This window comes from Flavobacterium paronense (assembly GCF_030409795.1).
GTDB lineage: Bacteria > Bacteroidota > Bacteroidia > Flavobacteriales > Flavobacteriaceae > Flavobacterium > Flavobacterium paronense.
The window spans coordinates 403,700-519,042 of the sequence record NZ_JAUFQN010000019.1; the positions used below are offsets into that span (position 1 = coordinate 403,700).

Here is a 115,343-nt window from a genome sequence, read left to right on the forward strand (position 1 = left end):
CTACGTGTAGGAGCTTGACGGTACCGTAAGAATAAGGATCGGCTAACTCCGTGCCAGCAGCCGCGGTAATACGGAGGATCCAAGCGTTATCCGGAATCATTGGGTTTAAAGGGTCCGTAGGCGGTTTGGTAAGTCAGTGGTGAAAGCCCATCGCTTAACGATGGAACGGCCATTGATACTGCCAGACTTGAATTACTAGGAAGTAACTAGAATATGTAGTGTAGCGGTGAAATGCTTAGATATTACATGGAATACCAATTGCGAAGGCAGGTTACTACTAGTGGATTGACGCTGATGGACGAAAGCGTGGGGAGCGAACAGGATTAGATACCCTGGTAGTCCACGCCGTAAACGATGGATACTAGCTGTTGGGCGCAAGCTCAGTGGCTAAGCGAAAGTGATAAGTATCCCACCTGGGGAGTACGTTCGCAAGAATGAAACTCAAAGGAATTGACGGGGGCCCGCACAAGCGGTGGAGCATGTGGTTTAATTCGATGATACGCGAGGAACCTTACCAAGGCTTAAATGTAGATTGACCGGTTTGGAAACAGACTTTTCGCAAGACAATTTACAAGGTGCTGCATGGTTGTCGTCAGCTCGTGCCGTGAGGTGTCAGGTTAAGTCCTATAACGAGCGCAACCCCTGTTGTTAGTTGCCAGCGAGTCAAGTCGGGAACTCTAACAAGACTGCCAGTGTAAACTGTGAGGAAGGTGGGGATGACGTCAAATCATCACGGCCCTTACGCCTTGGGCTACACACGTGCTACAATGGACGGTACAGAGAGCAGCCACTACGCGAGTAGGAGCGAATCTATAAAACCGTTCTCAGTTCGGATCGGAGTCTGCAACTCGACTCCGTGAAGCTGGAATCGCTAGTAATCGGATATCAGCCATGATCCGGTGAATACGTTCCCGGGCCTTGTACACACCGCCCGTCAAGCCATGGAAGCTGGGGGTACCTGAAGTCGGTGACCGTAAGGAGCTGCCTAGGGTAAAACTGGTAACTAGGGCTAAGTCGTAACAAGGTAGCCGTACCGGAAGGTGCGGCTGGAACACCTCCTTTCTAGAGACGATAATAAGGTATAGTTACAAATCATAAATTCAATTACTCTCGCTGTTAGTTCAAATATTATAATAAGCAAAAAAACAGAGTCTCGTAGCTCAGCTGGTTAGAGTACTACACTGATAATGTAGGGGTCCCCAGTTCGAGTCTGGGCGGGACTACTTTTTAATTAACAATTGATAATTAACAATTGATAATGAAAGTAAACTGTAAAAGCTTAAAAAGGAAATTCTAGAATTGGTTAAAAACTCAATTGAAAAAATAATTATCAATTATCAATTGACAATTATCCATTAGATTGGGGGATTAGCTCAGCTGGCTAGAGCGCCTGCCTTGCACGCAGGAGGTCATCGGTTCGACTCCGATATTCTCCACAAATTGATTTGAAGATTAATCAATTTGAAGATTTGAAGATTCATTTTCAAATTCTCAAATCATCAAATTTTCAAATTAATAAAGTTCATTGACATATTGAGATAAGAAAATATTTAAAAAGTAGAAAGCGTTTGCTACTAGTAATAGTGGTAAACAAAAAACAACGGCACATTTAATTATGTGTTGGGTACAATAAGCAAAATAAGGGCGTATGGGGGATGCCTAGGCTCTCAGAGGCGATGAAAGGCGTGATAAGCTGCGAAAAGCTACGGGGATTGGCACACACGAATTGATCCGTAGATACCTGAATGGGGCAACCCGGCATGTTGAAGACATGTCACTCCGATAGGAGAGCAAACCCGCTGAACTGAAACATCTAAGTAGGCGGAGGAGAAGAAAACAAAAGTGATTCCGTAAGTAGTGGCGAGCGAACGCGGATTAGCCCAAACCAGTGTTGTTACGGCAATTCTGGGGTTGTAGGACCACGACATTTCTTGCGGATTGAATTAGAATAACCTGGAAAGGTTAACCACAGAGGGTGATAGTCCCGTATAAGTAAGAGAAGATAAGGATAGTGGTATCCTGAGTAGGGCGGGGCACGTGAAACCCTGTCTGAATTTGGCGGGACCATCCGCTAAGGCTAAATACTCCTGAGAGACCGATAGTGAACCAGTACCGTGAGGGAAAGGTGAAAAGAACCGTGAATAACGGAGTGAAATAGATCCTGAAACCATACGCTTACAAGCGGTCGGAGCCCTTTCGTGGGGTGACGGCGTGCCTTTTGCATAATGAGCCTACGAGTTAACGTTGCTGGCAAGGTTAAGTGATTAAGTCACGGATCCGTAGCGAAAGCGAGTCTGAATAGGGCGCTTTAGTCAGTAGTGTTAGACGCGAAACCGTGTGATCTACCCATGGGCAGGATGAAGCTGTGGTAACACATAGTGGAGGTCCGAACCGGTTGACGTTGAAAAGTCTTCGGATGACCTGTGGGTAGGGGTGAAAGGCCAATCAAACTCGGAAATAGCTCGTACTCCCCGAAATGCATTTAGGTGCAGCGTTGGTTATAAAGTTATATAGAGGTAGAGCTACTGATTGGATGCGGGGGCTTCACCGCCTACCAATTCCTGACAAACTCCGAATGCTATATAATGTTCACCAACAGTGAGGGCTTGGGTGCTAAGGTCCAAGTCCGAGAGGGAAAGAACCCAGACCATCAGCTAAGGTCCCAAAATCTATACTAAGTTGAAATAACGAGGTTTGTCTGCCCAGACAGCTAGGATGTTGGCTTGGAAGCAGCCATTCATTTAAAGAGTGCGTAACAGCTCACTAGTCGAGCGGACGAGCATGGATAATAATCGGGCATAAGTATAGTACCGAAGCTATGGATTTGTATGTAAATACAAGTGGTAGGGGAGCATTCTAACAGGGTTGAAGGTGTGTCGTAAGGCATGCTGGACTGGTTAGAAAAGAAAATGTAGGCATAAGTAACGATAATGCGGGCGAGAAACCCGCACACCGAAAGACTAAGGTTTCCTCAGCTATGCTAATCAGCTGAGGGTTAGTCGGGTCCTAAGGCGAACCCGAAAGGGACAGTCGATGGCTAACGGGTTAATATTCCCGTACTACTGTTAATTGTGATGGAGTGACGGAGTGATGAAAGCGCCGCGAACTGACGGAATAGTTCGTTAAAGCACCTACCTATAAGTCTTGTAGTTAAATGCGCAGGATTTGGGGAAATGCGATAGTACACGGAGTCTTCGGACAAAGTGATAGTGCGCCTAAGGGCTTCCAAGAAAACCTTCTAAACTTAGATTAACAGTACCCGTACCGTAAACCGACACAGGTAGTCGAGGAGAGAATCCTAAGGTGCTCGAGAGATTCATGGCTAAGGAATTAGGCAAAATAGACCTGTAACTTCGGGAGAAAGGTCGCCCTCAGTAATGAGGGCCGCAGTGAAGAGGTCCAGGCGACTGTTTATCAAAAACACAGGGCTCTGCAAAATCGTAAGATGAAGTATAGGGCCTGACACCTGCCCGGTGCTGGAAGGTTAAGAGGAGATGTTATTCGCAAGAAGAAGCATTGAATTGAAGCCCCAGTAAACGGCGGCCGTAACTATAACGGTCCTAAGGTAGCGAAATTCCTTGTCGGGTAAGTTCCGACCTGCACGAATGGTGTAACGATCTGGACACTGTCTCAGCCATGAGCTCGGTGAAATTGTAGTAGCGGTGAAGATGCCGCTTACCCGCAATGGGACGAAAAGACCCTGTGCACCTTTACTATAGCTTAGTATTGGTCTTGGATAAGTGATGTGTAGGATAGGTGGGAGACTATGAAGTGGCGTCGCCAGGCGTTGTGGAGTCATTGTTGAAATACCACCCTTTGCTTATCTGAGGTCTAACCCCGTAATTCGGGGGACATTGCTTGGTGGGTAGTTTGACTGGGGTGGTCGCCTCCAAAAGAGTAACGGAGGCTTCTAAAGGTTCCCTCAGCACGCTTGGTAACCGTGCGTAGAGTGCAATGGCATAAGGGAGCTTGACTGAGAGACATACAGGTCGATCAGGTACGAAAGTAGAGCATAGTGATCCGGTGGTTCCGCATGGAAGGGCCATCGCTCAAAGGATAAAAGGTACGCCGGGGATAACAGGCTGATCTCCCCCAAGAGCTCATATCGACGGGGGGGTTTGGCACCTCGATGTCGGCTCGTCACATCCTGGGGCTGGAGAAGGTCCCAAGGGTTGGGCTGTTCGCCCATTAAAGTGGCACGCGAGCTGGGTTCAGAACGTCGTGAGACAGTTCGGTCTCTATCTATTGTGGGCGCAAGAAATTTGAGTGGATCTGATTCTAGTACGAGAGGACCGAATTGGACAAACCTCTGGTGTATCTGTTGTTCCGCCAGGAGCACCGCAGAGTAGCTACGTTTGGAAGGGATAAGCGCTGAAAGCATATAAGCGCGAAACCCACCACAAGATGAGATTTCTTTTAAGGGTCGTAGGAGATGACTACGTTGATAGGCTATAGATGTAAAGGCAGTAATGTCATAGTCGAGTAGTACTAATAACCCGTAAGCTTATGTACACCGCTTGCGCCCCTTCGGGGGCGCAGCAAACTTTCTTTCTTTTTAAACAATTTTTATCTCAGTATGTTAAGATATTCTGTATTGTTGGTTGATATCAAGTCAATCACCCTTGCAAAACGCCTTAAGGTGGTTATTGCGTCGGGGCTCACCTCTTCCCATTCCGAACAGAGAAGTTAAGCCCGACTGCGCAGATGGTACTGCAGTTATGTGGGAGAGTATGTCGCTGCCTTTTTTTAGAAAGTCCTCATCATTTAGTTGATGAGGATTTTTTTGTTACCTATTATATCATCCCTACGGGATTGGCGAACTAAAGTTCGCGTACCTACCTGCCGGCAGACAGGCTTTTTTTAGAAAACACTATTCATTTATTTGGATAGGGTTTTTTGTTTTATAAGGTTTTGATAAATCAAAACTACCTGAAGCCCACTGGCCTTCCTCCTCTTAATATCAAAGATTTTTTGTTTTCAATACGGTGGACAAAATGTTGAAGCATTGGAAAACAAAATGTCGACGCATTGGAAAACAAAATATTGTAGCCGCGTCAACAAAATGTCCAAGCCGCTTCGATAAAATGTTCAAGCTGCGTCGACAAAATGTTGAAGCCTTAGTATTACTTTCTTTTTAAATTCCGAATTTAATGCCTTAAACTTTAATTGATTTTTATATCAAAATCTTCTCAACAGCCTCCACCGTCGTAGCATGATACCTCGATTTCGCCTTTGCATAAATCTGTTTGGCCCATGTTTTTCCTTCGGGAGTTTTAACCATTTCTTTATAAAGCGGCGTTAACGATCCAGTTCGGCTATAGTTTGTTAGGAATTGTTCAATGGCTGGATAGGCAAATTTGTACTGATGCTGAATGGCTATAATAAACCATTGCCGTTTTACTACAAAATTACCTTCATTGGTAAACTTGAATTCTTTGTCGATAGCTGTCATTTCTTTAACGGTCATATCTTTTGGCAGGTAATCGATGAAATGTTGTTTCTCGTTAGTCGATTTTATTTTTTGACCTAATCCTTTAACTCCGGTTTTTCTCCATGTTTTTTGGATGCTGTCAATGGTATTAAAATCTTCGGAAACGGGAGTGATTACGTTGGATGGGATTCCGGTTTTGTATATCCAGTCGTTTAGTTTTATTTTATCGGCTAAAGACTTGTCTCCCTTGATTAGATTTTTATTGAAATAATCAACAAAATCCTCTGTAGTTATCGATTGAAAGGCGTGATCATTGTAGTAATTGGTCAGGAATTTATCAAACGTTGCACGGCCAACAGCTGCTTCTATGGTTTGAAGAAAGGCATATCCTTTTTCATAAGGAATATCACTTAAGCCGTCATCGGGATTTTTCCCTGAAGTGTCTACTTTCAGCCTTGAATCCGGGCTGTCTTTTCCTATTTCATCTAAATTGACTTCCCATACTTTTCGGCTTAAAATGTCTTGCATTTTGGCTTCTTTTACTCCAAAAACTTCTTCACCAATACGGTGTTCTACATAGGTTGTAAAACCTTCATTTAGCCAAATGTCATCCCAAGTGGCATTGGTAACCAAATTTCCACTCCAACTGTGACCTAATTCGTGTGCAAGTAAACTCGTTAAGGAACGGTCACCCGCTAAAACAGTAGGTGTTAGGAAGGTTAAGTTTGGGTTTTCCATTCCGCCATAAGGGAAACTTGGTGGCAACACTATCACATCATATCTGCCCCAGCGATAAGGACCAAATAGTTTATCGGCGGCGTTGACCATTTTACCTAATTCGGCAAATTCCCATTTGGCTTTATTTATTACGGAATGTTCGGCATAAACTCCGGTTCTGTTATCAATAGATTTGAATTCGACATCACCTACAGCAATTGCCATTAAGTAAGATGGAATAGGTTTGTCTTGTTTGAAAGTATAAACACCGGTATTGTTTTTCTGTTTTGGATTTACAGCACTCATCAAGGCTATTAGGTCTTTAGGCACGGTAACTTTAGCATTATAGGTAAAGCGAACGCTGGGAGAATCTTGGCATGGAATCCAGGTGCGTGACCAAATGCTTTCGCCTTGAGAAAATACAAATGGTTTCTTTTTGTCGGCTGTTTGTTCCGGTTTTAACCATTGTAATGCCACGCCGTCTTTTGTGGTGTTGTAATAGATGTTGACTCTGGTAGTGTTGGGTTCTATAGTTATATGAAGTGGTTTTCCGTGGAATTCAAAGGAGTCGCCCAGCTTGAATTGGGTTTCTTTTTCGTCATCGCCTAAAGTCACTTTGGAAATATTCAAAGTGTTTTCATCAAAGATGATTTCGTTTCCTTTGGAACTATTATCAATTTGCCACGAAGCTTTTCCCGAGATCGTTTGGGTATTAAAATCAACTTTGATATCTAAATCCAAATGTTTGACCACCGCTTCAACTGGATTTGAAAAGGAATGAATATCTTTTGCTGTTTGATTTTGTGGAGTTGCTTCTTTTTTCTGGCAGGCAAATGTTACTATTAATAGTATTAGGAAATAGGTTTTTTTCATTTTTGATGTTTTATACCTTTCAAAAAATAGGTAAAATTATATGGGCGTGAATTTATTATTATTTTGTTTTCTTTGCGACTTAGCGAGATGTTTTTTCACGCAAAGACGCAAAGACGCAAAGACGCTAAGGTATTTACATTATCCTTTTGTTGAATGTATAAATAAAAAAATCCCGTTTCTGAGTGAATTTATTTCTATCTACATTTCTTTGCGCTTTTGCGACTTAGCGAGATGTTTTTTCACACAAAGACGCAAAGGTATATACATTATCCTTTTGTTGAATGTATAAATAAGAAAATCCCATTTCTGAGTGAATTAATTTCTATCTACATTTCTTTGCATCTTTGTGACTTAGCGAGATGTTTTTTCACGCAAAGACGCTGAGCCGCGAAGGTATATACGTTATCCTTTTGTTGAATGTATAAATAAAAAAATCCCATTTCTGAGTGAATTAATTTCTATCTACATTTCTTTGCGTCTTTGTGACTTAGCGAGATGTTTTTTCACGCAAAGACCCTGAGACGCAAAGTTTGAAAATAAATAAATCCCGTTCTGAATTTCAAAGCGGGATTTATAATTGTTAATACGAATAGGCTCTTATGCCAACATCGTAACCGGATTTTCTAAATACTGTCTCAATGTTTGCAAGAATTGTGCTCCTGTAGCTCCATCAACCGTTCTGTGGTCGCAAGCTAAAGTTAGCATCATGGTGTTTCCAACAACAATCTGACCGTTTCTTACTACCGGTTTTTCTTCGATAGCACCTACAGACAAAATCGCTGAGTTTGGCTGATTGATGATAGAAGTAAACGATTGTATTCCGAACATTCCTAAGTTAGATACTGTGAATGTGCTTCCTTCCATTTCGGCTGGTTGTAGTTTTTTGGATTTTGCTTTTCCGGCTAAATCTTTTACGCTACTGCCTATTTGTGTTAACGTCATTTGGTCTGTAAATTTCAAAACAGGTACTACTAATCCGTCTTCAACCGCTACAGCAACTCCAATATTAACATGGTGGTTGATGATGATGGCATCAGCTTGCCATTGTGTATTTACTTTTGGATGTCTTTTTAACGCCATTGCACACGCTTTGATAACCATATCGTTGAAAGATACTTTTGTATCCGGAATGGTATTAATCGTTACTCGTGATTTCATGGCTTCATCCATTGCAATTTCTACTGTTAAATAGAAATGTGGCGCAGTAAAGATGGATTCCGATAGACGAATCGCAATGGTTTTACGCATTTGCGAATTTTTAACCTCTTCTGTTGACGTTTCTCCAGCTGGGACAAATGGTCTTACAACAGTTGTTTGTTGTGTGTTGTCTGTTGTCGGTTGTGTAGCTTGGCTTGGAGCTGAAGCTGAAGGTGTAAAGTTCTCCACATCACTTTTCGTTATGCGACCGTTTTCACCTGAACCTTTTATTTGAGAAAGATTAATTCCTTTGTCCTTAGCAATTTGTTTAGCTAAAGGTGAAGCAAAAATTCTATCTGATGAAGTTTCTTCTACAGTGTTTTGAGTTGCAGCAACTGGCGCACTAGCAGTATCAGGCGTTGAAGTTACTGGTGCAGCTCCACCTTTTGCATAATTTTCGGCTATGCCTGTAATGTCTGTTCCTGCAGGTCCGATGATTGCTAAAACGCTATCCACTGGTGCTGATTGTCCTTCATTAATTCCGATGAACAAAAGCGTACCTGTGTTGAAAGATTCAAATTCCATCGTGGCTTTGTCAGTTTCAATTTCGGCAAGGATGTCGCCTTCTTTTACTTCGTCACCCACTTTTTTCAACCAAGTGGCTACCGTTCCTTCGGTCATTGTATCGCTAAGACGGGGCATAGTTACTACTATTACTCCTTTTGGAAGAGAGGCTGTTGTTGGTTGTGCGTTGTCGGTTGTCGGTTTTACTTCAGCTGGAGCTTCTACCTTTTCTTCAGTTTTTGCTTGAGCTGGCGCGGTAGCAGCACCTGAAATTAATGCGGAAATATCTTCACCCTCTTTCCCGATGATGGCTAAAAGTGAATCAACTGAAGCGGTTTCACCTTCTTTAATTCCGATATATAATAAAGTACCGTCATTGAAAGATTCAAATTCCATGGTAGCTTTATCCGTTTCGATTTCCGCTAGTATATCACCTTCTTTTATAGTATCGCCCACTTTTTTTAACCAAGTAGCAACAGTTCCTTCTGTCATTGTATCGCTCAAGCGAGGCATTGTTATTATTGTTGCCATAATTTATAGTCTGTGAGGGATAAAAGGATAATTTTCTTGTTCGTAAACCACATCATACAATTGTTGTATTTCCGGGAAAGCAGATTCTTCGGCGAATGTGGCACATTCTTCTACTAAATCTTTTACTCTTTGATCAATAGTTTCAATTTCTGCATCCGTTGCATAGTTGTTTTCTTTGATGATATCTAATACTTGCGTAATTGGGTCAATTTTTCGGTATTCTTCTACTTCGTCTTTTGAACGGTATAATTGTGCATCTGACATTGAGTGACCTCTGTATCGGTAAGTCTTCATTTCTAAGAACGTTGGTCCGTCACCTCGACGTGCTCTTTCCATAGCTTCGTGCATTGCTTCGGCCACTTTTACCGGATTCATTCCATCTACTGGTCCGCATGGCATTTCATAGCCCAAACCTAATTTCCAAATATCGGTATGGTTTGCGGTTCTTTCTACAGAAGTTCCCATAGCATAGCCATTGTTTTCACAAATGAATACTACTGGTAATTTCCATAACATTGCCATATTGAAAGCTTCGTGTAATGAACCTTGACGTGCAGCACCATCACCAAAATAGGTAAGTGTTACACCACCGGTTTCAAAATATTTATCTGCGAAAGCCATACCGGCACCCACTGGAATCTGAGCTCCAACGATACCATGACCGCCATAAAATCCGTGTTCTTTTGAGAATATGTGCATAGAACCGCCCATTCCTTTGGAAGTTCCTGTTACTTTTCCAAGTAGTTCAGCCATTACTCTTCTTGGGTCAACACCCATTCCGATTGGTTGCACGTGATTGCGATAGGCCGTAATCATTTTGTCTTTTCCGCCTAAGTTCATAACGTGTAATGCACCCGCTAAAACGGCTTCCTGACCATTATATAAGTGAAGAAATCCTCTAACTTTTTGTTGAATATAAAGTGCTGCAAGTTTGTCTTCAAACTTTCTCCAAAGTAGCATGTCTTCGTACCACTTTAAATAAACCTCTTTTGTTACTTCTTTCATTTGTTACTTTTTGATAAAGCGTTATTTAGTTGTAAATTATATTTCAACGCAAAATAGTTCACTCACACACAAATTTGCGAAAGGCAAAAGTAAAACATTCCGACTAAGAAGTAAAATTTAAAAGAGTAATTTTTATCTTTTAAAGGAAGTTTTTATCGAAACTTAAAGGAAGTAAATTTTTGATTGAATCAGACCTATAAACTTCACCTGTTTCACCCATAAAATAGATTTCTATTGGTGTGTTTTGTTTGAATTCATATTCTGAAATGGATTGTCTACAACCGCCACAAGGTGGAATAGGAGTAGTTGTTTTATTAGTATCCGATGCTGCAGAAATAGCCATTTTTATAATTTTGGCATCAGGATAAATAGCACCTGATTGAAAAATAGCCACTCTTTCGGCACAAAGCCCAGATGGATAAGCGGCGTTTTCTTGGTTGGAACCTAAAACAACCTTTCCATTATCTAAAAGTAATGCTGCACCCACTCGGAATTTTGAATAAGGAGCATAAGCATTTTTTCTGACTTCGATGGCTTGTTGCATTAGTGTCTGAACATCTTGCGGAAGTTCTTCAACTGATTGGAATGCTGTAAACGAGGTTTTAATTTCTATTTTGTTCATTTGCTACTTATTGCGGAAAAAAAATCCAAATCTCTTTTTTGAAATTTGGATGTTATTTTTATCATTTGCTAAACTATTAATAATCGTCGTATTTATCACCAAAGTTAAACGATAATGAGAAACGAAGTGTATTTTCTAATGGGTTTTTCACTTTTGAGGCAGAGAACAAATAGGAAACATCTACTTTAACTACATTATATTTAAATCCTGCGCCAAGTGAGAAGAACTTTCGGGCTCCTTTTATTGGACTTTCGTGGAAATAGCCTAAACGGAACGCGAATGAATCCTGGTATAAATATTCTGTACCTACAGAATAGGTAAATTCTTTGAGTTCTTCACTAAATCCACCTGGTGCATCTCCAAAAGAAGAGAAAATACCAGAAACCCAATTGATTTTATTGTAATCAGCATTGTTTTGAGCTCTCAAATCAATTTCTTCTTGAGTTGTTATTAATCCATCACCATCTAAATCGGCACTTTTTGGTGTTGGCACTAAAAGTTTTGCAAACTCAACGCTTAAAGATACTTTGTTAAAATCATCAAGAATAAAATCATAACCTCCACCTATTCTCATATTGGCAGGTAAGAAGTTAGCACTATTATCGTCAGATGAACCGGCATCATAATTAATTTTTGGCCCCATGTTTTGGAAATTGAAACCTAAACGTAAACGACCATTGAAATCAGAAAAGGCAGCTTCTTCACCTACATAATACCCTGCGACATCAACGGCAAATGAACTTGCTGGTTTTGAATCAGTAGATTCTCCGGATGGAATTCTTAAGGCGGAACGAATGTATCTACCGGCAACAGCCATTGAAAAACTAGGGCTAAGTTTAAGTGAATAAGAACCGTCAAGCGCTAATTCATTAGGTTTAACGATTTGAGCCGGATCATCAGCATTTTGTCTTAATTCTATTTCACCTAAACCAAAGTAACGTAAACTTACTGCAAAGGCATTTCTTCCTTCATCTCCGAAACGATTATAATAAGTAGCTTGTCCTAAGGAAATATCATTAACTAAATCCGTTAAATAAGGGGTATAACTTGCCGTGAATCCTTGTTTGTCGATAGCAAATGTATATTTTGCAGGATTCCATTGTTGTGAAAAAGCATCTGGAGAAGTAGCAACTCCTTGGTCTGCCATACCAGCAGCACGAGCATCGGCAGCTACTAAAAGAAAAGGAACACCAGTTGTTATAACCCGGCTATCTTGCTGTGCATTGATATATTGTAATGAGGCTATTAAAAAGAGTATTGTGAATTTTTTCATTTTCATTTTTGTAAAAGTTAACAAATATAGTATTTTCCTAAAGTATAACAAGTTTTTCTATTTTTTCTGCTTTTTTATTCGATAAAGTGGACTTTACAGTCAATTTATAGACGTAAACACCTTTACCAATTCGGTCACCAAAATCATCTTTACCATCCCAAGTTATTTCTCTTGACAGAAAACCATCAGTAGTTACGGTTTGATTTTTTGTCCAAACAATTTTACCTGTGATTGTCATCACTTGTACTTGTACTTCCAGAGGTTCAAAAGGTTTGTTGTGCGAAAACCAAAATTCGGTATAACTCACAAATGGGTTTGGATAATTTAGCACATGCTCAAGAGCAATGTTTTCATCACCAACTACCACAAATTGAATTTCGGCTGTGATTGGATTATTATAGACATCCCAAGCTTTAAAGGTAATTGTGTGTAAACCGACCGCTAAATTTCGGAAAGGAAAATAAACCTTACCTTTTGTATAATCATCTAATTCGGTTTGATAATAATCGTTCATAATGTATGGTTTTGTTTCATCTCCATCAAGAACACCTATAATATCATGACCTATTCCGCTTGCAGTATTTATTCCGTGTTCATCTTCCAGTTTGGCTAAGAAAAAGGGCGATTTATTTGTGATGCCACCATTTACAAATGTTTCATCATTCATATATAGTTTAACGGTTGGACCAGTGTTATCGGCTGTAGCACTTGTATTTATTCCTCCAATTTTAATATCAGTATTTTGTCCGTATTTGTCTAACAGAATCTGATTTCGTTTGGCATAAAAACTAATTCTTCCATTCCCAACAGGAATTCTAATATCTCTCGGAACCACAAAACCGAACTCAAAACGACCATTTGTCACCGAGGCATTTCCTCTAAAAATAGTTTCGCCTAAATTAGTAAAAGACATAGCTGGACTGTTGTTGTCGTTGTTAAGCGTTGTTCGGATTACATTTTTATCAAAAATATTGACTGATAAGTCACCATTATAGGTAGGCAGTTGATTGTTGTTTTCGTCTAAAACTTGTCCGGTTAATTTTATAAATGCCAGCGATTTAAAATCATCAATTGGTCCGTTTACAGGTATGTCATTTACTTTGGTTAAAACCACTCTTGGCTTTGGAATGGCTAACATTAGAGCAGGATCACCTAAATAAAACACAACGTTACTAGCGGTAGTTGAATTAGAATTCTTAGCCAGACGAAGTGCCTCTGCAATAGAGGTATATTGATCACTATTGTATGAAAATAAATATTCGGCTAACTTGTCATTAAAAATTTCTGCATTTGGTTGGTCTATGGAACGAATAGTAGTAATCATTGAAATAGCACCTCCTTTTGGATTCCAATAAGTGTATTCACCGGCAGTTGGACGATACGGGTTATCAAATCTTGAAAAATCACAAGTGATGGTTATGAATAATGGGTATTTGTATCGGTTGCTCAAATTTTGCCCGTCCGATTTTTCCCAAATACGTTCACCGGATAAACCATCTTCGCCTCCATGACCTAAATAATTGAAAACTAATGCGCCTTTTTCAAAAGCAGCAAAAATTTCTTCTCTCGCTTTTGGATATCGTTTTCCGCCTGCTGAAGTATCTTGCTCATAAGAATCTAATAATATTTTTTTGAAATTTATAAATGGCTTTTCAGCAACAATAACATCGGCAAGATTGTTTTGCTTGTATTGCAATGTGGCATCAGCAATTTTGTCTGAATCATCTGCTATAGCTACATAATTGGTTCTCCAACTACCATAAGATTTCAAATCATGGTATTCAATTACTTTGTTTACCATTTCCTCGGCTTGTTGGGTAGTGCTAACAATCATTCGGCCAACAGCGATATCAATTCCGCCCAAATCAAAAATAATATTAGTGCCACCATTGTATGAAGAATTACTGTAATCTAATCTGCCTTCATCATCATCCATCATACCAAAAAAATCATCTGATGCAAATGAATACTGAGATTCTGTGTAACTATTTAATGCCTGATATATTGGTACAATATTGGTATTGTTTGCAATTCGGTCTTTAAAATCATAGGATGCATCACCAAAGATGTTTACATATTTTACTCGTTCTCCAGCTGGAGCATTGAAATAAACGTATTTCACAAAATTTCTAATGGCACCAATATCTTGTTTTCCGGAACCAAATTCGGGATAGATAGTTTCTAAATTCACCACTTTCACATTCAGATTGGAGTAACTTCTGTGAAAAGCGGCTAATTTTTCGGCTTGTGCGTTTAAAAATTTAGGTGTAATAATTAAATAATCAATTTTCTGCCATTGCCCTTGCGCATTGTTAAAAATGGTTCCTTTTAGATTTTGGTTATCCACTTTTGATTTTGAATCTTTTGATGGTGAATAATAATCGGAATTATCAATAGCAATATATTTTCGAACTTCTCCTAAATAGGATTTGAAAGAAAACGTGCTTAATGTTGTATTTTCTGTTTTGGTAACATTAAATCTGTCGGTGACATCCCAAACTTGAGATATTGACGAAGCATTAGAAAGTTGGTATTCCCCAACGCCAGGTAATCCATTTGCTTGGTCAAATTGAAATTGAAATTGTTTACCAAATGCCTGAAGATTTCTTTTAGCTTTGATGTTGATGTAATCTAAATAGCCTCTTGAACTTGGAACGCCACCATTGTCAAAAGTTACTTTGATTGTTACATCTTCGGCAGATATAGTAGCCGTTGAAGAGAAATTACTTTCTTCAACTACAGCATCACTTCCACTTCCTGGGTCGAGAGCGATATTTCCGACCAATTGTGAGTTGGCTTCTATTTTAAAATTATTGTTAGTAGAAGTTACTGAAGCAACATGCGTTTTTATTTCAATAGGCGTTGAACTTACAATGTTTGGAAATTTAAATTTAAATTCTTGTTCGTTGTCTACACTAAAACTTTCACCAAACCAAACTCTTCCTAATTTTTCAACATTTACTTCATCAACTTCATGAAACTGATAATCGTCAAAAGTGTTTATTATTGTTGTAGCGCTCTCAGTTGGTTGAGTCATGTCAATAATTCGCTTTCCATCATCGCCTTGCGCTGTTACATAATAATAGGACTTGTCAGTATAAATATTTAAGCTGCTTTTGTAGTCATCATTCCACTTATCCATTCCTTCTGCATAAAAGAGAATAAAATCCTGATTGTCAAAAACACCATCACTTTCGCCAATAAACTGAATGGCGTTTTCGGTTAAATCTATAGGATAGTCTGCAGAATTCAGAAGTGGTAACATTCTTCCTCCATTGCCATAGATTTTTATTTTTCTTGGATCTACATTAGTGTCAAGCCCTAAACTTTGAAGAAAACTTTTGGTGATTTTGTATACGCCTGATTTTTGGACATAAAAGCGATACCAATTTCCCGAACTCAAAACCGAGTTTTCAATAGCTGTTGTAGTATTTGTTGCAGCTTGTGCTTTTGAAGCGTTTTTTTGAATGGTATAACTAAATGAAATTAATTTTTTAAAAGAGTTTCCTTCTTTTATTATTGGAGTAAGTATGATTTTACCATAAAATTTATCCCTTGCAGTATAGCTTTTAAATGATGATTTAAAACTAGTAGGAATGTTTTTTTTAGCAATATCGCCAAGTTGACTTTCTAAAATGGGCTCAAAAATGAGATTAGTTATTTGTACAGCATCTGGATTATACTTGTTTGCAAGTGGTATTGTCAAAGAATAGGATACGGTTTTGGAAAAAACGTCAAATTCGTAATTTTGAGCATTAAACTGCGGTACCATATAGGAAAAACGACCAAAAGACAACTCTTTTTTGTCTGTCCAATTCAATGAAACGTTTCCTTGTTCTTGAGCAATAGCTAAGAAAGTGCTCAAAAACACTAAGCAAATAGTAATAATCCTTTTCATAGTATACAGTAAACGTGTTTTTTCGAAAATTAGTATAAAAAAACAAAAAAAATTTTTTTTTTGAAACAAAATACAATAAAACAACTAATTTTGCGTTAAGTATAATATTAGCTTACAAGCAGCGAATTTAGTACTAATTAAAAAAAGTTATTGCAATTTAATTGTAAATAGTTATATTGCGCCTCGAAATTTATACCTACTATGAATATGAAAGTAAACAAAATTATAGCAGTAAAATTATTACTATCGTTAGTGATAATGGTCGGTTTTGCTAGTTGTAGTAAAAAATCCGACTCTAAAGGTGGTTCCAAAGCTACCGGCTGGAAAATCAACGACAAAAAGGGAGGTTTCCAATATGCTTCTAAATTTAAAAAGCAAGCCACAGGACCAGGTTTAGTTATGGTTGAAGGAGGAACATTTACCATGGGTAAAGTTCAGGATGACGTAATGCATGATTGGAATAATACACCAAATCAACAACACGTTATGTCTTTCTACATGGATGAAACTGAAGTAACCAATATGATGTATATGGAATACCTGAATTGGTTGAAAACAGTTTTCCCACCAGATCAAGACAATTACAAAAACATTTATGAAGGTGCTTCTCCTGATACATTAGTATGGAGAAACAGATTAGGTTATAATGAAACAATGACTGAAAACTATTTGAGACATCCAGCTTATGCAGAATATCCGGTAGTTGGAGTTAATTGGATTCAGGCAACAGAATTTGCTAAATGGAGAACGGATCGTGTCAACGAAAAAATTCTGGAAGACCAACGTTATTTGAAAAAAGACGCTAAAGTTACTGAGATGACTGCCGATAAAGTTTTCAGTACTGAGGCATATCTTGCTTCACCATCTACAGCAAAAGGTGGAGATGAAAAGTTAGTTTTGAAAAAAGGAGCCGGAAGAGGTACTGCGAAACCAAGTGCAAAAGGAACTACTCCAGGAGCTAATAATACTGCAGGAAACAGTGCTAAAAATGTTTATGCACAAAGAACTTCTGGTTTAATTTTACCAGAATACAGACTACCAACAGAAGCAGAGTGGGAATATGCTGCTGCTGCTGACGTGGGACAAAGAGAATATAATGCTTACAAAGGTCAAAAGAAATATCCTTGGTCAGGAAGTTACACTCGTTCAGGGAAAAGACAAGTTAGAGGTGATCAATTGGCTAACTTCAAACAAGGAAAAGGAGATTACGGTGGAATTGCAGGTTGGTCTGATGATGGTGCTGATATCACTAACAAAGTTAAATCATACCCACCAAACGATTTCGGATTGTATGATATGGCAGGAAACGTTGCCGAATGGGTTGCCGATGTTTACAGACCTATCGTTGATGATGAAGCAAATGATTTCAACTACTACAGAGGAAACGTTTACATGAAAGATAAAATAGGTGAAGATGGAAAAGTAGAATTGGTTACTCCTGAAACTCAAAAATTTGACACATTATCAAATGGTAAAATTGTATCAAGAAACTTCCCAGGTCAAATAGCTCAAGTGCCTGTTGATGATAAAGAAACATATTTGAGACAAAATTTTGACAAATCAAACAACATAAATTATCGTGATGGTGATAAACAATCAACAAGATATTTCAAATTTGGTGGTTCAGAAGAAGGTGATGAAAAGGGTAAATTGAGAGATGATCAAAGAATGTATGATTCTCCAAAACACAACGTGTCTACTGATAGTTTAGGTAATATGGTTAAAAAATATGACCGTTCTAACAAACGTACAACTTTAGTTAATGATGATGTTAGAGTATACAAAGGTGGTTCATGGAGAGACAGAGCTTATTGGTTAGATCCTGCACAAAGAAGATATTATCCACAAGATATCGCTACAGATTACATCGGATTTAGATGCGCTATGTCTAGAGTTGGTGCCAAAGCTGACAAAAAGAAAAGAGCCAGAAACTAGTTTTTAGTTTTATGAATAATAACAAAAAAGCCCTAATTTTAAGGGCTTTTTTATTTTAACTATTTTGCACAATGAACATTCAAACTATTCACGATTTATTCTTAAAATGTAATAAAGTTTCAATTGACACGAGAAAAATTGAACCCAAGTCTTTTTTCGTTGCCATTAAAGGTGAGCGCTTTGATGCCAATACTTTTGCCAAAGAAGCATTAGAGAAAGGAGCAAGCTATGTAATAATTGATAACGCAGACTATTATATTGATGATAGAACTATTTTGGTTAAAGATAGTTTGGAAACACTTCAAGCCTTAGCCAAGTTTCATAGACATTTTTTAAATGTTCCCATTGTTGCTCTAACAGGAAGTAACGGAAAAACAACTACCAAAGAATTAATCAATGTGGTGCTTTCGAAAAAATTCAATACAATAGCAACCGTTGGAAATTTAAACAATCACATTGGTGTTCCATTAACGCTTCTTTCTTTTACTGGCGAAACAAAAATTGGTATAGTTGAAATGGGTGCCAATCACCAAAAAGAAATTGAATTTTTATGTGAAATCGCACAGCCAGATTATGGTTATATTACCAATTTTGGCAAAGCACATCTGGAAGGTTTTGGTGGAGTAGAAGGCGTAATAAGAGGGAAAAGTGAAATGTATACTTTTCTGAAATCTAATAATAAAACGGTTTTTGTAAATCTTGATGATGAAATTCAAAATCAAAAAACAAAAGATTTTAAGAGAATTACCTTTAGCCAAAATGATAACAGTGCAGATGTTTTTATAGAAAGCGTTACCGCTAATCCATTTGTTAAAATCAAAACGGCAGGAGTTGAAATCAATTCGCATTTAATTGGACTCTACAACGCTAATAATATAAATGCTGCGATTACTATAGGAAACTATTTTGGAGTTTCTATTGATGATATAAAAAATGCCATCGAGAGTTATATTCCCGAAAATAATCGTTCTCAACTATTGACAAAAGGAACTAACGAAATCATTTTAGATGCTTACAACGCTAATCCGAGTAGCATGATAGTAGCGTTAGAGAATTTTGTTCAATTAGACAAAGCGAACAAATGCATTATCATTGGCGATATGTATGAGCTTGGTGAAGAAAGTCTGGCTGAACATAAAGCTATTGTCAATTTTTTGAATCAAAATAGTTCATTTGAATGTCACTTTGTAGGCAAATATTTTTTTGCTAATAGTATTCAAAATGAAAAGTTCCATTTTTATAATACATTCGAAGATTTTGCCAATTACTTATCATCAATGAAAATAGAAAACAAAACACTTCTAATAAAAGGCTCCAGAGGAATGGCTTTAGAGCGGACTTTGGACTATTTATAAAATTAAAACGCCACAAGAAATTAATAATTATCTATTTCAGAATAGCAAGTTGATTAATCTCGAACTTTTAATTATTAAAATTTCTATCGAATAAATGAGGATAATTGATTATAAAATGGATTAACTGTTATATATTTATTTTTTACAAAATTTTAAAATAAAATTAGGTAAATCCGAAAATAATTATGAAGTTTGACAAATCAAAACAGAAATACAATGAATTTAATGGCATGCAATATATGTAAAATGATGTGTAGCGTTACACAGAGGTTTGTTATTGCATAATTTTAAATTTTAAAATATATACAATGAAACCTCTGCAAACCGCAGAGGTTTTTTGTTTTAATAATAAAATGATTAAAAATGAATTCTCAAATAAATAAAATTATGATGTGTTGTTGTATGATGTGCTTGTGCGCACCTCCTTGCTATTATCAAAAGCGAACGACCTTATCATAGTGAAATTCTATTATAAAAGTCCTTTTGATATAAAACTCAAAAGGACTTTTTTAGTTTCAGTACGTTATAAATTAAATTAAATACAATGCAAAATCAATTTTTAGAAAGTTTGGAGAGTCAGACTGATATTGAAGAAGGCTTGAAGAATCTTTCAAAGCAAGTAAGTGGAAAAATTGTTTTTTCTACAAGTTTTGGAATTGAAGATCAGGTATTGTCACATATAATATTTCAAAATAAAATTGAAAATATTGAAGTATTCACTTTGGACACAGGTAGACTTTTTCCGCAAACGTATGCTGTTTGGGACAAAACCCTTTTGCAATACAATGCAACTATTAAAGCCTACTATCCAAGCAATGAAAAAGTAGAAAGTTATGTTAATACAAACGGAATAAATGCTTTTTATAATTCGGTTGAATTGCGAAAAGAATGTTGTTTTATCCGAAAAGTGGAACCATTAAACAGAGCTTTAAAAAATGTCTCTGTCTGGATTACCGGTTTGAGAGCTGAACAATCAGACAACCGAAGTAACTTAAAAAAAATAGAATGGGATGAAGAACGGCAACTCTACAAATACAATCCATTATTAGATTGGACAACAGAAGAAGTTGTCAATTATCTCAAACAAAATGGAGTTCCTTACAATACGCTCCACGATGAAAACTTTGTTAGTATTGGTTGTGCGCCTTGTACCAGAGCGACACAACCTGGAGAAGATTTTAGAGCAGGACGATGGTGGTGGGAAGATAAATCAAAAAAAGAATGTGGATTACATAGATAATTAAAAATAAAATGCAATGTCAAATACAAATCATTATTTAGAACAGTTAGAAAACGAAGCAATCTACATTCTTCGGGAAACCGCAGCACAATTTGAAAAACCTGCTCTATTATTTTCAGGAGGAAAGGATTCGATAGTGTTAGTTCATTTAGCATTAAAAGCGTTTAGACCAGGTAAATTTCCATTTCCATTGGTGCATATTGATACAGGCCATAATTTTCCTGAAGCTATTGCTTTTAGAGATTATTTGGTAAATCAAATAGGGGAAGAATTACTTGTAGCATCAGTTGAAGATAGCATTAAAAAGCACAATTTAAAAGAAACCACAGGACGATTCCCATCAAGAAATTCACTTCAAACGTATGCATTGTTAGAGATTATTCAAGAAAATGAATTTGATGCCTGCATTGGCGGCGCTCGTAGAGATGAAGAAAAAGCGAGAGCAAAAGAACGAATATTTTCGGTTAGAGATGATTTTGGACAATGGAATCCAAAGTTACAACGACCTGAATTATGGGATATTTTGAACGGAAAGGTACAAAAAGGAAACAATGTTCGTGTTTTTCCAATAAGCAATTGGACTGAATTAGATGTTTGGAATTACATTCAAAAAAACAATATCGAGCTACCCAACTTGTATTTCGCACATGAAAGAGAATGCATAGTGCATAATGATAAATTAGTGGCAACGTCAAAGTTTATTCAACCTATAGAAGGAGACATTATTGTCGTAGAAAAAGTACGCTACCGAACAGTTGGAGATATGACTTGCACTGCTGCTGTTTTATCAAATGCGACTACCATTCAGGATATTATAGATGACATTATAATTACAAAAATTAGCGAAAGAGGACAAACTCGTTTAGACGATCAACTTTCGGAAGCGGCAATGGAAGACAGAAAGAAACAAGGCTATTTTTAAAAACAAAACAATGAACACATTAAGATTTATAACCGCAGGAAATGTTGATGATGGCAAAAGCACTCTGATTGGCCGATTACTATACGATTCTGATAGTATTCACACCGACCAGTTGGGTATTTTACAAAAACAGACCAAATTAAAAAATGTTGATATTGATTTATCATTGATTACCGATGGTCTTCGTGCCGAAAGAGAACAAGGAATTACTATAGATGTAGCCTATAAATATTTTGCTACCAAAAAAAGAAAATTCATTATTGCAGATGCGCCCGGACACGAGCAATATACTCGTAATATGATTACTGGAGCTTCCAATTCGGATGTTATTATTGTTTTGATAGATGCTCGAAAAGGGATTACAGAACAAACTAAACGTCACGCCAGTATTGGTTCGTTAATGGGAATTAAAAAGATTATTGTAGCAGTAAATAAAATTGATTTAGTGAATTATTCTCAATCAATATTTGAGCAAATTAAAACCGACTTTGAAAAATTGAAATCGGAATTAAACTATAACGAAATCCATTATATTCCTTTGAGTGCGTTGGCTGGAGATAATGTAGTAACGGTTTCAGAAAATATAAACTGGTACGATGGCGAACCATTATTAGCTATTTTGGAAAAAATAAATCCAGATACTACTCAAAATTTAGACTCACGTTTTCAGGTGCAGTTAGTTATTCGTCCAAGAGATGAAGAAAATCACGATTATCGAGGTTATGCTGGTTTGGTATTAAGCGGGATATATAAAACTGGAGACACAGTAACGATACTTCCAGCTCATTTGGAAACTAAAATTGTCAAAATTGAAAAAAATCTGGAAGAAGTAACTGTTGCCGCAGCTGGTGATAACGTAGTACTTCATTTTGAAAACAATATTGACATTAGTCGTGGAGACACCGTTGTTTTATCAAATAAACTACCAACGGAATCAAATCAAATTAAAACTTGGATTTCTTGGTTAGACACTACGCCACTCCATTTAAATAAGACGTATTTGTTGCAACATCGCTTTAGAAATGTTAGAGTAAAAGTGCAAAATATAGATCAAAAATGGAATGTTAACGATTGGAAATTCACCCAATCAGATGAAATTAAGTTAAATGACATTGCTCAAATAACCATTAAAACAAGTCAGTCTTTATTTTTTGATTCTTTTGATGAAAACCCAAAAACGGGCAATGCGATTTTAATTGACGAAACTACTTTTAATACTGTTGGATCCTTAATGTTTTTATAATATGTCATATACAATCTACATAAAAAATCAAGAACGGGCTAAAAGTCCAATTGATAAGAAACAAGTCGAAAATTGGGTTGATGAACTAGTCAATTGGTTATTCGATATTAATCAGGAATATAATAATTATAGGTTTTTTCAAAATAAAGAAAAACTGATTCATATACAATTACAAGACATCTTGGCAAAAGTAGTTGACGATACCGATGAAATTTTAGTGTATTCTAATTATTTTTTTGATCAAATTGAACATTTGCATTATGTTCTCAATAACGATTTAGAAACAATTGTCAATTTTGACCCAGCTGCAAAATCAAAAGAAGAAGTACTCATTGCTTATCCTGGTTTTTTTGCAATAACAGCTTATAGGATTGCAAATATTTTTTGGAAATTAGGTATACCAATTATTCCAAGAATCATTTCAGAATATGTACATAGCCGTACAGGAATAGACATACATCCGGGTGCTGAAATAGGTGAAAATTTCTTCATCGACCATGGAACAGGAATAGTAATAGGCGAAACGACTAAAATTGGCAATAATGTAAAGATTTATCAAGGCGTAACCTTGGGTGCATTATCGGTTTCAAAAGAAAACGTTTCTGTAAAACGTCACCCAACCCTTGAAGACAATGTAACCATTTATGCTAATGCTACTATTCTTGGCGGAAATACCATAATTGGAGCAAATTCAATAATTGGAGGGAATGTGTGGATAACACAATCGATACCTCAAAATTCATTGGTATATCATAAAAGTGAAATCGAAATAAAAAAGAAAAGTGATTTCCCAGAACCTTTAAATTACGTTATATAGATAAAGCGTGTGGTCAATGACCAAAAAAATTAGGAAGTGAAACTTAAAAATAAAAGAAAATGACTAGAGCCCGGAAGGCGACAGCATCGAACACCTTAACAAAATAAAATCAAGTGAGATGAAAGCAAACAACATTCTAGAAACCATTGGAAATACACCAATTGTAAAAATCAACAAACTATTTGGCTCAAATAAAAATGTTTGGATAAAATTAGAAAAAAACAATCCCGGAAACAGTATTAAAGATAGAATTGCTTTGGCAATGATTGAAGACGCTGAAGCAAAAGGATTGCTTAAACCAGATAGCGTAATAATTGAACCTACTTCAGGAAACACAGGTATCGGATTAGCACTTGTTGCTGCAGTAAAAGGGTATAAAGTTATATTGGTAATGCCTGAATCAATGAGTGTAGAACGTCGAAAATTAATGGAAATCTACGGAGCAACATTTGATTTAACTCCTCGTGAGAAAGGAATGAAAGGCGCTATTGAAAGAGCAGCCGAATTGGTAAGCCAAACGCCTAATGCTTGGTCTCCACAACAATTTAATAACCCAGCCAATATAGCGATTCACGAGAAAACAACAGCTCTGGAAATTTTAGCCGATTTCCCAAACGGATTAGATTATATAATTACTGGAGTAGGAACAGGTGGCCATATTTCGGGCGTAGCAAAAGTTATTAAAGCAAAATATCCTGATGTAAAAATAATTGCTGTTGAACCCGAATTATCCCATGTATTAAGTGGAGGTGCTCCTGCACCACATCCCATTCAAGGTATCGGAGCTGGTTTTATTCCTGAAAATTATAAAGCTAATTTAATTGACGAAGTAATTCAAGTTAGCAAAGATGACGCGTTTGAGTTTACCCGAAATATTGCTAAACAAGAAGGAATTTTAGTCGGAATATCAACCGGAGCTTCATTGGCTGCTGTCTCCAAAAAAATACAATCATTACCTGATGATGCTGTGGTCTTAACGTTCAATTACGATACGGGAGAGCGTTATCTTTCTATAGAAGGATTGTTTTAAAAAAAACGAAAATGAAAAATAGTTTAGGAAAAGTAATTCTGGCTGGTGCCGGTCCAGGTGATCCTGATTTAATTAGCGTCAAGGCATTAAAATACTTGCAAGCGGCGGATGTGATATTAACAGACCGTCTGGTTTCTCCAATTTTAATTGAAGAAAATGCAAGAAAAAATGCTGTTGTGATTTATGTAGGGAAACAATGTTCAAAAGGAATTCATACTCCGCAAGAAGACATTAACGAACTTATGGTGGAATTCGCACTTCAAAATAAATTGGTTTTGCGACTTAAAGGTGGTGACGCTTCTTTGTTTTCTAACATTTTAGATGAATTAGAAGTATTGGTAGCCAACAACATTCGCTATGAAATCATTCCCGGAATTTCCGCTGCATTTGGTGCTGCTGCTTACACAGGAATACCATTAACGGCAAGAGAATTTTCTCGCGGTGTTCGGTTTTTAACATTGTATGATTTAAAAAATGTTGCTCAAAATCAGTGGACAGATTGGGCAGCAACAGAAGATACTTTGGTATTCTATATGTCAGGTCAAAAACTTTCAACTTTAACTAGCTATTTATTAGACAATAATATTAATCATAATAAAGGTTTGGCGGTAATACAACAAGCAACTACTCCAAATCAAAAAACACAAATTTTTAGTTTTAAGGAACTTTCAAAAAATAATTTACCAGAATTTGAATTTGTACCAACACTAATTATCATTGGCAATGTTGTAAATCTTCATAAACAATATGCTTGGTTTATAGAAAGTAATGCTAAAGATTCTTATTTCGATAACCATAAAACCAACTATCAAAATGCTGTCTGAAACTAAACTAGCGTTGTTACACCAAATTATCCAAGATGCAACAACTGAGGAAATCATATGGACTAAAGGCTATTTGGCTGGTTGTTTAGATAAAAATGCAAACGATTTATCCAATTCAAATCAATCATTACTGTCAAATGTATCTGTCAAACCGTTAATTATATATGGAACAGAAACCGGAAATTCCAAAAAAATAGCCATTCAATTATTGTCGAATTTTAAGAAGAATAAAATTCAGGCAAAAGCCTTAGATGTATTTCAATTTGATGTTGCCAAATTAGAAAAAGAAACTTTGATTTTGTTTATAATAAGTACACAAGGCGAAGGTGAATTTCCACAAAACGCGGTTGCTTTTTATGACTATTTGAAATCAACCAAAATCAATTTAAACAATCTTTCGTTTGCCGTTCTAGGATTAGGCGATACATCCTATCCGCTATTTTGTAATGCTGGAGTTTTGTTGGATGAAGTTTTAATTGAAAAAGGAGCCAAACGATTACTGCCTTTAGCGAAAGCCGATTTAGATTATGCAGATACTGTTATTGCATGGGAAAATGATTTGAAAAGTGTATTTCAAAATCAAGATCCTATAAAAACAGAAATCAAGACTGTCGTGCCAAAGTCGAATCACAAAAAAAATTACAGTGGGCAAATCAGTCACAAAATAGTTCTAAATGATAGAGAATCTAATAAAGAAACGTATCATATTGAAATAACGTCAAATGATGAAATAGTTTATGAGCCGGGAGATGCTTTAGGGATTTTTCCAAAAAATAATGAAGCAGAACTAAAAGCCATCGCTGTTTATTTTGATGAAGATAATTATTCGGTTTTAACAGATAAAAATATAAAAGGCTTATCTAAAAAATCGCTAGAAGCTTTATCCAAAGTTTTGGACATTGTTGTAGAAGAAAATAAAGCAGATTTGTTAGATGTCATTAACAAATACCAACCTAAAAAAGTGAAATTGGAGGAAATAGTTGCTTTACTTCATCCCATTGCACCTAGATTATATTCTATTTCTTCTTCCTCAGAAGCGCATGATGGGCAAGTTCATTTAACGGTCAATTTGAATAAATTTAAAGTAGGAGCTGTAATAAAATCAGGATTGGCATCTCACTATTTAGCTGATTTTCCTTTACATACAGAATTGGAATTTTACATCCACAAAAACAATAATTTCCGATTGCCTTCTGATGAAACTGATATTATTATGATTGGACCAGGAACCGGAATTGCACCATTCAGAAGTTTTATTTCTCAAAGAGATGTTACTGGCGCTGAAGGAAAAAATTGGTTGTTTTTTGGAGAACAACATTTTGTTTCCGATTTCTATTATCAAACCGAAATTCAGGAATGGATTGGAACCGGAATTTTAACAAAATTAGATACAGCCTTTTCGCGTGATCAAAAAGAGAAAATATATGTACAAGATAGAATCCGGCAAAAAGCTACTGAATTTAATAATTGGTTAGAAAATGGGGCTAGTCTCTATCTCTGCGGACAAAAAGCCCCAATGAGTATTGATGTAGAAGCCGCAATTGTAGAAGTTATTGCTGCCGAAAGAAACATCTCTAAAGATGCCGCAAAACAGGTTTTAGAAGATTTAGAAGCAGCAGGAAAATATCAAAAAGACGTATATTAAATTATAGAAAAAATGAGCGAAAAATTATCTGCTAATGAAGCAATGAAGACCCAAAGTGATGGTCTTAGGGGAACATTAAAAGAAAGTATAGATTTAGATAATCATACCGGAAGTGTTCGGCCAGATGATGAGTTTTTAGTCAAATTTCATGGCATGTATGTGCAAGACGACCGTGATCGCAGAGCTGAAAGAGCAGCAAAAAAATTGGATAATTTATATTCCTTTATGATTCGTTTGCGAATTCCAGGTGGTGTCATTTCTGCAGAACAATGGATTGCCACTCACGAAATTTCAGAACAATTCGGGACAGGAACTTTAAAAATAACAACACGACAAACGGTCCAATTGCATGGGTTGTTAAAACATCAAATACGCCCAACTATTCAGGCGTTTAATACGGTCAAATTAGATTCAATTGCGGCTTGTGGTGATGTAAATAGAAATGTAATTGCGAGTTCACATCCACAAATTTCACCACTCCATAAGAAAATACATGATTATGCTGATAAGATTTCAACCTTATTACTTCCAAAAACACAATCCTATTATGAAGTTTTTATTGATGGAGAAAAAATATACGAGCGTTCTTCTGAAGCCGATCCATTATATGAAGACCGATACCTGCCGCGGAAATTTAAAATTGCTATTGCCATTCCGCCTAGTAATGATGTAGATGTATTTACTAACGATATCGGATTGATAGCCATTATTGAAAACAACCAATTAAAAGGATTTAATATTGCTATCGGCGGAGGTTTAGCAAGAACTCACGGAAACCCGAACACCTATTCTCGTTTAGGAAGTATAATCGGATTTACCGATACCGAAGAAAAAACATTAAAAGCAGTTTATGAAATTTTAACCGTGCAGCGCGATTTTGGTAATCGTGTCGACAGAAAATTATCACGTCTTAAATATACCGTTGATAAATTAACTGTAGAAGGTTACAAAAAAGAACTGGAAAGTCGCATCGGATTTGAATTAGAAGCTGCTAAACCTTTTAGTTTTAGTGAAAGAAGTGACCGTTTTGGTTGGGAGAAAAACCATCAAGGCAATTGGTTTTACACCTTATTTGTAGAACATGGAGTCGTAAAACCATATCAAAAACAATTCTTAATAGAAGTAGCAGAACTAAAAATATCAAACTTCATTTTCACAGGAAATCAAAATTTAATACTGGGAGAAATTGCCGATTCAGATAAACCAAAAGTAGAAGAGTTATTAAAAAGACATGATGTTGAAAAGCAAGTAAGCGCTTTGAGAAAAAACTCTATGGCATGTGTAGCATTGCCTACTTGTCCATTGGCATTAGCTGAAGGACAAAGGTATTTGCCCGAATTAGTAACCAAAATTGAACCTATTCTACAAAAATACAAGCTCACGAATGATGAAATATCAATCAGAATGACCGGTTGTCCCAATGGTTGTGGTCGTCCTTATGTGTCGGAATTAGGTTTTGTTGGAACGGGTCCGGAACAATACAATTTTATGTTAGGTGGTGACAGATATGGGGAACGTTTGAATAAATTATACAAAGAAAAACTAACCGAAACTCAGATTTTAGAAGAAGTAGATTTTTTATTTAGTCAGTATGTTAATGATAAAAACAAGAATGAAACTTTTGGAGATTTTGCTTTTAGAAAATATGTAAATTAAATGAATAGAATCTATATAATTTTCCTTTTACTTGTCTCAATTACTGTTTTTTCGCAAAGTGAAAAAGAAGTTAAAAACCAGCAAATAGTATGGTATACTTATAATGTAAATTGGAAATTAAATAACAATTGGCAATTGGTAACAGATGTTAGCGAGAGGCAGTTTATTAATCCTACTGCACAACATTTATGGTCAGTAAGAGCAAATTTTAAAAGAGTTATTACGGCTAACTGGGATTTCGGATTTGGGGGAAGTTTATTTATAAGAAAATTAAATGATCCCTATAAAACTAATCCATTAATTGTTCCCGAATTAAGGCCTCACATAGAATTTAATAATACGCAAAAATTAGGATTTGGAACCTTAAATAGTCGGTATAGAATCGAAGCGCGATTGTATCAAAACACAAAAGATGGAGAACTTTCGGATGGGTATTATTTTAACAATTTCAGATTGCGATATCTTTTAGGATGGACTTTTCCAATAATTAAAAATAAGAATACATCAAACGAACTGGTATTTGTAAAAATTCAAGATGAAATTATGGTCAATGCAGGTAGTAAAATTGTTCGAAATACCTTTGATCAAAACAGGATTTACCTTGCGTTAAACTATAAAGTTTCAAATAAATTTTCAATAGAAACGGGTTATTTAAATTCTTTTCAACAACAACCAATTGGTGATGAATTTTTAAATAGAAACATTTTAAGACTAACAATATTTCAAAAAATAGAGTAAAAAAATGGAGAGCACCAATACCTTATTTCCAGTTTTCTTAAAAACAGAAACGGCACACTTTCTAATCGTTGGAGGTGGTAATGTTGGTTTAGAAAAAACGGAAACATTGCTTAAGCAAAATCCGCAAGTTAGCATTACAATTGTCGCAACCTATTTTCATGTCAATTTAAAAGAGATTATTCAACAAAATAGTAATGTGACAGCAATTGAAAGAGCTTTTGATGAAGCTGATTTAATTGGTAAAGATTATGTCATTATTACCACTGATAAACCCGAGGTGAATTTAGAAGTCAGAGAACTGGCTCGTTATAAAGGAATCAAAGTAAATGCCGCTGACCAACCAGCATTGTGCGACTTTTATTTAGGTTCTATTGTTAATAAAGGAAGTTTGAAAATTGCGATTTCTACAAATGGAAAATCTCCTGTTTTAGCCAAGCGTATGCGAGAATATTTTACCGAAGTAATTCCAGATACTATAGAAAACAATTTAGAATCATTAAATCAACTAAGGTCGAATCATAAAGGTAATTTTCAGGAAAAACTAGCCGATTTGAATAAAATAACAAGCGTAATCAATGGAAGTAAAACCAAAAAAACAGAAAGAAACGTAAAAAAGCTAGTATTGGATATCACGATACTCTTCATGGTTTTCTTTATCGGTTTTGGATTGTCAAAATTTATTTCATACGATGATATCTTAATACACGCCAAGAATATTCCAAACGCTTTTTACGGGATGTTATTAGTTGGTTTCTTTGCACAACTAGTTGATGGTGCAGTTGGCTTGGGTTACGGAGTTACTTGTGCTACGAGTATGATGTTATTAGGAATTAATCTTCCGGCAATAAGCGGTAGCATTCACACGGCAGAAATGTTCTCAAGCGGCATTAGTGGCTATTCTCATTATAAATTTGGAAACGTAAATAAGAAATTATTTTATTGGCTAGCCATTCCGGGAGTTTTGGGTGCGATTTCTGGGGCCTCGTTATTAATTTATTTAGGAAACAAATATCAAACTATTACCTATGCTTTATTATCTATTTATACAATGAGTATTGGTATTCGATTGATAATTATTGCTTACAGAAAAGTAAACAAAAAACAAAAGGTAAATCATACTGGAAGTTTGGGTTTTGCCGGAGGTTTTTTTGACGCTTTTGCTGGCGGTGGTTGGGGACCAATAGTAACTTCGACATTATTGGCGAAAGGTAGAAAATCGAGTTATGTGGTAGGTACAGTTAGTTTAGCCGAATTTTTTGTAACATTAGCTGCTGCAATTACTTTTTTTAGTTCACTTGGTATAAGTCATTGGTATATAATTCTCGGTTTGATTCTCGGAGGAAGTATTGCTGCTCCATTTGCCGCAAAATTAGCTGGTAAATTGCCACAAAAGAAAGCGTTACTTTGTGTAGCTTTTTTGGTTATTGTTTTCAGTTTAAGAATTTTGGTTAAAATAATATAATATGAAAATTAAATTAAAGCGCTTAAATGAAGATTTTCATTTTCAAGCAATAAATGAACGCGGTCATCAAATAGAAATTGATAGCCGGAAAGAATTTGGAGGTAGCGATTTGGCGCCAAGTCCAATGGAATTGTTACTAATGGCTGTGGCTGGTTGTTCGGCAATTGATATAATTTCTATTTTGAAAAAACAAAAGCAGCAAATCGAATTTTTTCAAACAGAAGTTGATGGTACCAGAGTAAAAGTAGGAGACGCAACTCCTTTCAAAGAAATCAATCTTACCATTTTTTTAGAAGGAAAAATTGAACCAAGCAAAGCACTAAAGGCGGCCCAACTATCCTTTGAAAAATACTGTTCGGTTGCCAAAACACTTGAACCAACTGCAAACATTACATATAAAGTTATTTTAAACAACATCGAACTATGAAATTTGACGAACATTTCGAAACCAAAGCCATAAGAACGCAAATCGAAAGAACACAATATCTTGAGCATTCCGTTCCTTTATACCTTACTTCAAGTTTTATTTTTGAAGATGCTGAAGATATGCGAGCCTCTTTTGCTGAGGAAAAAGACAGAAATATTTACAGCCGATTTAGCAATCCGAACACTTCAGAATTTGTAGAAAAAATATGCGTTATGGAAGGTGCTGAAGATGGCTTTGCCTTTGCAACCGGAATGGCTGCAGTTTATTCAACATTTGCGGCTTTACTAAATGCTGACGACCATATCCTTTCTGCAAGTAGTGTTTTTGGTTCTACGCACACGTTGTTTACTAAATATTTTCCAAAATGGAATATAACGACTTCCTATTTTGATATCAATAAACCTGAAACAATTGAAAATTATATTCAGCCAAATACAAAAATCATTTATGCCGAATCGCCAACAAATCCTGCAGTTGATATTATTGATTTGGAAGTCTTAAGTGCCATTGCCAAAAAGCACAATCTTATTTTGATAATTGACAATTGTTTTGCAACACCTTATCTTCAAAACCCAATACAATTTGGAGCCGATTTAGTGATACATTCTGCCACAAAATTAATAGACGGACAAGGAAGAGTTATGGGTGGTGTTGTAGTTGGAAAACAAGAATTAATTAGAGAAATTTACTTATTCTCAAGAAATACAGGTCCGGCATTATCGCCTTTCAATGCCTGGGTACTTTCAAAAAGTTTAGAAACGCTTGCTGTTCGACTTGATAAACATTGTGAAAACGCACTAAAAGTTGCTGAATTTTTAGAATCAAATACCAATGTAAAGTTGGTTAAATATCCTTTTCTAAAATCGCATCCCCAATATGAAATTGCAAAAAAGCAAATGAGGTTAGGCGGAAATATTGTTGCTTTTGAAGTAAAAGGCGGAATTGAAGCCGGAAGGTCTTTCTTAAATAAAATAAAATTATGTTCACTTTCAGCTAATCTCGGAGATACGAGAACTATTGTTACTCATCCTGCTTCAACAACACATAGCAAACTAACAGTAGAAGAACGATTGGCGGTTAGTATTACTGATGGATTGGTAAGAGTATCGGTTGGTTTAGAAACGGTTTCCAATATTATTGCCGATTTACAACAAGCTTTAGAAAAATCATAAAAAAAGGCACAGTCTTGTCAAAACATTTTAATGCCTTTGGTAATTTTCTGTATTTATTTTCAAATGCTTAAGCTTCTTTTCTTTGAAAAAAACTTCATTTTTAGGACGTTTAAAAATTATGTAAGTTTTCGATTATTCCCTATATTTGCTCAATTCACATGCTAAATCTACTGCATTAATTATAAAACATGAAATATCTTGCTGACATTACCAAGTATTTCCATCTCTTACTATTATTGGTACTCTTCTGCAATAATATCAATGCGCAAGCTATTTTAAATAAATACTATTTATCAGACGATGTCGAAAAATTAATCAATTCTAATCCAGATCAGGCACTTAAAATTGCACAATATTTGTTGGGAAAAACCAACACTTCAAATACAGATAAAGCACAAATTAATTTTTTAATTTCTCAGGCATACACAGCAAAAGGAGATTATAGTAGTGCTTTAAATTTTTTGTATGAAGAGAAAAATTATAAAATCTATTTATCCGAAGAGCAAATTATAAATATAGAGGTGGCAAAAATTGCGCTCTTAAGGGATTTAAGCCTTGACAAACAGTCAAAGAAAATATTGGAACAACTTGAGGGAAGTTTCAAAGCGATTTCGGATAACAAGTTGAAATCCTATTTGCAAGTATTGATTGCCATTGAAAAAAGTAGATTTTTTCTGAAAGGAAAAAATGGGTATGAAGGAATACAACTACTTGAAAAACAAAATTCCTCAGTAAATAAAATTGCCAAAGATTTCAGAGATATAGTGCAAAATTATAGGATCGCCTTAGGACAATTGTATTTAGAACAGCATGATTTAAATCAAGCAAAAAGGCAATTTGAACTTACACTCAACAAACTTAATAAACAAAATGAAGAAAATGTTTATGCGAAGATTACTGTGTTGCATGGTTTAGCCAGTATTTGTTTTCTAAATAAAGATTACAGACAAGCATTATCATTATCAAATGAAGCGATGAGTTATGCCGAGCAACTGGGTAATATTTCATCGCAAATAAAATTATTTCAATTGCAGAGCGAGAGTTACTTGGCTATAAATGATGTGGCAAATTATAAACGGATTAATTCTAATTTTTTTGAGCTACAAAGCGAAGCAGAAGGAAAAGAACAAGAAGCTATAAATACAAGTTACAACCTTATTTCAGAAGAATATGCAAATGATTACACCATTGATAAAGTCAGATATATCAATATACTATATGTAGTTTCCGGGGTATTTTTACTTGTTCTATTGATAATTATTTTTTTCTGGCAAAAGATAATAGCGCGCAAAAGGAGGTTAGTTGAAGTTATAAATTATATAGAAATTACCAGAAGTAATCTCAAAAATAGTTTTAGTATCTCAGACAAAAAGAACGAACCCAAAAAAAACAGCATATTAAAAGAGACAGAAGAACAGATATTAAGTAAATTAAAACGATTTGAAAACTCAAAGCGGTTTATCAATAAAGATATTTCTTTAGCCGTTTTAGCGGGTCAATTGGATTCAAACACAAAATACCTTTCGGAAATTATAAATACACATTACAACGTAAATTTTAATACTTACATAAATAAATTACGGGTCAATTATATCATCGAAAAGTTAAAAACTGACCCTAATTACATTAATTATAAAATTAGTTATTTGGCTGAAAATTGTGGCTTTTCATCTCACAGCAGTTTCGCCACTGTTTTTAAAACTATTACGGGCATATCGCCTGTAAAATTTATTGAGCTGTTGAATCAAGAGAAAGAAAATAATCTTTTAGAATTATGAGTAGCAACAAAAACAAATATTGTTTGTTTGTAGTAGTTATTGGCTTCTTAACAACCAATTCAGCTTACGCTCAAAACTATAAAAAGCTTGATAGTATTCTTAAGACTGCCAATAATGAAATCTACAGTAACCCAGATAACGTAATCAAAATTGGAGAAAAAGTTGTAAAGCAAGCTGAAAATAATGTTGACTATAAAATAAAAGGGTATAAACTGATTTCAGATGGCTACTCAGCTAAGAGAAATTATGAAAAATCATTGGAATATTTAATAAAATCTTCCCAACTATTAAATCTCTCGAAGGATAAGTTACTTAAGATTAATATTATTAATAAAACCGGAATCCAATACCATCAGTTAAAGGTTTATGACAAAGCGATTCAATATTTAGATCAGGCTGAAGAACTAATTGCAGAATATCCATACAAGGATTCTGTTCACACAGAATTAGGTAAAAATTATCTTGTACGAGGTTTCATTTATAAAGAAAAACTTAGCTGTGCTATAGCTATAACCTATTTAGACAGAGGTATTGTTGAGCTAATGAAAGTAAAAGATGTCGCCAATTCTTCATCTAAGATTAGCATTGCTGTCTACAACAAAGGGAATTGTTATTTGTTGATGAAGAATAATAAATTGGCTCTTGAGAATTTTAAAAAAGCAGCTACAATTGCTAGAGAAATAAATGCTAAAAGTCTCGAAGCTTTTGCCTTAAAAGGTTCTGCAAAAGTCTTATTTCTTGAAGGAAATTATAAGGAAGCTTTAGAGGCGTTAAATAAAGCTTTATCTCTTTCTGTAGGAGTAAATGATTTGATTTTAAACCAAGAGATTTATAGAGGATTAGCTGAGAATTACTTGGCGCTGAGTCAATGGAGTCAATTTGAAATTTATCAATTAAAATTTTTAGAAACACAGAAGCTAATTAAAGACACTGAACGTACATCAGTAAGCGAATCTCTTGGCGTAAAAGAAGCTGAACTTAAAGCAAAAAAAATAGAATTGTCTAATAAATTTTATTATTTATTACTGATTTTAATCTTAATTTTAATCTTAATTGTTTTGTTTTTCTATGTGCTTGTCAAAAGAAAAACAAATGAAATTAAAATAATAAAAGACAAGATTTACCTTTTGCAAAACCAAAAAGTTAAAGAGTTATAAGCTACTCTTTTTTTTAAATTCGTTACAAATTTCGCATTTAGACTTTATAAATGCAGTAAATTGAAAAGTAAAACCATTCCTCTTCGTTGGTTGTTTTTGTAAATTAGTTTTATAAAATAATAATTAGCAATAATTAAGTAATTTGAAACTGAAAATCAACAAGTTAAAAATTTGATTTATATTTAATTTTTAATAAAATCAATCAACACTACCAACTAAATAAATAATAAAATGCAGAAAAATTATCTCTCTTTTAAAACTACATTGTCCAAAACTAAGAATGGTATTTTTCAAAAAAAAACTGATTATTATTGGGCTTGCACCAAAATAATCCTTCCCCATTTTTATCTTCTTTTACTTCTATTCGTTAGCAATTTAGGTTACAGTCAACTTGCTTTAGAATCATTTGACTCTGGTATACCGGGGACATGGGCTGTAAACAGTAATTTGGCAACAGCACCGGCAAACAACTGGATAGCAACCCCAAATGGTGGTTATTTAGGAAGTGGAGGAGCTCTTGTAAATCCGTCACTAAATAACACTCAGGGAATTACAGCTGAGTATTATTTGATTAGTCCTCAATTCCTTACGCCATCCAATGGAGAGATTCGTTTTTTTACCAAACAAGGAAGTTTTTTAAATAGAGGAGCTACCTATCAAATTAGAATTTCAACAGCCAATCAACCTGATATTAGTAGTTTTAATGTTGTTTTGCAATCTTGGACAGAAGCGCAACTCAATGCCTCTGCCACTGTTTATGAAGAAAAAGTAGTTCCAATACCATCTATACCTGCAGGAATCCCTGTATATATTGCCTTTGTAGCAGTTACCAATCAAACAGGAACTGCTGCAACTATAGGAGATACTTGGTTTGTAGATAGAGCAAGAGTTATCTCAAGTTGTTCTCCAGTTACTGGAATTACCTCAGTATCATCAACGAATAGTGTTGTCATAAACTGGGCACACCCAACAGCTACAAATTTTGGAATCGAAGTAGTTGCTGCCGGTGCAGGACATGGACCAACGGGAACACCAGTTACCGGAACCACATATACAGCAAACGGATTGACTCCAAATACGACCTACGATGTTTATATTATAACAAATTGTGACGGAACTACATCAAGTACATGGGCCGGACCGTTTTCTATAACCACAACATTGGTCGGAATGACATGTGCAAACCCTATTGTAATTCCCACTACGGTTCCCATAACACCTTTTGTTTATTCTAATAATTTAAGTGTCTTTAATGATACTATGACCTACACAGAATACTCAAGTTTGGGAAACAGCTGTTTGCCTCCCGGAACAACCCAAAATTATTTAAGTGGCGATCACGCTTTCTTCAACTATACACCAACAACTGATGGATTGATTAATATCACACAGGCAATTAATGTTAGTGGAGGTGCCGGAAATTGTTACAACTCTTTAACTGGGGTATTTATTTATGACAGTTGTGCGGGTGTAGGAACATCAGCCGCATGTTTGGGAGCAACAACAACAGATTCGGATACACCAAGTACCATTTTTAATGTTTTTGTTCAGGCAGGTCATAGTTATACAATTGTAGTTTCATCACCTTTTCAACATGATACTCCGGGAGCGGGAATCTGTTTTACTTTAACGGTCAGCGGTTCAAGTTGCCCGGCACCATCCGGAATTACGTATCAGCATCTAACACAAAACGGTGCTGAATTTTCATGGAATAACATTGGCAATTTTGTTAGCGAATGGCAATATGTAGCTGTACCAGCAAATTTAGGAGCACCAACTGGTTCGGAAACACTTACAACAACACTTACAAATCTTAATAATTTAGTAACTGGACTTTTACCAAACACAGCCTACAATTTTTATGTGCGCTCTGTTTGTAGCAGTACACCTGGAGAATGGTCAGCCCCTTTGGCTTTTACAACTCAATGTACAGTTTTTACATTGCCTTATTATACCGGATTTACTCATGGAGGAGAATGTTGGACAGCTTTGAATTTAAATAATGATGCTTCAAGTTTTAATTTTGGACCAAATTGGGAATCAGAACCTTGTGCCAGATTACGTACAGGAGAAGCAGCTAACTTTACCAATGATATATTAGTGTCACCAAAATTGCAATTTGATGGCACTCAAAAAAGATTGCGATTCAAGTATCAGGTTTATGGGAATTGGGGTCCAGCTTCAAATCCAACACCTGGTCCAGGATCTTTTGAAATTAAACTTTCAACAACTGGGGTTGGAGAGCAAGATTTTACAACAACAGTACTTCCTCTGGCATCCTATACTACAGGTTATGATTTTATTGAAAAGATTGTTGTTCTTCCGGCAGGTATTATAGGCGATGTTAATATTGCTTGGATATTGCCAAACGGAGCTACTCAAACTGGTATTCAGTTTTATATAGATGATGTTTATGTTGAAGATTTGCCGGCCTGTTCTGAGCCAAGTTATCCTGTTGTTACAGCTGGCTCTATAACAAATACGTCGCTTGAATTATCTTGGATAAGTGGTTTCAACAATACACAATGGCAAATAGTAGCTCAACCTCAAGGCACTGGAACACCAACAACGAGCGGTATTCTTGTAAGTACAAACCCTTATACTTTGACTGGATTAATGCCGTCAACAAGATATGAAATTTATATCCGAGCTTATTGCAGTGCTACCGAACAAAGTACTTGGGCAGGACCAATTAATGTTAATACAGTTTGTGATCCGCAACCTACTCCGTATTACGAAAGTTTAGATGATGCTGATCCAAACACAAAGAAATTCTGTTGGTCCAAAAACAATCAAAATGGGGACACTACCGAATGGTTTATTAATACCAATGATGCTACTATTTCTCAGGCACCATCGTTTTTTACACCTTTCGGTGGATTTGATGATTGGTTAATCAGTGGGCCGGTTAATGCCGTTGGTAACAAAAGACTACGTTTTAACTATAGAGTGTCGATAGGTATTTTTGCTCCATCCCCAAGAGGAAATTTGGAAATCTTATTATCAACTACTCCAGATTTTAGTACTTACACTACTTTAATTCCGTCACACGATTTTACTAATACTGCCTTTCAGGAAGACTCGGTATTATTTACTGGAGCAGGAACTGTTTATGTAGCTTTCAGAGTGCCGCCAACAATGACTGATCCTTCCAATTCGGGAATAATTATGATTAATGATATAACTATTGATGATGCGCCTGCTTGCCCTGATCCATCCCATTTAGGTTTAACATCTATTACATCAACATCAGCTGACTTAAATTGGATTGTAGGTAATACAGAAACACAATGGCAGATTGTTGTTCAGCCTGCAGGTTCAGGAATTCCAGCAGGTTCGGGTACAATTGTCAATACAACACCTACATACAATGCAACAGGATTAACGCCGGATACAGCTTATGAATATTATGTCAGAGCAGTTTGTACTTCAGAAAATAGCAACTGGGTTGGTCCTTTTACTTTCAGAACAACATGTAATCCAATCTCCACCCCATTTCTTGAAACATTTGATACAACCTCTACTACAGAAACGTGTTGGAAAATTATTAACGGAAATGCTATTGCCTATGATTGGGATCTTAATGAAAGTGTCAATCCTATTTTTGGTAATCAAATGGCCTCTATATTCTCTGGGTCGAATGGTGACAATGACGATTGGTTAATTACACCAACCTTATCGGCTCATGCGGGTCAAAGATTACGTTTTTATTATAAAGTTTACGATAGTGAGTTTCATGAAGATTTAAAAATAAAACTTTCTACAAACGGAACAACTGTAAATCAATTTTCGACTCTTTTATACCAAAATAGTCTAACTACAACTACTAATGCAATTGGAACAGTAGAAGGGTCAAACACTATAACCGTAGCTTCTGCAGAAGACATTAGGGTTGGTGATGTACTCTATATGCCTGGTTTCCCATTTCCTTACCAGACAAGAGTTACCAATATAACAGGAACAGTAATTACACTTTCAAATGCTGCCACACTAACCCTAACAGGAGAGCAAAGTGTAGAACTTACCCATGAAGTGATTAATAATGAAGAGGTAAAAGAAATGGTTATTAACCTAACATCAGTTACATCAGCAACAAACATTAATATCGGGTTTTACATTCCGCGATTCCTCCCAAATCCATGGGGTTACAGAAGTCAATTCCTTTTTGTTGATAATGTAATTGTGGAAGATATTCCGTTATGTCCATCGGTAATCAATGTAACGACGAATAACATTGTCGATACTACTGCCGATATTAATTGGGAAACAACTGGTTCTGAAACTTCATGGGAAATTTCGGTTCAGCCTTTTGGAACACCAGCTCCAATTGGAGCAACATTACCAGCTTATCTTCATACTACAACGGCTCATCCTTATACGGTAACGGGATTAACACCTGCAACTCAGTATCAATATTATGTAAGAGCAATATGTAGCAGTACATCGCAAAGCGAATGGATTGGTCCATTTGAATTTACAACCCGTTGTGACTTTGCTAATGTTTGTCAATATACAATATCGGTAACAAATGGAAATACAGGACAGGTAACCAACAATGTTAGTGTCAAACAAAATGGAGTTGAAGTTCAAGCATTAGAATTTCCGGGTTTTGGTCAGCCAACAACTATTGATTATACGATATTTTTATGTAGTGGTGTCGAATTTAACTTGTATTGGAATGGACTTGGAAGCGGAGTTCAATACTCAGAAGCACAAATAACTATTAAAGACGAATCTAATACAGTGATTTGGACAAGTCCATTAGGATTAGGAACTGTAAACACTAATATTTATACTGGATTTGCAAGTTGTGGTACAATTACATGTCCGCAGCCAACCAATTTAGCTGTTAGCAATCAAGGTTTATTGACTTGGACACCTGGTGCTACAGAAACACAATGGGAAGTCTTTATACAACCACTAGGCAATGGAACATTACCACAATCAGGGCATATTGTAAATACAGCATCATATACACCAATAACAACTGATTTTGTAGATGCTACCGCTGGTACTTATGAATATTTTGTTCGTGCTATTTGTGGTACTTCAAATAACAGTTATTGGTCAGGGCCAAAAGTATTTGTTAGAAATGATGAACCAACTACTTCAGTACGTTTGCAAGTGAACACTGCGGAAGTTTGCCAATCATCTGGTATTGATGCTTCTTTTATTGGTGCTACAGCTTCTTCGGTTCCAACGTCATGTCCTGGAATTAATGGCGGAGATATTTGGTATGATTTTATTGCAACTTCCAAAATTCATTATATAGAATTAAGTGATTTTACGCCAGGAAGTTATTATGATTCTTCTTTTGAAGGGCCATGGCCAAAAATCATAATGTCATTGTATGAAGTCCAAACGGATGGTTCACTGGTAGAAAAAGGATGTAGTGAAAATAATTCGATGACAACAATGTATTCTTCGGAGTTGGTAGTAGGTTACAGCTATAAAATCAGATTGAAATTAAACAGTACTATACCTTCTGATAAAAAATTCCATATCTGTATAACTACACCAAATGATTTATGCGAAGTAAATGCTTTTAATTATAGTTTTGAGAAATTGCCTATGCAGGATGTTGGAGGTATCTCGACTATCTTGGATGCATTGGTAATTCCGGGCTGGAGAGTGAACACTGACTGGGGAACTATGTTCTTCCTCGATTCATCCAATTTAGTAGGTGGCGATCCCTATTCGGGTGGACAATATGTTCAATTAGTTCAGGATGGAGAAGAGGTTTGGAATCCGAGTGATCCAAATATTAAAGGATTATACAAAGATTTTGACACTTCCGAAATCACAAAAATGGATTATAGTTTTGCCAGCGCAACTAGAACAACTACAGGAACCACACTAAAACTTTTTGCAGGACCGCCATCCGGACCATTTACAGTGGTTGCTCAGCATACAGCTAATAGTACAACATGGCAGTTAGTTGAAGGAACTTATACGATACCAACAGGACAAACTAATACACGCTTTATTTTCCGAGTAGAAGGAAATGCTATCGGACACCTTTTAGATGCAGCTAATTTCAAAGCTAATGTTGAAATCAATATAGCTACTCCTAATACAACTTTAGACTGCGCAACGACTTCTATGAATTTTGATGCTAATGGTGTTGGTCAATGGGTTGCAGAGGCAGGAAATCCAGCCACAACAACTATTGCTAATCCAAATAGCGGAGCAACTAATGTTTCTGGATTTACTGCACCAGGAAGTTATATTTTCCATTGGAATACTCGTTATTGTCAAAAATCGATAACGATTACTAAACAAGGAACAACTGCTGTAGCAACAGTAACATCTCCAGTTGTGTATTGTATTGGTGCAACAGCAACATCTTTAACGGCAACAGCTCCATCGGGTAATAGTTTAATGTGGTATACTGGAGGAACAGGAACTACAATTGCTCCGATACCAGCAACAGCAACGGCAGGAAATACAAGCTATTATGTTAGCGTAGTTGATGGTAATGGATGCGAAGGTCCACGTACTGAAATTGCTGTAACTGTAAATGCTCTACCGACCGCAACTATTTCGGGAACAACCACAGTTTGTTTGAATGCTCCTTGTACGACAATTACTTTTACAGGAGCGAATGGAGTTGCTCCATATACTTTTATTTACACAGATAATAATGGTGTAAATCAAACTATAACATCAACAGGAAATAGTGCTACTATTTGTGTTCCTACATTAAGTGACGGAGTATTCACTTATAATTTAGTTAGTGTTTCAAGTAGTGATTTAGTGGCTTGTTCTCAGACACAAACTGGTTCAGCAATAGTGACTGTGGAAGAATTACCAACAGTTGCCATTTCCGGAACATCAACAATATGCTCAGGGCAAACCGCTACGATTTCTTTTATAGGAACTCCAGATGCATCGGTTATTTACACAGTAAATAGTGGGTCAAACCAAACGATTGTTTTAGATGGGGCTGGATTAGCTTCAATTACAACTTCACCATTAACATCAAGTACAACCTATTCTTTAGTAAGCGTAACATCCGCCGGAACTGCTTCGTGTAGTCAAATCATAACAGGCTCCGCAATTGTAACAGTAACGCCATTAGTGACTCCAAATGTTACGTTCAGTTATTTGCAAACCTGTAGAAATGCTGGTGTAAATCCACTTCCGGTATTGACAACTAATTTTGCCATTGGAGGTATATTTAGTTCATCAACAGTAACTGTGAATCCAACAACGGGTGCGGTAGATTTATCGTTAGCTTCCGTTGGATCACATCAAATTACCTATACATTACTTTCAAATACATCAACTTGTACAACTGGAGGAACATTTACGGCAACTCTTGTTATCGTTACAAACATAACTCCAGTTACAGGATTCAGTTATGCAGCAACCTATTGTGCTAATGCTGCTAATGATTTCCCTATAACTTTGACAGGATTTACCAGTGGTGGTGTATTTAATGCTGGTGCTGGTCTAATTATAAATCCAACTACGGGTGAAATTAATATAGCCCAAAGTAATGCGGGAAATTATACCATTACATATACAATTGCCACTGATGCTTCAGCGTGTAATGCTGGTGGTTCATCTAATTTTAACATTACGATTACGCCTGACTTTACTTTCGCCATTGAAGATTTTTGTCAAAATAGTAATTTGACTCTTCATTTAATAAATACCAACTTTAATGAAGAAACGGTAAGTTACACTTGGACTCAAGGCAGTAACATCGTAGGAACCAATGCAACTTTGAATGTTAACGCCTATTTAACTCAAAATCCATCTTTAAGTCTGCCATTAACTTTTGGAGTGTCAGTTAGTTTAAATGGTTGTACGACACAGCAAAACTTCACACTAGATGATAATCCTTGTTTAATAATACCGAGAGGAATTTCACCAAACAACGACCAAGTTAACGATGATTTTGATTTGACGGGTTATGGCGTCAATGAGATTTTGATTTTTAATCGATATGGAACCAAAGTATATTCATTCTCCGGCAACTATACAAATCAATGGAAAGGACAAACCGATGGAGGAAGTGAATTACCAGATGGTACTTATTTCTATAGCATTCATACTACAGACAAAGCTGTAAAAACAGGATGGGTATATATAAACAGACAATATTAATAAATTGAATAGGTATCAATTACTAAACAAAATAGCAAACCTGATGAAAAATGGAAATATAGCTCTGATACTATTTTTATTAATTACTGTAAAAGTAGCTGCGCAGCAAGACCCACATTATACCCAATACATGTATAATATGAATATAATGAATCCGGCTTATGCGGGTTCAAAAGAAAGTGTATCCGGTGGATTGCTTTACAGACAACAATGGGTTGGTTTAGATGGTGCGCCAACAACCGGAACGTTTAACATACATAGTCCAGTTGGTAAAAATGTTGGATTGGGTTTATCTGTCATTTCAGATAAAATTGGTCCTGTAGCAGAAAATAATGTTTACGCCGACTTCTCTTATACTATCAATTTGGGAAGTGAAAGTAAATTAGCATTTGGATTAAAAACAGGAGCCACTTTTCAAAAAGTGGGATTATTTAGTGAAATAGGAAATGGGTACACACAACAACCAAATGATAATGCCTTTAGTGAAAACTCGAATAATATAAAATTAAACATCGGTAGTGGTTTGTTTTATTATACCAATAAATTTTATGCAGCTTTTTCTGTTCCGAATATGATAAACAGCAAGCATCTTGATATTACTAGAAACGGACAAGAATTAAAATTCGGAAGCGAAACAGAACACTATTTTTTGACCAGTGGTTATGTATTTGATTTATCATCGAACACAAAATTCAAACCTTCGTTTATGCTAAAATCAGCATTTAGTGCACCAACTTCTTTGGATTGTTCAGCTAACTTTTTATTCTTTGAAAAATATGAAATAGGAGCAACCTACAGAAAAGATGATTCATTTGGAGCAATGGTTAATTTTGCGGTAACGCCAGCCATCCGAATTGGATACGCTTATGACCATGTAATTTCTGAAATTAAAGGAACCGCTCCATCATCTCATGAATTTATGTTGTTATTTGATTTAAATTTGTCTAAAAAAGTTTCTGTTTCACCAAGATTTTTCTAAAAAAACCAATTATGAAAAAAATATATATCACTATTAGCCTGTTACTGCTTATATCTATTGGTTATGGTCAAAATAGTGCAACGAGCAAAGCAGATAAACTTTTCGAAAGCTATCAATATGTTGCTGCCATTGAGGAATACCTTAAATTGGCCGAAAGTAAAAATGCAAATGAATATATTTATACTCAATTAGCCGAAAGCTATTACAATGTTTTTGATACTGAAAATGCTTCAAAATGGTATGCCAAAGCAGTAAAAGGGAAAGCAAATGCCGAAACCTATTATCGTTATGCTCAAATATTGAAAATTTTAGGCAATTATCAAGAAGCTAATAGACAAATGGACATGTTTGCCAAAATGATTCCTAAAGACGAACGAGCTTTAGCACATTTGGCAAACCCAAATTACATTCCGAGTCTGACTAATAATGCAAAGTTATTTGATGTTGCCGAAACCAATATCAACAGCAAAGATCAAAGTGATTTTGGACCTTTGTTAACCAATGATAATACACTTTATTTTGTGAGTACTCGAAACAATTCCAATAAAACTGACAAATGGAATGACCAACCTTATTTAGATATTTATCAGTCTGCCAGAGATGCGAATGGCGTACTATCTGAACCTTCTCCGGTTAGAGAGTTGAATACACCTTTTCATGATGGACCGTTAACTTTGAGTAGTGATGGCAATACCATGTTTTTTGCCCGAGATGGTCACAGCGAGGGACAATATGTAAAAAATAAAAAAAGCAATACTAAAATTGGTCAACAAGGACTTTACAAAGCAACCAAAGTTGATGGGAAATGGGCTCAAGTAGAAGCTTTGCCATTCAACAGTACCAGTTATTCTGTTACCAATCCGAGTTTGAGTAAAGATGGAAAAACATTATATTTTGCTTCAAATATGCCCGGAGGATTTGGTGAATCAGATATTTGGAAAGTTACTGTAGATGATACCGGTTATGGGAAACCTCAAAATTTAGGTTCCATTATTAATACAGTTGATAGAGAAAATTTTCCTTTTATAACGGATGAGAATGTATTGTATTTTGCTTCCGTTGGTCATCAAGGTTTAGGAGGTTTTGATGTCTATAAAATCAATTTGAATAATGCTGAGCAACCGCAAAATATAGGGAAACCGGTTAATACTGAAAAAGATGATTTCTCATTTAGCTTTAATAAAAAGGCTAATATTGGTTATTTTTCTTCAAATCGAAATGGTTCAGATGACATCTATTTGGCTACACCAGTTTGCAAAGCAAAAGCAGTAATCGTAGTAACTAATAGTAAAACAAGCACCGTTTTATCTAATGTTTCGGTAGCTATATCTGATGAAAAAGGAAATATTATCGAAACCAAACAAACTAATGCAGAAGGAAAAGTGAGTTATGATGTTGAATGTAATGTAGGTTATGGATTGAAAGTTTCGGCACAAAATTTTGAAAATGCCACAGCAGCTGTAAAACCATCAAAAGCAGGAGAAACTAAAGTTGAGGTTGCTTTGATTCCGACAGAAGTTATCATCACCGATTCGGAAGTGATTTTAAATTCGATTTATTTTGAATATGATAAAAGCAATATCACGGCTCAAGGGTCCGTTGAATTGGATAAGTTAGTCAAAGTAATGAATGATAATCCTTTAATGATTATTTTTGTGAAATCGCATACAGATTCAAAAGGTGGCGCAGTATATAATTTGAATTTGTCCGAAAAGAGAGCGCAATCAACAGTTCAATATCTAATTTCTAAAGGAATTTCTAAAGCCAGAATCTCAGGCAAAGGATTTGGAAGTACAGAACAAAAAATAAAATGTGGAACCAATTGTACTCAGGAGCAGGATGCACAAAACAGGCGTTCAGAGTTTTTGATTGTTAAATGATAAATTAGTTACTTAAATTAAGTAATGATTACAAGCATAGCTAATCTCGAATACTATTGAGATTAGCTATTATGCATAATAAATAAGATGATTAAATGAAGAATGTTTTAAGTTTATTTTTTCTGTTATTCTTTTTAAATGTAGTTATCGCACAACAACCTAATGATTGTGTTAATGCATTGACGATATGTGGAAATGGAGCTTTTTATTCCAATGCAAGTGGAGGAGGAAATGATGATGAAATCAATTCTTGTGGAGGATTTGAGAATAATTCACTTTGGCTCGAAATACATATCGCTCAAGGCGGAACTTTAGGTTTCAACTTGATTCCAGATGATCCAAGTGTAGTTGTAGATTATGATTTTTGGGTGTTTGGGCCTAATGCTGTTTGTGGTGCTTTAGGTAGCCCAATACGTTGTGCTACTACAAACCCTTTAGAGGCAGGAATGTCCAATAACTTTACAGGAATGAATGGATCTTCTTTGCTCACACAAACCGGTCCGGGATCAGATGGTAACGGTTATGTGAGATGGTTAACTGTATCTCCGGGTCAATCCTACTATATTGCTATTGACAGACCTTCTGGAGATGGCGGATTTCAAATACAATGGACAGGAACTGCGAATGCAGGAACAGGAGCTTTTCCAACACCTCCTACTGCAAACACAATACCAGATGTATTGACTTGTAGCAATACCCCAAACATTGGAATATTCGATCTTAATGCAGAGCGACCTTTGATAAATGCAGATACAACAAACAATACAATAACGTTTCACAATTCTATAGCCGATGCCAGTGATAATGTTAATTCATTGCCGAACATCTATGCTAATATCTCTAATCCGGAAACTGTCTATGTTAGGGTTACCGATAATATCACGGGTTGCTTTACCTTAACCAATTTTGATTTGGTGGTAAATTTAGTGCCAAATGCATCGGTAAGTATTTCTAACGCGTCCATTTGTGAAGGAGATTCTATTACAGTCACTTTTACCGGAACTCCAAATTCAACTATTAATTATACTGTCGATAGTGGTCCAATTCAATCAGCTATTTTAAATGCTGCAGGAATTTTTTCCATAACAGAATCACCAACGCTTAACAGAACTTATACTTTGACAAATGTCAGAATAGTCGATACTTCAGGAAATACAGTATGTTCCCAAGTCTTAAATCAGTCAGTTTCAGTGACGGTCAATCAGTTGCCGGTTGTTACAATCTCGGGTACTACCAGCATTTGTTCAGGAAATTCAACTGTAATAACTTTCACCGGAACACCAAATGCAGTAGTGACTTATACCGTTGATAGTGGACCAAATCAGACCATTGTTTTAAATAGCTCCGGCATTGCAACAGTAACAACACCTTTATTGACTGCCAACAGTATTTATAATTTAGTGAATGTGTTTTCTTCAGGAACTCCAGTTTGTAGTCAACTTCAAACAGGTTCTGCAACTGTTACAGTAAGTGCAATTCCAACAGCTAGTATATTCGGAACAACGACAATTTGTTCAGGAACATCTACTATTATTACTTTCAATGGAACACCAAACGCTACTGTTACTTACACTATAAATGGCGGTGCCAATCAAACCCTACTACTAAACAATTCAGGCAATGCAACTCTGAATACTACAAATTTAACTTTAAATACTGTTTACGCATTGGTAAGTGTGGCTATAGGTTCATGTGGTCAATCACAATCAGGTTCAGCTATAATTACAATAAGCACTACGCCAACAGCTACGATTTCGGGAGCTACAACAATTTGTTCCGGAACGGCAACAGTTATTACTTTTAATGGTACTCCAAATGCAACGGTTACTTATACCATTAATGGTGGTTCTGTTCAAACTATACTTTTAGATGGAACCGGAGTGGCATCATTCACAACTCCACCATTAACAGTTACTACTACTTATGATTTAATTAGCGCAACGTCCACCGGAACTCCGGCTTGCAATCAATCTTTATTAGGCTCAGCTATTGTCAATGTAACAGCTATACCTATAGCTGCAGTATCGGGATTAGTAACTAAATGTGCGGGAAGTACAGCTGTTGTTATTTTTAACGGAACTCCAAACGCAACTATTACGTACAATGTTAATGGCGGGGCGAATCAAACGATAGCTTTAGATGCTACAGGTGAAGCACTTTTGACAACACCAGTTTTAACGACAAACCTCACTTATAATTTAATTAGTGTAACTACTTCTGTTAGCCCGTTTTGTTCGAGAACTTTAACTACTTCTGGCTTGGTAAGGGTAATTCCACTCCCAACGGCAACTATAGCAGGGTCAACAAGTATCTGCTCAGGCAATACTGCGGTAATTACTTTTACAGGAACACCAAATGCGACAGTATTTTATACAGTTGACGGCGGTCCCAATCAGGTTGCTTTTTTAGATGGCACCGGAATATCCTCCTTATCTACTCCAGTTTTAACGGTAAATAGTATCTATAACTTAGCATTTACAAGTATTAATACAACTATTAGTAGTTCTAGTAGTATTAGCTGTAGTTCCTCTTCTTCAGGTTCTGCAGTTGTTTCTGTTAGTGCATTGCCAACAGTTTTCATTTCTGGTACAACAACAATTTGTTCAGGTTCTACAACTGTTATTACTTTTAACGGAACACCAAATGCAGTAGTGACTTATACTGTTGATAGTGGTGTTAATCAAACTATAGTTTTAGACGGAACTGGTGTGGCAACAATAACAACGCCTACTTTGACTTCAAGCAGTATTTATTCATTAGTAGATGTTACTTCTCCCGGAATACTAGTTTGTAGTCAGTCTTTAACGGATTCAGCTATTGTTACTGTCAATCCATTACCATCAGTTACAGTAGCTCCTACATTATTCGAATGCAGCAACGGTTCTTCACCTACAGCTGAGTTTGATTTAACTATCAATGAAGGCACCGTTACCAATGGAGTTACTGGGTTAATCGTTACCTATTACAACACCTTGTCAGCGGCACAAGCAGGTTCGCCTTCAATTGGTTCCCCATCTACTTACATTGGGACAGATAACGAAGTAGTGTACATCCGAGTAGAGAATAGCCTCACAGGCTGTTATTCCACTACAACACAACTCTTGCGCGTAACCCAAGGACCAGTGGCAATAACTCCATTACCATTGCACTATTGTGACCCAAACAATGATGGCTATGGCGTATTTGATTTAGACAGTACTAGTAATGAAATAACAGGAACACCACCAGGGGCACCGCTACCGCTTGGCGTTTCAGTCACCTTCCACGAAACCCCAACAGATGCGCTACTGGGAGCCAATCCAAAGCCAAGTCCTTATCCAAATATTTTTATAAATACTCAAACTATTTATGTTCGTGTATTCTATACTTTGACAGGATGTGCTAATTATGTCCAGCTTCAATTAATCGTTGATCCCACTCCGGTAGCCACCGAGCCGGATGCTTATGAGTTGTGTGATTACACTGGAGCTGTAGGCTATGAGACTTTTGATTTGACTACAAGAATTCAGGAGGTATTAGGTTCATTGAATCCGTTGACCCATTCAGTAACATTTTACACTTCTCAGGCTGCAGCCGAATTGGGAACAGGTAATATTACCAACACTACGAGTTACACCAATGGTATTATTGACACCGAAACGATTTATGTTCGTGTAGAAATTATCGCTACGGGTTGTTATGATATAGTACCGTTGCAATTAATTGTTAACCCATTACCACAAGCTACCCAGCCAAACTACCCACAATACTCATTGTGTGATACCACAGGTTTAACAGGATTTGAAACTTTTGATTTAGCTTCGCAAATAGCTCCGATATTATTAGGACAAACAGGCATGGATGTTACGTTTTATCCAAGTTTATTGGATGCGCAGAATGATACGAATGTGATTATTAATTTGCAGTATACCAATGTTCCGGTTTATGTTCAGACTTTAGGGATTCGGGTTACAAACCGACTGACAGGTTGTTATGTTATCTCTACAATGGACATCCGGGTAGAGCCCTTACCAACACTAATTCCGCCAACACAGCCTTATACTGTTTGTGATGAAGATCAGGATGGTTATGCCAATTTTGATTTGGCGAGTTTATTACCGGGATTGTTAAACGGCATCGCCACGTATACCCTGACTATCCATGAGACGTTACCCGATGCGAATTCAGGAGCCAACCCTATCAATACAGCAGTGCCTTACTTTAGTATTGACCCGTTTGTACAAATTTTATTCGTACGGGCACAGGATAATGCTACAGGTTGCTATAGCATTCTTCCAATAGAGTTGAATGCCGACCCAAGTCCGATTGCACCAATAAACCTGAACACTATCACCGTATGTGATCAGGACAGCAATCCTCAGGATGCGCGTACGGCAATAGATTTAACCCAACAAACAGCCGCTGTTTTAGCACAGCAAACGTTAGCTGCGACCAACTATACCGTTACCTATTATACCACACAATTATTAGCACAAGGCGGAGCATTCCCGATTATCCCTGCTACGAACTATATTGGTACTAATTTAGATGTAATATGGGTTAGGGTAGAAAACAATACGACCCATTGTTACAATATCGGTTCATTCCAATTAGCCATTAATACGCCATTGTTACTCACTACACCGGCACCGCTTAGTTTGTGTGATGATGATGCTAATCCAAATGACCAGCACCATGCGTTTAATTTAACAGTTAGAGACACCCAAATCAACCAGGGAACAGGGTATGCGGTAACATATTATCCAAGTTTACTGGATGCACAAAATAATACCAATGCTATCTCCGCTGCAAACGCTTTGGCGTATATTAATGTTCCTCCAGCAGTACAAACTTTAGGCGTAGTAGTTACCACAACGGTAGGCTGTAAAAGCATTACCACTTTGGATATTAGAGTATTGCCAATCCCAACACCTAATACTAATCCAAGACCTTTGGCACCTAAATGTGATGATACCAATCCGGGGGATATGTTAGAGCTATTTGATTTGACCACCAACGCAGCGTATATTGCCAACGGAGACCCGAATGTAACATTACATTATTTCCTTACACAAGCGGATGCGGCAGTACCACAGAATGAAATACTCACCCCTACAGCAGCATTAGTGGGTACTAACGTTTGGATTAGAGTAGAGAACAATAGAGTAGACTACCTGGGTAATAACTGTTACGTACTGGTAGAACAACCATTAACAGTAAATCCATTGCCAACGGTGGTACAACCCCTTGCTCCTTACAGAGCCTGTGATGACAATGCCGATGGCATATCAGTATTTGATTTAACCAACCCAGCACTGGCAACAGCGATATTAGGCGCAACACAAACGCCAACCGATTTTACGATAAGCTATTACCTAACGGCAGCAGGTGCTAATCCATTAACCAATACGGGAGAGACTCCACTACCAAGTAGCTACACCAATGTAACGCCAAACGCACAGAATATCTATATTAGAGTAGTTAACAATGCTACAGGTTGTGTGAATACCGGAACCTTACCACTGGCAGTAGAGGCGTATGCGACAGCTACAGGACCACAACTATTTAATCAGTGTGATAGTTATGCTGACCCTTACGACGGCGTTGAACTTATTGATTTAACTACATACGCTACCGCGATACTAAACGGACAAAATCCGGCTGTATTTATACTGAGTTATTATACTACTCAGGCCGATGCCATAGCCGGAACCAATGCCTTAACACTGGTACAAGCCCAAGGGTATGAAACTGATGCGGACACCGATACGATTTGGGTGAAAGTGGAGAACAGCAGTAATTTGATTACTCCTTTATGTTATGCTATAACCACGATAGACATCAAAGTTGAGCGTTACCCGAATCCGGTAATCAATACGGATAATGGAGTGAATACTATTTGTGTAGACTTTAATACGAATGTAGTGGATAGACCACTGCTATTAGATAGCGGAATGGCGATACCTGGTAATTATACCTTTGAATGGTTTGAGGCAGGTGCTCCAACTACTGTTATTGGAACAGGAGCAACGTATATGGTAGACACTGCAGCGGCAGCAGGAGCCACAAGAGATTACACAGTTCATGTGACGAGTAACAGTCTATTAGCTTGTGATACAACCTCGGCTAGCTTTCAGGTGATACAATCAGGGCAGGCTGTTATACCGGTTGGTACTATAGGATATACGGTGACTAATGCTTTTAGTGCTTCTCAAATTATTACCGTGTTAATCGATGGTTATGGCACGTATGAGTACAGTTTGGATGATGGACCAAGACAGGCGAGTAATGTGTTTGAGAATGTTAGTTTAGGCACACACATTATCCATGTTTGGGATACCGAAGGTGGTGTGGCTTATAGTTGTGAAGAGCTTATCATCAATGATGTGCAAATTATAGATTACCCCCATTATTTCACTCCAAATGGCGATGGTATACACGATACCTGGAATATTGTTGGATTGGGTGGACAACCTAACGCTAGGATTTACATCTTTGACCGTTATGGCAAACTGTTGAAACAAATCAGTTCAACCGGACTAGGTTGGGATGGAACATTTAATGGTCATTTAATGCCATCGGATGACTATTGGTTTACGGTTGATTATATTGAGAATCTGTCGGCTAAACAGTTTAAGGCGCACTTTACTTTGAAGCGGTAAGCTTCAGTTTTAAATATAAAGCCCCGATTATAAGTCGGGGCTTTTTTATGTCTTGAATACCTCTTTGAAGCTGCATAAACAGTAATCAATTAATTCATACGTATGAGTCAATCAATTCATACGTACAAACCAATCAATTCATGCTTACCAATCAATCAATTCATGCGTACAAACTGTTTGGCTTGTACGTATGAAATTTGTTAGTGCTGAAAAGGAAGACATAAGTCCCAATAGCCCCGATAGGAGCTAGCTACCCTGCCTGCCGGCAGGCATGTAGCGCGGATAGCGGGAGCAGTGGTGTAAAGAATTACCTGTATTCTGCTTCTTTATAAAAAAAATACTTTCTAAATTCTGTCATTTTGAAAGGAACATGAAAATATAATAGGATATAAATAATTATATTTCAGAAATATTAATCAAACACTTTTACTTATGTCTTTAAACTACTTTTTAAAACATCTTTCAAGTTATGGTAGCCTTTTAACAAATAACACAAAGAACAGGGAATTGTCTCTAAAAGGATTCTCGTTTATTGTGATGTTATTCGTGATGACCAGTATGCAATCGCAAACTACCTTTACCTCTGTTCAATCTGGTGATTACACAGATCCTGCAACTTGGGGTACGGCAAATGCACCAACATCTGATGATCATGTTATAATTAGTTCTGGGAACGTAGTTACTCTCAATGATTTATTAACTGCCAGAAATGTAACTATTGATGGTTCTTTAGAAAGTACAGAAGCTTCCATTGAATTTGTTGTAACAGGAAATCTAACCGTTACTCTTGGAGGGTTATTTAAAGGGATTTATTTTTACACTACTACTTGGGGTGGTTATAACAAAGGCATTCAACTTTCGGTTGCCGGTAATATTACAAATAACGGTAGAATTGATTTGTCAGAAGGTTCAAGTTATGACCCGGAAGGTGTTTTGAACTTAAACGGAACAGCAGTACAAACGGTAACTGGTTTGGGTACTTTTGGCGGAACTATATATAGCACAGATAATAGTAATACAGGAGGCGTTATAAATCAGTTGATTATTAACAACTCGAGTAGTGCTACTCCGAATATAGTTTGGGGTTTTGACAATGTTAAAATCAGAAGCGGAATAACTCTTACGAGTGCCAAAATAGATTTAGGTACAAACAAAATTACTATAGGCAATTATGGTAGTGCCACAATTAATTGCCCTGCCGGTAATGGTTTTTTGAGCGGAACAATTGGGAGATGGTACGGCGCTTATGATACTTTTGCTCCTTTATCGCCGGGTTCTGATTACAGCAATAACAATGCATTATTTCCTTTCATTAGTGCTGATGGTAAGAGTAGATCTGCATTTATCACAAGACCTAATGACACGACTAATTCGGCAGTATCGGGAGAACTTTCAGTAAGTTATTTTGATGCTTCGGCTGTTTCTAATGGGTTCTCAATTGTAGACGGAACCTATACCGTAACAGATATATATGAAGGCGCTTGGTCTATTGATAAAGATGCAACTTATGTATTTCCACTAGGAAATCATTCTGTAGCTTTTTCAGCAGAGGAAGCTTATTTAATCAAAAATGGAAATTCAAGAATTATTAAGGCAGATGGCACTACGGTTGGAGTTCATCAAACGGGAACCACTACACCTTTTGCTCAAAGAATTGGACTTTCCGATACTGATTTAAGTAATGCTTTCCTTGTTGGATATAATGCAACTTTAGACACGCCTGTGACTTCGGTTCAATCGGGTAATTGGAATGCTGCTTCAACATGGAGTAGTAATTCAGTTCCGTCTTGTTCTGATACGGTAACATTACTTACAGGGCATACAGTAACTGTGAATTCTGTTAGCTCTGTTGCTGGGGTAAATATTAATGCTGGAGCAACTTTAATTAACGACTCTTCTAGTTTGACAGTTGGTTGTACAAATAACAACGCTAGTTTTTCTAACAAAGGGACTTTTACTATTAATGCAGGTTCGCTTATTGTTAACGGTAATGTTTCCCATGCCAATGGAAGCACCTTTAACCAAATTGGTGGCGATATTATTGTAGACGGAAATAATAACGGAGATGCGGCTACGAGTATTGACCAAACGTTATTCAAAATTGGGAACGCTTCTTTGAATTTGACCGGAGGAAAAATAACTATAGTTGATCCACCTGTTGTTAGTGCTAGTTTAGTAACAAGTCATACAATTACAAGTATAGTTCCGTGTACTGGTTTTTTCTGTTGGAACCCAACGGACACCTATTTAGATTCAATAGATGATTTGGCCATTGGTCAAGTTATCGTTGGTAGTGGTATTCCGGCTGGTACAACAATAACTAGTATAAATTTTGATGGTTCTATAGATACAAGTCCTAGTTTACCTGCTACAGGATTGAGTTTACCCTTAACGGTGTCATTTTATAATGTAGGTAATTCGGTTTCAGCATTTGTTTATGATTCAAGTACTAATTATGCTGTGGGTTCCGGTCATACTTTACAAATAGGAGATGGAATATCAACACAGAAAAGTACGGTAACCACCAATGGTTATAATTGTAATTTTAGAGCTGCAGACGGAACATTATCTTTGAATAATTTAATTGTGGATGCTTTAGATGCGACCAATAGATTTGTTAATTTAGATAATAATAACGCCAATTCCAGTATAGTTGTGATGAATGTTCAAAATGATTTTACCATTACACATGGAAAAGTAAAAGGGGCAGGAGTTGATACTTATTATGGAGGAAACGTTGTTAACAATGGCGAATTAAACATGTATAATACAACGTTTTTTGGAAATTATATAGATGGTTCTTATACTGCAACATCCAACTCACAAACAATATCAGGTACCGGAACCTTTAATGCACAAACTGATGTAGCACTTAATACGGCTGCAAATACGGGTTCAGTAAGTCAATTAAAAGTGAATAACACGAGTACGGCTGGAGTAACATTTACGGTTCCTTTTAATGTAGTTAGTGGATTAGTAATGACGGATGGAATTATTCATACATCAGCTACGAGTTTATTGAAAGTTGGTGCTCCTGCCATGTCTTATACATCCTCTGTTACCGGAAATTTCGGAGCCAATTGTTATGTCGATGGTCCATTTGCCAAAGATATTGGTGGTGGTCAAAATGCAATTGATCTTACAAATGGTTCGGGTTTTATAGATAAATTCTTTTTCCCGGTTGGAAAATCATCGTATGCTCCGATTTGGGTTGCCATTACTACTCCAACAGGAGGTTTTGGAAGCCCGGGTGCCAACATAAGAGCTGAGGCTTTTGAAACAAATGCGGGTACACCATCAGCCAATATTGCTCATTTGAATCAAAACAGATGGGAAGTTTCTAAAACAGCAGGAACGGTTATAGATTTTAATATTAAAGTTGCTGTTGATGCTGTAGTTGATGACAGTTATATTATTGTGCAGGCGCCAACTGCTGCCGGAGTTTATGATAATGATTTTGGAATAACAGCAACCTATACCACAGGCACTCCTAATACCTTAACTTCTACAAGTGCTCCGTTACCGTTTTCCAGTTTTAAAGGGTTCTTTTCTACAGCAAGGCAAGCAGAATGTTCGGCTGTAACTCCGGGTAATACTGTGGCTTCTGAAACTGCTATTTGCGGAGGAAAATCGGTTACTTTAAGTTTGGAAAACGTAATCATTGGTGAAGGTATAAGTTATCAATGGCAAAGTTCAACAAATGGATCGAGCTATGCTGATATAACTGGTGCTGTTTCTCCAACTAGTTCTGTTGCACCTTTAGAAAACACGTACTATCGTTGTAATGTAACTTGTTCTTTTAGTACAACAACAGTGGCTTCAACGCCAATCCAAATTACTTTAAACAATACCATAATTGCTACAACTCCAGCAACAATTTGTCAACCAACTGATACGGCTACTTTGTTAGCAACGTCCTCATCGGGTGATGTTAAATGGTATGACGCACAAACTGGTGGTACAACATTAGGTACTGGAAATTCATTTACAACACCAGTAATTACAGCCACAACCACTTTCTATGCAGGAACAGAAACTACTGCGAGTGGTACTGCAGGCCTAATCTACACTAACGATGGCTATGGAACAGGAGGAACTAATAAAGGGTTGGTATTTAATTTATCTAATTCAATTGTTCTGAATTCGGTTAAAGTTTATCCACAACAAAATCCGGGAGGAACAGGACCATTACCTATCACAGTTAGAGTATTGCAAAATGGCGTTCAAGTACCAGGAACTGTTGATGTAACTTTCACACCAGACACTTTTTCTGATTATTCACCAACTACCACTGCGCAAACAGTTACACTTAATTATACATTAGCAGCTGGAAATAATTATTCACTTGAAGTTATTGATGGTATAACCTATGATAACGCTTTAGCTTATTTGAGTCCGTTTCCAAGTCCATTCCCAGTTACTAATGGTTCGGTGTCAATAGTTGGTGGTATCGATAGCGGTTATGTTGATACTTACAGCTATTACTTCTTCTTTGATTGGGATATTACTGAGGTATGTTCTTCAGCAAGAGTAGCGGTTACAGCAACTGTGCAAACTGCCCTAGAATGTGGTTTAGGGAATCCTTCTGTTGCAGAATCATTAGCAAATGTTGTTGCTTATCCAAATCCATTTGGAGATACATTTAAATTGGCAATTCAAACAAATATTACTGCTGATGTTGATGTTAAAGTGTATGATATGCTTGGTAGATTACTAGAGCATAAAGTGAGTAGTTTTGACAAAATATCTCAAATGGAAATAGGTAGCGGTTATCCTTCCGGAGTTTATAATGTAGTTGTAACGCAAGACAATAAAACCAAAGCACTTCATGTTATAAAAAGATAACAATAAAATAGTTTGAATAAAAAACGGTTGCAATTTGTAGCCGTTTTTTTATTTATAATAAGTTGGGAATTACAACCATCCAAACAAAAAAGCAAGCTATTTATTTAGTTTGCTTTTTTTATGAATTACAGCTGCTTGTTTCTCAAAAGAAATAGTGCAAATCTTAATCGGAATAAATTAATTTTTAAAGTGTATTAATGCCCTTAATTATCTTTTTGGGCAAGTATGATTGCAATCATAATTTATAGATTGTTTTATATAGAAATTTGTTCGAGATAATTTAAACTTAAACATTATGAACAAAATAGCATTAGTATTTGTAGCAACATTATTATTCATTTCTTGTGGTAAAAAGGAAAGTAGCGACAGTGATTTTTCAAAGCCAACAAGTGTTGATGAAACTTCTCTTCCAAAAGATCCGGCATCTTATGATCCTAAACGTGGAGAGGGAAAATTTGACAAAGTAGAGCTAGGCGCCACTTTAGATCAAGCAATGGCTACAGAAGGACAAAAAATTGCGGAAGTTAAATGTACTTCTTGCCACAAAGCAACAGATGAAAAACTAGTAGGGCCAGGATGGAAAGGTGTTACCTCGCGTCATGAACCACAATGGATTATGAACTTTATTACCAATCCGGACCCAATGATTACTAAAGACCCAAAAATGCAAGCCCAATTAGAAATTTGTCTTGTTCGTATGCCAAACCAAGGATTGAACGATACAGAAGCAAGAAGCGTATTAGAATACATGCGTAAAAATGACGGAGTAAAATAAACCAAGCTTATTAAACTAAATAAATCATGAATAAAAATAAATTATATAAAGCAATTTTTGCTATCGTATTAGGAAGTGCTTTGTTCACTTCTTGTAAACCAAAAAATTCTGGTGATGCCGTGTCGGGTGATGCTGCTCAAAAAGCGTATGTTGCACCCGGAAAATATGATGAGTTCTATAACTTCGTTTCCGGAGGTTTTAGCGGTCAGATGAGTGTATACGGACTTCCAAGCGGAAGACTGTTTAGAGTTATTCCGGTGTTTTCTGTTGACCCTGAAAAAGGATACGGTTACAACGAAGAAACCAAACCAATGTTAAATACCTCTCACGGATTTGTGCCTTGGGACGATTTGCATCATACCGAAATGTCACAAACCAATGGTGAAGTTGATGGTCGTTGGGTTTTTGGCAATGCCAATAATACTCCGCGTATTGCCCGTATCGATTTAAAAACTTTTACAACCAAAGAAATTATTGAGTTGCCTAATAGTGCTGGTAATCACTCTTCTCCTTTTATTACAGAAAATACAGAATATGTGGTAGCAGGAACTCGTTTTAGTGTTCCGCCAGACAATTCTAATGGAGATGTTCCGATTAATACTTACAAACAGAACTTTAAAGGACATTTGAGTTTTGTAAAAGTTGGGAAAGAAGGTCAGATGGATATCGCTTTCCAGATTCAATGCCCTGGTGTAAATTTTGATTTATCTCATGCTGGTAAAGGAAAATCGCATGGTTGGTTCTTCTTCTCTTGCTATAATACAGAACAAGCCAACACCTTGTTAGAAGTAAATGCTTCTCAAAAAGATAAAGATTTTATCATGGCAGTAAACTGGAAAAAAGCGGAAGAATATATCAAAGCCGGAAAAGGAAAACACACACCAACCAGATATGCTCACAATGTTTATAACGAAAGCACTCATACAGCAACTTCTGAAATCAAAACAGATGTTTTAATTCTGGATTCAAAAGAGTTGAAAGATATTTGCTATATGATTCCTTGTCCAAAATCTCCACACGGTTGCGATGTTGACCCAACTGGAGAATACATTGTAGGTTCAGGAAAATTGGCGGCTTTAATTCCCGTATTCAGTTTTGATAAGATACAGAATGCTATCAAAAACAAACAATTTGACGGAGAGTTTGATGGCATTCCGGTGATAAAATACGAAGCTGCACTTCATGGTGAAGTTCAAAAACCAGGTTTAGGACCACTTCACACTGAGTTTGACGGAAAAGGAAATGCTTATACAACATTCTTCGTTTCTTCTGAAGTAGTAAAATGGGATATTAAATCGTTAAAAGTTTTAGACAGAATAGCTACTTATTATTCTGTTGGACACCTTTGTATTCCGGGTGGTGATAGTAGAAAACCATTTGGTAAATATTTGATTGCTTACAATAAAATTACTAAAGACAGATACTTGCCAACAGGTCCTGAGTTAGCTCAATCAGCTCAAATTTATGATATCAGTGGCGATAAAATGCAGCTCATATTAGATTTTCCAACTATTGGAGAACCACACTATGCCCAAGCTGCACCAGCTGATTTAATCCGCAATAATGGGCAATTGAAATTCTACAAATTAGATGACAATAAACATCCATTTGTAACCAAAGGCGAGAAAGAAACCAAAGTAGTAAGAAACGGCAAAAGAGTTGATATTTCTATGACTTGTATTCGTTCTCACTTCGCACCGGATAATATTGAAGGAATAAAAATGGGCGATGAAGTTTATTTCCACATCACGAACCTTGAACAAGACTGGGATGTACCTCACGGGTTTGCCATCAAAGGGGCAAGTAATGCCGAATTATTAATAATGCCAGGCGAAACAGCTACCTTAAAATGGACACCTGATAGAGTAGGAATCTCTCCTTTTTATTGCACCGATTTTTGTAGTGCGCTTCACCAGGAAATGCAAGGATATATCAGAGTATCTCCGGCAGGAAGTAGTGTTCCTATATCGTTTAGTCTAGGGACAAACTTACCAGCGGCGACAAAATAAATTTAACCAAAGGGAACAAATTTATTTGTTCCCTTTTTTTTCCCATCAAAATGAAAAATACTAAAAGTTCTATGTTGTCAAAAGCATTGCTTTTGATTGCTTCCGCTTTGTTATTTACTTCTATATTTTTTCCGTTGTGGCGCATAGAACTTGCCGCACCTCAATATCCTGAGGGATTGGTATTGCAATTACATGCTGATAAATTAGCAGGAAATGTCGACATCATCAATGGATTAAACCATTATATAGGAATGAAAACGTTGCATGCCGAAAACTTTTTCGAATTTTCGGTATTAAAATATATTTTTATAGGGTTTGCCCTCTTGGGTTTACTTTGCTTATTTGTTGGAAAGAAAAAAGGACTGTACGCTTTCTTTATTTCGTATATCGTTTTTGTAATCCTAGCAGCATTAGATTTTTACCGATGGAATTATAATTATGGGCATGACTTAAATCCGGATGCCGCTATAAAAGTTCCGGGAATGTCTTATCAACCGCCGCTTTTGGGGTATAAACAGTTGTTGAATTTTGGAGCGTATTCTATTCCGGATATCGGAGGATGGATGCTTACAGCCGCAGGGTTACTTTTGTTTATTGCTGTTTTAAGGGAAGCTAATTTTTTAAATATCTTCAGAAAAAGAAACATCAATGCTGCTATGATTTTATTGGTTTCGATACCTTTATTTTCGTGTACTTCTTACGAACCAAAACCAATAAAACTAAATGTAGACAGTTGTGATTTTTGTAAAATGACAATTTCTAATTCCAAATTTTCAGGAGAATTGATAACTGTAAAAGGAAGAGTCTACAAGTTTGACGATGTTTCCTGCATGATAAAATATGCGAAAGCAAATACCAATGTTAACTACAAAGTACTTTATGTAAACGATTATTTAAAAGAAAATAAATTCATAGAAGTAGAAAAGGGATTTTACTTAAAAGGAGGTACAATCAGCGCACCAATGGGTGGAAACTTAATTGTGTTTTCAAGCAATGAAGAGGCAGCTCAATATCAAACAAAATTAAAAGCACAACCATCAACCTGGAAAGAAATTTATAATTCTTACTAGATGAAAAATTCTTTTTTTATAGCGTTTTTCCTTTTAGTATTTCAAATAGGTACTGCAACTACTATTGAAGTTGGTACTACTTGTTCTGTGAAAAGAATAATGCAAGCATTGGCTATGGCAAAAAATGGTGATACTATTATAGTCAACGGAGGAACTTATAAAGAAGGAACTATTGTAATAGAAAAAAAAATTGTTTTTATAGGGAAAAATTTCCCTGTTCTTGATGGTCAGAAAAAGTACGAAGTACTTTCGGTTAAAGCAGATAATGTAGTTGTTCGTGGATTTAAAATAATGAATTCCGGAGTTGCTTCTTTAGAAGATCCGTGCGGCATTAAAGTCTATAACAGAACTTCGGTACAAATTCTCAATAATTATTTAGAAGATAATTTTTTCGGAATCTATCTTCAAAACTGCACCAATTGCATCATCAAAAACAACAGCATTATCGCTTTTGGAAAAGCAGAGCAACTTATAGGAAACGGAATTCATTGCTGGAAGAGCCAAAATCTCCAAATTATTGGTAACCGTATTAAAGGACATCGAGACGGAATTTACTTTGAATTTGTAACCAATTCGGTTATTTGGAGAAACATTTCTACTCAAAATATTCGATATGGTTTGCATTTTATGTTTTCTAATGACGATGCTTATATTTCTAATGTTTTTAAAAATAACGGAGCTGGTGTTGCAGTGATGTTTACCAAAAACGTAAAAATGTTTAATAATACTTTTGAAGAAAACTGGGGCGATTCGGCTTACGGTTTATTGCTCAAAGAGATTTCGGACAGTTATATTTTTAATAATAAGTTTATCAAAAATACTTCGGCTATTTATATGGAAGGCGCTTCAAGAATAAAACTAGAAAAAAACGTTTTTGAAGCGAATGGATGGGCCATGAAAGTGCAGGCAAGTTGTATGGATAATGAGTTGGTTAACAATAATTTTTTAGGAAACACTTTTGATATTAGCACAAACGGAAGTTTGGTCTTAAACGCTTTTAATAGTAATTATTGGGACAAATACGAAGGGTATGATTTAGACAAAAATGGGGTAGGCGATGTACCTTATCATCCGTTGAGTTTGTTTGCGGTTTTAACCGAAAAAAATCCATCGTCTATGTTACTTTTCAGAAGTTTTATGATAACGCTTTTAGATAAATCAGAGAAAGTTTTGCCTAGTATTACACCTGACAATTTTATAGATAAAACGCCATTAATGAAGTCTTTACGACTATGATAGAAATAAAAAACTTAAATAAAAAGTTTGGCAAATTTGAAGTTTTGCAAAACATCAATCTTTCGTTTAACAAAGGGGAATGTATTGCGCTAATTGGTCCAAATGGTTGCGGAAAAACAACTTTAATCAAAGCAATTTTAGGAATGGTTTTGCCCGATAATGGTTTGATAGAATTTAACGAAAAATCAGTTCTTGGAGAATATCAATATCGTGAAAACATTGGCTACATGCCACAAATAGGGCGCTATCCTGATACTATGACAATTGGTCAAATTATAGAAATGATCAAACAAATCAGAAATTCAAATCAACCACTCGATGAAGATTTGGTGAAAGCTTTTGAGTTGAAAAAAATGTTTAACAAACAAATGCGAACACTTTCAGGCGGAACTACTCAAAAAGTAAGTGCTACGTTGGCTTTTTTATTCAATCCGGATGTGTTGATATTAGATGAACCGACCGCAGGTTTAGATCCATTAGCATCTGAGATTTTGAAAGAGAAAATCATTAAAGAAAAAGAAAACGGAAAACTTATATTGATAACCTCGCATTTATTGAGCGAGCTCGATGATTTGGTAACCGAAATAATTTTTATGCAAGAAGGTAAAGTCTATTTTCATAAAAAGGTAGCCGATTTAAAAGCATCCACCAAGGAAGATAAAATTTCTAAAGCCATTGCTCAAATTTTAAAGAATAAAGGAAATGAATAGAATTATAAAAATCATATTGCTCGATATTCTAAAGAACAAGATTGTTTTGGCGTACACTTTGATTTTAGCCATACTTTCCTGGAGTTCTTTTGTTTTAGAAGACAATTCGGCTAAAGGCTTATTGACCATTCTAAACATAATTCTGTTTACGGTTCCATTGGTTTCAATACTTTTTTCGACTATATATATTTACAACAGCTCAGAGTTTATCGAGCTTTTATTAAGCCAACCAATCAAAAGGAAAAAGATTTGGATGAGTTTGTACTGCGGATTATCCTCTTCAATGGTATTAGCTTTTCTATTTGGAGCAGGCATTCCTTTATTATTATTTGCTCCCGATAGTGTTGGATTTATGATGATAGTTGTGGGAAGTTTGATTTCGATAATATTTGTCGCTTTGGCTTTTTTGAGCTCCATTCTAACACGAGATAAGGCAAAAGGAATTGGAATTGCCATTATGATTTGGTTGTATTTTGCTTTATTATTCGATGGAATGGTGTTGTTTTTACTATTCCAATTAGAAGAATACCCAATAGAAAATGCGATGGTTGCCGTTACAGCATTCAGCCCAATTGATTTGGCACGAATTCAAATATTGTTGCATCTGGATGTTTCTGCAATGATGGGTTATACTGGAGCCATTTTTAAAGACTTTTTTGGCACTTCAATAGGATTAATAATTTCTTTTTTATTGCTGTGTTTATGGGCAATCATTCCTTTTTACATCTCGCTTAAGAAATTTAGAAATAAAGATTTATAAAATGAAAACTGATATTCGAAATAGGAAAGACATTGAAAAGTTGGTCAATGCTTTTTATGATTGCGTCAAAAAAGATGTAGTTATTGGTTATTTGTTTACTGATGTAGCCAAAGTAAATTGGGAATTACATTTGCCGAAGATGTACGATTTTTGGGAAAACATTCTTTTTTTAACCGCCAATTACGAAGGAAATCCAATGGCTCGGCATAAAGAACTTCATCAAAAAAGCACGATGACAAAAGTACATTTTCAGCAATGGAATGATTTATTTATACAAACGGTAGACAAACTTTTTGAAGGTAAGAAAGCCGAGGAAATTAAAAATAGAGCGTTGAATATTTCAGATATGATGATGTATAAAACGTTATCACAGTAAAATAAAACTGCTTCTACATAAAATAAAAAAGGCGTAATCGACAACCATCACGCCTTTTCAACTTAAAAAAGAAAAGCAAATTTGAATTAATAATTATTTTATTTTGGAAGTAAAACATCTCCAATTACATGAATTATCCCGTTAGATGTTGGAATCGAAGCTACAATTTCAGAGCCATTTACAAACGTTTTTTCACCCTTTTTAGTGATTTTTACTTTCCCGCCAAAAACCATATCAAACTCCTGACCGTCTTGCATGTATTCGGTTTTTAAAGTACCAACATAGGTATGATAACCCAAAATATTGGATAATTTTTCTTTGTTTTCCGGTTTTAATAAATCGTCAACAGTGCCTTTTGGCAATTTGTCAAAGGCAGCATTGGTTGGGGCAAAAACGGTAAATGGTCCAGCATTGCTTAATGAAGTAACTAAACCGGCAGCTTTAACAGCAGCTACTAAAGTGGTGTGGTCTTTACTTCCAACCGCAACCTGAACGATATTCGGATTTGAGGTGTCATCTTTTACTCCTTCTTGTCCCGGAGCTTGAGTAGTTTCTTCAGTTGGAGAAACGGTAGTCGTTTCATCTGTTTTTTTGCATCCAACAAAAACTACTAATCCTGCTAAAAGCCATAATTTAATTGATTTTTTCATAATAAAATATACTTGGTTTATACCAACAAAGTACTTGATTATGAAATCATTATTTTATGAGTGCAATCATAAAGGAGGATGAATATTGCTTTTTTTTATCGAATAAAAGGCCATCATTCCAATTCCGGAAACGAGGATTATTGCAATGACAAAAAGCATTTCGTTAACATAAGGAATTACGGTATAGCTAAAGGATGCGATACCTTGAATGGCAAGAATAATTTCATTTAACAATACTCCGATTGAGAATAAAATAATCCCAATTTTGATTTGTTTATTGATGTAAAAAAAGTGATTTGCATAACTATAAAACAATAGATAAAGTGAAATAATCGCCAATAAAACCAAATGCAAATAAGCAATTACTATAGGCCGGAATCCAAAGGCTAATTGGCTCAAAGCCGGAATCGTAGAACCCAATTGCAAAAGAAGTTTTACACTCAAAGCAAATCCGACAAATAGTAAAATATAGCGAAGGAAAAATGGATAGTTTTCCAGTATATCTAGTTTGGTTTTGATTATAATGGTTAGCAATTTAAACCAAGCAAATACTTGAACAAAAGCAGCCATTACTGTTAGAATGTAAAGCCAAGAAGGAACTAAATCCCACCAAAGTGTTGAAAGAAAATAGGCCGGAATGCAAGCAATGAAAAATAATCTAAACGAAGTTTTAAAAAATGGATTTTCGGACGACTTCAGATGCAAGAAATGAAATAGTAAACCCATACAGGCAAAGAAAAACCAGCCATTGTACTGAAAATGCAAGTAATAATAAATTGATGCTAAATATTCTTCTTGATGTATATTTTTGGTAACCATCATATAAGCTAATGCAAAGGTTCCGAGTGAAGAAAAAATATTAAAACCAATGGCAGCTTTGAACCAATTTATCGAAAGACACTCTTTGTCAATCAATTTTAAATCTTTGAAAAAACGATAGCCAAAGAAACAGGCCACTACGATTGACAAGGTTGAAAAAAATATAGAAAACATTCCGTAACCTTCTATGATAAAGAAAACCAGCATTCCGTAAGCGCTGATTAGATTGGCAACGAGAATATAGTTATATTTTTTGGCCTTAAAAGTGATTGTTTTTTTCTCTAAAAACTGAATCATTAACACCATTAATGTATGACTAATCCATCCGGTAAATGCAAAATGAGAATGCGAATGTTGTAAATGTTTTTGGTCTAGGAAAGGAAACTCAAAACCTATTTTATAGCGCATTAAAAGCCCTAATAAGGCAACAATAAAGAGGTTAAACAACGAAAACTTGAGCCAATATTTACTGTTAAATTGCATCTAGTAATATATTTTATGATTGATTATTTCCACTTTACAATTTTTACTCATTTTGGCTAACTCTCTAATAACAGTTTCAACTCGTAGCCCAGTAAAATTGGCAATTTCTTGTCTGGTAAAAGGAACTAATTCTTTTTCTTCATTATCCGGAAAATTCTTATGTGCTTTTAAAAAGGCAATAATTCGATATTCAGGTTTTTGATTAATTATAGCTCGAGTTGTGATTGCTTTAGAATGGATTCGTAGTGCCATTAAATTTAATAGTTTCCTATGTATGGAAGGATATTCATCAATAATTTTTAAAAACTTCTCTTTTGATAGTTTAATGATTTTGCTGTCATGAAATGCTATTGCCGAAGCTGGGTAATTTTGACTAATAAGTAAAGGCGGTTCTCCAAAACTTTGGCCATCATAAAAATATCCTTGTATAAATTCTTTTCCTTCATCGTTTGAATTAATCATTTTTACACTTCCTTCAATAATTTGGAAATAAAAATTAGCCATATCATCTTCATAAAAAATTATTTCATTTTTTTTGTACTCTTTAGCGATAGCTCCCCAAGAAAACAATAAATCAATATCTATTTGCATAGTAGATTTTTGGTGTTTTAAGTCGAATTCACTTATTAAAGAGAAGTTAGGCTTAGATTCGACAAAATTAATTTTTATAAAAGTATTAAAAATATGACCCGAATCATATAAATTACTAAAACTTGAGTGCTAGATTATGTAGTGATAAATAAAGCAATTTTAAAAAATGAATTTATTTATGGAAGTTTAAATTATAGGGATTAACTTTATTGATTCTTTTTAGGGTAATCCTGAACATTTGATAGTAAGAGGAGGAAGCCCATTGGGCTTCAGGTACACTAGTTTTAGCTCTTAAAGTAACTGGGATTAACTTCGTTGATACCAGTTAGGGGGACCCTGAACAAGAAAAACCAACTTGTTTGCAACAAGTCGTTTTTTTATTTTATAACGTCTTACAAGAGCGAGCTTTTGACGCCGTTATAAAATAAAAAAACCGAAACTTTCGTTTCGGTTTTTCTTGTGGGCGATGAGGGATTCGAACCCCCGACCCTCTCGGTGTAAACGAGATGCTCTGAACCAACTGAGCTAATCGCCCTTAATGCGAGTGCAAATATAGGTTACTTTTTTAATTCTGCAAATAAAAAGCAATAAAAATTATAAAATTTCTGCAACTACAAATGTACTTCCCCCTATATAAATAAAGTCATTGCTACCAGCGTTTTCCTTGGCAGCCTGATAAGCATTTGATACTGAAATATATGTTTGACCGATAAGATTAAACTCAGCTGCTTTTTCTTTTAAAATTACTTCGTCTAATCCTCTTAAAATATCGGGTTTGCAGAAATAATAAATAGCATCTTGTGGAAACAAAGGCAGGATTTCTTCTAAATTCTTATCATTTACGAGACCTAAAACAATATGAAGTATTTTAAATTTTTGTTTCTGTATCTGATTCAAAACAATTTTAAGTCCGTGCGAATTATGAGCTGTATCACAAATAACAGTTGGATTTTCTCCCAATTGTTGCCATCTGCCTTGTAGTCGAGTATTCTTTATCACATTCAAAAAACCATTTTTAATATCGGTTTCCGAAACGGATAGTAACTTTTTATCTTGTAGTGCTTTTAGGGTTTGCATCACCGTTTTCTTATTGTGAACTTGATAATCGCCAAGTAGTGCAGAAGGATAAGTTTCATTAATTAAATCGGAAGCAAAATAAATTTCGGAATTCGTTTCTTTGGCTTTAGCTAAGAACACTGGTTTTGTTTCGGCAACATATTCGCCAATAACTACAGGAATATTCGGTTTGATAATACCAGCTTTTTCAAAAGCAATTAATTCTAAAGTATCACCTAAAAACTGAGTGTGGTCTAATCCGATATTAGTAATAACCGAAACCAATGGCGTAATTATATTAGTTGAATCCAATCGACCACCCATTCCGACTTCAATAATATTGATATCTGTTTTCTCTTTTACAAAATACTCAAAAGCCAATCCAACACTCATTTCAAAAAAGCTTAACTCATTAGCTTCAAAAAAAGGTTTATTTTTGTTCATGAAATCTGTTACATATTCTTCCGAAATTGGTATTCCGTTGATGGCTATTCGCTCGCGATAATCTTTTAAATGAGGCGAAGTGTACAAACCAACTTTATAGCCGGCTTCTTGTAAAACGGAAGCCAATAAATGTGAAGTTGACCCTTTTCCATTGGTTCCGGCTATGTGAATACATTTCAAATTACGTTCAGGATTTCCCAAATGTTTGGCTAACAAAACCGTATTGGTAATGTCCTTTCTATAGGCCGAAGCGCCTTGTGTTTGATACATCGGCAATTTGTTAAACATCCAATCAAGCGTTTCTTTATAGTTCATAATTTTCGGAAAAAAATTGGCGGTCAATATACTTTTATACGTTTTTTTTCGTTTATATTGTGATGCGCATTTGAAAACACAAAATTGAAATTATTTTCAGAATTAATTGCCATAAATTAGATAAATATGATAAGCACGTTTTTACAATTACAAGCTGATACTTTAGCACAAGCCCTTCCAACTGTAGATAAAGCAAATGCTGCCTTAACAAATGAAGTATCAGTATTAGAATTCATTTTCAAAGGAGGATTATTCCTTATTCCAATTGCCATTTTGTTATTTTATACCATCTATCTTGTTTTTGAGCGCTATTTGTACATCCATAAAGCAGCCAAAATAGATGAACATTTGATGAAAGACATTCGAAATCATTTGAATAATGCCAATATTGAAATGGCGGTTTCTTCAGCAGAAAGAACAGGTAATGCTCAAGGCGCCATCATAAAAGAAGGTGTGCTAACCATTGGAAGACATATTGGCGAAATAGAATCAAATATGGAGCGTGCTGCCAATATCGAAATCGGGTATATGGAAAAGAAATTAGGGCAATTAGGACTGATTGCGGGTATTGCACCAACACTTGGATTTATCGGAACCATTTCGGGAGTAATAAAAATTTTCTATGCTATTTCGGTAACAGAAGATATCAGTATCGGTAATATTTCTGGTGGATTGTATGAAAAAATGATTAGTAGTGGCGCCGGTTTGATTGTTGGTATTATAGCCTATAGCGCGTATCACTTATTCAATGGTAAAATTGATGCATTTTCATTATCTATTCAAAGACAAGTATTAGAATTTATAAATATAATTCAAAGACCAAATGGCCATAAAGCGAAATAAACGATTTCATGCAGAAGTCGCCACATCCTCTTTGAGCGACATTATGTTTTTCTTGTTGTTGTTTTTCTTAATCATATCTACCTTGGCAAATCCAAATGTTATCCGAATGACTTTGCCAAAATCGAAAACAAATGAAAAGACAAATAAGCAACTTATAACGTTATCGGTAACCGAAGAAAAAAGATATTTCATTGACAAAGAAGAAGTGCTTTTGGACCAATTGGAAACCAGATTGTTGCAATTAATGGATCCGGAAAAGCAGCAAACGGTAATCATAAGAATTCCGGCTACATTGCAAGTACAAGATTTGGTAGATGTTTTGCAAATAGGTGTAAAGAACAAACTGAAGTTTGTCATTGCAACAAGTCCAAAATAAAGAGTGTACAATTAAATAGTTAGTATATGAAACTTATAACTTTATTGTTGATGGCATTTGTAACGGCGTCAACTTTTGCACAAGACACAGCATTTAAATTTTCTAAAGATGGTTTGACCGATTTTATTGTAACCACTTATGACGGCTCGGCAAAAGACACTTATGCCAGAGCACAAGCCTGGGTAAAAGATAATGCGAAGAAAAATTTTGTTGTGATTTCATCTGTAGAAAATGAAAAACTTGTTATTGAAGGCACCAAAGAAAATTTTCTATGCAGTAAAGCAGGAGGAACAACAGTTTGTGCTTCAGCTACTTTCACAATAGAAATAAATTTTAAAGATGGAAAATACAAGTTTGCTGCAAATGGTTTAATAGAGAAAGCTAATAATTCAGCAAATACTACTGTTCATAATCTGGATGATTTTTCAGAGTATTATAATCCTGATGGCAGCTTAAAAAAATATAAAGACGAAGTGCCTGCAGCTTACGAATCACTTTTTAATGATTTGAATAAAAGCTTGATTGCCTTTATGGATAAAAAGAAGAAAGCTGAGAACTGGTAATCTTTCCCAAATTAATAGAAACAAAAAATCCCGATTTCACAACCGGGATTTTTTTATGTTTAGTTCAAACTGAAAGTATAAATTATCTTTCCAACTTGTTTTTCGGGAGCATTGCTATCCGGTTGCCATTTGGTATTCATAGCAGCAATTTTAGCTTGGTCTAACAAACATTTTGCGGTGTTGGTTGTTCCTTGAACTCCGGCCGTTACACTAATGGTATTTCCATTTCTATCCACCGAAACCTGAACCGCAACCCTTCCTTGTTCTTGGCACGTATAATCAGGTTGGGGTTTGTTTAATGCTTTTCGGTTGCCTAACGCATAACCCGATCCGCTTCCGTTTCCGCCACCATTTCCGCTTCCATTTCCGGAACCCGTGCCCGAACCACTTCCTGTTCCGTTACCCGAACCGTTTCCACCGCCAGAACCTGTTCCGCTGCCGTTGCCATAATAACCGTTTGAGTTTAGGTTGCCATTAGCGCTGCCTTTATTGCCGCCTTTGGTATCATTTCCATCACCACCTTTATTACCTAGAATACTTGATAAAGCATCATTTGCATTTTGAGAAACTTTTGGTTTTACAACTACAGGTTTTATATCTTTTTTGACAGGAATGGGTTTGGTTTTAATGTCCTCTTTTTTTGGCACAACAACATTGTCATCGGCATTATCATCTGAAATGATGTTTTCATCAGGTGTTGGTGTTGGTGCCTTTTTGACTTCATCTTTTACATTTAAGACTTCACTTTTATAATTATCACCCATCCCATAATCGCTATCGCCAAAGTTCATCTCGATGCCGCCACCGCCACCGCCGCCCATCAGTTTCATATTGGCTGGGGGCCAAAAGCGAAAAAGAAAAAGCAAAAGAATTAACAAAGCATATACTATTGTAGTAATTGCTAACGATTTTTTATCATTTTCAGTAAGTTGAAAACTCATAGTTGTTTCTTTTGTTCTTTAATTGTGGTTAAAACGTTTAAAAATACAAATTATTGTGTAATCTAGACAGTTATTTTTTTCTAAACTAATTGTTTCAGTGCAATTTCAAAAGCAGTAGCGCTTATGTTTTTTTTATCTGCATTCAAATTGTGTGCCTTTTCTAAGGCGGTTTTAATAATCTCTGAAATATCAGAAAAGATAGCTTCGTCCGTCATTTGTACTTTTTTCTCCATAAAATAAGCAAACACTCTTGCCATGCCACAGTTTGAAATGAAGTCGGGAATTAGACTCACTTTGCTGTCGGTTTCTTCCATGATACTACCGAAGAAAATTTCTTTATCAGCAAACGGCACATTGGCTCCACACGAAATAACTTCTAAACCGTTATTGATTAAGTTGTCGATTTGGTTTTTTGTTACTAGACGAGATGCTGCACATGGTGTAAATATATCAGCTCCTAATGTCCAGATTCTTTGATTAATTTCTTCAAATGGTATCATATTTTGCGCTACCAATTTGTTTCCGTCTTTATTTAAAAACAAACTTTTAATTTCTTCAAATGTGTACCCTTCTTCGTTGATAATTCCACCATCGCGGTCTATAATACCAATAATTTTCACCCCCATTTCGGCAAGATAGAAAGCTGCAGCGGAACCTACATTTCCAAAACCTTGCACTATAGCTTTTTTGCCTTTTACATCACCACCATAAATATGATAATAATGACGAACGGCTTCGGCAACGCCATAGCCAGTAATCATATCGGCAATAGTATATTTGCGCAATACATCGGGAGAGAATTTTGGGTTTTCGATTACTTTGATAACGCCTTGACGCAATTGTCCAATACGGTTGATTTTATCTGCTTCGGTTGGTTTGAAATGTCCGTTAAAAACCCCTTCTTGCGGATGCCAAACACCACATTCTTCGGTAAATGGAATTACTTCGTGAATTTCGTCAACGTTCAAATCGCCACCTGTTCCGTAGTAGCTTTTTAATAAAGGAGAAACAGCTTTATACCAACGTTGTAAAACGCCTTTTTTGCGTGGATCATTTGGGTCAAAATTGATACCCGATTTAGCACCTCCAATAGCTGGACCTGAAACAGAAAATTTCACTTCCATGGTTTTTGCCAATGATAAGACTTCGTTCATGTCTAGTCCTTTTCTCATTCGGGTTCCGCCACCAGCAGCACCGCCACGTAGTGAGTTGATTACGGTCCAACCTTCGGCTTCTGTTTCAGCATCTTTCCAATTGAATACTATTTCGGGCGTTTTATCTTCGAATTTTTTTAATAATTCTTTCATTGTGCTATTTAATTTGTGGTGCAAATATAGGAAATAGGAATTAGGAAAATGCCATAAAAAAACGCCACTCGAAAGTAGCGTTTATATCAATTTATTTTTTGTTTTCCTTAAAACGTTTGTCTGGTGTTCCGTCTTTTTTCAAAACCACTTTGGTTTCTGTTTTCTTGTAACGCTTGTCTGGAGTTCCGTCTTTTTTCAAGACTACTTTTGTTTCTGTTTTAGTTTTTGTTACTTTTTTAGTAGCTGTTTGTGCCGATGCAGTCAAAGTGAAGCCCAAAAGAGCAATAACTGCTAACATTAATTTTCTCATTATATTATATTTTTTGATTTGAGTAGCTAATTTATGAAAAAAGGAAATACGTTTTGTTAATTAGTAGTTATAAATCGATAGGTTTGATTAGTTTTAACCTTTACTAATAAAAAATCAAAAAGCGTATGGGAATTATAAAAAATTGGCATCAGCAACATGCAGAAAACTTATCTTTTGGAAGTCGCTTAGCGGATAAAGTTGCTAGTAATATGGGTTCATGGCGCTTTATTATTATCCAAACTATTATTGTTGGCATTTGGATGTTACTGAATGTAGTGGCTTATGTTTCGCATTGGGATCCGTATCCGTTTATTCTTTTGAATTTGCTTTTTTCGACACAAGCGGCTTATGCAGCGCCCATTATTATGATGGCTCAAAACAGACAAAATGAGCGTGATAGAGCCCAGGCTCAAGCCGATTATCAAACTAATATTGAAGCAAAGGAAGAAATAGAAGCTTTGGCAATTAAATTGAATTCGATGGAAGTAGATAAGCTGGATAAAATTATCAGAATGTTGGAGGAGCTGGATAAAAAATAACTCCTGAAGCGTGATTGTATTTCGCACCCGTAACGCTTGCTAAAACATTGCTCTCATTTCTTAGTTTTAAAACACCAAGCAAAGCAAAAATCAATGCTTCTTTGAATTCGATTGTTTTTTTATCGGGAATGATGAATTGTAGTTGAGGTAAATGGTACTGCATTCTTTCCATCAAAAAATCATTGTAGGTTCCGCCGCCGGTGGCTAAAAGTTTTGCTTTTTTTATTGGTAATGCTGCTGCCGTTTGAATAGCAATATGTTCGGTAAATGCATGCATTTTATCTTCCGTGGGTATGTTGTGTTTTTCAATCAAAGGCAAAATAGTTTCTTTTACAAATTCGAATCCGAGTGATTTTGGAAACGGCTTTTTGTAATACGCTACCGCATTTAATTCGGATAATAAATCCATACTAAGTTTTCCTGATTTTGAAATTTTCCCTTTATCATCATAATCCAATCCGAGTTGATTGGAATAAAAATTCAAAACCGTATTTACAGGTGAAATATCAAAAGCAATTCGGTTGCCGTTTTGTTCAAATGACACATTAGAAAAGCCACCCATATTCAAACAATAGTCATAATTGGCAAACAAAATTCTATCGCCAATCGGAACCAAAGGGGCACCTTGTCCGCCAAGTTGAACATCTTGCACCCGGAAATCACAAACTACAGTTTCATTCAGGATTTTTGCTATTTCAGGAAGATTGCCAATTTGAAGCGTATAGCCGTTTTGAGGTTGATGTAAAATTGTATGTCCATGAGAACAAACGGCATCAAGATTTTTCAAGTCGTGCTTTTCGATGAAAGTTTTGATGACATTTGCTATAAGAAGGGTATACTCTTTATTCAGTTTTTTTAATTCGGCTTCCGAAAAACCAACAGCAGTTTTTAATTTGTTCAACCAATTAATGTCATACGAAACGGTTTCGCTTTCAAGGATTTTGAAGCTCCATTTGTCTTCAATTATTGAAAAATGTATGTGCGCCAAATCAATGCCGTCAAGCGAAGTGCCTGACATTACTCCAATAACATTATAGGTTTGTTTAAACATTGGCTAAATTTACGAAAACGTTTGAAATTTTGACTTTTATATTCTACTTTTGCTCACCAAAATTAAGGAAACAACAAACATAAATCTTCACAACTATGGATTTTAATTTAACCGAAGAACAGCTAATGATTCAACAAGCCGCGAGAGATTTTGCTGTTGCAGAATTATTGCCTGGCGTAATTGAACGAGACGAGCATTCTAAGTTCCCAACAGAACAAGTCAAAATGATGGCGGAATTAGGATTCTTAGGAATGATGGTTGACCCAAAGTATGGTGGAGCAGGTTTAGACAGTGTCTCGTATGTTTTGGCGATGACCGAAATTGCTAAAGTGGATGCTTCGGCTGCGGTTATCATGTCGGTGAATAATTCATTGGTTTGTGCCGGAATGGAAAAATACTGTTCGGAAGAACAAAAAATGAAATATTTAGTGCCTTTGGCAAAAGGGGATGTTATCGGAGCATTTTGCTTATCTGAACCGGAAGCGGGAAGTGATGCGAGTTCGCAAAAAACCACTGCCAAAGATATGGGCGATTACTATTTGCTAAACGGAACCAAAAACTGGATTACCAATGGAAATTCAGCATCAACATACTTAGTCATTGCACAAACTGATGTCGAAAAAGGGCACAAAGGTATCAATGCTTTTATTGTTGAAAAAGGTTGGGCCGGATTTGAAATTGGTCCAAAAGAAAAGAAAATGGGAATCCGCGGAAGCGATACACATTCGTTGATGTTTAGCGATGTTAAAGTTCCTAAGGAAAACAGAATTGGAGCTGACGGATTTGGATTTAACTTTGCGATGAACGTGTTAAACGGCGGAAGAATTGGGATTGCATCACAAGCACTCGGAATTGCAACTGGCGCTTATGAATTGGCTTTAAAATATTCGCACGAGAGAAAAGCCTTTGGGAAAGAGATTTTTAAACACCAAGTGATTGCATTCAAATTAGCCGATATGTATGTAAAAATTACAGCAGCCAAGCTTTTGATTATGAAAGCGGCTTGTGAAAAAGACGAAGGAAAAGACATTGCACATTCGGGTTCAATGGCAAAATTATACGCTTCTGAAATTGCTTTGGAAGTGGCCAATGAAGCAGTTCAAATTCACGGAGGAAACGGATATGTTGCCGAATATCATGTAGAAAGAATGATGCGGGATTCAAAAATTACTCAGATTTATGAAGGAACTTCAGAAATTCAGAGAATTGTAATTTCTCGTGGATTGGTATAATATTTTTTTATATATTTGAGGAACTGCTTTATTTAAGTTTTAAATTAATACTCACTAAACCCTTTCAGCAACGAAAGGGTTTTTTGATTGAAAAAAATAGTACTTTTACCTTATGTATGAAGAACTAAAATATTGGTACCTCCGTGATCACAAATTGTTTTGGACCTTGAGCATGTCTCAAATTAAGCAGTTGTGTATCATTACTGGATTTAAAAAAGCTAAAAAGGGAGATGTCATTTATTTTTCTTCTTCTGATGTACCTCGCGTTTTTTTACTCAAAAAGGGCAACATTAAGATTGTTTCTGTAGATGAAGAAGGAAACGAAACGGTTAAGGATATCATTCAAAAAGGAGATTTGTTCGGAGAACTGGAGTTAGACAATGACAGAAATTCTAATGAATATGCCAAAGCTTTGACCGATGATATTATTATTTGTAGTTTCTTGATGTCGGATTTTGAAGATTTGTTGTTACGAAATCCAAGTTTAGCCTTGTCTTATACTAAATTTGTTGGCCTCAAAATGAAACGCATCAAAAACAATTATTCCAATTTGATGTCCAAAGACGCTAAAACCCGCTTGCTAACCTTTTTGAAAGACTGGGCTGAACGTGATGGCAAACAGGTTGGAAATAGAGTCATCATCGAAAATTACCTTACCCAAAACGATATAGCGCAAATAATCTGTACCTCCCGCCAAACGGCTACTTCATTGCTAAATGAATTAGAAGAAAATGGTTTGATGCATTATGGCCGAAAAGAAATTATTATTGAGGATATTTCCAAACTATAGTTTCTAAAATTTCTTTAGGAAAATTGTCCATAACCTTGCGTTTATAGCTGTCGCATCTTTAACCTTGTCAATGGCTATTAATAAAAAAGTGCCTGCAAAGGCAAAGCCTAATACAAGCACATTAGTTTATTATTATTTTACTGATTCGCAATTTTTTTCAATGACTTTTTTAGAGTGTATCCCAAACTCATAGTAACACAAACCGGACAAATGCCAAAGCGAAAGAAAAATAAAAGAAATTTTTTATGAAAAGGCAAGTTTGTTGGAACAATAGGGCAACTTTTTCCATCGCCTTCAAATTCTTTAATCCCCCAAATGTTTACTGACTCTCTCATTTTGTTTGCTAATTTTTATCCGAAAAAGTAGTAGGTACACATTGCCATCATAGTTACTGATATAATCGTAAGAAGGATTTTTGTTTTCTTTTTCATACTTTTTAATTTAAAAGGGAATTAATAGTTGCTGTCATTACTTCATCAGATTCTGCAATACTCAACTGTTTTACTTGTTTGTGCGTTTTAGGGTTAATAAAAGTTACAATACCAGAAACGTCTTGTGTTTGTTTTTTGTCACTTGCTAATCCACATGCTTTAAGCATTTTTCCCATTCCTTTTCTAGGAATTGTAGACACGGCAACATAAGCATTGGCTTTTTCTAGTTCTTTTTTAGAAGCTTCTTTTGTCGTTTCATTAGTAATGTCATTCATGTAAATGTTTACTCCTTTTGCAGCATAAGGCATTAAAACAGCACTGAATCTTGCTGCATTTGCTTTACACACACCACACCATTTGGCACTGTTTACTACAGCAATCAATTTTGGATTTTCTGAATGTGGAATCGTTTGTGCTATACTTCCAAAACTTGTTGCTACTAAAAAAGCGGCCATAATTACTCTTAATTTTTTCATTTTAAATTGTTTAAATTGTTATATAGTAGTTAATACCAATACACTCCATTTAATCACCTAATTGAAAATAAAAAAAGCGAACTATTTGAATAACTCGCTTTCTTTAAAATAGATTTAGGTATTTAGTTGAGGTTTTCAACGCCTTTTCTGGCTTGCTCCAAACATTTGTATTTTTGGTTTTGTGCATTGTGTTTGTTGGTATAACCAAACTCTTTGGTAATGCTATCGATGTCTTTATCATCATAAAAAATAGCTCTCAGCAGCACAATACATTTATTGGTTACAGCCTTAAATAAAGAAACAACCTTGTTGGAGTTAGAGTGATGAATTTCCTCTTCCGCTTCTTCATAATCAATTAAGTATTTTTCATAAATACCAACTTCCGATTTCACCATTTTATTGCAGTCTCTTAATCGCTTTAACCAAAGATTACTGCTTATCGCGAAGATGAATGTTTTCAGAGAGGAAGTTAAATGGAAGTCATCTTTAGGTACTTTTTCTAATAAAACGATAATTGTTTCTTGAAAAATATCTTTAGCATCATCCTCATTACCATTGTTCTTTAGTATAAAATTCCTTACCGATGGGTAATAGAATTTATATAAAATTTCAAAAGCATAGTTGTCCTTTGATTTAAGCCCTAGAAAAGTTTCTTGATCGGATTGATTTTTAATTCCCATACAAATTGTAATTTATGATTAATACTGTCAATATGTATTAATACCATAGGGTAATATAAAATCACCTTTATTTCAAATTTATTTTTAGTAGCCTTTAATTTTTAAACAAAGATATTTTTTAAAACAGAACAGTAAATTGATTTCAGAAGAAATATTGATTATTGATTTAGGAAAATTGTCCATCACCTTGCGTTAATCCTCCATTTTACAACATTGAAAGCTGTCGCATCTTTGTACTGTCAATATCGACAATCAAATTTTAAAAATAAATAAAATGACTACAACAACATTTTCAGTTCCAACCAGAGACCAAGTATCAGAAAACAACCAAGCAATTTTTGATAATTTACAAAAAGCTTTAGGTTTCGTCCCTAACTTATATGCAACGATTGCCTATTCAAAAAATGGGTTAGAAAAATACTTAGCTTACCAAAATGCTAAAACATCGCTTTCTAACAAAGAAAAAGAAGCCGTTAACTTAATCGTAAGTCAAGTAAACAATTGTATTTACTGTCAAAGTGCTCATACCATTATTGGAAAAATGAATGGTTTCTCAGACGAGCAATTGTTAGACATCAGAAGAGGGAAAAGTACCGATGCTAAATTAGATGCTTTAGTAAAATTGGCTGCTGAAATTACCCAAACAAGAGGGAATGCTAATTCAGATATCGTGGATGCCTTTTTTGCTCAAGGGTATACTAACGAAAATTTGGTAGATTTGATTTTGCAAATAAGCGATAAAACCGCAATGAACTATTTTCATAACTTGACAAAAGTTCCTGTTGATTTCCCTTTAGCTCCAACTTTATAATTCATAAATTAGCAAACCAGTTCGTCTTGAATTGGTTTGCTTTTTAATTGTATCACTATGAACTCAATAGAACAAAAATTACCACTTCCTCCATTTAACATGGAAACGGCACTTCAAAAAGTACAATTAGCAGAAGAGGCTTGGAATAGCAAAGATCCCGAACGTATTGCTTTGGCATATACAGTTGATACCGAATGGCGAAACAGAACCGATTTTATAAACGGTCGCGAAGCGGTAAAAGAATTTCTGAAAGGAAAATGGGAAAAGGAACTCGATTACAAACTCAAAAAAGAGTTGTGGGGTTTTCGTGAAAACCGAATGGCAGTTCGTTTTGAATACGAATATAGAAATGCAGAAGGGCAATGGTTTCGTGCCTATGGAAATGAGAACTGGGAGTTTGACGAAAACGGATTGATGCGCAAGCGGTTTGCTAGTATCAATGATTTGAAAATAGAAGAAAAAGAAAGACATTTATAACAATGACCGATAAAAACACCTTTACTTTAGTAAATCCGCAAACCGGAAACCTGGCTTTCAAACTTTTTTCGTTTGAAGAAAACAGTTCCTTTGACCACATTCAGCGATTAAATTATTATTCTTTGATTTGGATTAAAAAGGGTAGTGGTAAAGTAAAAGTAGATTTCTCTGAATATGATTTTACTGAAAATCAACTGTTGGCTTTTGCCCCGTATCAGCCTTTTATGTTAACTGCTGTTGATGCTATTGAAGGTGTAGTTATTCATTTTCATCCCGATTTTTTTTGTATCATTAAGCATCACAACGAAGTGGCTTGTAATGGAGTTTTGTTTAATAATATTTACGAACCACCTTATGTATTCATTGATGAAACGGCTAAAGCAACTTTCAATATGGTTATTGAACAAATGAAGACTGAAATGCAAAATCCTGCACTAGCGCAATATGAATTATTAGTTTCTTATTTAAAAATCTTCCTTATTACAGCGTCCCGATTAAAAAAAGAACAACAACCCAAAGAACTTTCTCAAGTTGATGATAACTCGGCACCTTTTATTCTTCAAAATTTAAAAAGCTATATTGAGCTTCATTATAAAACCAAACATTCGGCTAGTGATTATGCCGATTTGTTAAACATTTCACCAAAAGCATTAGCTAAAATCACTAAAAATCATTTCAATAAAACCTTAACCGATTTAATTGCAGAACGCATTATCATTGAAGCCAAGCGAGAGTTGTATCTCACTAATAAAGCTGTAAAAGAAATTGCCTTTGAATTAGGCTATGACGACGAACATTATTTTAGCCGTTTCTTTAAAAACAATGTGGCCATTTCTCCTCAAATGTATCGCGATACGGTTGGTTTTGCCCGAGGGATGAGTTAATCTCAAAGAATTTTACTCCCAATGTAAACTACCCGACATTTCCCCATTTCATATAGATTTAGCTTTGTACTATCAAAATAAATCGATTATGAAAAAACTATTAGTATTTCCCATTTTATTTCTGTTTTTTTCCTGTCAGGAAGAAGGAATATTAACCAAAGACAGAGAAGATATAGTAGTGATTCCGACTGCGGAGTTAAAATATTATGGAACCTTTGTCCCTACATCTGGAATAGACGTAATTGGTGAAGCCAAAATTTACTTGGAAGGCAACCAATACAAAGTGCAATTAGAAAATTTTAGCATTTCTAGCGGTCCCGATTTGAAAGTCTATTTGTCAAAAGCAGCTACCCCAAACGAATTTATCAATCTCGGAAATCTGACTTCTCAAACGGTTTATCCAATTCCACAATCGGTTAACGTTGCCGAGTATTCTCATGTGCTTATTCATTGTCAGCAATACAATCATTTGTTTGCAATAGCTGAACTAACATCAAATTAATAAATATGAAAAAGATACTTTTAGTAGGAGCAATTTTATTTTCGATCAACACAATTAACGCTCAAGGTTGCAGTGATGCCGGAATTTGCTCTATAAACCACGGTTTTACAACCGAAGAAAAAAGTTTTAAAAACCATATTGAAATTGCCACTATTTTTGGTGCAGGCGAATCGGATGTACGCTATGTTTCTCCTTATGTCTCGTATACCAAACGTTTCAATGACCGATTTTCTTTTACGAGTAAAGTCACTTTTTCAACAGCTCATGGAAGTTTTGGTACTCGAAGTCAGTTTGGCGATGCATTCCTAATAGGAAATTATACTTTTAAAGAAATAAACAAAAAGCAATGGAGTGTTTTGCTGGGATGGAAGTTTCCGTTTACGGCTTCGAATCTAAAAATTAATGGCTACTCTTTGCCGTTAGATTATCAATCGAGTTTGGGAACTGTCGATATGTTTTTGGGAACCAATTTCAAGTATAAAAAATGGGATTTTAATGCAGCACTTCAAATTCCGGTGGTCAATTTGAATAAGAATTCGTATTTCAAAGAATATGGTGGGACAGGTGATTTTCCGTCAACTAACTTGTTCGAGCGAAAATCGGACGCCTTAGTAAGAGCAACCTATTCGATAAAAACGCCTAATAAAAAATTCATGTTCAAGCCCAATGTGCTTTTCATTTATCATCTTGGAGAAGACAGTTATGAAAATATTTTTGGCCAAAGAGAAAACATTAACGGTTCGGATGGTTTGACCATAAACGGAAACCTAATAACGTCATACAATCTAAGTAAACAAAGTAGTATAGAACTTTCGTTAGCAACACCATTTGTAGTTAGAGATGTTCGTCCAGACGGTTTAACCAGAAGTTTTGTTCTCGGATTGCAGTATCAATATTCATTTTAATAAATAAAAAATAACTTTTTTACCCTAAAAGTAAAGTAGCAGACAAAACCCTTTTTATGACCACTTTATCTTTGTATCAATAAAAATAATTAAATTTAACAAATCATGAAAAAATCAATATTAATCTTATTCGTTGTGTTATCGTCAACAATAAGTTTTGCGCAAACTGCAGCAAAAAGAATAAAAGAATTCAATTTAGAAAACAAAGTAGCCATTCAGGGTTACGATCCTGTTGCTTATTTTACACAAAAGAAAGCTGTGAAAGGAAAGAAAGAATTGGCTACAGCCTTTGAAGGTGTAACCTATTATTTTTCATCACAAGCAAACAAAGATGCTTTTACCAAATCTCCTGCTAGCTACGAACCTCAATATGGCGGTTGGTGTGCTTACGCTATGGGATCCAATGGTGAAAAAGTGGAAGTTGATCCTGGAACTTTTAAAATTCTAAATGGCAAACTGTTTTTGTTTTACAACGCCTATTTCAATAATACTTTGAAATCATGGAATAAAGACGAGGCTAATCTCAATAAAAAGGCAGATGCGAACTGGAAAAAATTCATCAATTAATAAACCATTAATTCTAATAAAAAAAAACTAACCAGCAAAAAAATCTAATCATGAAAAACCCAATATTTATTTGGATTGTAAAACTAATAGCAGTGGCAATCCTTGTTCAAACGTTGTTTTTTAAATTCTCCGGAGCAGAAGAAAGCGTTTATATTTTCCAAACATTAGGCATCGAACCTTTTGGTAGAATTGGTTCTGGAATAGTTGAATTGATTGCTTCAATTTTGATTCTGATTCCACGCACAACATTACTTGGCGCATTAATGGGAGCAGGAACAATGCTTGGCGCTATTTTTTCACACTTATTTGTGTTGGGAATCGAAGTAAAAAATGATGGAGGAGAATTATTTACTTTGGCAATAATTACTTTACTTTGTTGTACTATATTAATTGTTAAGAATAGAAATAAAATTCCAGATTTACTTTTATTAAAAATCTAAAATTAGATTTAATTCGTAATTAATAAAGAAAATAACAAAGATATGCTCATACCCTCTTTATACAAAACCTTAAATGAATTGGAGTTGTTGTTAAATCAGCTTTCTAATGACGATTTTACTTTGACTTGTAAAGGTTTGAGCAATGCAACCATTGGCGAACATACACGACATATTATTGAGATGTTTCAATGTTTGGAAAATCAATATGATCTTGGAGTAGTAAATTATGATAAAAGAAATCGCGACTACCGAATTCAAACCGACACTAGTTTTGCTTTGAAATGTATAGCTGATATCAAAAAGCAATTAGAAAAAGACAATAAAAAATTACTGCTCGAACAAATGGTAGATGAAGAAGAATTGCATATTGAAAGCAATTATTTCAGAGAGTTATTATATAATTTAGAGCACTGTATTCATCACCAGGCATTAATAAAAGTGGCCGTTTTGCAGTTAGAACATTTGCAAATTGATGCTAATTTTGGTGTGGCTCGCTCTACAATTGAATACCGAAAGCAATGTGCACAGTAAGTTTTGTCAATGCCAATAGTAAAATAATTATCACTTCTAATCGTGATGAAAAAATACTAAGACCAAGTGCTGTTGAACCCAAAAATTATAATGTCAAAAACAAAACAATCATCTTTCCAAAAGATAAAAAAGCTGGAGGAACTTGGTTTGCTATTGACGAGTTTTCAACCATAGTAGTACTTTTAAATGGTGCTGATGAAAAACACATTCTCAAAGAAAGTTACCGGAAAAGTCGTGGGTTGATAGTGCTCGAACTCATTAGCTGCGAATCGGTAATTGCTGAATGGAATAACATCGATTTGGAAAATATAGAACCTTTTACTTTAGTTCTTTTTGAAAATCAAAGACTATATCAATTACAATGGAATGAAATCCAAAAATGTGCCATTGAATTAGATGTAAATCAAAGTCATATTTGGTCTTCATCAACTTTGTATTCAAAAGAAATCAGAGAAAAAAGAGCCAATTGGTTTTATACTTTTCTTGATGCAAAGCCGGAAGTTAACGAAGAAGAGTTATTCAATTTTCATCGATATACCGAAGAAGAAAACACCGAACATGGCTTGGTTATCAATAGAAATGATACTTTAAAAACAGTAAGCATCACACAGGCAGTTATCGAAAAAAATAAAGCTTCAATTCACTACAATGATTTGATTGCTGAAACAGATTTTTCGAATACCTTTATATCAGTATAATTTTTCAATTCCTAAATCCCAAATCCTAAATATTAATTTGAGACTATTTCTCCATAAATTGTTCCATTGGGAATATTGGCCTTTCCAAATTGTATATATTCCTATTTATTTTTTATGGGCATTTTATGCTTTGAAAGCCAGAACTATTTTCTTTTTCAACGCTTGTAATCCAACGATGAAAAATGGCGGTTTTGTTATGGATAGTAAAATAGAAATCTATGATTTGATTCCACAAAAGTTTTATCCAATTACAAAATTCATCAAAGAGAAAATTCCGTTTGATGAAGTTGAGACAATACTTGAAACTTCAAAAATTCATTTTCCATTTATCGTAAAACCCGATATTGGTCTTCGTGGTTCGGCAGTAAAAAAAGTAACCAATTTAGCCGAATTGAAAGCCTATCACAACAAAGCCAATTTCGATTATTTAGTGCAGGATTTGATTCCGTATGAAAATGAAGTCGGAATTTTTTATGTTCGTTTTCCAAATGAAAAACATGGAAAAATCACAGGAATTGTAGCCAAAGAATTTTTAATCATTGAAGGCGATGGTTGTTCAACTATTGAAGAATTGTTGAAAGTTAATCCGCGTTACGAATTCCAATTAAAAGCACTTGAAAAAGAATATGGCAGTCAGCTAAAAACTATTTTAGCCAAAGGCGAAAAGCGCAATTTAGTGCCTTATGGCAATCATGCTCGTGGTGCCAAATTCCTTGATTATAGTCATTTAATTTCGCCAGAATTGACTAAGGTTATAGACGAAATGTGTTTGCAAATTTCCGAGTTTTATTTTGGCAGAATGGATTTGATGTACAACACTTGGGAAGAGTTGGAGCAAGGGAAAAACTTTTCTATAGTCGAATTAAACGGAGCAGCAAGTGAACCAACGCACATTTATGACCCAAAACATTCGTTGTTTTTTGCTTGGAAGGAATTGGCACGTCATATCAAGTATATGTTTCAAATCAGCGTTGAAAATCACAAGCGCGGCTTTCCTTATTTGTCGCATAAAGTTGGAATGGAGCAATACAGATTGCATTTGGAACAAAGTAATAAAATTGTCAATTTTTAATGCAAAACCTCAAAAACATATTCGTTGGTTTTTTGGTAAGTTTTATCGGTTCCATTCCGTTAGGCTATTTAAATGTGGTTGGTTTTCAAGTTTTTCAAAAATCAGGACTTCAACCAACAATTTGGTATTTGCTGGGCGTAATTTGTATTGAGTTTTTAGTGATTTTTTTTACTTTAATTTTTGCAAAAAAATTGGCTGAAAACAAAAGGCTAACGAAATATATCGAAGGTTTCTCAGTTGTGTTTATGCTTGTTTTAGCCTCTGTTTTTTACTTTGGTGCAAATTCAAAAACTGACTATTCCACTTCGTTTGATTATTCACCCTTTGTTTTGGGAATCGTATTGAGTTGTTTGAATTTTATTCAGATTCCGTTTTGGACCGGTTGGAATTTATATCTATTAAACGGCAAGTATATCGAAGTTTCAAAATCAAGGAAATACTTTTATGTTTTTGGTACCGTTGCAGGAACGTTCAGCGGCATGTTGGCACTAATTTTATCACTTCATTATTTTGCAACAAATGTTGATTTTTTGTCTAAGTATTTAATGCAAATCATAATTCCATTACTATTTCTTGGGCTTGGTATTTTTCAGGCGATTCAATTTTTTAGAAAGTATTTTTAAAAGGATAATTATTTGTCGTTCATTTTTTCAAACTTTATTTTTCTTATTCCTTGTGTCATTAAATAAAAACCAATAACTTTATTTTGTTCATTTCTAATGACTTCAATTTCTCCTAAATTGCTAACAAATAAATCAGGCTGAAAAGCTGTAAAAATAGCATCGCTGTTTCTGGAATGTGTTGCAATTAAATTATTTTCCTTGATGATAAATTTATAGGTAGTATTCAATTCAGCGTTATAATACAAACCAACTAACTCGTTAAGGTTTATTTTTTCTGTATCAAATTCTTTTATTTCAATTCTTTTGCCTTTGTATGAGAAGTCAGAGATATGCCATTTTAGAAATTCAGTTATTTGTCCGTTGGTTTTGTTGAATACAAATTTGCTGTGTGGTAGATTTGGATATGTAAATTCATAGTCGCCTGTTTGAATAAGTTTTACTCTATTACTTATAGTATCGCCCTTTGCTAAATGAAATAGTGTATCATTTTCTTTACTTATAGAAACTATATATCCTGGAAAAACTTCGTAATCGCCAACAAAACTTTTAAGCAAATTTTGATCAAAAATAGGTTTTGAATTTGTCTTGGTTTCTTTGTCGTTTAAATAAAAATCTACAATATTGTAAACAAAATCAAGTGGGTGAAAAAGATGGGAATTGCATAAAAATACAACTGAAAAATTATGCTCTGGAATTCTTAGTATATAAGAACCATAATCGGCATCGCCACCACCGTGAAATAGTACGTTTAAACCTTTGTATGTTCTATTTTCTATTCCTAATCCATAAGGAATGAGTTCGCCATTATTCAGTTTGCCTTTTTCTTTCATTTTATTAAAAATGGCATCATTGCCAATATTCTTTTTTTCAAAATTCATTGTCCATAAACATAAATCTTCGGTAGTTGTATTTAAATTAGTAGAACCAACAAATGAATGATTGAGGATGCTTTTGCAATAGATGTTATTGTATTTATGATAGGAGTAGGCTCTGTTTTTTATAATAGTTTCAGGGTCATCAACCACTTGAGAATTTTTCATTTTTAATGGATTGAAAATTTTTGCCTTTGCGAAATCTGCGAAAGATTGACCTGAAATCCTTTTTACAATTTCGGCTAATAAAATGTAACCCGAATTGCAATATTCATATTCTTCTCCGGGTATAAAATTTAAGCCTTTTTGGCTTGTAATTAGTTTTACAGCTTGCTCATTACTTAACAGATCGGCTTCATTTGTTCCAATTAAATTGGCTAAAGCAGTATTGTCTCTTATGCCACTTGTGTGATTTGCTAAATTGCGTAATGTAATTTTATGTCCGTAATCAACCATTTCGGGAAGATATTTTCTTATATCGTCCTCTAATGATAATTTACCTTCTTGTTCCAAAAGAAGTATTGCGAAAGCTGTAAATTGTTTTGATACCGAGGCAATTTGAAAAACTGTTGTTGGCGTAATTGGAGTTCCATATTCTAAATTAGCAATACCAAACCCTTTTTTGTAAACTATAGCACCGTTCTTTATAACAGCAACTGAAAATCCCGGACCATTTTTGAAGTTGTATTTTGCAATTAATGCATCAACTTTATCTGATGGGTTTTCTTTACTATTTTTAGTTTGGGAGTTTACATAACTACATTGAAAAAGCAATAGAATAAATAATAGGGAATAAGTTGTTTTCATAAGATTATTTTAAAATTCAAAGCAAAGTTGCATTGTATATCTTATAAAAGCGACCGACTAAAAAAAGTCGAACTCATTTTATTTTACTAATAGGGTTCGACTTTTATTATGCAAGTAGTACTTTTTCTATTTGTTTGAAAGAAATTGTTTTCTGTATTCTATTGGAGTCATAGGACTATGTTTTTTAAAAGCAGTGTTGAAGGATGATTTTGAATTAAATCCTACTTGGTAAAGGATTTCTAAAACAGTTATATCTTTTTGTGATTGATTTTTTAAAATCGACATTGCTTTTAAAACTCGGTATTCATTTATAAAATCAAAAAAATGTTTTCCAATATGATGATTAATTAGCGTTGACAATTCTTTCTGCGAAAAATCAATTTGTAATGCCAGTTTTTGAATTGTTAAATCTGGATCTAAAAAAGGTTCTTTTTCAGTCATAAATTGTTCTAATAATTTTATTTTTTCATTATTCTCAGAAGTGATTTCAGAAGTAATTATTTTAGTTTCTTTTTTTATATATTTTGATATTGGCGTATTGTTTTGTTCAATTCCGCTAAATAGTTGCGGTTGGTGTAAAGCTTTCAATACAAAATAACTAGAAACTAGTAATGCAGAAATAATAACAATAACGTTTAAAAGTAAGATCAAATTAATGTTATTTGTAAATTGAATGAAGAATTTTGAAAGCACAAATAAATGGGCAAATAAAAGAATACTAGTCATTTGTACTAACCATTTATAATTGAGGTGTTCAGGGTTGGTATAATTTTCTAAATAAATCTTTTTATACTTTTTTAAGGCAATGAATATCAATATAATGTATAAGAAATATTGAATTTCACTTATTATTTGAAAAACCAGAAATGCTTTTTTTGAATAATCACTTGCTATTAGAAAAGAATAGAAAAAGATGAATAAAAGGGTATGTATTAAATCGTTAATTCTTAATTTAAAATTAGTATAACAAACAGAAAGCACATAAAAATAGAAAACAGGCATTTGAAGTAGAGAGGAAGTAATGCGGAAAGTTTCAATAAATAGATGTTTAGATAACCAATCATTTAGAAAAAAAGCACTAATATCTATTGCTACCAGGAGTAAAAAAACAGAAAATAATTGATTGGATTTTTTTTTATTACCCCTAACAGTCAACAAGAAAAAAGAAAAAAACAGCAAAAGAAAAACAACTATTCTACTTATGCTATTTAATAATTGTATTTCAGTCATTTATTATTTTTTACTGCTGTTCGGATAGTATCACCGCCAACTTTTTGATAGTAGTACTAAACCAGCTTTATATTTTAGCTAATATATAAAAACTTTCAGCTCTTTTTACTCTGATAAACTCTTCCTCTATATAAGAAGCGTTTCCTTTATTACATTAACTAGTAAATACTTTGTGTCAATTGATAACCAACAAAAAGAGTAACTAAGTTTTCTAGAAAGTATTACAAAAGGAATTACCCTAATTTACCCAAAGCACCAATTAAATTCGATTTTTTTCTTTGAGAAACCGGAAGTGTACTTTTGTCAGAAAGAATTACATAACCACCGTCTTTATTAACAAAACTAAGCAAGTGGTTTAGGTTAATTATATGCGAATGATGTATCCTTTCAAAACCGCTGGTGCATAATAAATCTTCAAAATCCTTCAGTGTTTTGGATACTAATGTTTTTTTTCCATTAGAAAAATAAAGACAGGTATAGTTGCTTTCAGCGGTGCATTTTATGATGTTTTCAAGTTCATAAACTGTGATTCCTTCCGAGGTATTGAGTGCTATTTTTTTCCTGGCCGGAATTTCATTTTGGTTTTGGATGAAATTTTCAATTTTAATACCTTCTGTATCTTTTGAGCTTTTCATCGCTTTAGTTACCGCAGTAACTAATTCATCCGAATCTATTGGTTTTAATAGATAATCGAGTGCGCTGAATTTTATCGCTTTTATCGCATATTGACTGTAAGCCGTTGTGAAAATTACTTTGAAATTATTTTCTTTAAATAGATTCAATACTTCAAAACCCAATCCGTCCGAAAGCTGAATGTCTAGAAAAATTAGCTCAGGTTCTAATGATTTTATTTTTTCTATTGCTTCTTTTATTGATTTTGCTTCGCCGATAACGGTGACATCTTTGCAATGGGTTTCCAGTTCTGATTTTAAGGCAGAAATAGCTTGTGCTTCGTCTTCAATAATTAATGCTTTCATAGTTTACCAAATTGATATTAAAGGAATGGTGATAATCACTTTTGTTCCTGATGGAATTGAATTGACTTCTAGGTCAACGATATCAATTGTCGATTTTCCAATATTTGTATCTAACAACTCCAATCGTTCCTTGGTTATTTCTAATGCTTTAGATTGATATTCTTTGTTTTTCTGAATCATTTTTGAAGCAACTCTACCAATGCCATTATCTTCTACACTACATTCTAACTGGTTGTCCTTTTGCAAAAATCGCACAACTAAGGTTCCTTTATTTTCCTTTGGCGCCAATCCGTGGATGATAGCATTTTCAACTATAGGCTGGAGTAATAGTGTTGGAATTGAAATTTCATTGGTGTTCAAACTTTCATCAACAATAAGTTCGTATTCAAATTTGTTTTTATATCGAATTTTAGTCAGGTTGATATAGATTTCAAGCATTTCGATTTCTTTCGATAAAGGAATTAATTGCTCAGTGTTTTCCAACAGCATCCGCAAAAGTTTCGAAAATTTTGAAATATAAGAACTGGCATTGATGACATCGCCTTCAGAATAATAGCCTTTTATAGTATTAAGTGCATTAAAAATGAAGTGCGGATTCATTTGGAGGCGAAGTGCTTTTTGCTCTAATTCTACCATTTGTTTTTCGAGTTGCGCCTTGTCTCGTTCTATTTGGATGTTTTTCTTTTCTATTTCAAATTTTTTCTTTTGTCTTTCTAATCGGTATTTTATGAAAGAGTAAATAAGAAAACCAACTACCAATAGCATTAAAAGAATAAACCAAACTTTCTGCCAAAACGGTGGTAAGATTTCGAATGAAATAATTTCCACCTCACTTTTTGTATTAGAACCATCTTGACAAAAAACACTAAAAGTATATTTTCCGGCAGGTAAAGAGTTGTAATTGATTTTGGTTTCTGTACTTGTTGACCAGGTGTCGTTTTTCCCGTTTAATTTATAATAGTAGGTCAAATTACCTTGGTTAATATAGGAAATGCCATTGTATTCAATACTAATGTCACTTTTGCTATACTGAAAAACAAAGTTGTTGTTTTTAGTGTTGTTTTGATTTTTAAGATTTATAATTAAACATTTTGGTTTCGATTTTTTAGAAGTTATGTTTCTGTAATCAAAAGACAATAGTCCGTTTCCTGTTGCCAAATAAACAATGTTGTCAAGATAATCGATGTCGTAAATCCTATTGTTTTTTATTCCTAAAACAGCATTCAAATTTCTAATTTCAAAAGTGTTGTCATTTTTAATCAGCAATGAGTTTAAACCATTATTAGTTCCGATGAGATACGTATTTGAGGCAATTTTTTTTATGGCATTACAAGTATTACTGTTAAGTCCTGAGTTCTTAGTTATTTTTTGTTGGACCAGATTTTTTTTAATTGTAACAATACCTTTAGAATTGGAACCTACAAGAAGCGTGTGGTTTTCGGTGTCATAGTATAAATCTGCTATTGATGTATCGAGTTTTTCATTTCTTTCTCCAAAGTAAGTAATAGAATCTTTAGGGTTGTATTGATATAATCCAAAGTTAGTTCCAATCCAAATGTTATCGTTATCACCATCACACAAAACGGTGGCACGCTTGCTTATCAGGTTGTTTGAACTAATTAAATTAGACGTAATATTGTATAAATTTTTGGTTTTAATTTTATAAATAAATGTATAGCCAACAAAAACATCATTTTTTTTAATTAAAATATCATTGGCACCAACCCTAAGTTTTTTCTCATTCCCTTTTCCATCAATTTCTATAACCCCAAGTTTTCCAACGACATAGGTTTTGTCGTTAAAGAATCTAATATTGTTGATTTTGTCAACTCTTTTTTGATTAAAAATTGTTTTCTTTTCAATGCTGCCGTTTTTCTTTATATAGTAGTCATTATTATCACCACCTAACCAAATTTCATTTTTTTTATTAATAGTTATGCAGTTAATTTTAAGGGGTTTTTCAGTATTAATTTTATCATTAAATACATCAAAAGAAGGAACATAAATTATTCCGTTAGTCAAAGTAGTAAGCCAATAACCCCCTTCAAAATCTTTGGTCAGGCTTGAGATACTATAGTTTTCAAAGAATTTTCTTTTTAAAATGTTGTTTTCAAATAAATACAATCCAAATCTGGAGCACACCCATATTTTATTCTCGTTTTCAACATATAAATTGATGATTTCTTGTTTGTCTGGAATTGCTGCAATTAGTTTAAATTGATTACTTCCTGTAACTTTATATAGTTTGTTAAACTCATTAAAATAAGTATTGGTCTTATCATGATATACCCTATAAGTAGATATTTTATCAATTTGGCTATCCATTTTATTTTTCGAAAAATTGCATATTCCGGCACTTGAAAGTATAAAAAATTCTTTGTCCCAAATCCACATGCCAACTGTAGTGATCTTATTTGTGTTTACTTTTTTTACAGTATCATTTGGCTGTATAATTTTGATGCTACCATCTTTAAAAACAAAATAAATAGTATTCTTCTCGTCTTGATAAAAATCAATTATCAAATTGGAACCGGCAATTTTTTTAACTAATTCAGAATTCTTTTCATTGTATATTTTGTTTTTATAGATATAGGAAGGCTTGCCATTAAGTGTCAATAACCAGTTTCGCCCTTTAAAATCAGTTTTCATTTGAAAAACTTCATTGTCGGACAAACCTCTATCAGTATTAAATAGCTCAAAGTTATGACTGTCATACTTTACAATTCCAACATCGGTGCTAATCCATAGAAAACCATTTTTGTCCTGAGTGACCGAATAGGTTGTTGAGGTTGGAAACCCTTCATTAATGGAATAGTTGATAGAATAAGGATCTTGTGCCAAAATTATTTGGGAAAACACAAGTGAAATAAAAAGGAAATATGGTCTCAAATTTTGATTTTGGATTAGTAAAAGTAAGAATAAATAAAATAGTCATTTCTAAATTGTACATCACTTATCATAATTAAAAAATCACTTATCACACCTATCAAATCACTTACTAAAAAAGAGGTGTCGTTTAAATAGTTTTCTCGATGTCTTTTAGTTATCAGAATAACTTTGACTGTTATTATAACTTTGAAATTATGAAAAAGACACTACTTATTATAGCATTAGGTTTTACATTTTTAACGGCAAACGCACAAGTAATATCCACTGACAATTTTGATAATTATACTTTATTTTACCTCACACCCGATATAACAGGAACTGCTTCGCACCAAGGATATTGGTTGGGTTGGGTAACTCCAAATATTGGTTACGATATTGATAGCTTTATATCAACTTCTTACGGAAACCCTTCGAAAGGTATTGAAATTGAGGGGTTTTCGAATCAGTATGAACCTGCAAGTAAATATCTATGGAAAAGATATTTTCCGCAACTGTGGAATACGAGAACGTCAGGTAATAATACTGTAGAATTCCAAATTGATTATATAAGACCTACTATAGTTAGAGGAACTGATGATATTCAAATTATGATTCTGGATTCGTCACTAAGCAAAGTTTTAGCAGGTTTTTCATTCAATGAGTTTGGGCTTATTACCGGAAGAGCCTATAGTTATTCCACATCCAATAATACCTTTGGAAATTTTTACTACAATCTCGATGATAATTTTTCTACCCAACTTCCAGTTAATATTTGGATGACATTGGTCTTGAGATTTAACAAAGATACTGGCGACATTACTTTTATCATCAAAAACCCCAATGGTTCTATATTTAGACAAAAAACAATTACCGGGTCTGGTGCTGGCTTAGATCCTGCAGAAATAGACTTTGCTATTTTTGCAGATACTACAGGTTCCCCCAATAGACTTCGAGCTGATTTTGACAATTACAAAGTTACTGCTTTGAGTAGTGCTTTAGCCATTGATGAGGTTGCAGATGAAAGTGGATTTTCTGTTTATCCTAATCCGACAACTACTGAAATTTCGATTTCAAATAAAAACGGGAAAGGAATTTCAAGTGTCGTTTTAACGGATATCAATGGAAGAACTGTAAAGCAAAACACTTTCGATAATTCACCTAGTATTCAGCTAAATATTGCTGATTTATCGAGTGGTGTTTATTTGATGAAAATAGTTTCACAAGAAGGAACGGCGACAAAGAAAATTATTAAAAATTAAAATCTAAAATGAAAAAAATCATATTTATTCTGATTGCTTTTTTGGTAACAAAAGCTAACGCTCAAATTCTGGTAAAGATTAATGACAAATTAATTACTGCAAATCAAACCATCTCAGCAGACGCCATAAAGAAAATGGAAGTTAGTTTAGCAAAACCTGTACTACTAAAACCCAATTCACAAGGGAAAGCCAGATTGTATGTCGAGCTTCTTGGCACTGACGATAAAGTGATAGAAGGATACACGGTCGAAAAAGAAGGCTATAACGAATACGACCAATTGCTCAAAAACACCAAAAACTCCTATGTTGTTTATCAGGAAGGTGGAGAAAACAAGACTTTTAGGTTTACGTTAAATGCACCGCCAACGCTAAAAGCAGTTTTGCAACAAGCCGGGACCAACCCGATTAATAAATTGGTCAAAGTAAAAGTATCGTTAATGTTTAGCGACAAAACTGTCGATGCTTTCGGAGAGGTACATTATGGATATCGATATGACTTAGTACCGGTTTTTCAGTTCAATATTAAGAATGAAAGTACCGATGGTTCTATTGCTTTATTAGAAATTGGTTCCACTTTTACAAGTGCTATTGCTACTCAGGTTAAATATGTAAGTCAGGAAAAGTATAAAGGTTTTTTTTATGATGAAGTAAATCCGCTGTTTACCAGTAAGGATGTAGTTAAATGTTATTTTGAAGAAGGCAAGTACTATGTCACACTTATTTTCAATACGATTGATGTAAAAAACAAGACACAGGACGATTATCTAACGGATTTGAAAAATTCATTAGAAACTTTTTTACAATCGATAAGCAACCAATGTAATAAAAATATTTCCCGTGACTTACCACCAGTTAAATTTTCGGATTGGGATAAAGTAATGCCGTGTAGTGTAAACGATAAAATAGTGATTCCGTCATTAGATGGGAAAAAGAATAAATCGTATTTGTCTGAAGCGATATTGAAACCTGCTGAATTGGGGCAACTAAAAGGATTAAAATTTAATTCAATTGTACTGAAACCCAATTGCGGGTTTTCTTCCGGAGAAACTTGGGGTTCTGCAAATGTATATTTCTTAAAACATCCTAAAAACAATAAACAAATACTAATGGTTTTCGCAATTAAACAAGATAAAACAGAAACTATCGAAAACGCTAAAATAGCTGAGGATAGAATAGCGACTTTCTTATCGGCACAAAAGTTTTGATTGGCAAAAGGTCAGTAGCTGATAAGGTTAAAGCATAAAAATTAAAAAAAACAGTATCAATATAGCACTATGAATTTCTTTAAAAAATTATTTTCATCCAATAAGGAAGAAACCGCAAATGAAACCAATTCTCATATTGATAATGAGAAAATAGATATCACAAAAAATACTTCCAATAAAGAAAATGAGGTAAAAACTATTTACACCGAAGAATATTTTGCAAAAAGGTATACTGAAAACAATTTAAATGAAAATTCAGTACTTGATGGAAGCCTAAAAATGATAGAAAGCTATTTTTTAGACAACAACATTGAGCCTAAAATTAAAAGCCCAATAGAGCATCCCAATACTCTAGACCAAACGATAAGCGAAGGCTTAGGGTTTCATATGTATTGCAATTCATTTCAGTTTGAAGATAATGCTATCATTATGTTTTTAGCTATGGCAATGAGTAATTTCTACGTGAGCCAATTAGAATTCAAATTATATAATGATAATGAACCCGAATTTCCTTTGAGAGGAATGACTTTAAAGTACAATAAAAATGGTGCAGTTTTATCATTATATCCTTATGAATATTCATTAAAAGTGCTCAACAACGAAGCAACATTTACAGAACTCTTTGATAAAATTAAGAGCCATTTAGAATCGATGCCAAATGTTGAAACGGTGCTGAAAAACTATACTGAAAATTTGGAGGAATAATTAAGATTAAAGTCCAAAAATGAAAGAACTATTAAATAAACTTTTAAACAACCCAAAAAATGCAACCCTAATACAATTTTTAAAACTTACTGAAGAAGATAATTTTAAAACTTGGGCCGAATCGTTTTCAGGGTATAATGAAGGTGGTTGTATCTTATTTGAAAATTATGGAGCTTTTATTCCCGAAGAAAATAAATTTTCATTAGGCACGCACAGTGTAATGGTAAACACGAATACAGGAGAAATTTTCGCATTTAATACAGGACGATGCTCCATTTTTTTTAAATGCGATTTTATCAAATCAGGAACAGAAAACACGAGCGATTTAAAGACAGGATATACTTTTGATTGTATAACAGATATTACTGCATTAGGCGACAATTGGTGCTTTATGGATGAATTTGACAACCAAAAAGAAGAATTGAAATGGAGTTTTGAACTAACAAAAACCAACAACCAGCAGCTTTAAACCGACAAAAATCTAAATCGAAATTTTAGAACAAATAAAACTATAAATATGAAAAAACTACAATTTATTACAGCCTTATTAATGCTAATTCCTATTAGTAATGCATTTGCACAAGATTTGAATACGGTTATTACTAAAGAGAATCCCAAACACCCTGCCGACTTACCCAACGATGGAATAACGAGTCCTACACACAAAAAGTATATGGGAAAGATTGTGTTTTCTAAAAAAGAAGCTGCCCTTGAGTGGGGAAAAGAAATAGAATCGGATTTCACAAACAAGTTTACTTTAGGAGGACCTGATCCCATTTACTTGAGAGTGTATATGAACAATTCGCTTTCCAATTATATAACGCGTCTTTCCGAAAAAGATAGAAGGAGTTCAAAAGATATTACTGCAGCATATTCATTCAAACTTTATTTAGATGGGATTCCTATTCTTTATAGCAGATATGGAACCAGGAGTGCCTTTTCTTTAGAGGAAAAGCAAACTTTTACCACATTCAGAAGTAGTTTTTATAAAGATGATGGATATTCAAAAGGAACTAATGTATTCAAAAATTTTTTATCTAAAACAGAAGATAAACTTACTCCCGGAGATCACAAAATAAAAGTTGAAGTCTATCCAATGGACGATTATGACGATGTCTTTCTTGCCCCAATGGTTGCTTCAGGTGAATTTACACTAACCGTCTCCGCAAATGCATTTAATCTTAATGACGATGCTGTTTGTCTGCCAAAAGCAATGATGCAAGACAAGAAAATAGAAGCGGGCATGCTAAAAGCTTTCAATAACTCAGAAGGCGAAGGTAAAATAGCAAGAATAGTAGAAAGTGATTGGACGATTGAGCGAAATCAAACAACAGGTATCATTCTTAGGCATGCTATAGATGGTATAATAGCGTTTACTAAAAACGGTAAATGCAAATATCAAGTGTTTGGTTTTGCCCAAGATTATGATGGCACCAAGTTTCAAGATAGAATATATCTTGTTAGTGTAGGATCAAGTAAGGATATAAATTGTAGTTGTCTTAAATGATTTAGTAAATTATAAAGTATGACGCTTCAAGAAATTGAGGCGTTTTTTTATTCAAATTTTTAAAATCACTTATGTTACATTATGTATCACTTACTAAAAAAACATCTCCAATTAAATAATGTATTTCAATAGCTCTAATTTAAAATATGATTTTTGAGTAAACTTTAAACCTACTCATTATGAAAAGAATTTTACTTTTTACAACAATGCTATTTACTTTTGGTGCTACTGCTCAATTGCGATTGGTTAAAGAAATCAACAATGTCAATAGTTCAGCTCCTGGTTCTTTTTATGAATACAACGGGAGATTATTTTTCACAGCATTAACAGGATCTTCTCGTTATGTATTTGCAACTGATGGAACAACAACTGGAACAGTAAATATTAGATTTGACGATCCTAATACTGGTGCTTTAGTTAACAATCCTGATGCTTCGGTTAATTTTTATACCTATAACTCAGAATTATTTTTTGATGCTCGCAGAGTTATTGATGATCATGCGTTTGTAACTAAACTTATAGGAACTTCAAACGCTGCAGTTTCACTTTATGATGTGTCGAATGTAACAACGGGAACCGCTTCGGTTAATTCTAGGTTAGGATATTCTGTTGGGTTGAATAATAAATTAATTTTTAGTCCAATAATAGCGAATAATCAAACAAGTGTTGAGCCCTATGTAACCGATTTAGCTACTCCAGCAAATAGTGGATTATTAAAAAATATATTTATAGCTACAAATAGTGGTTCGTATCCAACGGAATTCACGGTTCTTGGTACCAACTGTTTTTTTAGCGCAACAGATGACAATAATGGAAGAGAACTATGGAAAACAGACGGTACCGGTACCGGAACGGTTTTATATTTAGATATGAATACAGGCGCTTCCAGCAGTGACCCAGATTTGTTTAATGTGCTAGGAAGTCAATTAACTTTTGTTGCTACACATCCAACATTAGGAAGAGAATTGTTTAAAACCAATGGCTCAGGTAGTTTAACATTAATTAAAGATATCAATACAACAGGAGACAGTAACCCAACGAATGTTAAAATTATTGGAACTGATTTATACTTTAGTGCTAATAACGGAACTATTGGTCAAGAGTTATGGAAGTCGAATGGGAATAATATAGGAACTGTTTTAATAAAAGATATTAATCCATCAGGAGATAGTAATCCCTCAAATTTTACTCAAGTTGGTTCCTTAATTTTCTTTCTTGCTGACGATGGTGTTAATGGAATTGATTTATGGAAAACCGATGGGACTAATGCTGGGACTTCGTTGGTTAAAAATGTGGTAACTGGAACAAAATCTATTCAAAATTTAACTGCATACAATGGTAAATTATATTTTATCGTTTTTGATTCTAGTACTAGTTCACGTGAAATGTGGGTTAGTGATGGGACTGTTACCGGAACACAAATGGTTTTGGCAACTACTTTTGGGCCTAGAAATCTTTATGTTTTTGGAGATGAGTTGTTTATGAGTGCAATTTTTAACAACACAGTTGGTGTTGAATTATGTGCCTATAAAGATCCAGCCTTAAACACCATCGATTTCTCTTTAAACGAAAACACAATAAAATTGTTTCCAAATCCGTCTCAAAACTATTTCGAATTATCTACTAAACAAACAGTTGAGAAAGTTGAGGTATATTCAGTTTTAGGTCAATTGGTAAAATCTTTCAAAGCACAAAATCAATACTCCATTTCAGATTTATCAAAAGGTTCTTATATTGTCAAAATTGCTACTCTAGAAGGAACTTCAAATAAAACATTGCTGATCGAATAAGATATGAAATACCTACTTTCAACAGCCGAAAAATACCGATTAGAAATTCTAATTGGAATAATATATTCTTCAATAATTGTTAGTCTGTTTTTAGTTTTAAGTTAGAGGGTGATTTTTACCCTCTAACTTATAGTATTAAAAATCTTCAATTCACAAATTTTAATTTACACTTATCTTTAAAATCACTACACATATTTAGTAAAACACTACAGTTATATATTCTCTTTTTATTGATAGGATATTTTATTGAAAATGAAATTTTTAAGGGATAATTATTCCTTATTTTTGGGTTAAACAACTATGAGACAATCCTCTTTAACCCAATCTTGTAATATGAACAGTCAGATTTTTTTACAAAGATGCGTTCTAATTAGCATCTTTTTTGTTTCGATGGCGTCTTTTGGACAAGAAGGATGTAACTGCAAATCACTATCTACTAGTTTAAAAGAACAAATTACTGACGAAAAAAATCAATCTCAAGTTAGTAAAGTTGCACAATCACTTAAAAAATCAAAATTTAAAAGTTGTGTTTTTGAAGGTTTGCAAATAGAATTTGATTATTATATCAGCAATCGAGAATCCAAAAAAGCATGCACTATCCTTCAAAAGCAAGAGGATTTGCTTAGTAAAATGAGTTGTAAAAGCCAATTTGATTATGATATATACTCAAATAAAGCCTTCTATTATAAAGTCATAAACGATATGGAAAAGTTATCCGTTTATGCTTTTAAAGCTTTACGAGAAGCTGAGAAAAGTGGTAATGATGATGACCAAATTAGCGCAGTTAAAGAAGTTGTCTTTTTATTGACTCGAATGAATGAACACCAAAAAAAATGGACTTATGTTTTACAAGCTCAAAAATTGATTGAAAACCAAGGCAACAGCAAACAAAATGCTGAAAATTATTTGTGGTTGGCTATGGAATATGATACAAAGTTTACTCTCTCCAATAGAAAAACGCTGCTAGATTCGATGGCAATCTTTGCCGATAAAGCTAAAGAAAATGCTTTCAACTATAAAATGTATACTGAAATAACCAATTATTACAGAATTAAAGAATCTTGTTCCTATCGCAAAGGTGATGTAAAAAACGCCTTAAAAAATATGGACTCCGCTATTTTTTATGCCAAAAAAATTAAAGGCTATAAAAATTTAGGTCCATTATATTCGGCTAAAGCTTGGGATCATCTGGATAATGGACAAGTAGCTGAAGCCAATAAAAGTATGGATACTGCTTTACTTCTGGTAAAAAATATTGAGGATTCTTCAGCAAAAATGATGTTGTATTATGATGCATCAGATTTATATACAAATGCTGGAAATGTGCCTAAAGCTTTTGAAGTATATAAAGTGTATTCCAAAATGAAAGATAGTGTTTGGAATATACAAAAGGTTCAAAAAGTAAATGAATTAGAGCAGAAATACAATAAAGTCAAAAATGAGAAAATGATTTTTGAGTTAGAGAAAACCAAACAATTATATACGTTTCTAATTATTGGAGGTTTATTGGCCATACTAACATTGATTTTCTTTTTCAGACAACGATCGCTTCAAAGCAAGCAAAAGATGATGGAAACGGAACAAAGATTAAACCGCGCCAGAATAAATCCACACTTTTTTTTCAACGCTTTAGCTTCTTTGCAAAATGTTTCATCGGAAGAAAAGAGTGTTAAAACCACGGTTTTCATATCTCGTTTTGCAAAAATAATGCGGCAATCATTAGAGAGCACTTATGAAGAATTGGTTACAATTGAAGCAGAAATAGAATTTATTACACACTATCTTGAATTACAGAAATTAAGGTTTCCCGACAAGTTTGATTTTCAATTTAATGTGGATGATTCATTAGAAATTAACGAATTGCGAATTCCGGGAATGATTATTCAACCCTTTGTCGAAAATAGTATAGAACATGGATTTAAGAATATCAGTTACAAAGGAAAGATAACAATATCTTTCTGTGATGATGAAAATAACATTAACATTATTATTTTAGATAATGGCGCAGGTAAAAATTTAGAGGGTAAAGAAAAAGAACATAAATCCAGAGCAATGCAAATCATCAAAGACAGATTGTATTTGTTCAATAAACAAAATAATTCAAACGCATCGTATAAGGTTGAAGATGTTACGGACAATGGTGGCTTTAAAATAATTGTATCTTTACCTAAGATATACTAAAAATGAAAATACTAGTAATTGACAACGAAACCAATATCAGAGAAAGTGTAGTTCAGTTGATTAAAAACTTTTGCCCTTTTCCCACTATACTTTTTGAAGCAAATGGAGTGGCTTCGGGTTTAAAATCGATTGAAGAAGTTAACCCAGATATTCTTTTTCTGGATGTTGAATTAGACGATGGAACCGGAATGGATTTATTATCCAGCTTGACTGAAATCAATTTTCATCTTGTATTTATTACCGCTCACAATAAATATGCGATTGATGCTTTTCGTTTTAGTGCCATAGATTTTTTACTAAAACCAATAAGTGTTGATGAATTGATTGAGACTTTTGAAAAGATTAGTAAACAAGTAAAAAATGAAGTTTTGCACGAACAGCTACAGATAATGCAAGACAGCTTAGACAAAATCACTTACAAAGACAAAAAGATAGTCCTCAAAGACAGTAATTCCTTCTATTTTATTGATGTAAAAGACATCATAAGATGCGAATCGGATGGGCAATATACCGAGTTTTTTATAGAGAACAATAAAAAGATAATCATCTCAAAATCGCTTAAAGAATACGAAGAAATGCTGGAACCTTATGGTTTTATACGACCACATCACTCTCATATAATTAACAGCAATAAGATTTTGCGTTTTGACAAATCCGAAGGAGGTATTTTAGTCATGCAAAACAATGATGAGATTCCGGTTTCTCACCGAAAGAAATCGCAAATACTGCAAATTCTGGATTCATTTTAGAATTCTTACATACTATATTTTAATTATCTTAATTTCCCAAAATCACTTTTAGTAAAATTTGATGCAGTTACCTATAAATTAACGTCACTTATTTAAGTGCTGGATATTTGATATTTTTTTTCTTGATGTTTGGACAACTTTAAATCTATTCATTATGAAAAAACTATTACTTATTAAAGCACTATTTGTTGTTATGTTAACTCAGGCCCAAGTGTCTCAAGTAAAAGACATCTATCCTGGAATACCTTCAAGCATACCTGCTTATGCAAAAAATAGAATTGTTCATGCGGGCAAGCTTATTATGGCCGCTGATGGTGGTGCTGTATATTCTACTCAATTATGGGAATCAGACGGAACTTCAACAGGAACTGTTCAGTTAAAAAGAATTTCTTCAGCTAATACCGCTTCAAATCCACAAGGATTTATGTATTTTGCTCCAACAAATAAAGTTTATTTTTCTGCCAATAATGGCGTAAATAGCCTTGGAACAACCAACTACGAACTTTGGGAAACTGACGGTACCTTAGCAGGAACAGTTATGACCAAAGAAATAAATGCATTTACTTCAAATCCGGGTGGTTATCCTGCCGAACTTACAGCTTTTGGAAACAATTTTTATTTTAGAGCTAATAATGGGACAACAGGTTCAGAACTTTTTGTTTCTGATGGAACTGGAGCTGGAACGGTATTAGTTTCAGATATAAATCCAGGTTCAGCTGCTAGTACACCAGCAGATTTTACTGTTGTTGGAACAAAATTATTTTTTACAGCCGACAATGGAACTTCAGGTAAAGAACTATATGTAACTACAGGACCAACCTCAGCTACAGTTTCTTCTTTTGATATTAATCCAGGTTCAGCTTCAAGTGGTGTTGACAACCTGACATTTGTTGATATTACCGGTAAACTATACTTTACTGCCAACGACGGAGTTCATGGAACTGAGCTTTGGCAAAGCGACGGTACACCCGCAGGTACCTTTATGGTAACAGATCTTAACACAGGTATTGCGGATTCTGCTCCAGCGGATTTGTTTGTTCGTGCTGGTTTTTTATATTTTTCAGCCACTACCCCAACTTATGGAAGAGAGTTATATGTGATGGATGCCAGTTTGAATGTTTTTTTATTTAAGGATATAAATCTAGGACCAGCAGATGGTATGACTGCAGGAGGTGCTAATTTCATATCTTATACTAACGTTAATACTCGGTTGTATTTTGTAGCCAACAACGGAGTTGACGGAGCTGAACTATGGAAATCAAACGGATCGCCAGCAGGAACTGTTATAGTTAAAGACATAAACCCAACTGGAAATAGCAATATTACTAATATGTTTGTTTTTGATGGGAAAATTGTTTTTCAGGCCACAAATGGTGCTTCAGGAGCAGAACTTTTTGTATCTGATGGAACTGATTCGGGAACAGGTTTGGCTGCTGATATAAATAGTGGATCAGCAGGAAGCAATCCAAAAGATTTTATTATTTATAATAGCCAATTGTATTTTACTGCAACCGATGTAGCGACTGGCACAGAATTATGGAAAGCCGCCACGGCACCAACATTAGGAACAACGGAGCTTACATTAGTTAATAATAAAATTAGACTATATCCAAACCCAGCAAAAAACTATTTCGAATTAACAACCAACCAACCAATAGAAAAAGTAGAAATTTATTCAATGCTTGGACAATTGGTTAAAACCTTTTCAGCACAAAATAAATATGAAACTTCGGATCTTTCGAAGGCTAATTACATTGTAAAAATAAACACCAATACTACTTTTGAAAATAAAATATTAGTTGTTGAATAGTTTCGGTATTTATTTTAATTTTAAATCACAGTATTCTGTGCGTTTAAAATTTAAATGTACTTTTTAGACTATAACCTTAAGAGTGAATAAAAAATGAAAAAGAGATTGTATGTATTTAGTATATTATGTTTAATTGGCTTTGGCAATATAATAAATGCTCAAGCTCCAAACTACCTGTGGTCTAAATCTGTGGGGTCAGTAGGTAATGCTCTAGTTTCAGCAATCGCTATTGATGGAAATGGGAATAGTTATATTACAGGAAGTTACGTCAATACTATTTCATTTGGAATTTTTACACTACAAACGCTAGGAAGTGGTATTTATATTGTAAAATACGATATAAATGGAAATGTTATTTGGGCAAAAACTTCTTCGGGAAATGATGCAAGTAGTACAGCAATAGCATTAGATGGAGATGGGAATGTTTATGTTACGGGTGGATTTTATGGGCCTTCTTTTAGTTTTGGGCCACTATTAACTCTAACCAATAGCGATAGTTCGGCAACTTATCAAGATGCTTTTGTTATAAAATTAAATACAAATGGTGACTTAATTTGGGGTAATAAATATGTTGCTACGTTAGCAGACAATGATTATATAAATGGTATTGCTGTAGACGGAAATGGGAGTAGTTATATCACGGGCAGTTTTTATGACACAATAACGCTGTCAAGGAATTTTTTTATTGGAAAACTTAATCAATTAGGTGATATTATCTGGTTTAGATCTGCTGGTGGAACTGGTTTTGATAAAGGACAAGAAATAGCTGTAGACGGAAGTGGAAACATTTGTGTTGAAGGCACATATACTAGCCCAAGTATCAGTTTTGATAGCACTACATTGACTAACCTTGGCGGGTCTGATTTATTTACGGTCAAATATGATACTAGTGGTAATTTGCTTTGGGCAAAATCAGCCGGTGGAACCAGTAGTAGCGTAGCTGATGGTATAGATACCGATGGCAATAATAATAGTTATGTTATGGGTTATTTTAATGGACCTAGTATTTCATTTGGCAGTATCGTATTGACTAATCCAAATGCAAGTTTATATGCGATGTTTTTAGTAAAATATGATGCAAATGGGACTGTAGTTTGGGCAATATGCCCAACAGGAGGAGGGCCAGGTTACGGAGGAGCTATAAGTGTAGATACTTTTGGTAATAGTTACATTGCAGGAACATTCAGTAGTTCCAATATTGTTTTTGGAAGTACTACATTGACTAATGCCGGCAGTAATGATTTTTTTATTGCAAAGTATACATCAAGTGGCACTGTAGATTGGGCAAAATCTTCCGGTGGAAGTGCTGATGATTTCAGTAGAGGTATATCTTTGAGTCCAACAGGTAATTGTTATGTGGTAGGTAATTTCAATAGTTCATCTATCACTTTTGGCAGTAGTACTTTATATAATGATAATCCTATCTCTACTTATGATATGTTTATTACAAAGTTAGATAATGCAACTTTGTCAAATTCAAGTGAAGCATATTCTAATGAAAATGCTATAAAACTATTTCCAAATCCAGCAAAAAACTATTTCGAATTATCAACTAACCAACTAATCGAAAAAATAGAAATATATTCAATGCTTGGACAATTGGTTAAAATATTCCCAGCACAAAATCAATATGATACTTCGAATCTTTCAAAAGGTAATTACATTGTGAAAATTAACACCAATACTACTTTTGAAAGTAAAATATTAGTTGTTGAATAGTTTGAGAATTTATTTTAATTATTTCTGTAAACCGAGAGAACGCTTCAATTATTTGTAGCGTTTTTTTGTTTCAGGACATAAAAATTATAAGGTAATTATTTATCACTTTTCCTAAAATTTACTACAGATAACAATCAAATAAACCCACTTATGTATTCGCTCATTTTTTGATGTTTTTTTTCATGAAGTTTGGATAACTTTAAATCTACACATTATGAAAAAATTACTACTTATTACAGCAATTTTTGCTGCTTTTGGTGCTAATGCACAGGTTCGATTGGTTAAAAATCACAACGGGAATGCATCGTCAAATGCCACACCTCGATTTGTGTATAATAACAAATTAATTTACACCGCACTTAATCCTGGTTCTACAATATTCCATTCGAATGGAACTACAAATGGGAGTTCTTATATATTCGATTCGAATAATTTACCAGCTAATCCATTAACGCCAACATCAACACTTGCCTTTGTTGAATTAAATGGTGAAGCTCATTTTGTAGCTTCATTTTACAGTCCTTCCACAGGTTCTTATTCCAGAATTACAAAAGCTGGATTTGCTGATACTGTTTGTAGTGCTTATGGGAATATAGCAACTTTTACAGGAAGCACTTTTTCTGATATGAATTATCCAGTAGTTTTAAATAATGAAATATTATTTGCTCCTTCATTTGTGTTGGGAACCAATGCTGTTGGTATTGAATTATATAAATCAGATGGCGCTGCAGTTAGTTTAATAAAAAATATAAATCCAGGCGGTACTCTTTCTTCAAATCCAGCTGAATTAACCGTTTTAGGAACAAATTGTTTCTTTAGTGCTGCTGATGGTACTAATGGAAGAGAATTGTGGAAAACAGATGGAACTTTGGCAGGAACAACATTATATTTAGATTTAAATACGGGTAGTGCTGATAGCAATCCAGCTGAATTAAATGTATTAGGAGCTGCTTTAACCTTTGTAGGAACTCATCCAACTTTGGGAAGAGAATTATTTAAAACTAATGGAGTAGGAAGCTTGACCTTGTTAAAAGATATCAATACCTCAGGAGACAGTAATCCGGCCAATGTTACTGCAATTGGAAGTTTATTATATTTTAGCGCATCCAACGGAACAATCGGTCAAGAACTTTGGACTTCGGCAGGTACAACCACAAGTACAGTTTTAATTAAAGACATCAATCCTTCAGGTGATAGTAATCCTTCAAAATTTAAACAAGTGGGTTCAACGGTTTATTTTATAGCCAATGATGGTACTAATGGTGTTGAATTATGGAAAACAGATGGGACAAACATAGGTACAGTATTAGTTAAAAACATAAATCCATCAGGAGATAGTAGTCCAAATTATTTAACAGAATATAACGGGAAATTATATTTCACAGCCGATAATGGAACCAACGGCGTTGAATTATGGGTGAGTGATGGAACTTCTGTTGGAACTACAATGATTGAGATAAATCCAACAGCAAGTAGTACAATATCTAACTTGATGGTGTTTAATAACTTTACTAACGAATTGTATTTTTCTGCTGATGCGGGAGTTGGAATTGGAAAAGAATTGTATGCCTATATGGATCCTACATTGAGTACCGGCAATTTTACTTTAAACGAAAATGCCATTACATTCTCCCCAAACCCAGCCAAAGATTATTTTAACTTAACTACAGAATTAAATATTGAAAAAGTGGAAGTGTATTCTATACTAGGTCAATTAGTAAAAACGTTCGATAAACAAGACCAGTACAAAATTTCAGAATTAACCAAAGGAACTTATATAGTAAAAGTAAATACTGTGGAAGGGGCTTTAAGTAAAACTTTGTTAGTTGAATAACTAAAATAAAAACCATGAAAAAGCTGTTACTATTGGGGTACATAATTTTACTTGGAGAAACAGCATTTTCTCAAGTGCAAATAGGCAATGACATAGATGGTAATGCGCTTTGTTATGGAGGCGGTACTGTTGCTCTGTCTCAAGATGGTTCAGTACTTGCTATTGGTGTTTCAAAACCACAAGTTGGTGATCAACCTAGAGGTGCCGTCCGTGTTTATAGGAAGTTTCTAAATGCATGGGTTCAAATAGGCAATGACATCAATGGTTTTGCTCCGGCAGATGCTTTTGGGTATAGTCTTGATATTTCTGATGATGGTGCTATAGTAGCAATAGGAGCTTATGGTTATGGGAATCAGGGAGGAGCTGTGCAAATATTTCAAAATAACAATGATAATTGGGTACTGATGGGTTTTGGAATTGGTGGTGAAACCGCAGCAGGATATTCCGGAACAGCAATTAGTTTATCTTCAAACGGTACTATTGTTGCCATTGCCGCACCCGCAAATGCTGGTACTAATGGAGAAGGACTTTTGGGATGTGTCCGAGTGTATCAATTCACTAATGGCGAATGGTACAAAATAGGAAATAATATCTATGGTGAAGCAGCCGGAGATTACTCAGGAGCTAGTGTCTCGTTGTCATCCGACGGTTCAAAAGTGGCCATTGGCGCTCCTTTTAATGACGGAAACGGAGTTGATTCTGGTCACGTTAGAGTGTATCAAAACCTAAATGGGAATTGGGTTCAACAAGGTAATGATATTAATGGTGAAGCGGCCAATGATTATTCAGGGAATTTTATTTCACTTTCTGCAAATGGGAGTATAATCGCTATTGGAGCAGAACGAAATGATAATGTAGTTGGACTTAACAATGGACATGTTCGGGTTTATCAATATAGTTCTACTGTTTGGACACAAATAGGTAGCGACATCAACGGAGTTTACAAAGCATCACTATCTGCAAATGGACAAATATTGGCAACGGGTTCGCCTAATAGTTTTGAGAATGGAAGTTTTGGTACTGCAAAAATTTATAAAAACGTTTCTAACAACTGGGTACAATTAGGAACTAACATAGTTGGTGAGAATCCAAACGATTATTCCACATCTAGTATGAATTTATCTCAGGATGGAGGAACAATTGCAATCGCAGCTAATAACAATAATGTATATGGACATGTTAGAGTATATAATCTAACACCATTATTAGCAACGAATAGTTTGGTAAAAAATAATGTTGCCATATTTCCGAATCCGGCTCAATATTATTTTGAATTGAATGGAGACCAAACCATCAAAAGTGTACAAATCTATTCTATGCTTGGGCAATTAGTAAAAACGTTTGAGCAACAAAATCAATATCCCATTTCAGATTTAACAAAAGGCACTTACACAGTAAAAATTGCAACATCTGAAGGGATTTCAAATAAAAAATTACTAATAGAATAAGCTATGAAATACCTACTTTCAACAGCAGAAAAATACCGATTAGAAATTCTGCTGATAATAATATATTCTCTAATACTAGTTAGTCTGTTTTTGGTTTTAAGCTAGGGGATGGCTTTCATCCTCTAGTTTAATTTATTCAATAAAAATATGAAACGATATTTCTTAATTTTTACTTTTTTCATAGTGAGTATTGCATCAGCTCAAGTCGGAATTGGTACTACAACTCCAGATGCTTCTTCTATCTTAGACGTTAAATCCACAGCAGCAGGATTTTTACCACCCAGAATGACAACCGCTCAACGTAATGCAATTGTTTCTCCTGCGATAGGGTTAACGATTTATAATACCTCCATAAATTGTGTCGAATGGTGGAATGGCTCCTTATGGTATAACGCTTGTGGAACCACATTTTTAGCATCCATCCCAAGCAATCCTTTGTGCGTCGGGAAAACCATTTCAAAAACGCCTTGCAGTATGGTAGCTGGAGCAACAGTAAACGATGATTCAACAACACCTTTAGGAGTTGAATATGATTGGTCAAATGCAACAAACAGTACTATGGGAATAGGCTTAGGCGCAACGACAAATACCAGAGCTTTGGTTGAAATAGGAGGACAATGTTGGTGCCGGTATAATGCCGATATTGCTAATACTAATTTAACCGCCTTTACCAATACTCCCACTTCGGCTTGGAGCGGCTATTATAACAATGCTTCTTCAGAGTTAGCCGCGAATGAAGGCAAATTATACCAATGGACAGCTGCTATGCAAGGAGCCATTTTAGAGCGTTCACAAGGAGTTTGTCCAGCGGGATTTCACATCCCAAGTGATTGTGAGTGGATGTATCTCGAAAGTGTATTAGGTATGTCAGTTGCTGATATGCAAGGTTCATTTTTTAGAAACACTGGTTCAGTTGGCTCCGATTTAAGTTCTTTGACTAGTAGTGGAACAAATGCCTCTGGGCTTACGGCTTTGTTGACAGGTTACAAAGACAATACAGGATCTTTTAATTTTGTTAGTCGCGCATCAGGCGGTTATTGGTGGTCTTCAACAGAATCAAGTGCAACAACTGTTGTGCATCGAGGAATAGATAACAGTAATACAGGTAGTAGTAGAAATCCAAATGTTGCCAAAGCACAAGCTTTTTGTTTACGTTGTATTAAAGATTAATGAATAAGTAGTTTTTTTTGAACCTTTTGGAAGTACTGTTTCCAAAAGGTTTTTTTGTATTTTAGCCAATGCAAAATTGGTCTATGAAATTGAAGATTCACGAACACCAAAAAACAATCATTAAATTGTGAGTAAAAACATCATTATCACAGGAACTTCACGTGGCATCGGATTTGAGCTGGCTATACAGTTTGCTGAAGCGGGTCATCAGGTTTTAGCCATTTCACGCAAAACTCCGCAAGCTTTGTTAGGAAATGAAAATATCACCTCCCTTTCCGTTGATTTATCCAATGAAGCTGAATTAATTAAGGTACAAGATTTTCTAAATCAAACGTGGAAGAGTGTAGATGTTATCATCCACAACGCAGGAAGTTTGATAAACAAACCATTTGGACAAACTACACAAGAGGATTTCGAGAATGTTTATAAAGTCAATGTTTTTGGTGTTGCTAATCTTACTAGAATTTGCTTGCCCTATCTTCAAAAAGGAAGTCATGTAGTTTCAATAAGTTCAATGGGCGGAATTCAAGGCAGTATGAAATTTGCCGGATTATCAGCTTACAGTTCAAGTAAAGGAGCTGTCATTACATTATCTGAATTGTTGGCTGAAGAATACAAAGAGCAAGGAATTGCATTCAATGTTTTAGCTCTTGGAGCCGTAAATACTGAAATGTTACAAGAAGCTTTTCCTGGTTATGAAGCTCCGATTTCTGCAAAGGAAATGGCGGATTATATTTTTAATTTTGCCTTAACTGGAAACAAATACCATAACGGAAAAATAATTCAGGTATCCTCTTCAACGCCCTAATTTTGAGTGACGTTTTATCCAAATATTTACCTGAACATGCAGTGTTATCTTGTTTTGAATTAATCAAGGAAAACAATGTGCATCTTAAAATAGTTAACGAACGACAAACACGTCATGGCGATTACAGAAGAGCTGTTGGCGGAAAACACGAAATCACCGTTAATGCCAATTTGAATAAATACCGATTTCTAATTACGTTGGTTCATGAAATTTCGCATTTGGTTGCTTATGAAAAATATGGTCGGTTTATAAAACCACATGGCAACGAATGGAAAATTACGTTTCAGCGTTTGATGGTTCCGTTTATTAGACCTGAAATTTTTCCACATTCGGTCTTACCTTTGGTTGCGAATCACTTCAGAAACCCAACGGCCAGTAGTGATACCGATGCCCGATTGGCTTTCGCCCTAAAGCAATTTGACGAACGAAAACCAGATGTTCATTTTATACACGAAGTGCCAAGCGGCAGTATGTTTCGAATAAAAAATGGTAGAATCTTTCAGAAGAAAGGCTTACGCGTAAAACGTTATGAATGTTTGGAAGTTAAAACGGGAAGACTTTTTTTGTTTAATGCTAATGCTGAGGTTGAAATTTTGCCAGGTTAATAGTTTAAAAAACGCAGCAACTTAGTACCTTAGCGCCTTAGTTATTTTTAAAATGAATAAAAACTATTACGCAATATTAATGGCTGGCGGGGTTGGTTCTCGATTTTGGCCAGTAAGTACAACTGAGTTTCCAAAGCAATTTCACGATATGTTAGGAGCCGGAAGTACTTTGATTCAAAAGACTTTTAGTCGTTTATCTAAAATAATTCCACCCGAAAATATTTTTATATTAACCAACGAAAGCTATAATGACTTGGTGCTAGAGCAATTGCCAATGGTAAAACAAGCGCAAGTGTTATTAGAACCTGCCATGCGAAATACAGCACCCTGTATTTTATATGCCTCCTTAAAGATTCAAAAGCAAAACCCTGAGGCTCTAATGGTTGTAGCGCCAAGCGATCACTGGATTGAAGACGAAGCTGCTTTTTCAAAAAATTTACAACAGTGTTTCGACTTTTGCCAAAAAGAAAATGCCTTACTTACATTAGGAATTCAACCCACTTTTCCAAATACTGGTTTTGGTTATATCGAGTATGATAAATCAGATGTAAATCCAATTAAGAAAGTGAATCAGTTCAGAGAAAAACCAGATTATGAAACGGCAAAAGGCTTTCTTGAAGCTGGAAATTTCCTTTGGAATGGCGGTATCTTTATCTGGAGTGTAAAATCGATTACTGAAGCATTTGAGAAGTTTCAACCCCAAATGAATGAGCTGTTTCAGCAAGGTTTGGAAAGTTATAATACAGAAAGCGAAAAACAGTTCATCCAAAACAATTACGAAAAAGCAGAAAACGTTTCGATTGATTATGCTGTGATGGAAAAGGCAAAAAATGTATTTGTTTTACCCGCCACTTTTGACTGGAATGACTTGGGAACTTGGGGGCAACTTCATGAAAAGTTAGATAAAGATGATCAAAACAATGGTGTTATCAACGCAAAAGTAGTAATGGAAAACGCTTCAAATAATATAGTACGGTCAGATGCAAACAAGCTAATTGTGATAGATGGTTTGAACGATTATATTATTGTAGACAAAGAGGGTGTTTTGTTGATTTATCCAAAAAGCAAAGAACAAGACATTAAGCGAATTACGGCTTTGGCCAATAAATTATAAAAGAAAACGAGCATTATTGCTCCTTTTTTTATTCCTCTTTATTCTGTGCTTTCCTAATTTTTTTGAAAAGATTAGAGGAGTATACAAAGTCAACTATAGCTGCGTTATCTGTTTTGAATATTTCTTTTTTACTGCCTTCCCATGCCAATAATCCTTCTTTTAAAAATATAATTTTTTCTCCAATTTCCATAACAGAATTCATGTCATGCGTGTTTACAACCGTTGTGATATTGTATTCTTGAGTGATTTCGTGAATCAAATTATCTATTAATATGGCTGTCTTTGGATCAAGACCTGAATTTGGTTCGTCACAAAAAAGATATTTTGGATTGTTTACAATGGCTCTGGCAATGGCTACTCGTTTTTGCATTCCACCTGATAGTTCAGACGGCATTTTATTATTGGCATTTTCTAAATTAACTCTGTTGATTACAAAATTTACACGTTCTTTAATTTCTTCAGCTGATTTTTTACTAAACATTTTCAACGGAAAACCCACATTTTCTTCAACTGTCATGCTGTCAAAAAGGGCGCTTCCTTGAAATACCATACCAATTTCGGTACGTAATTCTCGTTTCTCAGCATCAGAAAGCAGCGTGTATATTCTACCATCAAAAGCAATGGTTCCTTTATCCGGAGTATGAATTCCGAGCAAACTTTTTAGCAAAACTGTTTTTCCCGAACCACTCTGACCAATAATAAGATTCGTTTTTCCTGTATCAAAAGTCGTTGTAATTCCTTTTAAAACTTTAGAATCGCCAAATGATTTTTCGAGATTTTTTACTTCTATCATTAGGTCAAAAGTAATTGCGTTAATATATAATTCACTAAAATTATGGTAACCGATGTCCAAACAAAAGATACAGTACTTGCTTTACCAACTTCAAGCGCACCGCCTTTCATATAATAACCATGAAATGATGGGATCGTTGCTAAAATCAAAGCAAAAACAAAGGTTTTTATAAAAGCATAAGTGATGTGAAAAGGAATGAACTCTTTTTGTAAACCACTAATAAAATCAGTACTGTTTCCAAAACCGCCATAGACACTTGCTATAAAACCACCAGCAATTCCTAAAAACATGGCAATTCCAATCAAAAAAGGATAAAGTAGCAAGGCCATTAATTTTGGAAAAACTAAATAGTTCAACGAGTTTACACCCATTACTTCGAGTGCATCAATTTGTTCTGTAACTCGCATAGTTCCTATACTTGAAGTAATAAAAGAACCCATTTTTCCAGCCATAATGATAGAAATAAAAGTAGGCGCAAATTCTAGAATTATCGATTGTCTTGTGGCAAAACCGATTAAATATTTTGGAATTAGTGGATTGGTTAAATTCAATGCGGTTTGAATGGCTACAACGCCACCCACAAAAAAGGAAATGAAGGCCACTATCCCAAGGGAACCTATTATTAAATCATCTACTTCTTTGAAAATTAAAGTTCTCATGACAGACCATTTTGTAGGCTTCCTGAAAATTTCAGCAATCATAAGGAAATATTTTCCTATTTGCGATAAATAGCGTACTAGCATCATAGCATTTAAATATGGTCAAAAATAACTATAAGTTATGAGTTATAAGTTATGAGTTGTTAGTTTTAGTTTAAAACAGTTTCTCACGCATTTTTTTTAAACGATATTTTCTAATAAATTTTGCTTGTTCATCTGAAACCAAAAGTGGTTTTTTTCCCGATTTGGCTTTCCAAAATCCTTTGATATAATCAAAAAATAACAACGGCTTTTTTTTCATCATCGCCAATTTTGCCGAAGCAATAGTAGTAATTAGAAAGCCATAGCCCAAACTATAAAAGGCTTCACCTTGTTTGTAGCGTGCTGTTTTATTATAGTTTGCGCCGGTTGGTTTCAGATGTTTGACTTTTAAACTTTTATCGGTGACAACCTTCCAATTATAAAATTTACAAAGCAATTCATCAACAGTGTCCCAACCCATAGCAGGTTTTAAACCGTCAATTTGCTTGAAACATTCTTTTCTGTAAGCTTTGAAAGCACCACGAATATGATCTTTATCGGTCAGGTTTTCTAAAATCCAATCACCATTTTTTTCAATATAAGCAAAGCCACCAACCATTCCAATTTTGTCATCTGATTTGAAATGTGAAATTATGGTTTCGAAATAATTGGGTGGGAAAATTAAATCGCCATCGGCTTTCACAATAATATCGTAATTTTCATCTAAAGATTCTAATCCTTTTTGAAACGCCTGAATCACTTTACTACCGGGCAAATGGATTGCATCAGAGGTTTTATTTACTAACGAAATATAGGGATACTCTTTTGCGAAAGCTAAAACAACATCCTCGGTTTTATCCGTTGAATTGTCATTTACCACCACCATTTTATTTGGTTTAACGGTCTGTTGTACTAAAGATTGTAGGGTTAACGAAATAAATTTTTCCTCGTTGTGTG

Annotated in this window: 84 protein-coding genes, 3 tRNA genes and 3 rRNA genes (2 of these 90 running past the window's edge); 66 read left to right on the plus strand and 24 right to left on the minus strand. The window is 34.8% G+C overall.

The window, feature by feature from the left end; genetic code table 11:
• From QWY90_RS03455 to rrf, 5 genes are all read left to right on the plus strand, one after another.
• Nucleotides 1-1,062: ribosomal RNA gene (locus QWY90_RS03455) — 16S ribosomal RNA — on the plus strand; it begins 450 nt to the left of the window's first position.
• Between the two features lie 87 nt (nt 1,063-1,149).
• A tRNA-Ile gene (locus tag QWY90_RS03460) sits at nt 1,150-1,223 on the plus strand.
• A gap of 139 nt (nt 1,224-1,362) precedes the next feature.
• A tRNA-Ala gene (locus tag QWY90_RS03465) sits at nt 1,363-1,436 on the plus strand.
• Nucleotides 1,437-1,627: 191 nt separating this feature from the next.
• A 23S ribosomal RNA gene (locus QWY90_RS03470) occupies nt 1,628-4,512 on the plus strand.
• Nucleotides 4,513-4,635: 123 nt separating this feature from the next.
• Nucleotides 4,636-4,745: ribosomal RNA gene (rrf, locus tag QWY90_RS03475) — 5S ribosomal RNA — on the plus strand.
• The 16S, 23S and 5S rRNA genes sit together here with 2 tRNA genes alongside, the layout of an rRNA operon.
• A 428-nt stretch (nt 4,746-5,173) precedes the next feature.
• Here rrf and QWY90_RS03480 read toward each other — a convergent pair.
• From QWY90_RS03480 to porU, 6 genes are all read right to left on the minus strand, one after another.
• Nucleotides 5,174-7,021, minus strand: coding sequence for a M1 family metallopeptidase (locus QWY90_RS03480; RefSeq protein ID WP_290284454.1), 1,848 nt, complete (start codon nt 7,019-7,021; stop codon nt 5,174-5,176).
• A 597-nt stretch (nt 7,022-7,618) separates the two neighbouring features.
• Complete coding sequence (locus tag QWY90_RS03485; protein WP_290284455.1) at nt 7,619-9,253, minus strand: dihydrolipoamide acetyltransferase family protein; 1,635 nt, start codon at nt 9,251-9,253, stop codon at nt 7,619-7,621.
• 3 nt (nt 9,254-9,256) lie between these two features.
• Nucleotides 9,257-10,258, minus strand: coding sequence for a pyruvate dehydrogenase (acetyl-transferring) E1 component subunit alpha (pdhA, locus tag QWY90_RS03490; protein ID WP_290284456.1), 1,002 nt, complete (start codon nt 10,256-10,258; stop codon nt 9,257-9,259).
• A 139-nt stretch (nt 10,259-10,397) separates the two neighbouring features.
• Nucleotides 10,398-10,880, minus strand: a complete 483-nt coding sequence (cdd, locus tag QWY90_RS03495; protein ID WP_290284457.1) for a cytidine deaminase — start codon at nt 10,878-10,880, stop codon at nt 10,398-10,400.
• Nucleotides 10,881-10,956: 76 nt separating this feature from the next.
• Nucleotides 10,957-12,153, minus strand: a complete 1,197-nt coding sequence (gene porV / locus QWY90_RS03500; RefSeq protein WP_290284458.1) for a type IX secretion system outer membrane channel protein PorV — start codon at nt 12,151-12,153, stop codon at nt 10,957-10,959.
• A gap of 37 nt (nt 12,154-12,190) precedes the next feature.
• Nucleotides 12,191-16,051, minus strand: coding sequence for a type IX secretion system sortase PorU (porU, locus tag QWY90_RS03505; protein ID WP_290284459.1), 3,861 nt, complete (start codon nt 16,049-16,051; stop codon nt 12,191-12,193).
• 207 nt (nt 16,052-16,258) lie between these two features.
• Between porU and gldJ the strand changes: the two genes are divergently transcribed.
• The 28 genes from gldJ to QWY90_RS03645 all read left to right on the plus strand — a co-directional run bounded on the left by gldJ (nt 16,259) and on the right by QWY90_RS03645 (nt 64,848).
• Entirely contained in the window at nt 16,259-17,986 is a 1,728-nt protein-coding gene (gene gldJ / locus QWY90_RS03510; protein WP_290284460.1) for a gliding motility lipoprotein GldJ, read from the plus strand.
• 71 nt (nt 17,987-18,057) lie between these two features.
• Complete coding sequence (locus QWY90_RS03515; protein WP_290284461.1) at nt 18,058-19,341, plus strand: UDP-N-acetylmuramoyl-tripeptide--D-alanyl-D-alanine ligase; 1,284 nt, start codon at nt 18,058-18,060, stop codon at nt 19,339-19,341.
• 544 nt (nt 19,342-19,885) lie between these two features.
• Nucleotides 19,886-20,581, plus strand: coding sequence for a phosphoadenylyl-sulfate reductase (locus tag QWY90_RS03520; protein ID WP_290284462.1), 696 nt, complete (start codon nt 19,886-19,888; stop codon nt 20,579-20,581).
• A 16-nt stretch (nt 20,582-20,597) separates the two neighbouring features.
• The gene (gene cysD, locus QWY90_RS03525) at nt 20,598-21,503 is read left to right on the plus strand and encodes a sulfate adenylyltransferase subunit CysD (RefSeq protein ID WP_290284463.1); all 906 of its coding nucleotides are present in this window, start codon (nt 20,598-20,600) and stop codon (nt 21,501-21,503) included.
• A gap of 10 nt (nt 21,504-21,513) precedes the next feature.
• Complete coding sequence (locus QWY90_RS03530) at nt 21,514-22,746, plus strand: sulfate adenylyltransferase subunit 1 (RefSeq protein WP_290284465.1); 1,233 nt, start codon at nt 21,514-21,516, stop codon at nt 22,744-22,746.
• A 1-nt stretch (nt 22,747) separates the two neighbouring features.
• Nucleotides 22,748-23,563 (plus strand): serine O-acetyltransferase EpsC, encoded by an 816-nt coding sequence (gene epsC / locus QWY90_RS03535; protein WP_290284466.1) that lies wholly within the window; start codon nt 22,748-22,750, stop codon nt 23,561-23,563.
• A gap of 118 nt (nt 23,564-23,681) precedes the next feature.
• The gene (gene cysK / locus QWY90_RS03540) at nt 23,682-24,593 is read left to right on the plus strand and encodes a cysteine synthase A (RefSeq protein WP_290284467.1); all 912 of its coding nucleotides are present in this window, start codon (nt 23,682-23,684) and stop codon (nt 24,591-24,593) included.
• A gap of 11 nt (nt 24,594-24,604) precedes the next feature.
• A complete protein-coding gene (gene cobA / locus QWY90_RS03545; protein ID WP_290284469.1) occupies nt 24,605-25,417 on the plus strand; it encodes a uroporphyrinogen-III C-methyltransferase in 813 nt (270 codons plus the stop codon).
• Complete coding sequence (locus tag QWY90_RS03550) at nt 25,362-27,062, plus strand: diflavin oxidoreductase (RefSeq protein ID WP_290284471.1); 1,701 nt, start codon at nt 25,362-25,364, stop codon at nt 27,060-27,062. Before cobA ends, QWY90_RS03550 begins: the two co-directional genes overlap by 56 nt.
• Before the next feature lie 12 nt (nt 27,063-27,074).
• Nucleotides 27,075-28,718, plus strand: a complete 1,644-nt coding sequence (locus tag QWY90_RS03555) for an NADPH-dependent assimilatory sulfite reductase hemoprotein subunit (RefSeq protein ID WP_290284472.1) — start codon at nt 27,075-27,077, stop codon at nt 28,716-28,718.
• On the plus strand, nt 28,719-29,456 hold the full coding sequence (locus tag QWY90_RS03560; RefSeq protein WP_290284473.1) for a DUF2490 domain-containing protein: 738 nt from the start codon (nt 28,719-28,721) through the stop codon (nt 29,454-29,456).
• A gap of 4 nt (nt 29,457-29,460) precedes the next feature.
• A complete protein-coding gene (locus QWY90_RS03565; RefSeq protein WP_290284474.1) occupies nt 29,461-30,918 on the plus strand; it encodes a TSUP family transporter in 1,458 nt (485 codons plus the stop codon).
• 1 nt (nt 30,919) lies between these two features.
• Nucleotides 30,920-31,345: an OsmC family protein gene (locus QWY90_RS03570; RefSeq protein ID WP_290284475.1), complete on the plus strand. Its 426-nt coding sequence runs from the start codon at nt 30,920-30,922 to the stop codon at nt 31,343-31,345.
• Nucleotides 31,342-32,517 carry a trans-sulfuration enzyme family protein gene (locus QWY90_RS03575; RefSeq protein ID WP_290284477.1) on the plus strand — a complete coding sequence of 392 codons (1,176 nt, stop codon included), beginning with the start codon at nt 31,342-31,344 and terminating at the stop codon, nt 32,515-32,517. Before QWY90_RS03570 ends, QWY90_RS03575 begins: the two co-directional genes overlap by 4 nt.
• A gap of 188 nt (nt 32,518-32,705) precedes the next feature.
• Nucleotides 32,706-34,295, plus strand: a complete 1,590-nt coding sequence (locus QWY90_RS03580) for a helix-turn-helix domain-containing protein (RefSeq protein WP_290284478.1) — start codon at nt 32,706-32,708, stop codon at nt 34,293-34,295.
• Nucleotides 34,292-35,452 (plus strand): tetratricopeptide repeat protein, encoded by a 1,161-nt coding sequence (locus QWY90_RS03585; protein WP_290284479.1) that lies wholly within the window; start codon nt 34,292-34,294, stop codon nt 35,450-35,452. Before QWY90_RS03580 ends, QWY90_RS03585 begins: the two co-directional genes overlap by 4 nt.
• Nucleotides 35,453-35,683: 231 nt before the next feature.
• Nucleotides 35,684-43,567 carry a choice-of-anchor J domain-containing protein gene (locus QWY90_RS03590; protein ID WP_290284480.1) on the plus strand — a complete coding sequence of 2,628 codons (7,884 nt, stop codon included), beginning with the start codon at nt 35,684-35,686 and terminating at the stop codon, nt 43,565-43,567.
• Between the two features lie 43 nt (nt 43,568-43,610).
• A complete protein-coding gene (locus tag QWY90_RS03595) occupies nt 43,611-44,546 on the plus strand; it encodes a PorP/SprF family type IX secretion system membrane protein (protein WP_290284481.1) in 936 nt (311 codons plus the stop codon).
• Between the two features lie 11 nt (nt 44,547-44,557).
• Nucleotides 44,558-46,426: an OmpA family protein gene (locus QWY90_RS03600; protein WP_290284482.1), complete on the plus strand. Its 1,869-nt coding sequence runs from the start codon at nt 44,558-44,560 to the stop codon at nt 46,424-46,426.
• Between the two features lie 95 nt (nt 46,427-46,521).
• The gene (locus QWY90_RS03605) at nt 46,522-53,067 is read left to right on the plus strand and encodes an FIDD domain-containing protein (protein ID WP_290284483.1); all 6,546 of its coding nucleotides are present in this window, start codon (nt 46,522-46,524) and stop codon (nt 53,065-53,067) included.
• 432 nt (nt 53,068-53,499) lie between these two features.
• Entirely contained in the window at nt 53,500-57,912 is a 4,413-nt protein-coding gene (locus QWY90_RS03610) for a T9SS type A sorting domain-containing protein (RefSeq protein ID WP_290284485.1), read from the plus strand.
• 295 nt (nt 57,913-58,207) lie between these two features.
• A complete protein-coding gene (locus QWY90_RS03615; RefSeq protein ID WP_290284486.1) occupies nt 58,208-58,687 on the plus strand; it encodes a c-type cytochrome in 480 nt (159 codons plus the stop codon).
• Nucleotides 58,688-58,713: 26 nt separating this feature from the next.
• Nucleotides 58,714-60,696: a Sec-dependent nitrous-oxide reductase gene (gene nosZ / locus QWY90_RS03620; RefSeq protein WP_290284487.1), complete on the plus strand. Its 1,983-nt coding sequence runs from the start codon at nt 58,714-58,716 to the stop codon at nt 60,694-60,696.
• Between the two features lie 50 nt (nt 60,697-60,746).
• Nucleotides 60,747-61,766 (plus strand): nitrous oxide reductase accessory protein NosL, encoded by a 1,020-nt coding sequence (locus QWY90_RS03625; protein ID WP_290284489.1) that lies wholly within the window; start codon nt 60,747-60,749, stop codon nt 61,764-61,766.
• A complete protein-coding gene (locus tag QWY90_RS03630) occupies nt 61,767-63,002 on the plus strand; it encodes a nitrous oxide reductase family maturation protein NosD (RefSeq protein WP_290284491.1) in 1,236 nt (411 codons plus the stop codon).
• Nucleotides 62,999-63,712 carry an ABC transporter ATP-binding protein gene (locus QWY90_RS03635; protein WP_290284492.1) on the plus strand — a complete coding sequence of 238 codons (714 nt, stop codon included), beginning with the start codon at nt 62,999-63,001 and terminating at the stop codon, nt 63,710-63,712. Before QWY90_RS03630 ends, QWY90_RS03635 begins: the two co-directional genes overlap by 4 nt.
• Complete coding sequence (locus QWY90_RS03640; protein WP_290284493.1) at nt 63,705-64,472, plus strand: ABC transporter permease subunit; 768 nt, start codon at nt 63,705-63,707, stop codon at nt 64,470-64,472. Before QWY90_RS03635 ends, QWY90_RS03640 begins: the two co-directional genes overlap by 8 nt.
• 1 nt (nt 64,473) lies before the next feature.
• Nucleotides 64,474-64,848 (plus strand): group III truncated hemoglobin, encoded by a 375-nt coding sequence (locus tag QWY90_RS03645; protein WP_290284494.1) that lies wholly within the window; start codon nt 64,474-64,476, stop codon nt 64,846-64,848.
• A gap of 98 nt (nt 64,849-64,946) precedes the next feature.
• On the opposite strand, the gene QWY90_RS03650 is transcribed toward QWY90_RS03645, so the two are convergent.
• The 5 genes from QWY90_RS03650 to QWY90_RS03670 form a co-directional block, all read right to left on the minus strand.
• Nucleotides 64,947-65,498 (minus strand): fasciclin domain-containing protein, encoded by a 552-nt coding sequence (locus QWY90_RS03650; RefSeq protein WP_290284495.1) that lies wholly within the window; start codon nt 65,496-65,498, stop codon nt 64,947-64,949.
• A gap of 66 nt (nt 65,499-65,564) precedes the next feature.
• Nucleotides 65,565-66,800 (minus strand): hypothetical protein, encoded by a 1,236-nt coding sequence (locus QWY90_RS03655; RefSeq protein ID WP_290284496.1) that lies wholly within the window; start codon nt 66,798-66,800, stop codon nt 65,565-65,567.
• A complete protein-coding gene (locus tag QWY90_RS03660; protein ID WP_290284497.1) occupies nt 66,801-67,391 on the minus strand; it encodes a Crp/Fnr family transcriptional regulator in 591 nt (196 codons plus the stop codon). It lies immediately after the preceding gene.
• 460 nt (nt 67,392-67,851) lie between these two features.
• A tRNA-Val gene (locus tag QWY90_RS03665) sits at nt 67,852-67,926 on the minus strand.
• Nucleotides 67,927-67,985: 59 nt separating this feature from the next.
• On the minus strand, nt 67,986-69,206 hold the full coding sequence (locus QWY90_RS03670; RefSeq protein WP_290284499.1) for a bifunctional folylpolyglutamate synthase/dihydrofolate synthase: 1,221 nt from the start codon (nt 69,204-69,206) through the stop codon (nt 67,986-67,988).
• Nucleotides 69,207-69,335: 129 nt separating this feature from the next.
• Here QWY90_RS03670 and QWY90_RS03675 point away from each other — a divergent pair, with 129 nt between their 5' ends.
• Genes QWY90_RS03675 through QWY90_RS03685 form a run of 3 tightly spaced genes read left to right on the plus strand, consistent with a single transcriptional unit; the run spans nt 69,336 to nt 70,988 of the window.
• Nucleotides 69,336-70,049, plus strand: coding sequence for a MotA/TolQ/ExbB proton channel family protein (locus tag QWY90_RS03675; RefSeq protein WP_290286922.1), 714 nt, complete (start codon nt 69,336-69,338; stop codon nt 70,047-70,049).
• Nucleotides 70,030-70,425: an ExbD/TolR family protein gene (locus tag QWY90_RS03680; RefSeq protein WP_290284501.1), complete on the plus strand. Its 396-nt coding sequence runs from the start codon at nt 70,030-70,032 to the stop codon at nt 70,423-70,425. The genes QWY90_RS03675 and QWY90_RS03680 overlap by 20 nt, the downstream gene beginning before the upstream one ends.
• A gap of 26 nt (nt 70,426-70,451) precedes the next feature.
• Nucleotides 70,452-70,988, plus strand: coding sequence for a DUF4468 domain-containing protein (locus QWY90_RS03685; protein ID WP_290284503.1), 537 nt, complete (start codon nt 70,452-70,454; stop codon nt 70,986-70,988).
• A 59-nt stretch (nt 70,989-71,047) separates the two neighbouring features.
• On the opposite strand, the gene QWY90_RS03690 is transcribed toward QWY90_RS03685, so the two are convergent.
• The 3 genes from QWY90_RS03690 to QWY90_RS03700 form a co-directional block, all read right to left on the minus strand.
• Nucleotides 71,048-71,929: an energy transducer TonB family protein gene (locus QWY90_RS03690; RefSeq protein WP_290284504.1), complete on the minus strand. Its 882-nt coding sequence runs from the start codon at nt 71,927-71,929 to the stop codon at nt 71,048-71,050.
• Nucleotides 71,930-72,009: 80 nt separating this feature from the next.
• The gene (locus QWY90_RS03695; RefSeq protein WP_290284505.1) at nt 72,010-73,236 is read right to left on the minus strand and encodes a Glu/Leu/Phe/Val dehydrogenase dimerization domain-containing protein; all 1,227 of its coding nucleotides are present in this window, start codon (nt 73,234-73,236) and stop codon (nt 72,010-72,012) included.
• A gap of 91 nt (nt 73,237-73,327) precedes the next feature.
• Nucleotides 73,328-73,546: a hypothetical protein gene (locus tag QWY90_RS03700; protein ID WP_290284506.1), complete on the minus strand. Its 219-nt coding sequence runs from the start codon at nt 73,544-73,546 to the stop codon at nt 73,328-73,330.
• Between the two features lie 125 nt (nt 73,547-73,671).
• Between QWY90_RS03700 and QWY90_RS03705 the strand changes: the two genes are divergently transcribed.
• Nucleotides 73,672-74,085: a DUF1003 domain-containing protein gene (locus QWY90_RS03705; RefSeq protein WP_290284507.1), complete on the plus strand. Its 414-nt coding sequence runs from the start codon at nt 73,672-73,674 to the stop codon at nt 74,083-74,085.
• Here QWY90_RS03705 and QWY90_RS03710 read toward each other — a convergent pair.
• Entirely contained in the window at nt 74,054-75,136 is a 1,083-nt protein-coding gene (locus QWY90_RS03710; RefSeq protein ID WP_290284508.1) for an anhydro-N-acetylmuramic acid kinase, read from the minus strand. The two genes, QWY90_RS03705 and QWY90_RS03710, sit on opposite strands and share 32 nt — an antisense overlap.
• Before the next feature lie 95 nt (nt 75,137-75,231).
• On the opposite strand from QWY90_RS03710, the gene QWY90_RS03715 reads away from it, so the two are divergent.
• Nucleotides 75,232-76,368, plus strand: coding sequence for an acyl-CoA dehydrogenase family protein (locus tag QWY90_RS03715; protein WP_290284509.1), 1,137 nt, complete (start codon nt 75,232-75,234; stop codon nt 76,366-76,368).
• Nucleotides 76,369-76,480: 112 nt separating this feature from the next.
• Nucleotides 76,481-77,158: a Crp/Fnr family transcriptional regulator gene (locus tag QWY90_RS03720; RefSeq protein ID WP_290284510.1), complete on the plus strand. Its 678-nt coding sequence runs from the start codon at nt 76,481-76,483 to the stop codon at nt 77,156-77,158.
• Nucleotides 77,159-77,594: 436 nt separating this feature from the next.
• On the opposite strand, the gene QWY90_RS03725 is transcribed toward QWY90_RS03720, so the two are convergent.
• Nucleotides 77,595-78,065: a hypothetical protein gene (locus QWY90_RS03725; protein WP_290284511.1), complete on the minus strand. Its 471-nt coding sequence runs from the start codon at nt 78,063-78,065 to the stop codon at nt 77,595-77,597.
• Nucleotides 78,066-78,187: 122 nt separating this feature from the next.
• The gene (locus QWY90_RS03730; RefSeq protein WP_290284512.1) at nt 78,188-78,745 is read right to left on the minus strand and encodes an RNA polymerase sigma factor; all 558 of its coding nucleotides are present in this window, start codon (nt 78,743-78,745) and stop codon (nt 78,188-78,190) included.
• Nucleotides 78,746-79,019: 274 nt separating this feature from the next.
• Here QWY90_RS03730 and QWY90_RS03735 point away from each other — a divergent pair, with 274 nt between their 5' ends.
• The 11 genes from QWY90_RS03735 (at nt 79,020) to QWY90_RS03785 (ending at nt 86,255) form a co-directional block, all read left to right on the plus strand.
• Nucleotides 79,020-79,556, plus strand: coding sequence for a carboxymuconolactone decarboxylase family protein (locus QWY90_RS03735; protein WP_290284513.1), 537 nt, complete (start codon nt 79,020-79,022; stop codon nt 79,554-79,556).
• A gap of 66 nt (nt 79,557-79,622) precedes the next feature.
• A complete protein-coding gene (locus tag QWY90_RS03740; protein ID WP_290286923.1) occupies nt 79,623-80,033 on the plus strand; it encodes a DUF1348 family protein in 411 nt (136 codons plus the stop codon).
• Nucleotides 80,034-80,035: 2 nt separating this feature from the next.
• A complete protein-coding gene (locus QWY90_RS03745) occupies nt 80,036-80,917 on the plus strand; it encodes a helix-turn-helix domain-containing protein (RefSeq protein WP_290284514.1) in 882 nt (293 codons plus the stop codon).
• A gap of 88 nt (nt 80,918-81,005) precedes the next feature.
• Nucleotides 81,006-81,419 (plus strand): DM13 domain-containing protein, encoded by a 414-nt coding sequence (locus QWY90_RS03750; RefSeq protein WP_290284515.1) that lies wholly within the window; start codon nt 81,006-81,008, stop codon nt 81,417-81,419.
• A gap of 5 nt (nt 81,420-81,424) precedes the next feature.
• On the plus strand, nt 81,425-82,324 hold the full coding sequence (locus tag QWY90_RS03755) for a hypothetical protein (protein WP_290284516.1): 900 nt from the start codon (nt 81,425-81,427) through the stop codon (nt 82,322-82,324).
• 105 nt (nt 82,325-82,429) lie between these two features.
• Nucleotides 82,430-82,891: a YHS domain-containing (seleno)protein gene (locus tag QWY90_RS03760; protein WP_290284517.1), complete on the plus strand. Its 462-nt coding sequence runs from the start codon at nt 82,430-82,432 to the stop codon at nt 82,889-82,891.
• Nucleotides 82,892-82,941: 50 nt separating this feature from the next.
• A complete protein-coding gene (locus QWY90_RS03765; protein WP_290284518.1) occupies nt 82,942-83,331 on the plus strand; it encodes a DoxX family membrane protein in 390 nt (129 codons plus the stop codon).
• A gap of 42 nt (nt 83,332-83,373) precedes the next feature.
• A complete protein-coding gene (locus tag QWY90_RS03770; RefSeq protein ID WP_290284519.1) occupies nt 83,374-83,862 on the plus strand; it encodes a DinB family protein in 489 nt (162 codons plus the stop codon).
• Nucleotides 83,850-84,560: an NRDE family protein gene (locus QWY90_RS03775; protein WP_290284521.1), complete on the plus strand. Its 711-nt coding sequence runs from the start codon at nt 83,850-83,852 to the stop codon at nt 84,558-84,560. The genes QWY90_RS03770 and QWY90_RS03775 overlap by 13 nt, the downstream gene beginning before the upstream one ends.
• Nucleotides 84,561-84,597: 37 nt before the next feature.
• Nucleotides 84,598-85,632, plus strand: a complete 1,035-nt coding sequence (locus tag QWY90_RS03780) for an ATP-grasp domain-containing protein (RefSeq protein WP_290284522.1) — start codon at nt 84,598-84,600, stop codon at nt 85,630-85,632.
• Nucleotides 85,632-86,255 (plus strand): hypothetical protein, encoded by a 624-nt coding sequence (locus QWY90_RS03785; protein ID WP_290284524.1) that lies wholly within the window; start codon nt 85,632-85,634, stop codon nt 86,253-86,255. The genes QWY90_RS03780 and QWY90_RS03785 overlap by 1 nt, the downstream gene beginning before the upstream one ends.
• Nucleotides 86,256-86,263: 8 nt before the next feature.
• On the opposite strand, the gene QWY90_RS03790 is transcribed toward QWY90_RS03785, so the two are convergent.
• From QWY90_RS03790 to QWY90_RS03805, 4 genes are all read right to left on the minus strand, one after another.
• Nucleotides 86,264-87,934 carry a serine hydrolase domain-containing protein gene (locus QWY90_RS03790; protein ID WP_290284525.1) on the minus strand — a complete coding sequence of 557 codons (1,671 nt, stop codon included), beginning with the start codon at nt 87,932-87,934 and terminating at the stop codon, nt 86,264-86,266.
• A 126-nt stretch (nt 87,935-88,060) separates the two neighbouring features.
• Nucleotides 88,061-89,164, minus strand: coding sequence for a helix-turn-helix domain-containing protein (locus tag QWY90_RS03795; protein WP_290284527.1), 1,104 nt, complete (start codon nt 89,162-89,164; stop codon nt 88,061-88,063).
• A gap of 233 nt (nt 89,165-89,397) precedes the next feature.
• Complete coding sequence (locus QWY90_RS03800; protein ID WP_290284528.1) at nt 89,398-90,141, minus strand: LytR/AlgR family response regulator transcription factor; 744 nt, start codon at nt 90,139-90,141, stop codon at nt 89,398-89,400.
• Between the two features lie 3 nt (nt 90,142-90,144).
• The gene (locus tag QWY90_RS03805) at nt 90,145-92,982 is read right to left on the minus strand and encodes a sensor histidine kinase (RefSeq protein WP_290284529.1); all 2,838 of its coding nucleotides are present in this window, start codon (nt 92,980-92,982) and stop codon (nt 90,145-90,147) included.
• A 242-nt stretch (nt 92,983-93,224) separates the two neighbouring features.
• Between QWY90_RS03805 and QWY90_RS03810 the strand changes: the two genes are divergently transcribed.
• The 16 genes from QWY90_RS03810 to QWY90_RS03885 all read left to right on the plus strand — a co-directional run bounded on the left by QWY90_RS03810 (nt 93,225) and on the right by QWY90_RS03885 (nt 112,913).
• Nucleotides 93,225-94,268, plus strand: coding sequence for a T9SS type A sorting domain-containing protein (locus QWY90_RS03810; protein ID WP_290284530.1), 1,044 nt, complete (start codon nt 93,225-93,227; stop codon nt 94,266-94,268).
• A gap of 8 nt (nt 94,269-94,276) precedes the next feature.
• Nucleotides 94,277-95,473, plus strand: a complete 1,197-nt coding sequence (locus tag QWY90_RS03815) for a hypothetical protein (protein WP_290284531.1) — start codon at nt 94,277-94,279, stop codon at nt 95,471-95,473.
• 69 nt (nt 95,474-95,542) lie between these two features.
• Nucleotides 95,543-96,178 carry a hypothetical protein gene (locus QWY90_RS03820; RefSeq protein ID WP_290284532.1) on the plus strand — a complete coding sequence of 212 codons (636 nt, stop codon included), beginning with the start codon at nt 95,543-95,545 and terminating at the stop codon, nt 96,176-96,178.
• Nucleotides 96,179-96,197: 19 nt separating this feature from the next.
• Nucleotides 96,198-96,647 (plus strand): hypothetical protein, encoded by a 450-nt coding sequence (locus QWY90_RS03825; protein WP_290284533.1) that lies wholly within the window; start codon nt 96,198-96,200, stop codon nt 96,645-96,647.
• 48 nt (nt 96,648-96,695) lie between these two features.
• Nucleotides 96,696-97,685 carry a hypothetical protein gene (locus QWY90_RS03830; protein WP_290284534.1) on the plus strand — a complete coding sequence of 330 codons (990 nt, stop codon included), beginning with the start codon at nt 96,696-96,698 and terminating at the stop codon, nt 97,683-97,685.
• 179 nt (nt 97,686-97,864) lie between these two features.
• A complete protein-coding gene (locus tag QWY90_RS03835; RefSeq protein WP_290284536.1) occupies nt 97,865-99,475 on the plus strand; it encodes a T9SS type A sorting domain-containing protein in 1,611 nt (536 codons plus the stop codon).
• 300 nt (nt 99,476-99,775) lie between these two features.
• Nucleotides 99,776-101,656, plus strand: a complete 1,881-nt coding sequence (locus tag QWY90_RS03840; RefSeq protein ID WP_290284537.1) for a sensor histidine kinase — start codon at nt 99,776-99,778, stop codon at nt 101,654-101,656.
• A gap of 2 nt (nt 101,657-101,658) precedes the next feature.
• A complete protein-coding gene (locus tag QWY90_RS03845; RefSeq protein ID WP_290284538.1) occupies nt 101,659-102,405 on the plus strand; it encodes a LytR/AlgR family response regulator transcription factor in 747 nt (248 codons plus the stop codon).
• Between the two features lie 154 nt (nt 102,406-102,559).
• Nucleotides 102,560-104,215, plus strand: a complete 1,656-nt coding sequence (locus QWY90_RS03850; RefSeq protein ID WP_290284539.1) for an ELWxxDGT repeat protein — start codon at nt 102,560-102,562, stop codon at nt 104,213-104,215.
• Nucleotides 104,216-104,308: 93 nt separating this feature from the next.
• Entirely contained in the window at nt 104,309-105,934 is a 1,626-nt protein-coding gene (locus QWY90_RS03855; protein ID WP_290284540.1) for an SBBP repeat-containing protein, read from the plus strand.
• A 214-nt stretch (nt 105,935-106,148) separates the two neighbouring features.
• The gene (locus QWY90_RS03860) at nt 106,149-107,768 is read left to right on the plus strand and encodes an ELWxxDGT repeat protein (RefSeq protein WP_290284541.1); all 1,620 of its coding nucleotides are present in this window, start codon (nt 106,149-106,151) and stop codon (nt 107,766-107,768) included.
• Nucleotides 107,769-107,782: 14 nt separating this feature from the next.
• A complete protein-coding gene (locus tag QWY90_RS03865) occupies nt 107,783-109,216 on the plus strand; it encodes a T9SS type A sorting domain-containing protein (protein ID WP_290284542.1) in 1,434 nt (477 codons plus the stop codon).
• A gap of 147 nt (nt 109,217-109,363) precedes the next feature.
• Nucleotides 109,364-110,386 (plus strand): fibrobacter succinogenes major paralogous domain-containing protein, encoded by a 1,023-nt coding sequence (locus QWY90_RS03870; RefSeq protein ID WP_290284543.1) that lies wholly within the window; start codon nt 109,364-109,366, stop codon nt 110,384-110,386.
• Nucleotides 110,387-110,510: 124 nt separating this feature from the next.
• Nucleotides 110,511-111,194: an SDR family NAD(P)-dependent oxidoreductase gene (locus tag QWY90_RS03875; protein ID WP_290286924.1), complete on the plus strand. Its 684-nt coding sequence runs from the start codon at nt 110,511-110,513 to the stop codon at nt 111,192-111,194.
• Between the two features lie 2 nt (nt 111,195-111,196).
• Nucleotides 111,197-111,799 carry a SprT-like domain-containing protein gene (locus QWY90_RS03880; protein ID WP_290284544.1) on the plus strand — a complete coding sequence of 201 codons (603 nt, stop codon included), beginning with the start codon at nt 111,197-111,199 and terminating at the stop codon, nt 111,797-111,799.
• 52 nt (nt 111,800-111,851) lie between these two features.
• On the plus strand, nt 111,852-112,913 hold the full coding sequence (locus QWY90_RS03885; protein WP_290284545.1) for a mannose-1-phosphate guanylyltransferase: 1,062 nt from the start codon (nt 111,852-111,854) through the stop codon (nt 112,911-112,913).
• 28 nt (nt 112,914-112,941) lie between these two features.
• Here QWY90_RS03885 and QWY90_RS03890 read toward each other — a convergent pair whose 3' ends face one another.
• The 3 genes from QWY90_RS03890 to QWY90_RS03900 form a co-directional block, all read right to left on the minus strand.
• Nucleotides 112,942-113,706, minus strand: coding sequence for an ABC transporter ATP-binding protein (locus QWY90_RS03890; RefSeq protein WP_290284546.1), 765 nt, complete (start codon nt 113,704-113,706; stop codon nt 112,942-112,944).
• Nucleotides 113,706-114,452 (minus strand): MlaE family ABC transporter permease, encoded by a 747-nt coding sequence (locus tag QWY90_RS03895; protein WP_290284547.1) that lies wholly within the window; start codon nt 114,450-114,452, stop codon nt 113,706-113,708. Before QWY90_RS03895 ends, QWY90_RS03890 begins: the two co-directional genes overlap by 1 nt.
• Nucleotides 114,453-114,519: 67 nt before the next feature.
• A protein-coding gene (locus tag QWY90_RS03900; protein WP_290284548.1) for a glycosyltransferase family 2 protein crosses the window boundary here: on the minus strand, nt 114,520-115,343 show its 3' portion. Its footprint extends 25 nt past the window's final position; the window shows 824 of its 849 coding nt (coding positions 26-849); its start codon lies off the right edge, out of view; it ends in the stop codon at nt 114,520-114,522.

What these genes read in the sequence shown, in the direction of transcription:
- QWY90_RS03750 (WP_290284515.1), top strand. Translation starts at nt 81,006, where the DNA reads ATGAAAAAACTATTAGTATTTCCCATTTTATTTCTGTTTTTTTCCTGT.
- QWY90_RS03600 (WP_290284482.1), top strand. Translation starts at nt 44,558, where the DNA reads ATGAAAAAAATATATATCACTATTAGCCTGTTACTGCTTATATCTATT.
- QWY90_RS03785 (WP_290284524.1), top strand. Translation starts at nt 85,632, where the DNA reads ATGCAAAACCTCAAAAACATATTCGTTGGTTTTTTGGTAAGTTTTATC.
- porV (WP_290284458.1), bottom strand. Translation starts at nt 12,153, where the DNA reads ATGAAAAAATTCACAATACTCTTTTTAATAGCCTCATTACAATATATC.
- QWY90_RS03580 (WP_290284478.1), top strand. Translation starts at nt 32,706, where the DNA reads ATGAAATATCTTGCTGACATTACCAAGTATTTCCATCTCTTACTATTA.
- cysD (WP_290284463.1), top strand. Translation starts at nt 20,598, where the DNA reads ATGTCAAATACAAATCATTATTTAGAACAGTTAGAAAACGAAGCAATC.
- QWY90_RS03585 (WP_290284479.1), top strand. Translation starts at nt 34,292, where the DNA reads ATGAGTAGCAACAAAAACAAATATTGTTTGTTTGTAGTAGTTATTGGC.
- QWY90_RS03855 (WP_290284540.1), top strand. Translation starts at nt 104,309, where the DNA reads ATGAAAAAGAGATTGTATGTATTTAGTATATTATGTTTAATTGGCTTT.
- QWY90_RS03755 (WP_290284516.1), top strand. Translation starts at nt 81,425, where the DNA reads ATGAAAAAGATACTTTTAGTAGGAGCAATTTTATTTTCGATCAACACA.
- QWY90_RS03705 (WP_290284507.1), top strand. Translation starts at nt 73,672, where the DNA reads ATGGGAATTATAAAAAATTGGCATCAGCAACATGCAGAAAACTTATCT.
- QWY90_RS03850 (WP_290284539.1), top strand. Translation starts at nt 102,560, where the DNA reads ATGAAAAAACTATTACTTATTAAAGCACTATTTGTTGTTATGTTAACT.
- nosZ (WP_290284487.1), top strand. Translation starts at nt 58,714, where the DNA reads ATGAATAAAAATAAATTATATAAAGCAATTTTTGCTATCGTATTAGGA.
- QWY90_RS03825 (WP_290284533.1), top strand. Translation starts at nt 96,198, where the DNA reads ATGAAAGAACTATTAAATAAACTTTTAAACAACCCAAAAAATGCAACC.
- QWY90_RS03630 (WP_290284491.1), top strand. Translation starts at nt 61,767, where the DNA reads ATGAAAAATTCTTTTTTTATAGCGTTTTTCCTTTTAGTATTTCAAATA.
- QWY90_RS03815 (WP_290284531.1), top strand. Translation starts at nt 94,277, where the DNA reads ATGAAAAAAATCATATTTATTCTGATTGCTTTTTTGGTAACAAAAGCT.
- QWY90_RS03640 (WP_290284493.1), top strand. Translation starts at nt 63,705, where the DNA reads ATGAATAGAATTATAAAAATCATATTGCTCGATATTCTAAAGAACAAG.
- QWY90_RS03555 (WP_290284472.1), top strand. Translation starts at nt 27,075, where the DNA reads ATGAGCGAAAAATTATCTGCTAATGAAGCAATGAAGACCCAAAGTGAT.
- QWY90_RS03715 (WP_290284509.1), top strand. Translation starts at nt 75,232, where the DNA reads ATGGATTTTAATTTAACCGAAGAACAGCTAATGATTCAACAAGCCGCG.
- QWY90_RS03845 (WP_290284538.1), top strand. Translation starts at nt 101,659, where the DNA reads ATGAAAATACTAGTAATTGACAACGAAACCAATATCAGAGAAAGTGTA.
- QWY90_RS03775 (WP_290284521.1), top strand. Translation starts at nt 83,850, where the DNA reads ATGTGCACAGTAAGTTTTGTCAATGCCAATAGTAAAATAATTATCACT.
- QWY90_RS03565 (WP_290284474.1), top strand. Translation starts at nt 29,461, where the DNA reads ATGGAGAGCACCAATACCTTATTTCCAGTTTTCTTAAAAACAGAAACG.
- QWY90_RS03595 (WP_290284481.1), top strand. Translation starts at nt 43,611, where the DNA reads ATGAAAAATGGAAATATAGCTCTGATACTATTTTTATTAATTACTGTA.
- QWY90_RS03685 (WP_290284503.1), top strand. Translation starts at nt 70,452, where the DNA reads ATGAAACTTATAACTTTATTGTTGATGGCATTTGTAACGGCGTCAACT.
- QWY90_RS03720 (WP_290284510.1), top strand. Translation starts at nt 76,481, where the DNA reads ATGTATGAAGAACTAAAATATTGGTACCTCCGTGATCACAAATTGTTT.
- QWY90_RS03655 (WP_290284496.1), bottom strand. Translation starts at nt 66,800, where the DNA reads ATGCAATTTAACAGTAAATATTGGCTCAAGTTTTCGTTGTTTAACCTC.
- QWY90_RS03625 (WP_290284489.1), top strand. Translation starts at nt 60,747, where the DNA reads ATGAAAAATACTAAAAGTTCTATGTTGTCAAAAGCATTGCTTTTGATT.
- QWY90_RS03860 (WP_290284541.1), top strand. Translation starts at nt 106,149, where the DNA reads ATGAAAAAATTACTACTTATTACAGCAATTTTTGCTGCTTTTGGTGCT.
- QWY90_RS03575 (WP_290284477.1), top strand. Translation starts at nt 31,342, where the DNA reads ATGAAATTTGACGAACATTTCGAAACCAAAGCCATAAGAACGCAAATC.
- QWY90_RS03680 (WP_290284501.1), top strand. Translation starts at nt 70,030, where the DNA reads ATGGCCATAAAGCGAAATAAACGATTTCATGCAGAAGTCGCCACATCC.
- QWY90_RS03810 (WP_290284530.1), top strand. Translation starts at nt 93,225, where the DNA reads ATGAAAAAGACACTACTTATTATAGCATTAGGTTTTACATTTTTAACG.
- epsC (WP_290284466.1), top strand. Translation starts at nt 22,748, where the DNA reads ATGTCATATACAATCTACATAAAAAATCAAGAACGGGCTAAAAGTCCA.
- QWY90_RS03695 (WP_290284505.1), bottom strand. Translation starts at nt 73,236, where the DNA reads ATGAAAGAATTATTAAAAAAATTCGAAGATAAAACGCCCGAAATAGTA.
- porU (WP_290284459.1), bottom strand. Translation starts at nt 16,051, where the DNA reads ATGAAAAGGATTATTACTATTTGCTTAGTGTTTTTGAGCACTTTCTTA.
- QWY90_RS03830 (WP_290284534.1), top strand. Translation starts at nt 96,696, where the DNA reads ATGAAAAAACTACAATTTATTACAGCCTTATTAATGCTAATTCCTATT.
- QWY90_RS03890 (WP_290284546.1), bottom strand. Translation starts at nt 113,706, where the DNA reads ATGATAGAAGTAAAAAATCTCGAAAAATCATTTGGCGATTCTAAAGTT.
- QWY90_RS03820 (WP_290284532.1), top strand. Translation starts at nt 95,543, where the DNA reads ATGAATTTCTTTAAAAAATTATTTTCATCCAATAAGGAAGAAACCGCA.
- QWY90_RS03485 (WP_290284455.1), bottom strand. Translation starts at nt 9,253, where the DNA reads ATGGCAACAATAATAACAATGCCTCGCTTGAGCGATACAATGACAGAA.
- QWY90_RS03550 (WP_290284471.1), top strand. Translation starts at nt 25,362, where the DNA reads ATGCTAAAGATTCTTATTTCGATAACCATAAAACCAACTATCAAAATG.
- cobA (WP_290284469.1), top strand. Translation starts at nt 24,605, where the DNA reads ATGAAAAATAGTTTAGGAAAAGTAATTCTGGCTGGTGCCGGTCCAGGT.
- QWY90_RS03745 (WP_290284514.1), top strand. Translation starts at nt 80,036, where the DNA reads ATGACCGATAAAAACACCTTTACTTTAGTAAATCCGCAAACCGGAAAC.
- QWY90_RS03560 (WP_290284473.1), top strand. Translation starts at nt 28,719, where the DNA reads ATGAATAGAATCTATATAATTTTCCTTTTACTTGTCTCAATTACTGTT.
- gldJ (WP_290284460.1), top strand. Translation starts at nt 16,259, where the DNA reads ATGAAAGTAAACAAAATTATAGCAGTAAAATTATTACTATCGTTAGTG.
- QWY90_RS03700 (WP_290284506.1), bottom strand. Translation starts at nt 73,546, where the DNA reads ATGAGAAAATTAATGTTAGCAGTTATTGCTCTTTTGGGCTTCACTTTG.
- QWY90_RS03760 (WP_290284517.1), top strand. Translation starts at nt 82,430, where the DNA reads ATGAAAAAATCAATATTAATCTTATTCGTTGTGTTATCGTCAACAATA.
- QWY90_RS03865 (WP_290284542.1), top strand. Translation starts at nt 107,783, where the DNA reads ATGAAAAAGCTGTTACTATTGGGGTACATAATTTTACTTGGAGAAACA.
- QWY90_RS03870 (WP_290284543.1), top strand. Translation starts at nt 109,364, where the DNA reads ATGAAACGATATTTCTTAATTTTTACTTTTTTCATAGTGAGTATTGCA.
- QWY90_RS03790 (WP_290284525.1), bottom strand. Translation starts at nt 87,934, where the DNA reads ATGAAAACAACTTATTCCCTATTATTTATTCTATTGCTTTTTCAATGT.
- QWY90_RS03480 (WP_290284454.1), bottom strand. Translation starts at nt 7,021, where the DNA reads ATGAAAAAAACCTATTTCCTAATACTATTAATAGTAACATTTGCCTGC.
- QWY90_RS03765 (WP_290284518.1), top strand. Translation starts at nt 82,942, where the DNA reads ATGAAAAACCCAATATTTATTTGGATTGTAAAACTAATAGCAGTGGCA.
- QWY90_RS03670 (WP_290284499.1), bottom strand. Translation starts at nt 69,206, where the DNA reads ATGAACTATAAAGAAACGCTTGATTGGATGTTTAACAAATTGCCGATG.
- cysK (WP_290284467.1), top strand. Translation starts at nt 23,682, where the DNA reads ATGAAAGCAAACAACATTCTAGAAACCATTGGAAATACACCAATTGTA.
- QWY90_RS03735 (WP_290284513.1), top strand. Translation starts at nt 79,020, where the DNA reads ATGACTACAACAACATTTTCAGTTCCAACCAGAGACCAAGTATCAGAA.
- QWY90_RS03520 (WP_290284462.1), top strand. Translation starts at nt 19,886, where the DNA reads ATGCAAAATCAATTTTTAGAAAGTTTGGAGAGTCAGACTGATATTGAA.
- QWY90_RS03840 (WP_290284537.1), top strand. Translation starts at nt 99,776, where the DNA reads ATGAGACAATCCTCTTTAACCCAATCTTGTAATATGAACAGTCAGATT.
- pdhA (WP_290284456.1), bottom strand. Translation starts at nt 10,258, where the DNA reads ATGAAAGAAGTAACAAAAGAGGTTTATTTAAAGTGGTACGAAGACATG.
- QWY90_RS03635 (WP_290284492.1), top strand. Translation starts at nt 62,999, where the DNA reads ATGATAGAAATAAAAAACTTAAATAAAAAGTTTGGCAAATTTGAAGTT.
- QWY90_RS03770 (WP_290284519.1), top strand. Translation starts at nt 83,374, where the DNA reads ATGCTCATACCCTCTTTATACAAAACCTTAAATGAATTGGAGTTGTTG.
- QWY90_RS03795 (WP_290284527.1), bottom strand. Translation starts at nt 89,164, where the DNA reads ATGACTGAAATACAATTATTAAATAGCATAAGTAGAATAGTTGTTTTT.
- QWY90_RS03690 (WP_290284504.1), bottom strand. Translation starts at nt 71,929, where the DNA reads ATGAGTTTTCAACTTACTGAAAATGATAAAAAATCGTTAGCAATTACT.
- QWY90_RS03590 (WP_290284480.1), top strand. Translation starts at nt 35,684, where the DNA reads ATGCAGAAAAATTATCTCTCTTTTAAAACTACATTGTCCAAAACTAAG.
- QWY90_RS03570 (WP_290284475.1), top strand. Translation starts at nt 30,920, where the DNA reads ATGAAAATTAAATTAAAGCGCTTAAATGAAGATTTTCATTTTCAAGCA.
- QWY90_RS03800 (WP_290284528.1), bottom strand. Translation starts at nt 90,141, where the DNA reads ATGAAAGCATTAATTATTGAAGACGAAGCACAAGCTATTTCTGCCTTA.
- QWY90_RS03605 (WP_290284483.1), top strand. Translation starts at nt 46,522, where the DNA reads ATGAAGAATGTTTTAAGTTTATTTTTTCTGTTATTCTTTTTAAATGTA.
- QWY90_RS03515 (WP_290284461.1), top strand. Translation starts at nt 18,058, where the DNA reads ATGAACATTCAAACTATTCACGATTTATTCTTAAAATGTAATAAAGTT.
- QWY90_RS03650 (WP_290284495.1), bottom strand. Translation starts at nt 65,498, where the DNA reads ATGAAAAAATCAATTAAATTATGGCTTTTAGCAGGATTAGTAGTTTTT.
- QWY90_RS03710 (WP_290284508.1), bottom strand. Translation starts at nt 75,136, where the DNA reads ATGTTTAAACAAACCTATAATGTTATTGGAGTAATGTCAGGCACTTCG.
- QWY90_RS03835 (WP_290284536.1), top strand. Translation starts at nt 97,865, where the DNA reads ATGAAAAGAATTTTACTTTTTACAACAATGCTATTTACTTTTGGTGCT.
- QWY90_RS03730 (WP_290284512.1), bottom strand. Translation starts at nt 78,745, where the DNA reads ATGGGAATTAAAAATCAATCCGATCAAGAAACTTTTCTAGGGCTTAAA.
- cdd (WP_290284457.1), bottom strand. Translation starts at nt 10,880, where the DNA reads ATGAACAAAATAGAAATTAAAACCTCGTTTACAGCATTCCAATCAGTT.
- QWY90_RS03725 (WP_290284511.1), bottom strand. Translation starts at nt 78,065, where the DNA reads ATGAAAAAATTAAGAGTAATTATGGCCGCTTTTTTAGTAGCAACAAGT.
- QWY90_RS03530 (WP_290284465.1), top strand. Translation starts at nt 21,514, where the DNA reads ATGAACACATTAAGATTTATAACCGCAGGAAATGTTGATGATGGCAAA.
- QWY90_RS03895 (WP_290284547.1), bottom strand. Translation starts at nt 114,452, where the DNA reads ATGATGCTAGTACGCTATTTATCGCAAATAGGAAAATATTTCCTTATG.
- QWY90_RS03615 (WP_290284486.1), top strand. Translation starts at nt 58,208, where the DNA reads ATGAACAAAATAGCATTAGTATTTGTAGCAACATTATTATTCATTTCT.
- QWY90_RS03885 (WP_290284545.1), top strand. Translation starts at nt 111,852, where the DNA reads ATGAATAAAAACTATTACGCAATATTAATGGCTGGCGGGGTTGGTTCT.
- QWY90_RS03660 (WP_290284497.1), bottom strand. Translation starts at nt 67,391, where the DNA reads ATGCAAATAGATATTGATTTATTGTTTTCTTGGGGAGCTATCGCTAAA.
- QWY90_RS03645 (WP_290284494.1), top strand. Translation starts at nt 64,474, where the DNA reads ATGAAAACTGATATTCGAAATAGGAAAGACATTGAAAAGTTGGTCAAT.
- QWY90_RS03610 (WP_290284485.1), top strand. Translation starts at nt 53,500, where the DNA reads ATGTCTTTAAACTACTTTTTAAAACATCTTTCAAGTTATGGTAGCCTT.